This window comes from Halalkalibaculum sp. DA3122 (assembly GCF_043951865.1).
In the GTDB taxonomy this organism is placed as follows: domain Bacteria; phylum Bacteroidota; class Rhodothermia; order Balneolales; family Balneolaceae; genus JAMQKA01.
Window position 1 is genome coordinate 115,343 of the sequence record NZ_JBINJF010000005.1, and the last position, 114,338, is coordinate 229,680.

The following is a 114,338-nucleotide window of genomic DNA, read 5'->3' on the forward strand; positions in this document are numbered from 1 at the left end:
AGACTTCATACAGTCAATTTCCTGTAACCCGGTGTGTATATGAGCCTTTTTAATTATCCCGGGTGTATTTCTACAGTTTTCTTCAAGATCCAAGTGTACACCTTGATAAGTAGTCTTAAATAGATCAAAATATTCCGTATCAAAATCGCTATAGATTGTTTGAAACTCCTTATCCAAAAAAACTATCCAATTGTGAGAATCCCAGCCGCCTTTTAATAAAAGCCCCAGGCAATTCATGTAGGATTCACGGAATATATCTTGTCCCTCATCAATCACCACATAGTCATACAGATCTTCAAAACTGTAATTCTCAAATACCTTGTAAAAATGTTTAGGAAGTTCTTTTTCCCAGAAATCTTTGTCATCTTTAACGTCAATTGAATATTCATTTGATCTTAATAAACTGAGAAACAAGCTATGTAATGTGGTTATATGAATTTTATCATCATCTACCTCTGTAAAAGCTTTCTTGAATTTCCCTTCTAGATCGATGGAAAGACATCTGTTAAAGCATACAAGCAGTACTTTCTTGCCTTCAACCGATTTTTGATAAGCCTGCTCCAGTGCCAACACTGTTTTTCCGGTACCTGGTCCACCGTTTATAAAAAAACCGAATTGAGTATTATGATTAACATCTCGTAATATCTTCGCCTGCTTTTCAGTATAAAATTGAGTCTCTTCCTTATCCTCGGTAAGATGTTCCGATATTGGGACGCGAAAAATCAAATCAGTTCTGAAGAAATTTTTTATTTTCTCCAAGCCCTTATAATCAATACCATTAAAACCACTGTTATATTTGGGATAACTTCTCCAGTATTCTTTTAGGTTTTCCAAATATATATCAAAGCTAAATCGTCGATCATGATCTGACTTCAAGTACATGATTTCTGGAGTGTACTCGATGGAATAATCCCGATATTTTTTGGAATACTCTCGAAATCCGAAGGGTTTCCCAGACTCTGGAAACATTACACCATATCCGAACTTTAATTTCTGATCATAATAATCTCCGGAGAATTTTTTAGGGAAGTGGTTATCTCTTATGTTAAATAAATATGTGCAGACCTGTTTAAAGGGGTCCTGTTTTTTTGTTCCTCCCAGTGTCCACCATTGATTGGTTGCAGAATCATATTTCACTTCTCCCCCTTTAACTTCCAGAAATAAGATGAACTCTTTATCCAGATATACAAAATCTACTTCACCCGTAAGCTTCAGATTAGCATCCTGGACACGCAAAGAGTGAAATAAATAATTTTGGTTTGAAGAGTTAATAACTTTACTCTTTCGTGCTCTTTGAAATACTTTTCTCTCAGCATCCGAATTAAAATAATTTTGGGTAGGTGGATTATTGGGATACAGAGCCATTTTCACTCAGTATTATTTTTTAACACATAACTTACTGTTTTAATATCAACATCATTTAAAATCTGATCTATCAAGATAGCTTCATCCTTATTTTCTTCTTTGACATTTATATTCAAATCGTACAATTTCCGAACAGACCTTTCCTTAAGCTTTCGCGGTAGTGACAAAAGGAGTCCCTTTATTCTTGAAGATGCATTCTTTATTGAATCCACTTCATACATAATTTCCATGTTGTCAAACTCGTACTCCATTGCTACAGTGTTGAGCCCTTCTATCACTTTCTTATGTTGATGAGGGGCAAGTGTTGTACCATCACACCAATTTTCCAGGGTAACTGGCTTCCTTTTAATATGTTCACCTAACAGCTCAGATGCCCTTTCAAATCCTACCTTATCACAAAGTGCTTTTACATTGTTTCGCCACTTTTCAGACAATTCATACACTGGTTTAAACTTGTCCGAAAGCTTTATCTTATTAAGAAGCAAATCCAACAAGTCATCGTGGTCGATATGAAAAAGTAGAAGATCATCTCCTTTTTTAATTTGATCAGCACGAATTACTAAGTCATTAATATCAGATACATCCTCATCTATTATTTTGTAATACTTTTTATTTGGATGAACCTTAGATAAAGTCCTATCATCAAATATAATTAGAACATCATCTTCCCTGGTTACTCCTGCATCACTACCAGTTGAATATTCCTGATAGGAATCTGCATTGTTTTTAATACTTTGAATTATCAGATCTTCAATATCACTTTCCGATTGATCATAAAGTAGATCTTTTTCCTCCTGGGACAATGTCTCATCATCAATATCTTCCAACTCCTGATCTGTCTCTAACACCTCCGGGTTTACTACATAATCAATTATTTTGGAGTGGTATAAATCTTCCTTTTCAATATATTCTTGCCTTGTTTCCTGACTAATGTTTAGCAATTCCGCTCTCTTCTGAATTGAGGTAATTCTGTTTAAAATTTTGGTAACCCTGATGAAATTCCTTCTATAATAATTGTACTCATATTTAGACAATATTAAGTGAATATCACCCGGAAAATCATGGATCAATAAACTATTTATGTAAGGTTTTCTAATTTCAAAAAATAGTAATATATCATAATTCGTCTCCTTAATAGATTTAAGAGACTTATTAAAATCTATAAAGTCGACTTTAGTCTCGAACTGAGAAAACCAATCGATTAGCTTTCTTTGATCAACTGCATTTTTATTACGACTGATGATTCCAACCAATTCAGCATTTTTAAATGTAAATGCACTCTTTTTTTCCCTTAGGTACTGAAACTTGGGCTGGGATTCTACATTGAACAATCGATCAGTAATATCCCCAAAATCATCAATTATCCGTTTATCAAATTCCTCATCTAAATTTTTTTCTGAAAATAATTTAAATCTTTTCACTAGGTTTTCCAGAGATGAATGGAAATCTTGCGGCTCAAAAAAGGAATAATAGCGAATGATTAGTTTCTTAAAGGCATCATACAAAGGTTTGATTTCTTCATAATTGATCAGTTTAAATAACTTCCCGATATCTCTTTTAAGACTTTCTAGTTCATTGATTATTTCGGATTCTGATCCCTTATTTATAAGATGAATATGTTGTCTTTTTTCTTTCCCATCTGACATATCTTTTGGAGTAGAGATCCAGTGAAACGGCAAATGCCCTCCCCAACGGTTTAGATCATAGTAAGTATGCAGAGAAGAATCTGATGTAAGCAGATACACATCCCGTAATGATCCCTCTTCATCCGATTTCAATCCTTTTTTTATATCCCCTATAACCTTTTCAACTTCATTTAATTTGTTTTCAGCCTCATCAAATATAATTGTGTCTAGGTGGGGATACCTATCTTTGAATATTTCTATATTTTCAATATCCAAATAGCTTGCTACTAGAATAAATGGCTTTATTTTCGATTTGTTTATGAACTCTGGAGAATTGAAATTATTTAATAGGTCATACCTGTATTGATGTGTATCTTTATCATATACTGCATTAACTGCTAATATTCTGGAATCAATAGATATACCTGAAACTTTCAGATTATTAAATAGGGTTCTAAACTTACCTTTATGGGTAAAGATTATTACTCCTGAATTATAACCGGACTTTATATATTTAGGAGTATCCAGCAGTTTCCTTATTGAGCTTGAATGAATTAACTGATATTCCTCAACCAACTCTTTTATCTCTTCATACTTTTCTCTCTGTTTACTGGAATACGGTCTTACTAAGGGACTTAAAAATTCATCGAATGACATATACCCTGTTCTCGTACTGTACTTAAACAGTATCCTCTGATTCTCAAGATCTATCTTATTGAGGTGACATTTGTCGCCATTGCTTAATACTATTAAATTATTATCAATTGGCTGTAACGTGCCCCGCATTTTATCAACTTCTTTTTTGAACACAGCCAATGCGATATAGAACGGAATTATCTTGTGTTGATCTGAAAAAGGAGGATGAAAAACATTGATAAGCCTATTTTTTTTATCGAGGGAATTGGTAAAAGCCAAATATGGCAATAGATAATTAACATCCGAGAATTTAATATCTATACCCTCGACATCTAATTTTATAGAATTGAGCTCAGGGTAAAGCTCAAGAATATATTCCAAGAACTCTTGACGTATTTTTCCCATTGTGTACCCAATTTTATTGCCAATTCAGAAGTAATATTCAACTTGTGATTAAATAAAATATCTCTGCTCCTGATCTAATATATTGCAATCAATGATACTACAAATTACATTTTCACTCTACAAGGATTTCTGTATTTAATAGTATTTTTAAAAAATTTATATTTGACAAAATTGTTAATTAACATAAAAGAAAGTGTATAAAACCTAATTGGATTATGAAAAAAAGCCAGGATAGTCGCTTTTTTAGCATTGATCTGTTCTCAGGTTGTGGCGGATTAACTCAAGGGATGTCTGATGCAGGATTCCAAACTAAAGTAGCAGTAGAACTTGAGGAGGATGCAGTTAAAGCCTTCAAATTAAATCATCCAGATACTCAAGTAATTCAAAAAGATATTAGGGAAATAAGTGTAGATGAAATCAAGTCTGTATTGGGAGATCAAAGGCTTCATCTGCTTGCAGGTTGTCCACCTTGCCAAGGTTTCTCAAGGGTCAGAAGACTTAATAAAGCACAATGTGTTGATGATGATAGAAATAACCTTGTGGAGGAATATTACCGCCTTGTTGAGGGACTAATGCCCTATACGATCATGATGGAAAATGTACCCGGACTAGAGGAGTATTCATTATTTCAAGAGATTGTAAAAAACCTTAGAAATCTAGGATATAAAATCGAACACAAGGTTGTTGACGTAAAAAAATATGGTGTTCCTCAGAGTAGAAGACGACTGATAATGGTTGGATCTTTGCTTGGACAATTGAATATCGCTGAAGGAAGCCAGAAAAAAGTTACTGTTAGAAAAAAAATTGAACATCTTCCCACTCCAGATGCTACTGATGATCCAATGCAAAAAATTGTAGCAAATCATTCAGATCGCATTATGGAACGCATAAAAAAAACACCCAAAGATGGTGGTAGCTGGAAAGATTTACCTGAGGAGTATATTCTTGATTGCCACAAAAAGAAAAATGTCGGTTTTAATGATATATATGGACGTCTTAGATGGGATGATTATTCTACTACCATTACGGGAGGATGTTTAAATCCATCTAAAGGTCGCTTTCTACATCCTGAACAGGATAGAGTAATAACTCCAAGGGAGGCAGCTCTCCTTCAATCATTTCCTGAAGATTACAAATTCCCGACCGATATCGCCAAATCTTCCCTTGCTTTACTTATTGGCAATGCTTTACCCCCTGAATTTAGTCGTATTCACTCAGATAATATAGCACGGCACTTATCTGAACATTTGAACTAATAATAGTTAGAATAAATACAGTCGGGCTATTTTTTTCATATAACGATATCTACTCAGGTCTATTTCTAAGTATATAAGTATAAATGAGTCCCAAAAATCATGAGCAAAGATCAAGATATTGAATTCAACATGACAATTTTGGGAAGGACTCTTGAGCATATGGGAGTTCAAATGTATAAAAAAAGAACAAGTGCGATTGCAGAACTTATAGCAAATTCATGGGATGCAGGAGCCAAGAATGTACATATCGAATTACCCAATATTAATACGTACTCCAAATCAGCAGACCAAATAGTTATTCAAGATGATGGCTCGGGAATGGGGAAAGAATCTATCGAAAACAAATACTTGGTAATTGGAAGAAATCGTAGGGAAGAAGGTGACTCTGGAGACCATGGTCGCCCAGTAATGGGCAGAAAAGGTATTGGGAAATTGGCAGGTTTCGGTATATCGACCAAAATGGAAATAATTACCTGGACACCAGAAAGCTGTATTAAATTTTTGATGGATATTGATCAATTAAAAGCAGATGCCGGTAAAAGCCAGAAAAAAAAGATACCCGGGAAAATAATTCCAGAACCTGACTTTGCTGATACTAAATCAGGCACAAGAGTTATTTTAAAAAATTTAAAACACGTTACACCTCTTGATCCTGATACCTTACATCAGTCTTTAGCCAGGCGTTTTAGCAGAAAAGTAACCGGCAAAATGCAAATAATGATAAATAGTGAAGAACTTCAGGATTTAAACCTGAATACAGACTATCGTGTACCTGCAGAAGGGTTTCTTGAAGAAGAACTTAGCGATGGAAATGTTATTTCATATTTTTATGAATTTACTAAAAAGCCCATAAATAATACTGAGGCAAGAGGATTTACTATTTATTGTAGGGGTAAAACAGCCCAAGCTCCAAATTTCTATTTTGGTGTTGAGGGGACTGCATCAGGTCAACATGCAACTAAATATCTTAGTGGCGTAATTGAAGCAGATTATCTTGATTCTGGTACAGATAGTGATTCAGATTTGATATCTACAGACAGACAAGAAATAGATTGGGAGGACAATTTCACACAACCTCTACATGAGTTTGGTGAAAAAATAACCCGCAAAGCATTGAGAGAACACTCCCAAAAAAGAGGTGAAGATTTTAAGAATGTAGTTCTTGAGAATGAAAATATTTCTGAACGCTTACAAAAACTAGATAAAACATCTAGTATACAAGCAAAAAAACTTTTTAAAGTCTTGGGCAGCGCCGAACCAGATCCAGAAAAAGCTGTTGATTTAGCCAGCTCGGTTCTAAAAGCATACGAGTATCAAAATTTCCATGACTTATTAGGGGATCTGGAAACCATTTCAGATGACCCTGAATCATTGAAAACGATGTTAAAATATTTACAGGATTGGAAAGTACTTGAGAGCAGAACTATTTTAGAAATAATTAGAGGTCGACTAGATATTCTTGAAAAGTTTCAAGAAATGATTATAGAGGATGCTCCAGAAACTGCTCACAAAATTGGTGACGACAATTTTCATGATTTATTAGGAGGAAATCCATGGATCTTAAATCCCGATTGGCAAGTTCTAGATGAAGAAAAACAGTTATCTTCAAAACTCAAGGAATGGAATTTTGAAGATATTGATGATAGGGATAAAGCTTTAAGATATGATTTCTTTGCACTTTCAGACACTGACCTGCGAGCAGTAATTGAAATTAAGAGACCTGGCAACGCTTTAGAACATGATGATCTTCAGAGATTAGATAAATATGCTGAAAGACTAGCTCGTGCAAAATCTGGTAATATTAAGCGCGTATTAATATTTAGTGGTAATATTAACTTTAGTGACTCCACTCTTGAAAACACGAAAAATCGACCGGATTTTGATATAAGAACTTGGGATCAAGTACTATCTAAAACTGAACACTCTTATGAGCATTATAAAGCTGTATTGGAAGGAGATATTGAAGATCCTGGGTTTCACTCAAAAGAAAAAGAGGTTAAAGAAACTAGAAGAATGTTAGAAAAGGGAATTTACAGATCTCAGGATGATAGAAGCCAAGGTCTTGGTGGACAAGATGTTAACTACTTAGAAGAAGAATGATCTGTACCAGATATCTCTTTAAACCTAATATCTGATTTTAGCCATGACTCAATTTCTTTTATTAAATCTTCGAACGTGTATGAATTTTTACCTTTTATAGCACATTCCCATACTAATAGTACTCTTAACCCCATTTCTTTCAGTTTTTCCAAATTCTCAATATCACGCTTTTTATTATTATTAATCTTCTTCCTCCATAAGTCAGTTCTTGTTTGCGGCAAACTGAAGAAATGGCAATCATGACCGTGCCAGAAGCACCCATTGACTTCAATAACGGCATTATATTTTCTGAAATATAGATCCGGCTTTCCAGGTAAACCCTTCTTATGAAGCGAATAACGATAGCCCAATCGGTGAAGGGCGCTCCTTATCAACATCTCGGGTTTTGTATCTTTACCCTTCACCTTGGACATAATGTCACTTCTTTTTTTTTCAGAAAAAATATCAGCCATTATCCAATCACCTTATTTGTTTTTTGTGCTTCATGGAATAGAGATTATAACCTTATCTCATTGACTATCGGGTCCCAATTGTCCGCGATTTCATCAAGGCTAAACCACTGAGAGTCTTTAGCATTTAGAATATGGAAACTATCGGTGTCATGATAATATATCGTTACTCCACCGCTGTTAAATCTGAATAGGCTCCACATAACGTTCCCTCCCGAGTTGTAGAGAAGGTCCTCCGTGGCATGACCGAATTTTTCACTTCTCAACCTTTCGTGCTTTTCCATTGCTGAAACCATTTTATATTAAAATTCTAGTTGTTTGTGAATATTTCAGAGACAATATTTCTAGCCCGCTGGAAGGCTTTTCTGTCCTCTTCATTATCCATCATGTGTTCGCTTTCCTCCAGGTGACTGAGTGCAGCTTGAAGGTCCTGAATTTCTCCTTCGTGAATCCAATCGGCTAAATTCTGGAAACCCAACTCTTCAAGCTCCAATAGTAACAAGTCCATAGCTATCGGTTTTTAGTTATAATTTATACAGCCTGATCTTACAATATCCCTCTCACCTTAAAGGAGATATAACTGTCAGCTGTAATAATGAGATGGTCATCAACCTGAATACCCAGCAATTTCCCTGATTCCTTAATTCGATGAGTCAATTTTTTATCAGACTCGGAAGGTTCAAGATTACCACTGGGATGATTATGTGCCAAGATAATGGATGTAGCATTGGAAAGTAATGCAACCTGAAATATCGTAGCTGGATCAACGATTGTTGCCGATGAACTGCCTGAGCTAATTTTACTCCATCCAAGACATTTCTTGGCAGTATTCAGTAACAGAACCATAAATTCCTCTCTCAACTGTATTTTATCAGCATCCCATACTTCGCGAAGAATCCTTTCTGCATCCTGAGGTCCCGTTACACTTGGTAGTTCACTAGGCAGGATGCATGGCTCATACTTCAGGGAGATCTCTGCTAAGGATGGAGATTTAAGGACGTTTTTGTCAGCTTGTTCGTATTCTTGGTAATCTGTTGATTTGTTCATGGCTTTCAGATTTAGAGGGGAGCATCACACTCCCCTTCGGTTAAAATTGGTTGTCGGTATCATTTCAATGTCGCTCTGCAAGGCGTGAGTGAGATTGGGCATACTCATCCAGATCGAAGTCCACCTTCTTGATGTCAATGAAGTAGGTTTGCTCTCCGGCTTTCAGCCAGATGAAACCCACCTTCCCGTCAATCCGGCTGATGGAATCCGTCGGTATATCCCTGAACTCAAGCGCTTGATGCAGTGCTTCCACGAGTTGGTTAAACATGGTCTTGGAATTTAGATTGGCTGTTTATCAGCTCAGACCTGAATAGAGAAGTAGTAGTGGTAATACCCCGTACCGTCAATTACATAGATGAGATCTAAGTCCAGAGATATTTTTACATTAACTACTTCCAGCTCCTCTCCAACCATATAGCTGTCCACGGATCGGATTACTTTAACTTGGAATGGACAGAAAAGGCGTATTAAACCTCGACTTTTGGTATGAACAAGAAGGCTGTCTGAGCTGGTGTATTTGTTGATGTCGTCGATTAGTTTACTTCCCATAACAACCGATCAGTTGAGGAACCAAAATTGGGTTTCCTCCTCCAACGCGTTGGCTATTTGAGACGTAAACTGATGGGCGTTCACTCCCCTGTCCAGGAAGGTGTCGATGTAGGATGACTTGTTGGCTTCCGTGAACAGGTTGTACAGATCCCAAAGGTTAATCTTGCCATCGGAAGCACTGCCGAAATGTTCGTTATTGTAGTACTCCTTGGCTACTGTTGAAATCTGTGTGTCGTTAAGCTGGAGCTCAGGCAACTCTTTTTTCTGCTTTGCGGGTAAATACTGGTAAAGACGTGACCGTCCTACAAGCTGGGCGAATTGTTGTTCGGTTAACTCATAGTTCTGATACTTCCCAAGGTGATTGGAGAGATTAGAGTAGCTGAATCCATTAACCAGATCATAGATCCTTCCCTCCAGAGCGCGTGGGTTATCCACCTCGATAGTCTCCGAAAATCCGTCAGTCCAGATGCACAGGTTGGTACACACTTTGTTTACAAAGCCGATGAAGACCTTGAAATGCTCTGGTGTACCTTTCCTGCGATTTAGGTTATCCAGATTATACGCCTTCACGCCCCCGATAGTAAGACTGAGATCATTTCCCCGTATCTCCTGAGTGATGGAGGGAACTTCAATGACAAACGCCATCCGTTCGTAATACAGGGTTTTCTCGTGTTCCTCCAGCTGGTCGGCAGGCTTCCCTTTGGCATCCGGTATCCGCCCCTTCCTAGGGTGACTAACCCGAATGTCGGGTTCATTAACGGTCTCTCTGGGAAAGGCGTGGTGAACTATACCGACGGTTCGGTCTATAAATTCACTGTGGGAGATTGCCGGTTCGTTGTCCTGGGAGAATACGGGTATAATGTGATTCTCCTCAATTTCCCGGAGTTCCATCGGTTCGGTGTTTGCCTCAATAAAAGGCGATCGTTCCTCAGGTTCCTTTATAACACTAACTTCATTCGTTTCTTGCTGTTGGGTCTGTGTTGTATTCATAGCTGTTGATTCATTTTAGGTTGGAAATAAAAAAAGACGGTCCTGCTAAGACCGCCCTGCAATTCATTTGGTATGTAGTTTATGTAGGTTGTTACCCGATAAGCTGAGTCAGATAGTCGGGTTCCAGACCGAAGTATTCTTCACAGATATAATAGGCGGATTCCAAATCCCCCTGATCCAGGTACCTGTGAAACTGCTCGGTGGCTTCCGATATAAGAGCTTCGGCTTCCTCCTCGCTCATATCATCCCGGCTGACGAGTACCTCTTTTATGGATTTCATAACTGAATAGGGTTAAAAAAAGAAAAGGCAGGACTCCTCATCCTGCCTCTAATCAGTTTGTGTTATATAGTGAAGGGTTACACCGGCACACCGTTTTCGCGGTTTTCGAATACCTCCTCTTCCATTGAGACAGGCGTGGGATTGTACTCCCAGGTGTGTTCCAGGATGATCTTCTCACCATTTTCGAGTTCATACTCATATTTCTCGCAGGGAACACGGTCAATGCTACCGGGCAATTGCTTTCCGATGAGTGCTTCGCACTTGGCTCCGTCGAAGGTGGATGGAATGGTGGTTTCACGAGCCGTAGCATAGTACTTGCCGGTCTCTGTTGACTTGACCGTTTCCACGGCTCCCTGCAAGCGGAGTGCGTAAAAGGGTTCTTCATCTTCGTTGAGGTGCTCGGAATATCCAATAATAGTAACCATAGTCTTGGGATTTAGTTTGTTGTTTAAGATTAAGGCGGGCATGGTTTGAAAGCCCAAATCCTAGGAGGGGTGACTTAACAAGGTGGGCTTCGCTCTCAACAGTGTACAGAACTTACTTTATTCCGGAAAAAACAATCTATTCATCGCCTCCCAGAAAAACTTAGTGGGGGGGGTATTTTATTGATCTGTCATTCTACATGTGAGTGGGAAATGGGACTCCTGAAAATATTATATAATTTTTTTTGACGGATGTATCAGAAGGTTCTTGATGAGATTATAATAATGAGTTTAACAGTTGCAATAATATCGGGTGCATAATCTTGTAAAGAAATCGCTGATGATATCACAAATTATCTTTTCATATGGTTCGATGATTAACACTTGAGATTGTATTCAACTTTATCATTCGGATACACGAGTGCAATACTTACTATGATAACTTGGTTTGGGATAGCGCTCATTGCTGGATGGCTGAGTGCAAAGTATAAAGGAGATTTCCATAAGTGGTTCATTTAGGTGGGGTATATTAAGCCATATAGGCAGTAGTATTCAGGCTCTATCTATTACATGCAGATAGGAAGTATAAAATCAAGGTAAAAATAGTTTGTGTTATATAATTATGATGTGTGTTTTCCACACCAGGTGAAAAATAGGGAGTTATCCACACTATTGTGAACACTCACGATCTCACAATCACACTCATTTTTTTCAATTGTGGATAACTTCCAAAAATCGTTGGTAAAAAATTGCCCTTCTTTTTTACCTGGATCTCATTTTAACGTATTATAGAGCTGTTGATTGATTTCTTGTGGAATTGGGGCTGGTTTGATTTACATCATTCCACGATCCGTTTTTTATGCCAAATGAGCATTTTCCACAAGAGGTGGGGAATGAGCTGTACAGGCTCTTCCTGTACATACTAAATCAACTAGTAATGAAAATTACTAAACAACAATTAATCGCTGAACTTAAAAAGCAGAAAGAAAACTTAGATTTCCTAATCGAACAGGTTGAACGTATTGACCTTAGGAAAAAGCTATCAGAAAGAAGATGGCTAACAGAATACGAAATCGGTACGTATTTGGGTATTGGGGTACCAATTACCGATCACATGTCACTTCAAAGTAGTGATGTACCCAAGAGAGTCATAGGTAACGAAACTTTCTATGATCGCTTCGAGGTAGAAAACTTGATTAAGTCTAAACTACACTATGATGAGGAATTGCATGAGTGCGTACGGAAAACGTGCGAATACTACAGTTAACCTAACTTAACACTACTCTTTAAACTTACCCTCACCGATCCAGAGATCCCCTCAAGAATGAGGGAGGGTATTTATATAATGAACCATATAAATATCCGATATTATGTCTGAAAAAGATCAAATTACACGTAAAATAGATGAACTAAATAATAAGGTGGAAACCCTGACCGAGGCTTTGCAGAGCGAACACTCGGTTAGTAAACGTTGGCTCAGGACGGACGAAACCTGTGACTACCTAAGTATCTCCAGTTCCCAGCTGCAAGTCCTTAAGAATAAGGGCGTAGTGGAAGCAGTCAAGCTAGGAGGTACCAATTTTTATGACAGACAGGCTATAGACCAAACTCTTACCGAAAAGTTCGAGGAGGTACAGATATGAATCCTGACTACTTCACATACCTTGTTGAAACAGACGGTAATTTTGCTAAGAGATTTACTCTGCTTAGTACTCATTTTAAACGAATGGGCAATTATAATCCGGAGTGGACACTTATCGATGTAATGGTTTTCGAGGCTTCACTATTCCTATCTCGATCATACGGAAATGGGGAGTTTTATTACCAGAAGCATCGATGGGAGTCACTTTTGCGAACAACATGGTATCTTATTAGAGAGAATTCCATGGTAAAGTTTATCGATATGGGAATTCTTTCCATAGAACGAAGAGAACCAAAAAAAATGAACTACTATCAGGTTCATTATGATGCCATCATCGATAATCTCGAATTGATATATGACTTCTCTAACCTCTCCGAAGATGACAAGAGTGGATACAAGGGAAGGATGAAAATCTTTTTCGAGTGGTGGCGTGACCATGATTTCAACGACGGTACCAAGCTTACTTTGGAAGAAGGTTCCCCTGAGATAAAACGGGAAGAGCTTCGAGCCGCTGATGAAGTTGAAACTGCCGAGAAAGCAGTTCTATCTGTTGATGATTAAATATTCACCAAGGAACCCAATCCTGACAAAATATTTATCCGATAAGAGGAATATACTATGAGATTATAGTAATGTATTATTGATCAAATATTTGTCCAGGACAATAATTAATGCCTGAGCCTACACAATTAAGTGCGGGCTCAGGCTTTTTAATTTAAGAGACGGATTCAAGCCGTTCTATAAGGTCGGACATATCAGAGTTGACCTTATCCGGGGTAACCCTTGCATAATGCATGGTGGACCTCAGATCAGAGTGACCGAGTACCTTCTGAACGGTTTCTACCGGCACTCCATTGGTCAAAAACATTGTAGCACACGTATGGCGTGCTACATGATGAGTGAGCTTTTTATCCACCTTACAGAGGGTGGCAATCTCCTTTAAATAGGCGTTGGTCTTTTGATTGCTGATCATTGGAAGTAAGCTGCCATCCTGGGTCTCTGGATGATCTTCGTACTTACTGATAATTTCAATCGCCTTTGGCAGCAATAACACGCTTGCATTGTTACCTGTTTTAGTCCTCGGTTGATACAGGTAAAGATCCCCGTTTTCATCTTCCTTCACGTCAGCTTTTGTGAGTTTTTCTGCATCGCTAAAGCCGAGTCCGGTGTAGCAACTGAACACGAATACATCACGTACCTGATCAAGCCGATGGACATCCAATTCTTTCCGTTCTATCCTCTTAAGTTCGTCCTGCGAGAGGAACACGGGATCTTTCTTTTTATACTGCATGTCGAAGTGCTTGTAGGGATCGCTGTTCAGCCACCCTTTTGACCTAGCCCTGTTCACAATTTTCTGAAAGTTGGACAGGTACTTTCGGGCTGAATTGTTGGAGCATGGATCATCTTTGGTCATGAGGTAGTGTGCGAACTCCTCCAAGAAGTCCTGATCTACATCCGAAATTGGATACTCCTCATTATCGTAGTGCTCTTGCAGGAAAGCTTTAACATGCTTCTTTGCAGTGCGGTATTTCTTGTGCGTGGACTCGGAATATTTATTACCGATCAGAGATTTCATCTTTTTATTATGCTGCTTAAAAACCTCCATGACCGTCACGGGTTCCTCTTCCCTATCCTTGCCAGTCATGCGCAATTTGACAGCCTTAGAAGTGATTTCTGCCCCTTCCTGGAGCAATTGCTGATGAGCTTGGTTGGCTTTGAATTCGAGGGTACCCAAGTATCGGTTAATCGACTTCGCTTTCTTACTCCTTCCCTGGACTCTGTAATTTTCGCTATCCCATTTGGTAGGATCTACAGTTTGCCCAGCGGATATTTCAGAGATCTTTCCATCTACGCTTAATCGCATGTAGATAGGCACTTCTCCGTTAGCTCTTGCTTTGTTTTTGCGTACGGTATAAGAAATGTTTAATGGTTTAAACATAAATATGTCCATTTAGGTTTGAGTATTTGTTTTACAGAAAGGCAGTAAAACAGATCTCGGTCCTTCGTGGACACTTCTTCATGAGACGGGCAGAAAATCCCAGTGACCATTGCAGCATCTTTGTGCATGGTCACTGAATAGTTCACCAGGAATCTGGTAGAACCTGGAATAATCTGGTTTTAAAACTTTAAAAAATCGCCTTTCAACTGCTTTAATATACGAATTTGCAGCATTTTAAGGAAATTTAGAAAAGTAATAGTGGAGGTGCGGGGAATCGAACCCCGGTCCGAAATGGTATATCGTTCAAGCATCTACATGTGTAGTTTCCATATTGGGTTTCGCCTGATGCTCTGCCTGGAAACTAGGCTAACACCAAGCTAGCCTGTTAAAGTTTTACACATGCCCCGACAGACGGCGGAGCACATGCTATCCTGTCATAGTCGACGTTCAAACGGCACTGACAGGCAAGAAGCCGAGTGAACGGCAAAGCTGCTTACGCAGCTAAGCTGTAAGAGTAATTGTTGTCAATTACAATATTTGCATGATGGTTTTTTTACGAGTGCCATCGCTCGAACTCGACATGCAGCCTGCGATGCTACGCATTCCGTCGAATCCATTACACCCCCAATAAATGAAAGAACATAAAATCCATGTTGGCTCCTTTCTTCAGAGCCATTCATAACAACGTTCTGTAACGCGCCAAAATTCCCATTATTTCTGTGGAATCACAAACTATTTTTCAAGCCTTTAGTGATCGAACCAATCCCGGAAACGTCGCTTTTCCAATCCGGATATGAACCAAAATAAGGCGGTAAAATTTGTCCTGGATGATATGGATGAAGTAATTGAACCTGCCGTATTAAAAAACCAGCTAATCGAACGCTTAACAGTTCAAACATATTATTATGCAATGGAGAGGGGACAGAATGCCAAATACCTGAAATTTTTATTCAGGAAAAAAGTACGAACAAATTCTGAACCGGTATTTGAATAGTGAAAGAAGATCCTGGATGCACTAATGTGACCATTCCGCGGTCGGCAAATGGGAAAGCTTTCTTCCGACCGCCAAATGTTCATTGCTGGAGGTGTTTGACCATAATATTCCACAAATATTAATTTTTACTTATCTGCAAATTAATATTTAATAAAATTTTATACGTAGTTTATATTAGTAAGTGCACTGAAAGTAAATTACACAAATCAAGAAACGTTCAACGTATCTACAGAGGCTAGTTGACTTTCGCTAGCAGGTACAACAGTCAGCATTTTAACAAGCAAAGAGGGAGCGTTTATGACTAACGGCATAAATGGATATGTTTTTCTGGATGAAACCACCGATTTCGACGGCGACATTGAAGCGGAGGTAGTGGTTCTTGAAGGAAGAGTCAGAGGTGAAGTCCATGCCAGGAGAGGTCTGCATCTCAAACAAGGGGCATACATTGAGGGCGAAATCCACACCGAAAATTTCACCGCGGAAAAAGGCGCCTCATGCAAAGGTGAGCTGTATGTAAATACCAAAAAACAGAGGGAGAATTCCAATGCCGCGCCGGGTACCGGACCTGAAGTGGACGTGGCTCCCACCGGTACTCAAAACGAAAATGGTTCCCTTTTCTAGCACTGCTATCACTACCTTCACAGCGGCCTTTATTTTTTCGTCCCTTTTGATCAATCCAAAAGGGACACCTCAGTCGGGGAATAGCTTTTCTCTTGTTGGGACTCCCCCCTTTCCTTGTTCATTTTCGTCAGGGGGCCCTGGTGGGCGCCATCCCTAATCAAATGCAACTTATTTGAAGAAAATAGCGGAAAACCGTGCTTGTGAACGGCCCTTTCAGCCTTGCAAATTGCAGTTACATCATGACTCAGGCTCTGTCTGAGGATGCCCTGATCAACCCTATATGACCACTTCGCTGGCGGGTTCACGCATGTTATAGCTGGAGCTCATTACATGCCCATAGGCACCGGCGTTGGCAACAAGAATCACATCTCCCTCCCGTGATTCAGGTAAAAGGCGATCGATCCCCAGCTTGTCTCCAGATTCACAAATAGGCCCAACAATATTGGTAATCTGCGTGGAAGATTCATCGATTTTTGTCAGGTTTACGATTGTATGGTGGGAGCCGTACAGGGCGGGGCGAATCAGTGAGTTCATCCCCGTTTCCACGCCCACATACCTGACCTTTCCTTTTCCCTTGATCTGGGTCACACGGGCCAGCAACACCCCGGCGGTGGCTACCATATACCGTCCCGGTTCCATCCAGATCTCATATTGAGGAAAACCTTTTTTGAATTCGGCCAGTTCTCGTTCGACCTCCTGCAGATCAAGCGTCGATTGCATCTCATTTTCGCGGACTCCAAGTCCTCCGCCCACATCCAGAATCTCCACATCCTCGAATTGTTCAGCTGCTCCGGCCAGCACCAGGGCGGTTCTCTTCCAGCTTTCGGGATCTTTGATTCCGCTGCCGACGTGAGCGTGGAGCCCTTTCACCGTGATACTGTGTTGATCCACAATCGATTTCACCTCGTCGAGCTCAAATTGCGGGATACCAAATTTCGAGTTGGTGCCGCCTGTTCGTACATGCTTGTGATGCCCGTGGCCATGCCCTGGATCAATACGCAGAAATACTTCATGCCCGCTGAACACTTCCGTCCACTCCTGCAGGGGAAAAATATTATCGAGGGTTACATGTACGCCCAGCTCAAGCGCCCGCTCATATTCCACCCGCGGGGCAAAATTGGGCGTAAAGAGAATCCGATCGGTGTCTATGCCCGGGAACAACTTCAGGATATACTCCACTTCTCCTATCGAAACACATTCGAAACCCAGTCCCCGGTCATGGAAAATATGCAGCAGCTGTTCGTTATTGTTGGCCTTGATCGCATAAAAAAGTCGATCCAGGGAAGTCAATTGCTGAAGGTTTTCAACCGTCTTTTCCACCTGTTCCGAGTCATAAACATAAACCGGCCCCTGTTTGTCCGCCAACTCAACAAGTGTTTTTCGCTTTGCCTTCCACCAGCTATCCCTGAAGGGTGAGGAGTCGGAATGCGACCCATTAATTTGCTGCCAGGTGGGACCAAAGGAAATTTGTCCGGCAGACTTCGATATTACCTGCTCGTGCAGCTGCTGCACCAGTCGATCGGCCTGGCCTGAAGCTACAACAAAAGTAAAATTCAGGTCGTTTGCCGCCTGGCTGACCAGGTAGACCTCGTGCTCCTGGAACACTTCAAAAGCAGAACCGAGCTGATGCAGGATGGTACGGATATGGCGACCGAGCAGGCTCACCGCGGAAGTCGACTCAATAATCTGGACCCTGCAGAGTTCACCCAGATCGCTCACAAACTGATCTCTGATCTCATGAAAATGGGTGTTGGCCCCGGGATCGAGAGAGACGGTAACATTTGAATCCGAGGTTGAAACCAGATCGATTGAAAGCCCATGCCGCTTAAACACGCTGAACGCATCCGCAAGAAATCCCACCTGCTGCCACATCCCGAGGGTTTCCATACTCACCAGGGTCACATTCTCGCGAACCGAAATCGCCTTCACCAGCGCCTCATCATCGGCTGCGGCGGCAGAGATGGTCGTCCCCTCCTGCCCCGGATCCTGTGTCCATTTGATATGAATCGGGATATTGTGGATGCGCGCAGGCATGATACACCGGGGATGCAGTACCTTGGCACCATTGGTGGCGATCTCCTGCGCCTCGGCATAGCTGAGATGTTTCAACAGGCGTGCCGACGGGATTTCGTGCGGATTGGAAGAAAACATGCCCGGCACGTCGGTCCAGATCTCCAGCCGCTCTGCCTGCAGTTTGGCGGCAAAATAAGCTGCCGAAACATCCGATCCCCCCCGGCCGAGAACAACCGTCTTGCCATCACCGTCACTGGCGATATAGCCCTGCGTCAGTACCAGTTCGTCTTCTTCACGGTCCAGTTCCTGCTGTAGCGGGTGGTCCTCCCCGGTATCGCAGATGGCGGAAAGTGCCAGTGACTTTTCACTGGCATTCTTTACCGGAATACTCTTCAACATTGATCGGGCATCCCTCCAATTGGCACTCAGCCCCTGCTGCTTCAGGTACGCTGCGCCGAGCCTGGTTGACATCAGCTCACCCAGCGCCATGATGCGCGCCTGCACATGGTATCCCGCCTCCTTCAACAGGGCGATACCGCGTGCAAGCTGTTCGAGCTCCTTGAACTCATCGGCCAGCAGCTGATCTGCATCGAGCCCCAAATCTTTTGCAAGCGTGCGGTGTTGCTGTTTAATCTCCTCGACGATCGACTCAGAACTTTCCGTCGATCCCGGTTCAATCACCTTTTCCAGTTTGTTTGAAATGCCACTCAGCGCCGAATGAACCAGGCAAACACGGTACCCATCGCGGAGCCGGCTTTGCAATATGGATGTGATATTTTTCCAGTTGTCCAGGGAGGATACACTGGTTCCTCCAAATTTCAGTACGATCCAGTTTTTGGTATTATTCGTCATTGTACGCCTGTATTACAATTTTAAATCTCGCAAAAAGAAAACAAATATCCAGCGTTTCTGAAAGCCCCATAAGTTAACACAAAAATAATTAGTCATTGGCACAAAAATTCGTGTAACTTTTTGTGCGTCCAATCGTAACCGAGACTCAATTTTTAATTTGTAGAGGGCTCTAAAAACCAGGAGTTTTGTTCAAGGCCAAAGCCTGAGCGGATTCGGAACCGCAGTTTATACCTCATAAATGAGGATTTTGAATCCGCGAAAATGCCGGAATTGAGCAACACAACGGTTTTCCAATGCCCTCTTGTAACCATTTACTATTCCCCTTGAGAACTCTCACCATTTTCGCCGCCGTCATACTCCTGCCCGCTCTGCTCGCCGCCCAGGAAACCGCTTCCGTAAATGGATATGTGACCGATTCAGAAACCGGGGAGACACTCATCTCCGCCAACGTGGCCCTGGAAGGCACCCGGAAAGGGACCTCAACCAACACCTCCGGATACTACACGCTCACCGGTATTGCACCGGGCGAACACGTCATACTTGTCTCCTATATCGGCTACCAGAGTTACCGCAGGGAGATCTCACTGAAACCCGGCGAAAGCCTCCGCCTCGACATCGAGCTATCCCCGGAAGGGATCCAGATGGATGAAATTGTGGTGGAGTCGGAAATGGAAAAAGAGGAACAAAAAAATATTGGGATTTCCCAGGTACAAACCGAATTGATCAAGGAGGTCCCCTCGGTCTTTGAGGCGGATGTATTCCGCGCCGTACAGCTTCTGCCCGGCGTTAAAGCTGCTTCCGATTTTTCCAGTGGACTCTATATCCGCGGGGGAAGTCCCGATCAGACGCTGATCCTGCTCGACCGCACCACCGTCTACAATCCCACACACTTTTTCGGATTTTTCTCCACTTTCAATCCCGATGCAGTTAAGGATGTACGGCTCTACAAGGGAGGATACCCTGCAGAATACGGCGGTCGGCTCGGCTCCGTGCTCGACATCCACAACAAAGATGGAAATCGAAATGAATTTAACGGGTCGGCCTCCATCGGGTTGCTGGCATCCCGGGTGTCTGTGGAGGGCCCTTTTGAAAAGGGCTCGTACATGCTGGCGGTACGCCGCTCCACGCTTGAGCCGCTGCTGGCCGTCTTGCAGGAAAGCCAGGACAATATTCCCGAAAGTTTTTATTTCCTGGACCTGAACGGCAAAGTGAATTATGACGCCGATCCCGACAACAAGTTTTCACTGGCCTTCTACTCCGGAATCGACAACCTGTTGTTCCCGTTTGCCGAGGACGCCAGCATCAAGCTCAATTACGGAAATCAGACCATCAGCTCCACCTGGACCCATATTTTTTCAAACAAGGTGTTTTCAAACCTTACCGTCACCGGTTCGCGCTATTTCAACTTCCCCTCATTCAATATCGCCAGCACGCCCTTCAAGCGGTCCAACAACATCTACGATTTTTCAGTCAAGGGGGATGTCGAATACCAGCCCGGCGATCGCCATTCCGTCTCTGCCGGCTTCTGGAGCGGTCTCATGACCCTGAAAGTACAAGACCAGTTTGACGGTGAGGATACTTTTAGCTCGCGTATTCAATCGCATTACACCTCGCTTTATGCACAGGATGAATGGGCCATCACCGACCAGGTAGAGATGACAGCCGGACTCCGGCTCAACGGGTTCAGCGAAGGCAACTACTGGAAACTGGCCCCGCGCGTTTCCATCGAGTATCAGCCGGTCGACGAGGTGCGCTTCCAGGCTGCATACGGGCGATACAACCAGTTTCTGACGCTGATCTCCAACGAGGCGTTCTCCGGATTTGACACCTGGCTCACCACCGATACCGGGGTAGAGCCCGCCTATGGCGACCAATATGTGGTTGGAGCCAAAACCCAGCCGTGGGAAGGATATGGACTGGATATGGAGATCTATTACCGAACCATGGAAGACCTGTTCGATCTCAACCCCTTCCTGCCCGATGTAGCCGGGCTCGACTACCCCGACCTATTTCGGTTCGGGACCGGGTATGCCTACGGGGCCGAATGGATGCTGGAACGGCAGGTCGGGCGGTTAACCGGCTTCCTGGGGTACACCTTCAGCGTGTCGCGGCGAAAATATCCGGGCTTTAACACGCCCATCGGGCAGCCGGAACATGCGCGCTTCTTTCCGCCCAAGTACGATCGAAAGCACGATATTAACCTGGTGATGAACTACGCGCTGAGCTCGCGCTGGAAGGCCTCTGCCGTGTTCAATTATTCCACCGGCCAGGCGTACACCAAGCCGCTGGGGCGCACCGTCGCTTTTGATTTCCCCACCGAATCTCAGCCACTCGATGCCCTGGTCATCGGAAAAGTGAACGCTTCCCGCCTGCCGGCCTATCACCGGCTGGACCTGGGCTTTACCCGCTCCGGCAGCTTTTTTGGGATGGGTGAGGCCCGCTGGCAGTTTCAGCTTATCAATGTGTATTCCCGCCGTAACGTCTGGTTCTACAACTTCAACTTTGATGAAAATCCCATTGAGCGTGAAGAGGTTACCATGCTTCCCGTTCTTCCGAATATTTCATACACCGTCAACTTTTAGCATCCTATGTTCAGATACCTCGCATTAACATCGTTTATCCTTTTTATCCTCGCTTCCGCGGGCTGCGAACTCTACCCCCAGGATGAGTTTGAGGAGCAGTATGTAGTTGAATCGTACCTGGTAGCCAACCGCACGCTGCCCCAGGTCCGTATTTCCAGGACGGTTCCGGTCGACCAGCGATACAACTTCAACGACGCCGCCGTCAATGATGCCGATGTCGAGATCCGCCTGCTGGACGAGTCGGGCGAAACCGTCGAAGATCGCTTCTCCTTCAGGCGCCGGTCAAATGGAATATATGAAACCGGTAACCCTCACAAGGTCCTGCCCGGGCGAACATATCAGCTGCACGTCACGTTTAGCAACTCTGTCGAAGAGATCGAGGGCACCACGCGCATTCCCGGGGCTTTTAAGGCCGAAAATTCCACTGAAGACAGAATCACTTACCAGGATCCGAACCAGATCACCATAAATACCACGAGAAGTGCGTACCCCGGGCGGCAGGCATTTTTCATTTTTACGGTGGAAGCGGGGAATCCTGCCGTCGAAAACCTAACGCCCTTCTACGCCGACCAGGTCAACAACCAGGACCAGGAGATCGCCGGCTATTATTCCAACTCTTCTGGAATTGTGAATGAAGAAAATTACGAAGAGAACGAGGATGGGACATTAACCCTGCGGCTGCCCTGGCTGGCCGTCGCTTTTTATGAAGAAAATTATATCATCGCAAGCGCTATTGACGATAACATGTATGACTTTTATCGCTCCCAGGATGTACAGACCGGGGGCAGCACACTCCCTCCCGGCGAACTGCAGAATATCATCTACAACCTGGAGGGCGGCATCGGCATTTTTGGCAGCCTGGCCAGCGATACGGTTGAAGTGTTTATTGAACGAAATTGATCCTCCTTATCTGCCGGGATAGAGAAAAGCTCTTGTAAAACGATAATAATTATTACACTCTCCGAGTTATACTTACATTAAAACCAGCATCAAACCACAAGGCGTAACGGCAACCCGCATGATCCAGAAAATCATAGTAGTTTCGATCAGCATCTTTTTCGTTACCGGCTTCCCGCACGTGGCACCCGCACAGTCTGAGACAGGCACCCCGATGGCACGCATTAAGTACCGCGGCGGGGGCGACTGGTACAATGACCCATCGGCCTTCAGGAATCTGCTTGAATTTGCCAACCAGCAGATCCCCGTTACGCTGGATCCCGAGTACGACGATGTGGCCCTGGGCAGCCGCGATCTCCACCAGTACCCGTTTGCTTTTTTGACCGGCCACGGCACCATCGCCGTCAACGAGGCTGAAGCCCGCAACCTGCGGGAATATCTCGACAACGGCGGCTTCCTGTATATTGATGACGATTACGGGCTGGACGACAATTTCAGGAAGATGCTCGACCAGGTGTATCCCGACGAGGAGCTGGTGGAGCTGCCGTTCGACCACCCGATATATCACCAGGTGTTCGACTTCCCGGAGGGATTGCCCAAAGTCCATGAACACGACAATAAACCGCCCCAGGGATTTGCGCTCTTCCGGAACGGGCGGATGGTGGCCTTCTACACATATGAATCGAACCTGGCGGACGGATGGGCCAACCCGGAAGTCCACAACAACCCGGAACCGCTGCGGCAAAAAGCACTGCAGATGGGGACCAACATCCTGGTCTATGCCCTGACCAGCGGCCGATAGACAACCGAAGACCGTAAAACACTTAAATTTTAAAAAATCATTATTCCTGTTTTGATATTCAACATTCCCTCCTTTTCAGTGAATAATATTTTCAAGATATTACGGAACTAAAATTTTAACCAAGCCAGCAGGTGATATTGATGATAATCCCGATTGCCAGTGATCATGCAGGGTATGAGGCCAAAGAAACTGTCGTTAAAATTTTGGAAGAGATGGGACACATGCCGGTTGATTTTGGCACCCACTCCGACGATTCGGTCGACTACCCCGACTTTGCGGTCCAGGTGGCCGAAAAGGTCGATTCCGGGGAGCACGAGCAGGGCATCCTCATCTGTGGAAGCGGCCAGGGCATGTGCATGACAGCCAACAAATTTAAAAATATACGGGCAGCCCTGGCATATAACGAGGCGTCTGCGGCCCTGACCCGACAGCACAACAACGCCAATATTCTCTGCCTTCCCGGTCGCGAACTCAACGAGGAGCAACTGCGCTCAATTCTGCAATCCTGGCTGGATGCAACCTTCGAGGGCGGCCGGCACGAACGCCGCGTCAACAAAATACATTCGCTAACCGAAAAAGACGATTAATGAAATCACTTTCTGATCAAGATTCTCAAATCTTTGCACTGCTAGATCAAGAACGTCACCGACAAAATGACAACCTGGAGCTGATCGCCTCTGAAAATTTCGCCTCGCGTGCCGTAATGGAAGCGATGGGATCGACCCTGACCAACAAGTATGCGGAAGGGCTGCCCGGCAAGCGTTATTACGGCGGCTGCGAATTTGTAGACCAGGTTGAAGAGCTGGCCCGCAGCAGGGCCCGGGATCTTTTTGGGGCCGACTGGGTCAATGTACAACCTCATTCAGGCGCCCAGGCCAACGCCGCGGTATACCTGGCATTCATGGAGCCGGGAGAAACCCTGCTCGGACTGGACCTGTCGCACGGGGGGCATTTGACCCACGGTTCGCCGGTCAACTTCTCCGGACTCCTTTACAAATCGGAATTTTACGGAGTTGACAGGGAGACCGGGCGCATCGACATGAACAAGGTGCGCGACAAAGCCAAAAAAGTGAAACCGAAACTGATATCCATCGGGGCTTCGGCGTACCCGCGTGACTTGGATTACGAGGCATTCAGGGCAATTGCAGATGAAGTGGGCGCCTACCTGTGGATGGATATGGCCCACACGGCCGGGCTCATCGCCGCCGACCTGCTGAACGATCCACTACCCTGGTGCGATGTGGTGACCACAACCACCCATAAAACGCTGCGCGGCCCGCGGGGCGGCATGATTCTGGTGGGAAATGACGGGGAAAATACGCTGGGAGTGACCGCCCGGAAATCCGGCCGTACCAAAAACTGGAGTGAAGTGCTGGACTCGGCCGTCTTTCCCGGCACGCAGGGCGGACCACTCATGCACGTAATCGCTGCAAAGGCGGTGGCCTTCCAGGAGGCACTGGAAAAGGATTTCAAACAGTACCAGCAGCAGACCAGGGACAATGCTCAGGCCCTTGCCCGCAAGTTCAAAGAGATGGGCTACAACCTGGTAAGTGACGGAACGGACAACCACCTGATCCTCGTGGACCTGCGTAACAAGGGGCTGACCGGCAAGCAGGCTGAAGAAGCGCTTGAACGAGCCAATATAACCCTAAACAAAAACATGGTACCCTTTGACGACCAGAGCCCGTTTGTCACCTCCGGAATCCGTATCGGAACCCCGGCAATGACTACGCGCGGAATGGGTACGGGCGAATTCGAATATATTGCAGAACTAATTGACAAGGTGCTGCAGCAGCCTGAAGACACGACAATCCAACGGAACGTCAAATCAGAAGTCCAGGAACTATGTAACCGTTTTCCGCTGTACGACTTTGTTACCGCGTAATACCAGGTCAGCTATTTCTCGACTGACTGCTCAGGTTTTTGCTCGGAGGTTTCGGTAGTCTTCTTGAACTCCTTGATGCCCTGGCCAATACCGCGGGCCAGTTCAGGAATTTTTCGTGCACCGAAAAACAGGATAATAACCGCGAGTATCAATACAATTTCAGTTGCTCCAAAAGTCATAATCGCATTCTTTTATTGTTCATATTAAAGCTATCTTTGCACTGCCGGTTGGCAAACATCACCGTTGAACGGCTTGACGATGTATAACAAGCAGTTCAACAGTTGGCAACACAGCATATGAGTATCGTTTGAATCTGATGTTGTTAAGATCTAAAAATATTACCATCTATTTAAATCTTTTACAGATTACTGCATTTAAATTATGCTGGGTTTCGCGAAAGGGTTTAATCGATCCCGGACGAGGTATTGATTCGACCGTTTCTTTGGTAATTTTGAGCAATTGCCGGAGGTTTCTGAATAATTGAACTCTCTTATTCATACCCAGAAAATAAATATAACCACTGACTACGTTACAGTTGGTCCGGGTTATTCAGTAACATCCGTTTTTTGAAGAACAAATTTAATTTTTAATGTAAGATATTGTGGAAGACCGAGAAATTATGGCACCCGATCCGCCACAGGCCACGATGCCGAAGGATCGCACTGATGAAATGTCATTTCTGGAGCACCTGGAAGAGTTGCGCTGGCATCTCATCAAAGGATTTGGAGGCGTGGCGTTTGGTATGTTAATCGCATTCATCTTTGGAGATTTCCTGGTGAACAAGATTATGCTGGGACCGACCCGGGCCGATTTTGTTGTTTACCAAATGCTGGGTATAGATGCGGTAGACCTGACCCTGCAGAGCCGAAAACTGCCCGGTCAGTTTTTTACCTACTGGGGAACACTCATTGTGATGGGCGGCATTATCGGTTCTCCGATATTCTTTTACCAACTGTGGGCGTTTGTGGAACCGGCCATGGAATCAACCGAGAAATGGAAATCACGCTTTAACGTTGCTTTTATAAGCCTGTTTTTCCTGCTCGGCGTCAGCTTTGGCTATTTTGTACTGGTTCCCTTTGCCGTGCAGTTTTTCAGCCAGTTTCAGATTGCCGATGTCATCCACAACGATTTTGACATTAATGAGTATTTCAGTTCGCTCACCATGTGGATCCTTTCCTGCGGCGTAATCTTTCAGCTGCCGGTCATCAGTTACTTTCTATCCAAATTCGGGCTGCTTACCCCCGACTTTTTACGCGAATACAGGCGGCATGCCATCGTAACCTGCTTTATACTCTCCGCTTTCCTGACACCACCGGATCCGGTCTCCCAGGTACTTATTGCCATTCCCCTGCTGCTGCTGTACCAGTTTTCGATCTGGGTGAGCAAGATGGGTGTGCGCCAGCGAGAGAAAGAGCTCAGAAGGGCGTGGGGAGAAGAATAATTCGCCCGGACCGTGTGCGTTATTAGCACGTGGAGACTAATTCCCTTACTTTCGGTACGAAATGAACAGTTGCTAGAATCCAAAGAAAAGTTGTTAACACATTTAATGAGATCTTCCATTACTACTAAACCGTTTCTCCCTTTTGTCCTTGGCATCGTTATTTTCATCGCATTTCAGGGTTGTGGGGACAATGATACCATATCGGGCCCGGATTTCTCAACAGTTCCCGCCCCCTGGGACATCTCGGGGGCTGACAGCAGTTTCACTCTTGCGGACGGCGATATCGCGGTTTATGTTCTCGAGAAGGGAAATGGGATTTTTGAGGTTAACGAACGTGATCAGATTTCGGTCTATTACACCGGACGGCTTAAGGATGGGACCGTTTTCACCAGCACGTGGGCCAACGGGAACACCGCCCCGCGCTTACTGGCCATATCGGAACAGATCGAAGGATTCAGGAGGGGCGTGATAGGCATGTCCGAGGGCGAACGACGCACGGTGATCATACCTCCCAGCTACGGATACGGAAACAGCAGGCCGGGAACCAACGGTTACAACTTACGCAACGACACCCTGATATATGACATTGAACTGGATGAAATTGACGGCTAGCCTGCATTTCACCAGGAAATTTAAAGGGATCTTTGCAGAACCTGCTATTTTGCTGGGAGTTGGGTTATACCACCGACCTTATTGATCTTGTAAACGAGAGTGCAACTCCCTCAGAACGAGAAATCGAGGATTTTACAAAGCCCTATAACATTAATTCTGACAAAAATATGCAGGTTAGCCGGCTACATGCCTTCGGGGGACCCGTTCGGAAATACCCGTTAATATTTCGTATGCAATAGTCTGGCTGCGCCGGGCCCACTCGTCAGCGGTTTGTGCATGGGGTCCCAGCAGCTCGACCGGCGTTCCCGTCTCATATATTTTTGACGGACCCAGGTAGACCATGATAAAATTCATGGTCACCGTTCCCACCACAGGATATCTCGTTTCTGCAATCGCGACATCCAAATTTCCTGTCAGCAACCGGGGAATGCCCTCTTCATAGCCAACGGGGACAGTACCGATATAGCCGTCCTCCGGCGCCTTCCAGCGGGCACCGTAACTGACGGTTTCGCCTTTTCTAATCCGCCGTACCTGCGCCAGGTGCGAGACCCATCGCAGGCACGGTTGCAGTTCCCTTACGGGCGCATCCCCCGGGGCATATCCATAGAGACCAATTCCATTTCTCACCATATCAAAATGAGAAGAGGGATAGAAGACAGTTCCTCCGGTATTGGCCATGTGTGCAATCCAACCACCACTGAACCTTCGGCAAATGGTACGAAAACGTTCAAGCTGCGTCTCCGCCATAGCGGACCCCGGTGCCTCGGCCGTGGCAAAATGTGAGTAAATTCCGGTACAGGTGATCGATTTTCGCTCTTCCACCAGCTTCTCCGTCTGCGGGATCTCATCCTCTGCCAATCCGAGTCGTCCCATACCGGTATCAAAATTGAGGTGATACTGTGTACCCCCGCGCAAAATACCGAAATGCACCAGGTCGCTGACGGTCGCCGTAAGTCGATATGCTGGATACGCCGGGGCAGTCTCATCCGTGGGAACACCAAAAACCAGGATGGGAGCATCAATTCCACCCTCCCTTAAAGCGATCCCTTCATCCACATCATTCACGGCAAACCACGCCACCTGATCCTCAATGGCCCGGGCCACGGGCACTGCCCCATGTCCATAAGCGTCGGCTTTAACCACGGCCATCTGTTTAACACCGGGAGAAAGGTAGCGCGCCAGTACTTCTGTATTGTCCTTTAATTTTGAAAGATTCACCTCAACAAATGAGTTCACAGAAACTTTTTTAGCCATCTTGAATTCCAAAAAAATATCTATTTAACGTAAGTTCCAGCTTTAAGCTTTTTCATAATTTCTTGGGGCAGACCCTTAATCTCCCCTTCAGGGGAGCGCCGCCCAAGGCGGGAGGGGTGTTATTCTCTATGTTAGACCTGCACCTCCCGAACCAATCGCGAGAGCCACGCGATTGGCCCACTCTCCTCAAGGAGGGACTGTTTTTTCTTGCCATTTCAGGGCAAACAGGTATTCTGCTTAAGATAAATATGTCAAAATCAGGTTAGTTACTTCGGCATTTTTCATTTTTACGGTAGTCTGCAGCGTCAGAAAAACCATCTGTCTTTCCTGTAGTCCTTCAGAATAACCTGTGCCGCGTTATACCCGGCGGCCCCGAACACCCCCCCGCCAGGGTGACAGGAAGCACTAGACAGGTACAGATTCTCGATCGGGGTTTTATATTCACTCATTTCCGGGATCGGGCGAAACATAAACATCTGGTCAAAGCTCATCTCCACATGCATCACATTGCCCCGCGGCATGGCGTGCTTGCGCTCAATATCCAGGGGACTCTGAATATACCAGTCAATTAATTTCCCTTTCATATTGGGAGCATACCCTGTAACGACATCGTATATCTTTTGGGCTTCCCGTTCCCGGATCTGGTCCCAGTGCTCCCCGTTACTCAGCTCATACGGGTGCCACTGAGCCCAGGCAAACAGGGTGTGCCCTCCGTCGGGCGCGACATCCGGATCAATTTTAGAAAATGTCATGGCAAGCACTGCCGGATCCTGTGGCGGGACACCCCGCGTGTGATCGGCAATGGCATTCTTCAGGTATTGCCGGGAGGGGGCCAGCAGCTGCATTCCCTTGTGGATATCAGGATCTCCGGGGCTGGCGCTGTATTCGGGCAGCTCTTCCACCGCACAACGAATCACCATTCCAAAGCCGTTGCCCACGTTGATATTCTCCACTTTCTCATACAGAGAAGCATCCAGGTGCTCGCGGCCCACCATGCCCATCATTGTTTTTTGGACATGCGCATTAGAGACAATGACATCGGCAAAAAACTCCTCTCCCCGCCGGGTTCTTACTCCTGTTGCCCGGCCCTGTTCGATGATGATATCCGCGACAGGGGCATCGGTCTGAACAGTCCCTCCGTGGGCCTCGATATAGTTGGCCATCGCCCGGGTGAGCATCCCACTGCCCCCTCTCGGGTGCCTGGCTCCACTCTGGTGCAACATCGATTGCCAGCCGGCAAAATCACCCGTAGCGGGGTGGTCCGGCGTGGGACCCGACTGGGCTGCAAACCAGATGAGTGCGGTCTTCAGCCAGGGATTTTCAAAAGCGTCGTCCACCACCTTGCCGTAGCTGCTGAAGATCTTCTGGAGTCCCGCGGCCTGCTCCCCTTTTTTAAACATCGATCCATTTCGAACCTGTCCCTTGATCAGCTCACTTACAATATTTTTACCGGTAGGCGGAACCATAAACGCCTTCAGCACGCCCTGGTTGACCCGCCCCCAGAACTCCACAAAATTCCGGTAGTTCTCAACATCTTCGGGTGCCACCCGGGCGATCGACTCCAGCGTGCGATCCAGCTCCCTGTAGAAATGAATCACCCCTTTTTCCGACTGTGCGGGCGGCAGGGGGTAAGACATGATCGGGTTCATTTCGATATATTCCAGCCCATATTTTTCCAGCTCCAGTTCCTCGACAATCCCGGTTTGATGAATCATAATATGTACCGACGACCCGACATCCATTCGGAATCCCCCGGGGTATTCCTCGGATTGAAACATTGTTTCGGTGCACACGGCCCCGCCGATATTTTCCCGACGCTCCAGCACCTGCACGGAATACCCCGCCTTTGCCAGGTAACAGCCCGTAACAAGGCCGTTGTGGCCGGATCCGATCAAAATCACATCGTAATTGCTCATTGTAATATATATTCGCTTTTTATAACATCAGTCAACTTATATCATGTAATGCGTGTTGCATCAACCGAAGGATCTGCAAAACGTTGAGTACCTCATTTTGAGCGCATCTAGAGTTTTACATATCCGATTTCCGTTTCATACGGATATTTGATTTCGGCGTTCAAAATTGCTGCACAGCTTTGCACAAGCCTCCAATAATTTTCAATACTCACAAATCATCTCTGCAATATGAAGTTCTTTCAAACCCTGATCGCCTCTACACTGGGCTTTCTCATCGCCGTGTTCATCCTGTTCGTGGTATTCTTTATCACGCTTTCCAGCAGTACCCAGCAGCCAGAACCTTACGTACGTGATAATACCGTTCTTAAAATAAACTTGCAGGGTTCTCTTCCGGCCCAGCAGTCCAGCAACCCGTTTGATGAACTTTTTTCCACCCAGGGGGGCGTAAAAGTATCGCTGCAGTCACTTCGGGAGAACCTGAACAAAGCCGCCAGGCACGACAACATAAAAGGCGTATGGCTGGAGATTAACGCCGTCTCCGAGGGCTGGGCTAATCTTGAGGAGGCACACCGCCTGATCCGCACGTTCCGCGACAGTACCGACAAATTCGTATATGCCAGCACCTCCGATATCGGATATAATGAGAAAGGCTACTACCTGGCATCCGCCGCAGATTCCGTCTTTTCTCCGCAGGAGTCCTTTTTTGAGTTTGATGGCTTCTATTCCCAGGTCTCATTTTATGCGGGGCTGTTTGAAAAGATCGGAATCGAGGCCGAGATTGCGCGTCACGGAAAGTATAAATCGGCGGTAGAACCTTTTTACCAGAAAGAGCTTTCCGAGGAGAGTCGCTACCAGCTCGAACAGATCATTCAGGATGTGAGCAGTACGTTTGTGGGGGCTGTAAGTCAAAAGACGGGGAAGTCCGCCGGCGAAATAAACACGCTGATGAATGATGCTCCCAGCCTGCTGACCCGAAAGGCGCACCAGCAGGGCCTGATCGACTCGCTACTCTCCCCCAATGACCTTAAAAAACTGATCAAAAAACGCATGGGAGTGGAAGAGAGCAGTACCCTGCAAACCATTTCCAACAACCGTTATTACCGTGTAACCCCGGGCACGGCGGGAATTGAGCGCAACTCTACGAACAATAAGATTGCCGTTATCTATGCCAACGGACCCATCGTCTACGGGGTAAATGCGAATGCTCCCTTTGACAACCAGCAGTATATAACGGCTTCGTTTTTTGAAGAACAGCTGGAGGATATTCGCGGGGATGAAGATGTCAAAGCGGTAGTCGTGCGCATCAACAGCCCCGGTGGGTCCGGCAGCACTTCGGACCTTATATGGAACAAGCTGCGCGAGCTCTCCAACGAGATTCCTGTGATTGCTTCCATGGGGCCTGTGGCTGCCTCCGGCGGGTACTATATTGCGATGGCTGCGGATTCGATCGTCGCGGAATCGACGACCCTGACCGGTTCCATCGGCGTGTTTTCCACAAAATTCAATACCAAGCAGCTCTGGAATGAGGAGCTCGGTATCACCTTCGACCAGGTTAAATCGCACCAGTACGCAGACTGGCTGAATCCTACGCGCGGCTTCACCGAAACCGAGCGGAAAGCCTACCAGCAATTCACGGATGATTTTTACCGGATTTTTATCTCAAAAGTAGCGGAATCACGAAATATGACGCTGGAGGAAGTCGATGCCGTTGCGCAGGGACGGGTGTGGACCGGCGAAGATGCGCTGGAACAAAACCTGGTGGACCTGCTGGGGGGAATGGAAGAGGCGCTGAATATTGCGGCCGAAAAGGCGGAGATATCGGACTACCAGCTCGTCACCTATCCAAAAGCCAAAGATTTCTATGAACTGCTGATGAGTTCGGCCCAGGCCAAGGCAAAATCACTGCTCGGGAATTCCCTGCTTCCTGAATACGAGCAAACTGAAAAGCTCAAAGCGTTGTTTAGATATGGAAAAGGCGATCCGTTGTTACTCTTTCCATACGCACTAAATATCCAGTAATGCCATGAAGGTCGGTCGTTTTACGATAGAACAGCTTAGTGAAGGACAGTTTGAAATTTTTGACGACGGCGCTTTCAACAAGCTGTCCCAAAAAGAGACCGGTCCCGCTGTAGACCTGCCGGTGGAGGTCTCAACGACGGTGGGCATCAACCCGGTCCTGGTCTCCACCGGCGAGCAGCATATACTGCTGGATACCGGTCTGGGATGGGGGCTGGACGCCGGAAGCAGGTACCCGGAGGTATCAAACGCCGTTACGAACCTGGCAATATTCGGGCTTGCTCCTGAAGATATTACCCATGTGATTCTTACCCATCTTCACTATGATCATGCAGCGGGATCTACATATACCGACGACCGTGCCCTGACGCAGCCCACATTCCCCAATGCCACCTATTACCTGCAAAAAAGGGAATGGGAGTATGCCATTACACACGCAGGAAAACCAACTGCTGCCGGGAAAGGCGCCACATACAAACCGGATGACCTGTACCGCCTGTTTGCTGATGACTATCTCGAATTACTGGACGTGGAACATGCAGCCATTGTGCCGGGGATCGATGCGATCTGGACAGGTGGACATACGCCCGGGCACCAGGTGATACGGGTTCATGACCAGGGGGAGGCGGCCTACTACCTGGGCGACCTGCTCCCAAGTAAAGCGCATCTCAACAGGTACGCCATGCGGCATGTCGACATCCATCCCAACCAGGCAAAAAAACGAAAACTTCAACTCCTGCAGGAAGGGTGTGAGGAGAATGCCCACCTGCTGTTCTATCACTCTCTTTACTCAAAAGCAGGGGTGCTCGCCAAGGATGAGAATGACAGGAAATACGTGCTGAAGGAAGAAAATTGAGCGGTCCGCTTCCTTCACTTGAAGGAGAAACCCACAATTTTGTCAATGCTGCCCTTAGATTATCGCAGTCGAACGCTCTCATCGCGGAATGCAGAGCACCACGAAATAGTAGTTCTACCATGCAGTCTGCGTAAATCGGCATGATCGGTGTTTATCCGCGTTATGCCAGTAACGGCTGCATCCAGGATTTGACGCGAAACCAGCAACTTCTAACACAGTTCGCCGATGTTATGCGTGGACGATCATTTATTCATGGAAATCAGGAACTCCTCGTTGTCTTTGGTGCCCTTCATCTTGTCAAGCAGAAATTCCATCGCCTCATTGGCATTCATGCGGTTCAGATAGCGGCGCAGCAGCACCACTTTTTCACGTTCACTTTCGGGCACAATAAGCTCTTCACGGCGGGTCCCGCTCTTGAAAATATCCATTGCGGGAAAGATACGCCGATCGGCCAGGTTTCGATCCAGAACCACCTCCATGTTACCGGTACCTTTGAATTCCTCGAAAATCAGGTCATCCATGCGGGAACCGGTCTGCACCAGCGCGGTTGCCAGGATAGAGAGGCTGCCGCCATTTTCGATATTTCGGGCCGAGCTGAACAACTGGCGCGGGGCCTTGAGAGCTTCCGAGTCTACCCCACCCGACATCGTACGGCCGGTGTTAGGGGCACAGATGTTGTAAGCACGCGCCAGGCGGGTGATGGAGTCCATCAGCAGCAATACATCGTGGCCGCTCTCTACGAGCCGTTTCGCTTTTTCAAAGACAATTTCCGACAGTCCGATATGATTTTCAGGCCGTTCATCAAATGTAGAAGCCACAACCTCGGCATTTTCCACATTGCGCTCCATCTCGGTGACCTCTTCCGGCCGTTCATCTATAAGCAGGATTATGACCTTCGTATCCGGCGCATTTTTGTTGACAGCGTTGGCCACATTTCGCAGGATGGTTGTCTTTCCCGTTTTCGGCTGTGCAACGATCAATCCCCGCTGTCCTTTACCGAGCGGGGCAAATAGATCGATGATACGGGTGGTATACTCCTGGGGATCGTACTGCAGCTTGTACCGTTCATTCGGATAGATCGGCAGCAGGTCTTCAAAATCCTCCCGGTTGTCCATGTCGTGCGGAATCTTGCCGTTAACACCATCAACGCGCAGCAAGGCAAAATAGCGCTCTCCCACTTTCGGGGGACGAATGATGCCGATCACGCAGTCGCCCTGTTTCAGGCGGAACCGCTTTATCTGGGAGGGAGAGACATAGATATCATCCGGACTGGCCTTGTAATTATAGTTCACTGAGCGCAAAAACCCGTATCCGTCCGGCAAAATTTCAAGGGTGCCCTCGTTGATAAGATACGGACCCAGCCCCGGGCGTATCTCCTCTATTCGTTCCTGTAGCGTCGGGGCGTCAGACTCGGGGAGAATATCGTGCACACTCTTTTTCTTCTTGCCTCCGCCCGATTTTGATTTCGATTTTGAGCTCGAATTACTCCGGGACCGGCTTCGGCTTTTTTTGCTGCCGTTGTCGTCAGAATTTTTCTTGTAGGGTTGGGTGTGCTGTATCTCTTCATCATCATTTTTATTGGCCGAAGAGGTTGCGTCAGGCATCGATTCCGCCTGCTCGCGGGCTGTCTCGCTAATCTTGTCAATGAGCTGCTGTTTGCGCAATCCGCTTATAGACTTCAGTCCCTGTTCACGGGCAAGTTCTCGCAATTCTTTCACCGTCTTGCGATGTAGTTTTTCAATTTCCTCTTCAGTCAACCCATCGGTCTGGATATCCGACATAATGCTCTATTTACTGTGATTGGTTAAATTAGTGTGAGATGAATAAAAAATTCGTAGTAAAAGTAAAAAATTTGTGTGCTTGAGAGAGTTGGTTACACTGCGTAATCTGCAAATGTAAGCAATCAGAATAGATAAGAAACTGGTTACTGGTCGGAATGAAGTGTCTGTAACAACTTCCGAACCGATGAGTAAAAGTAAAAACTTCCAGCAAAAATTACTAATTCTGACTCAAGTTCTTTCAAAAAAAGAGGTTGTTCGTCTGGAAAAGGCTCCGCATCGGGTAACCATTTTTTTATCTCCCCCATGCCCGCTGACCTCTTTGACCCGGATGTATAATAGTATATTTTTTTGAACTTCTGAAACTCCGCCATCATTTCCCGGTCTATTTTGTCTTTCATGAGTGATAGAACCAATACTGCACGGTTCAGCGGTTTAATACGCTCAACAGAGGCCGTCATCGCCCTGACCGCCTCCAGGTTGTGCGCCCCGTCAAAATACCACTCCTTGCCGGGATCCAGTTTTTCAAACCTGCCGGGCAGATTAAACGTGCTTTTTACCTGTTTCAGACCCTCCCTGAACTGGTCTTCCGAAATATTAAATGAGTCGCCCAGCAGTTTAACAACATACCAGGCCGCAGCAATGTTGTATGCCTGCACGGAATTATTCAGATCGGTTGCAAAATGGTACTGGTGCTCCCCTTCGGCGAGGGTACATATGCCCATCTTCCAAGTGGGATTCAGGGAATGAACTTCATATACCGCTCCCCACTGACGGGCCGCCTCCTTCCGGATGAGGGTCCGCACCTCTTCGCTGGCATTCCCGACCACGACGGGCGTATGGAATTTGATAATTCCAGCTTTTTCTTTGGCAATATCCAGGATATCCTCTCCCAGAATGTCCGTATGATCCCGGGACACGTTGGTTATTACCGAGACTTCAGGACGAAGTATGTTGGTGGCATCCAGCCGCCCCCCCAGCCCAGTCTCAATAACCGCGATATCCACCTGCTGCACATGAAACCACCAGAACGCAATGGCGGTACTCAGCTCAAAATAGGAAAGGGCCGCCGCCTCGATCCGGGCACGATAGGTATTGATAAACTCCAACAACCGCTCCTCCGGGATATATTCTCCATCTACCTGGAAGCGCTCCCGGTACTCCAGCAGGTGGGGAGAGGTGTATACCCCCGTTTTATACCCTGCATTGTGATAGATTGCCCCCAGAATCTGGCAGGTACTGCCCTTGCCGTTGGTACCGGCTACATGAATGGATGGATACGACTCCTGGGGATCACCGATTTCTCCACAAAATGCCCGAAACCGTTCCAGGTCCAGCTTTGCGGCGGCCGCTCCTTCGTGTTGGAATGCAGGAATTGAGTCCAGATACCGGTAGAGATCGTCGGTACTATTTAATTTCATTTCTAATCCTTACCTCGTACATTGTTACGGCTTTGAAGTTCACCACATTAAGAATGATATACAAATCAATTATCAGACCTCTGCTCTTTGACCTGGAGGCAGAAAAAGCGCATGAAACGACCATGGGGTTCGGTAAAATGGCCTCCCGCAGTGCGCTGCTGAAGATGGCCGGAAAAAGTTTGTATCACTATAAATCCGACCGCTTGTGTCAAACATTCTGGGGACTCACCTTCAACAATCCGATCGGGCTGGCAGCGGGATTTGACAAGAACGGCGAAATTACCGGCATCATCGAAGCACTTGGGTTCGGCTATACCGAAGTCGGCAGCATCACCGCCAACCCTTCAACCGGCAATCCCCGCCCCCGCGCATTCAGGCTGGAGAAAGACCAGTCCCTGATCAATCGCATGGGCCTAAACAACGACGGGGCCCAAACGGTGATCCGCCGCCTGCAGAACCAAAAGCTCGGCATACCACTCGGCATCAATATCGCCAAGACTCATGATCCCGGCATTGTTGGTGACAAGGCGATTCGGGACTACCTGTTTAGCTTCCGGGAGGCTCAAAAGGTAGCGGATTACATCACCGTTAACATCTCGTGCCCGAATACCAGCAAGGGGAAAACCTTCGAAGAACCCGGGCCGCTTGATGAACTGCTGGCCGCTCTTAACATCAAGGAAGATGCCAGCGTTATTCCCACTCTTGTCAAATTTTCTGTGGACCTGGACCGAGACCGGCTGGAAGCACTGGTTGACATTTGCGAACAGCACCGGGTGAACGGATATGTGGCCACCAACACCTCCAGCAGTCGCGAGGGACTCCAAACCGACGCCCGGCGGTTGAGGGAAGTGGGACGGGGCGGACTCAGCGGGCAGGCGATCGCTGCACGAAGCACCCAAATCATACGGTGGATCCACGAGATCACCAACGGTCAAAAACCGATTATCGGGGTCGGGGGCGTCAACTCTTTTGAAAGTGCCCTGGCCAAAATTCGGGCGGGTGCCGATCTTCTGCAAATATACACCGGCCTGATCTATGAAGGTCCCGGACTGATCAAACGAATTAACAAGAGGCTTGATCGCTACCTAAAAGAACATCAGCTCGATTCCATTCACCAGCTCATCGAAGATTGATACAGCCCATGCGTGAGACCTGCCGCCTGAATAGCCCTCCGAGCGTCTGCGGTCTTGTCACCTTCTTGCTCCCTATCTTTCAGCCTGTCCGGAAACAGGGAAAGAAAACTTGCACCGCACCCTTTTCATGCCTCGATCCAGGTTCATAGGGATGAATTCCAGGTGCTCCCGTATCGCCCGTGCAAAAGCTTCCTCGATACCCGCTCCTGGTTTCGCGGATACCCGTTGAAACTCTTCCACTGTCCCTTCCGCAGTAATCAGAAAGGAGTAATCGATTGTGCCCGGGGGGGATTCACCTTCAAGATCTTCCGGTAGTTCAACATTTGTCAAAAACTGGCTTATTCCTCCCTTTATCTTCGGTTCCAGACCCAGCTCCCGGCAGGTCGACAACGCCTCAGGAGGCCGATTTTCCTCCATTTTTCCCAGTGCTTCAGAGAGTTTAATGACCCTTTCGGCTGCCGGCTGGCTGGAAAAATTCCGGGTATGTTCATTTAGTACCGCGCGCACGGTATCCCAGTACGCTCCGCGATACTCCAGCCGGGGAACCCTGCCATCCGTGTTGGCAGAGTCTGTAGCCAGGGAATCTGATGACGGCGGTTTTACCCTAATGCTGTCCCGCCCGCGGGCCAGCCTGATGTAGTATTTTATGGACTCGTAATGAACGAGCGGGGCAGCCGGGGTCCCCTTGTTTGCCAACGCCAGGCTCCGCAACTCTTTTGCAATTTCATCGGTAGCAGCCGGTGAAGAGAGAATATTTTTCATCTGCCGGGATAGCTTCAGATCTGTCGAATCCTTTTGCGCCGGACCCGGGGGAACGTTTTTTTCAAGACGCTGATCCAGCCGACGAGTGTAGGGGGAATCCGGGTGCTCCCTTCTCAGCCGGGCGGCCCACTGCTCCGCCTGGTCCTGATCTCCCCCGGAGTTATACAATTCATACAGTGAATACAGCGCCTTCGGGACCAGGGCATGCCCGGGATGTTGTTCCACGACTGAACGGAAGTAATGGGCCGCGCTATCCTGTTCCTGGAGCGTCAGCAGGAAGAGGTTGCCGAGCTCAAATTTTGCCGAGGCTATCTCGTCCCGCGTTTTTTGCCGTTCCTCCGGGGTAAAGGGAATTTCGCCAAGATCCAGCTCAACCGGGGAATGTGGTTGATCCGGAGAGGAGCCATTCCCTTCAGCAACCGTCTCCTCCTGCGAGCTGTCCTGCCGGCTGTCTCCGTCACGTATCGCCTCCGCCCGGCGCCAGTTATCCACCAGGGGGCGTCCTCCCCAGACCGCCCTGAACTGCGTGCGGGCCGCGGTCAAAAGCCGGCTATTCTGATAATTCAGGAAGCCGTAGGTCCCGGAGGTACCGCTATCCCGGTTCGCACTCTCCAGGGTATTCACATTGGTTAAGACGTTGGCATCCTGCTGGCGGTCCTCGGCCTGCTCCTCCAGCTGCCGGATTCGCTGCCGGCGTATCTCCGCAATCACGGAATCGAACCTGGCCTGTGGCAGATTTCCGAGCCACAGCAAACTATCAAGGTGACTGATCCGGTTTCGCAACTCGCTGTACCGGCCATACGCCTGCGCCAGTATGTTGGTGTTCAAGGATTCTTCCAGCGCGCCCCCCTGCTCCGAACGATCCCTTAACGAGGAAGAGGAGTCGTAGTAGGCGGCAGCCAGCTTGTACCGATTCAGATTATTGGTGTACATCTGTCCCAGCCGGTAGTAAATATCGGCTCTCGTTTCCCGTTCCACCTGGTAGGTGGTACTGCGCAGTACCTGTTCATAAATTTGCCGGGCCGCCTCGTAGTTGCCCATCGCCTCTTCTGTTCGGGCTATCTGATAGTATAGTTCGGGCAGTCTCTCCACATTTTTGTCGTCCCTGCTCATCTTGACAAAGATCGCCAGTGCCTGTTCCAGGTTCCCCATCTTACGCAACGCCTCAGCCTGTTTGTAGTTGGCATAATAGAGCAGGGTAAATCCGGGACGATTGGCAGAGACTTTTCCATAGGCTTCAGCCGCCGCTCCGTACTGTTCTCCAATCTCAAGAATTTGACCATGCAAAAAGTGCGCTCTCGCCTTCAGTGCTCCCTTGGGCAATCGCGGCAATGCCTGGGTTAGCAGCTGCCCGACCTGGTCCCACTGCTGCAGTTGCACGTAATGCTCGGCAAGCAGGACCTCCGCCTTTGCCCTGAGCTCCGGTTTCCACTCCCCTGACAGGCTCGATAGCTGATCTTCCAGGAATACGACACCCTCGCTGTACATCTGCAGATCGAGCAGGGCCCTGCTCTTCCAGACTACGGCACGCTGGCGCATTTCCGGCGTTTCCGCCACGTTGTACTGCTCCTCAAACTTTTGCTGCGCAGAATAATACTCCTGCCGGTAGTAATACGACTTGCCTATGAGTTCGAGCGTCTCGTCAATCCACCGCGACTCCGGGAACTTTCGAAGGATATGGGCACCTTTGTCAATCGCATCCTGAAACTGCTGATCGGCCGAACCCAACGGGGGTTGAAAAACCCGGATTGGATCATTTACATTAATCTCCCTGGGTTGGTCCGCAAGCTGTTGAAGTGCCGCCCGGTAGCTCTCATTGGCATTGTAATAGGTGTTGTAGTAAGCGCGGAAATCGATCCAGGAGTTTTTGAGTGCGCCCCCGCATCCCATCAAGAGGGTGAGAACTGCTATTTGGAATGCTTTTTTCAATATACCTTCCGATCCTCGGCCTTATTTCGTCAATGAACTTCGTAAAATAACTCAAATATCACAATTTGTTTAGCTTTTATTCGCCTGGCGATACATCTCTGCGCTAACCCGGATTATTCACCAGGAAATTTGGTTGTGCACGAGGAAAAGGAAACATGACCGCGGAATAGTACAGGTGTACAGTGAGCAGGTCATGTTTCCTTCAACGAAGTGCACGGCCCAATTTTCGCAGCCTTTGTGAGGATACCCAAACTTGAGCTCCCGGGTATTTCAGCTAGATATCATAATATTATTGGCTTAAGATGTAATTTGTTCTGCTTCGTGAATAATCCGGGCTAAAAGAAGCACCAATAAGAAACGGGAGATTTTTCTCTGAAGGGACCTTTGCAGAACCTGCTATTTTGTTGGATGGGGGGTTGTACCACCGACCTTGGTGCCCTTTTAAACGGGAGTATAACTCACTCAGAACAAGGAATAGAGAGATTTACAAAGCCTTCTTTTAAAAAAAGGGGTGTTCTTTTGGCTTGAACAAAAGGAAACATGTATCATGTATCGGGAGAGCAAAAAACTATTCAATCGAGCTTATTTTAATCATATTGGTCCGGCCTCTTTTGGCTATCGGCATTCCGGTGGCTATAATCACGCGGTCGCCCTTGCTGACCAGCCCGTGATCGGTCAAATACTTTTCCATCACCCGGACGGTGTGATCGGTATCCTCGTCAAAAATCCTGTCGATAATGACAGGGCGAACCCCCCACACCAGGGCCAGCTGCCGGCGGATCTTTTCGGTTTCGGTGAACGCCACTATGGTAACCTTGGGGCGAAATTTGGCAATCCGGCGGGCCGTGTTCCCCGACTGGGTAATCGTGGCGATCGCCTTGGCTTCTACATTATCCGACATGGAGATACAGGAATAGGCCAGCGATTCAATGATCTGCTTCTCCTTCCACTCCGGTTTTACATACTCCAGGCTGTTATAGATGTGCGACACCTGGGATTCCACCGAGCGACATATCTTGTCCATGGTTTTCAGCGACTCCACCGGGTACTCTCCCGCCGCTGTTTCGCCGGAAAGCATAACGGCATCGGTTCCATCGAGCACCGCGTTGGCCACGTCAGAACTTTCTGCCCGGGTTGCCCGCGGATTTTTAACCATCGATTCCAGCATCTGGGTAGCGGTAATAACCGGCTTGCCGGCCCGGCGGCACCGGTCAATAATTTTCTTCTGAATCAGCGGGACCCGTTCACTGGGCAGCTCGATACCCAGATCGCCCCGTGCCACCATAATGCCGTCGGACTCTTCAATAATTTCGTCGATCACCTCAACCGCTTCCGGTTTCTCGATTTTTGCAATGATGCCGGCCTGGCTCTCTTTGGCCCGTACCCGCGAGATAACCTCCTGGATATCACCGGCACTCCGTACAAACGACATCGCCACAAAATCCACATCCTGGTCAACCGCAAATTCCAGGTCCTCAATATCCTTTTCCGTAAGGGAGGCCATCGAAATATCAACATCAGGAAGGTTCACCCCCTTTCTGGACTTCAGCAGCCCTCCCACAATCACCTGCGCTTCGAGGTGCTCCTCCGTTTTCTTTACGACCTTCAGCTCCAGCAGGCCGTCATCCATCAAAATGGTATTTCCCTCGCGGGCATCTTTATTCAGGTAGGAATAATCGATGGGTATCGTTTTGGAGGTTCCAACAACCTCCTCGGATGTCAACTTCACATAGCTGCCGGTCTCAATTTCCTGGGCTCCATCTTTCATCGTGCCGACCCTTATTTTAGGTCCCTGCAGGTCCGCAAGAACCGCCACGCTTACATTCAGCCTGTTGGAGATACGACGTATGTGTTCAAGGGTCTCTTTGTGATCCTGGTGGGTACCATGGGAAAAATTCAAGCGAGCCACATTCATTCCGTTCCGTATCAGCTGCTCAATAACTTCCCCGGTATTCGAACTGGGGCCCAGCGTACAAACAATTTTCGTTCTTCTTTCGCCTTGTAACATCAATATATAATAGGATGATTAAATACTTACAATGAATTTCAACTTGTTAAAAGAGGACGTTTAAAAAGCCCGGAACTGCCCAGGGGCAACTCCTGCGCAAATCCAGAACCGGGGGAATGATACCTCGTCGATGAGGATTTCAAAAGCGCAATTTTGCACATATCAAGTATGAACCCGCCGTTTTTTAGCATCCTCTTACACCGTCCGCAACCAGCTGTACAGTATCGAAGAAATCGCTTCTGTCCGCCAATTTGAGTTAAGGTAATATATAAATGCCGATGCTTTTAAAAGACCCACTAAATATGGAATCTCAAAGCGGAAACAAAATTAGCCTATCTTTTGAACCTTCAAAAAATTTTTTTGCTCGTTTTTTCGCCTTATCTCCCCTGTTGGGTATGCCGTGGCCAAGCTTTATTATTCTGTTCGTGCGCGCATGGATGGAACGTTTTGGCTTATTACGGGTTTTAGCATTATGCCTGACAGGCGATATTGACATCGACTGAGAATTACCGTTTTACCTGTTTCAGCAAAAGCCTGGCACTACAAATTAATGCTTGTATAATTTCATGTTTAACATTTAGTTATTATAGAGCAACCGTTAAACAAAGGGGTCCCATAATGCGCTCTATTCTTTCACTTCTGTTCCTGGCTTCCATCCTGATGATGGGCTGCAGCCAATCGATGAACCCGGACATCGTACGAGGATCAACCTATCAATACCGCGGGGGATTCCCGGAAGTCAGGCTTTCCGCCATCGGCTTGCTGGATGAAAATGATGACCCCCACATCAGCGTGGCCGCCGATATTGTGTATGGCAGCCTGGTATACAAGGAAGTAGAGGGCATGCAAACCGCCAACATCGCCCTGGAAGTGCAGATCCTGGACCAGGCCGACACTGAAAATATTATCGATACCGAGCGCTTTACCGTAACCATTGAAAAGGAGGACCCCAATATAACATACAGCCAGGAAGTCTTCACTTTTGAGAAAGAGATACCGGTTGACCCGGGAGATTACCAGATCAACCTGACGGTCATCGACCAGAACTCCGGGAAGCACACCACCCGCTCATCCAATACCTTTATCCCGAATCCCGAAGACAATATTTCCAACCTGACCAACATTCGGCTGCTCGGCAAACAGGTAGACGAACATCAGGGCGCCTGGCTGCCGATCACAACCTACGATGTGCCCGGAAAGGTCGATTCACTGAAATTTGTATTCCAGGTTACCAACAACAAATCAGAAAGCCCGCTGACCATCGATACCGAACTGATCCGTTATGAGTCGGATACCAGCGTGGCCCGCCCCATGCACTACAATAACTACAGCCCCTCCAATATTTCGTACAAGGGCATTGAATATGACGAGGAGGAGGTCATACAATCCAGCAGGCGCGTGTTGACGCAGCCCGGCAGCGTCCTCGTTGAGTTTTTCTTTCCCCAGCAGGGGCGCGGCAACTACCGTTTTGAGGTCACCGCCAGCGGAGATGAAGATGAGGAGGAACCTCTTTTCAAGGCACGTGATTTTAGCGTAAAAAGCACCAATTATCCCTCTATTAAAACTGCCCAGGAGATGTTGGGGCCCCTCCACTACCTCATGAACGATGACGAGTATGAACGGCTCAGTGCGATCAACGATTCCGATTCGCTAAAAGCGGAGATCGACCGGTTCTGGCTCAGCAACATCGGAAACAAGAACGAAGCCCGGAGTGTTATCGAGATGTTTTACTCACGGGTTGAAGAGGCCAACAAGCAGTTTTCCAACTTCAAGGAGGGATGGAAAACCGACACCGGCATGATATACATCCTCTTTGGCCCGCCCTGGTATGTGGAGACCCACCTGGATGTGATGACTTGGTCGTACGCCTACGACCGCAGCGATCCCGAATACAACTATACCTTCCAGCGATCAAAATTGAAATCGCGGTTTTACCCATTTGACAACTACCTGCTGCGCCGCCACCAGGGTTATTTTAATATTCAATACCAGCAAATTCAGCTCTGGCTTACGGGTCAAATACTCACCAGGAGTATTTAACAGAACATGCGGTCTTTTATACTTAACAATTAGTGAATAAAAGCTAATTTATTTAACACAATGTCGATAGATGTAATATTTATTTATCCCATATGGGGTGTTTAGCACAATTTATCGGAACATTGTTTTATTTATCAAAAAAAATACCTTAATTTGAGGTGTCAGTGAGGCCCAAAAAAGTGGCCATTTTACATACGTTAAAATAGTATAATAGTAGGTTCGTGGGTTATTTTATCATCACATCTCCCATTCCGTATATAGAGAATAGGTTATTTATGCAATAATCTGCACCTGCCGTTATACCTGCTTAAATTACAATAAAAACGAGGTTATCTATGCTTAGAAAGTTACTATCCATAGGGGTTATTCTACTTGCCTCTGTATCGATATCCTATGCACAGTCTGGTGATATCACCGGCGTTGTGACGGATCAGCAGTCTGGCGAACCAGTGCCGGGTGCCAATATTTTCATCCCCAACCTGGAACGGGGTACGACAACCAATGTTGACGGGGAGTACACCCTGAACAATATTCCGGTAGGCACCTACATGGTTCGGGTATCCTATATCGGCTATACCACAATCCAGCAAACAATCGATGTAAGCACCGGCCAAAACGAGATTAATTTCGAGATGCAGGCCGACTTAATCGGATTGGAAGATGTAGTGGTAACCGCCCAGCAAATTGAAAAAGAACGACGATCGCTGGGTTACAGCGTTACCAGCGTAGGTGGCGAAGAGATTAACAAAGCCAAAGAAACCAACTTTGTTAATTCACTGGCCGGCAAGGTACCCGGTGTTTCCATCACCAACCAGTCCGGCAACGTTGGCGGCTCCTCGCGAATCGTCATTCGTGGTATCGCCTCCCTTTCCGGGAACAACCAACCCCTGTTTGTAGTGGATGGTATTCCCATTTCCAATGCAAATATCGTATCCGGCACCTCGCAAGATCGTCTTACCGGGGCTATTGACGTCGGAAACCGGGCATCGGATATCAACCCGAATGACGTGGAGTCTATTTCAGTCCTCAAAGGAGCGGCGGCGGCAGCCCTTTACGGTCAGCGCGCCAAAAACGGGGTCATTATGATTACCACCAAAACCGGGGAAAGCTCCGGGGTCTCTGTTGACATCAATTCGACCGTTCGCACCAGCAACCCGCTGCGACTGCCGGACTTCCAGAATGAATATGCACAGGGCGACCTGGGTAAATACGACGTGGAAGACCTGGATGGATGGGGCCCTCGCATAAACGGCCAGGAAGTTGAAGATTTCAGGGGAGAAACCGTTACGCTGCAAGCCTATCCCGACAACGTCAAGAACTTCTATGACAGCGGCGTTACGGCCATCAACAGCGTTTCTGTTGCCAACGCTGATGAGGATGGCGACTTCCGGTTGGGCGTCACCCGTACCGACCAGGGAGGCATCATTCCCAATAGCAACCTGGAAAAAACAAACCTGTCGCTGAACGCCGGAAGCAATGTGAGCGACAAGATAACAGCCCGTGTTGGTTTCAACTATGTCAAAACCGAAACCAGGGGAAAAGCAGTAGCCGGCGGCAACGACCCGAACGTACTGACCTCGCTTGTCAATACCATTCCACGGACCATCGCCAACAGCCATATGGAGGATTACCTGAATGAAGACGGAAGCCAGAATGCTCTTAGCTCATTCACCAACAATCCATACTGGATCACCAATGAGAATGTATTCACCAACGGCATTGACCGCGTGTTTGGTTACGGAAATATCCAGTACGACCCCTACGAGTTTCTCAACATTTCGGCTCGCGTGGGTACCGATTTTTATACCGAAGACCGGCGCAATATAAATGCCAAAGGAACTATTGGTCGTGAAAACGGGCTGTTCACGCAGGATGTCATCCAGAATTACCAGTTTAACAGCGACATCATTGTGACCTTCCAGAAAGACCTGACCGAGGATTTCAACCTGAAGGCGATTGCGGGGCACAATATCAACACTACGAGGCTTCAAATTCAAAACAACGAAGCCCAGGAGTTGACGGTTGACGGCCTGTACAACTTTGCCAATGCAGGCTCCAACACCCCTTCCAACGAATTCTCTGAACGCCGCCTCATTGGGGTATACGGGGATGTGACGCTCGGCTACCGAGACTACCTGTTCCTGGAAGTTACCGGGCGTAATGACTGGAGCTCGACCCTGCCCAAGGATAACAACTCGTTCTTCTATCCCTCGGCCAACCTGAGCTTCATCTTTACGGAAGGGCTGAACCTAGACAGTGACCTGCTCTCCTACGGTAAGCTGCGACTGAATTACGCGCAGGTGGGCAGCGATGAAGATCCCTACCAGCTCGACTTCCGCTACTTCCCGGTAAGTTCGTTCTTCGGGCAGTACGGCACCGACAACACCTTTCCCTTCGGCGGGCAGGTAGGCTTTGAGGCGACCGGCACCATTCCACCTTCCGACCTGAAACCGCAAAACCAGATCTCCTATGAGGTTGGAGCGGAACTGCAATTCTGGGGCGGTCGGTTCGGTATCGACTTCACGCTGTATAAAATCGACACCGAAGATCAGATTATTTCTATCCCGATTCCGGAAAGCACGGGCTACAGCCTCCGCAGAACCAACATTGGTGAACTTTCCAACGAAGGTATCGAGGTTTCACTGAACACCACCCCGGTTCGGGGACGCGACGTAAGCTGGAATATGGATGTGAACTTCACCAAAAACAACAACACCGTTGAATCGTTGGCGCCCGGTGTGGAAGAGATCATCATTGAAAGCGGCTTCAACAGCCTGCAGGTCAAAGCGGAACCCGGCAAATCGCTGGGCCTCTACGGTCCCGGGTTTGAACGCGACCCGGCCACGGGCAAGCCGGTCATCGACCCCAATACCGGGTTGAGAAGAGAAGGAGACATCATCCGCCTTGGAAGTGTTGATCAGGACTTCTCCGTTGGATTTAACAATACGTTCCAGTACAAGAACATTGGCCTCAGCTTCCTGGTAGACTGGAAACAGGGTGGTACGCTGTTCTCACAAACTGTGGGCGTTCTGCGAAGAGATGGTGTGGTGGAAGAAACACTTGAAAACCGCGAAGGCACCTTCATTGACGACGGCGTTATTGTAACTTCCCGGGATGCCGACGGAAATATTACCGGCACACGTCCCAATGACGTTCCCGTTCAAAGCATGGAGGACTTCTGGGGGCGCTATTCCAGTAGCTCTATCCATGAAGGCAACACATTTCCTGCCACCTATGTGAAGCTCAGGGAGGTCAGCGTATCGTACAACCTCCCGCGCCGCATACTGCAAAACACACCGATCAGCCGCGCCTCGGTTGGACTCACCGGCCGGAACCTGTTCCTGCTGTACAGTGAGATTCCCCATATCGATCCGGAAACCGGCTTGTTCGGCTCGGCCTCCAACGGCCAGGGTATTGAGTGGAACAACCTGCCTTCGGTGCGTTCCTTCGGGGCCAACGTCAGCATTTCTTTCTAAACAACTATTTATTTTAAAAGCAAAAAGAGATTATGAAGAACTTAATTTTTAAAAAAGTCAGTGCAACCTTTTTTGCACTCGTACTACTCTTTTCCGCAGGGTGCAGCGATTTTCTTGATATCAACGAAGATCCCAATGCTGCGACTGAAGTAGAAGGCGACCTGCTGTTCCCCACTGCACTCGGGTACATCGCGTCCAACCGGGCCATAGAAATTGGTCCCTCCAACACCTTGTGGGCGCAAATATGGAGCTCCAACGGTTCAACCAGCGTGTTTACTGACTCCGAGACCTATGCCGTCAGTTCATTTATGACCGGGAACACCTGGAGCTTCTACTACGTAGATGTGCTGAAAAACCTGGAACTTGTCAGGCAACAGGCTGAATCGGCCGATCCGGTGCGCAACAACGTTGCCGCACAGGCCAAAATCCTGCAGTCATACGTATTCTACGAGCTGACCGTCCTGTTTGGCGCGGTTCCCTATACCGAGGCCGTGGACAGCGAGATATCCCAGCCAAATTTTGATGACCAGGAGACGATTCTACGCGGACTGGTAACCGATTTGACCGAGGCTGTCGACCAGATTGAGATCGGTTCGGAGCTGGCCGGGGTTACCGACGGTGACCTGATCTACAAAGGTGATATGGCGAAATGGGAAAAATTCGGCAACTCGCTGAAGCTTCGCATCCTTATGCTGATCAGGAACAAGGACAATTCGGTAGACAGCGAAATTGCGGACCTGCTCGAAAATGAGCCCTTGATTCGCACAAACGCGGATAATGCGGAAATCCCGTTCTTTAATGAAACCAACAACGCCAACAACCTCTGGAAACTGAACAACCAGTTTGCCGGATTTGTCAATGCGGGGAACGGAAACGGGTATCTTTTTGCCGGTGACCCTCTCGTGTCATTGATGAAAGATCTCGGCAATAATGGCGATCCACGGTTAGGCACCTATTTTGAGTACGCCGTTGATTTTGATGACGGTACGCAGCAAACCAGCGAATACTTCGGGCAGGAAGCCGGGGTATTTGACTACAACGACGGGGAAACCTCCATGCTGAGTCAAAACATCATTCGCCAGGATTGGCCCAGCCGCATTGTTACGGCCTCAGAAGTACTCTTCTACGAGGCGGAATACTATGCCAACCAAGGCGATTTAGATGCCGCTGAAGACAGTTATGAAGCGGGAATTCGGGCAAGCATGGATTACTTTGATGACAAGCCCGGGTCCATTCCGGACAGCGAGCGCGACGACTACATCAACGCCCTGGATGATCTGAGTACACTGGGACAAACCCAGGCACTTGAAGACATCCATGAGCAGCAATATATCGATGTCTTTGAAAAAGCGCCTGAAAACTGGACGCAGTGGAGAAGGGTGAAAGTGCCCGACCTGCCGGTGCCGCAAAATGCGCTGCTTGGGAATATCATCCGTCGATTTCCATATCCACCGGACGAGCTCTCTGCAAATCCCAATGCGCCAAGTCGCCCGTCAAACGACACGCCGATGTGGTTTGAAAACTAATTGCCTAATCTAATTTAAAGAGACTTACCTATGAAATTGTTAAAAACATTCGTCTTAGTGGCCGCGGCCTTAGCCACGATGCTATTCTACGGCTGCGAAAACGTAAATGAACCGTACGATATCAGCAGTACTGCCCAACCGCCTTATGTAGAGCTGCAGGACACGACCAGCCAGGTTCTGGAAGGAGATACCCTGGATGTAGTGTTTGAACTACCCGTGGCGATTGGGGAAGATGTGGATGTCACCTTCTCCATTTCGGGAACGGCAGAATATGAAACCGACTGGAAAACAGATGACGACAATGTCAGCCCGGACGGGGGTACGGTAACCATCGAATATGTGGATTCCACCACTTCCAACGATGAATACGCCCTGGAGCTGATCTTTCCGAGAGATGGTGAGCAGGACGGGGAAAAAAACCTGACTGTTACCCTGGAAAGTGCCGTTTCTGAAAGTGGCGAAGAGCTGATGGTGGGACAAGGCCCTATTGAAAAAGTTCAGAATATCAGTATTCAGGACTTTGATGAAGTAATACCGGTTACAACCGGTACATACGATTACGAGGTTACCGGTGATTTTGCAACTTCAGGATCTGGCGTAGAAGTTATCAAATTAGCTGATCCTGTCGTTGAGGATGGAACCGAATATCCTTATCAAGTCTCAAATGTAGGTCCAGGTGTATTTAGTGGTGCAGTACCCCATGAATTTAGTGTGGTCGGTACGGGTGTCGTTATTGCTCCAAGTACTTATTCAGATGTAGTTGTAGAAGGTGGAACCTACAATACTGAAACTGGTACCTTGACTATTAATGTCAATTACGGTCCGGGTGTCTATACATGGACAGTTACCCTTACCCCACAATAGACACTTATACACTCTAAACTTAAAAAGGCCGCTGCATTTGGTTGCAGCGGCCTTTTCTGATTGTAACCCGCGAGGCATACCAAGCCGGCCTATTCAACTACATTTCGCGGCAGGTTTTCCGGCAGCCGCACCAGCACCTCGTAGTTCATGTTGTTGGTCATCTCACTGAATGAGGCCACCGTCATCTCCTGCTCTCCCTGGTGCCCGATAATGACAACCTCATCCCCCTTCTTCACGCCGGGGATGTCGGTAATATCGATCGTCAGCAGGTTCATGTTTACCAGCCCCGCTACCGGCGCCCGCTCCCCGTTGATAAGCACGATGCCCACATTGGTCAGGTTCCTGCCAAACCCGTGCGAGTATCCTATCGGTACCGTGGCTATCGTTTGATCGCGGCTGGTCAAGTACACGTTGCCGTAGCCGATAAACTCTCCCGCTTCCACGTGCTTTATACTCATAACGCGGCTTTTCCAGCTCAACACCCGCTCCAGGGGATCCACAAACGGGGTTGCGCGGTCCGTATGGTTTTTCTTAATAAAGTTCATGTATGTTTCGCGGTTGGGCCAGAAGCCGTACTGCGATATGCCCACGCGCACCATATCCATCCTGGTCTCGGGGTAGTTCAATACCGCAGCCGAGCAGGCGGTGTGCCGGTACCGGCCCTCAATGCCTTTGTCCCGCAGCCAGTCGTAGAGCTTTTCAAACTCCTTAATCTGTTCTGTCACCCGCACATGGTTGCTGACGCTTTCCGCACCGGCATAATGCGTGCAAATTCCTTCAATAATCAGATGTTCAGATTCCTTCAAGAGCGTATCCGTCACTTCCGGGAGCTTGTGTTTTTCCAGGCCGAGCCGGTGCATGCCGGTCTCCAGGTGAAGGTGAATACGCGCCGGTTTGCCCACTTTCCGGGCCGCAGAAACGGCGGCATTCAGGCGGTTGCGTTCGAAGATGAAAAAGGAGATCTCCCGTTCAATAGCCCACTCAATGGCGTTGTTGCTGATCATGCCCATGATCATGATATGGCACTGCTCCGTTGCGGCCTTATATGCGGCTGCGGCTTCATCGGCACTAAACACCGCGAAATACCGGACGCCGCACGCCTCGGCCATCGGCACAAAATGATTGATTCCGTGCCCGTAGGCGTTTCCCTTGATCACGGAACAAAATTTGACATCGGGACCGATCAGATCCCTGAAAAATAAGATATTTTTTTGAAAGGCATTTTTACTGAGTTCTAAATAGGATGGTGCAAGTTCTTCAGGCATAAAGTATCGCTGTTATTGTTCAAATCCTGTAATCTGGTTGAGTATATGGATAAACATGCTGACTCCGGGAGAGATCAACGCATCCGGAAAATCATAGCTGCCGGCATGCAGCGGCGGCTGGTCCACGCCCGCCCCCAACCCGAATATCGCCCCCTTGTAGCGCGAGGTAAATCGTCCAAAATCTTCGGACCAGGCAAACGGAGTCTCCTTTCGGGTCAGTTCGAGTCCTGCCCTGCGGGCCGACTCTTCAATATATGCGTTGCACCCGGTATCGCTCCGGGTGGCTTCAAAACGCTCCGTCCAGCGGGTATCGGCCTGCAGGCCGTATGTTTGTGCAATGTTGCTCACCGTGTCTTCCGCCCGCTCGCAGAGTGCTTCCATCAGCTCATTCTCGTAGGTGCGCAGAGTCGCCCGAAATTCTGCATATCCCGGGGAAGTTCCAAATGCGACCTCGCCGAGCTTCGAATGGATAACAGTCGCCTTGGCGGCCTGGTCCAGCGATGCATAGAACTGGGGAAACGCCGAAAACTGCTGGATGAGGGTTGCCAGCGCCATCGCGGGACTCCTTCCGCGCTCGGGATGTGCGGCATGTGCGGTTTCTCCCTTCAGGATCACCTCATATCCTCTTGAGGCGGAGGCAAAGACACCATCCCTCAGCAAAACCTGTTTCAGCGGGTAGCCCGGCAGGTTGTGGAGCGCAAAAATAAAATCCGGTTCCACTGCCCGAAATTTGTGGTCGTCAAGAACACGGGCTGCTCCCTGCCCGGTTTCTTCGGCGGGCTGAAACAGCAGGTGTACCTCTCCCGCCCGGGGGTTGTGATCCTGCAGGTAACGCGCAACCCCGGCCACAATCGCCATATGTCCGTCGTGGCCACATTTGTGGGCAACTCCTTCTGTTTTCGACCGGTAGGAAATCTCATTTTCTTCAGGAATCGGCAGGGCGTCCAGCTCGCAGCGGATCATCACACGGGGTCCCTCCCGGCTTCCTTCAAATACGGCTATAATCCCTTCTCCCCCAATACCTTCGAGCAGCCGGTCCGGGGCACAACCCTCGAGCAGCCGCCTGATGCGGTTACTCGTTTTATATTCTTCGCCGGAAAGTTCCGCCAACCGGTGCAACTCGTGGCGCAGCTCCGTAAGTTCTTCTATTGTATTTCCAGCAAGTGTTTCCATCGTTCATCTATTGTATTAAAAAACTTTTGAATTCTTCAGTGGTCGACGTTTTGCCACCCTGAGAATGGCCTGTTTCTGTAAAGCCGTTCGATTATCAATGGAGATAGGTTTTTAAGCCTCCTAAATGTAGTCAGCACTACTCCCGGTTGTGACCGGGTGGTACCACTCGTCTGGGTATTGGAGATTGCAAAAAGATCTGTCAGGTTCCAGTCTACTTCATCCGTTACAGAAAAGTAAGCGCTCAAACCCTGGATTGGGATTGCTTCCATGCAGAAAGAGGATCACACGAATCATGTAACGATACTATTTGCACTACTACTCCGTGGTGATCTTCCACATCGGTGTCATCTGCGTTCCGTTAAACCTGAGTGCCCATAGTTGGCATGGTACCATGCCTTAATAGATATCCCCTACAATCAAACGCGGATCAGGGTATTTTTCAAGTGCCGTTTCAATATTTTCTTCAGCCACCACGCCGGGCATGTCGGCCCGGCCCGGATCTTCGACCGAGAGCTGAAAATGCAGGTGGGGCTCCCATCCGCCATTTTCCCGGTGCGCTCCCACCTCCGCGAACTCCTGTCCTTTTTTAATTTCCTGCCCTTTTTCCAGCCGGTCAAGCGACGCTCTTGCCAGATGCCCATGCAGCGCAAACAGGACCGCCCCATCCAGGCTGTGCCGGGTTACGACGGTGGGACCGTAATCCCCCGGCCGTGCGTTATCTGCGAGATAGGCGATTTCTCCCTCAAAAAAGGCACACACCGGCACCCCTGCCGGCGTCCAAAAGTCGATACCGACATGGATATTCCTGCGGTTTTGATACTGGGGAGCCACGTACATGCCGCGTCGTTTTTCGTTGTAGCGCCCAATACCCCACTTTTCCCGGCGGATCAGCCCGGGATCGTATCCCATCGAGAAGTCGAAAACATACCACTCCCCATCGTATGCTACAACGGGGGCGAACGAAAACCGGGCGGGATCAAAAGGAAGGGATTCCGGGTTCATTCAACAATTTTATCGATATAGTCGGAGTTCATTATGCCGAGCGCCCCCATATATTTCAACCGGAAGCGGATAAAGTCGCCCACCTGGTAGTTATTGCTGTTGTCTCCCACATCGAGAACCAGCATGTCGGAGCTTGCGTCCGCAACCCTGATATCATCGTGCACATTGATCAGGTGGTCGGGATCGATGTCGAGATAACCGATATCCAGTATGGCCCGGTAGGAGGTCTCCCCGTAGGCCTCCTTGTCGATGTCGTAGGTTTCACCCTGGGGATTCGTACCAAGATCTCCACTGGGAACTTTCGGCTTTTCGGAAATTTCGATGATCTGCGTGTAGAGTTCAAACACCCCTTCGTGCATTCCTGAAATTGTGCCCCCGGTAAACAGGTTTTTGCCGAAAAACAGGGCTTCTCCCACCCGAAAGTGGTTGATGCCGCTGGGCAGGCGGTTTTTTAGCAGCAAAGGAATGGTAACCGTGGTCCCGCCGGATACCAGGGGAATATCGACATCAAATCTCAGTTCAAGAATTTGCTTGTAGAGCGAGAGTTGAATCAGCTTGTCCTCGTCGGGCATGACCCCGTGCATGCAGTTTAGATTCGTACCCAGCCCGATGACCTCTACATTCGGCAGTTTAAAAATCTTTTCATAGAAATCGATCAGGTCGTCGCGTACCACACCTTCCCGGAGATCGCCCATCTCAATCATCACAATCACCTTGTGGATCTTGTCCTGCCGGCCGGCCTCCTCCGAAAGCGCGTGCAGGGTGGAGAGCTCCGTATTCAGGCTTACGTCAGCATATCTGACCACCGACTCGATAATATCTTTGGGCGGGGGCTTGATATAGATCGTCAGCGTTTCCGGGTCGATCTCCTTGATCTTTTCCAGGTTGCTGATGCGGGAATCGTGCATCTCCTTGACTCCCAGCTCGGCAACTTCCTTCAAAAATGGGGTATGCCCGCATAACAGCTTCGTCGTTATTCCCCACTTGATGTCGTTCTTCTTGAACAGCTGGTCAAGATAATTGTAGTTATCGCGCAGTTTATCGCGATATAGCTTGAGGTATGCCATGCTATTTTTTTAGTCTCATTTCGAGATATTTATTGGTAAAACCGTACTTCTCATACAGATGGACAGCGGGGTTGTGTTCCTCAACGTGCAGCGCAATATCTCCATCCGTTGCTTTGATGATTCGCTCCATCAGTTGCGACCCGATACCCTCACCGCGGTATTCGCGATGCACGGCGATATAGACAAGAATATTTTCGGGAATATATCCCTTCATATTGGTCTTGTTAATGATCACCGCCCCGGCAATCTGCCCGTCTTCATGCGCAATCAAAATCATTCCGTCCTGCCCGTCCTTATCCCCGTAGGCATAACCGATACAATTTAAAATATGTTGTTTTTCATCCCCAAATTCATCCAGGTGTTCATATAAAAAATCGGCAATTTCTTCACGGCTGAATTCCGTGGGGTTTTTATCATCGGAATAGCTTATATCAAAATTCATTTTATACTTGTGGATTAACGGGTTGTTCATTTCTTTCGGCGGTCTCGGCCTGCTGCGGCGTGCTGCTGTCCGGGAATAAAAGCGATCCGGCAATAAAGGTGACCGCGGAGACAGTGATACCGAAAACGTTGGCATCGAGACCGGCCGGCAGTTGTTCTACAAACACTTCAAGATACACCGTTGTTCCTCCACCTGCCAGCATGGCTATGATAGCCCCGGCACTGCTGCTTTTCTGCCAGTAGAGTGCGCCTACGATCGGCACAAACAGGCCTGAAACCATAAAGGCGTAGGAATAGAGCATCAGGTCGAGAACATTTGTCATCGTGGTGGCAATAAAGAGGGCGACAGCCCCAATGATCAGCGTGGTTACCTGCGAGAACCGCAAGAACTGATCCCCTTCGTGATCCACATCTTTAAAATACCCGATAATGTCGGATACAACATTACCTGAAGCCGCCATCAGGCAGCTGTCGGCGGTAGAAAGAATGGCAGAGAAATAGGCTGACATCATGATTCCCATCAGTCCCACCGGCAGCACCGTACGCAGCAGCATGGGCAGCCCGGTCTCAGGGTCGGTCTCCGAAATATTGGCCGCTCCCAGGTAGTCGAACATGCCCTGGGCGGCCGCCACCTTGGCAAAAAGTCCAAGTGATACCCCCATAAAAGCCATCACCGGCCATTCAAAAAGACCTGCAAGGTACCAGGCTCTTTTCGCGGTTTGCTCGTCGTTACAGGCATATATTCGCTGGTAGAGTGTCATCCCCACAAACCAGATCGGGATGATCGTGACCCCCCAGTAAACCACGCGCTGCCAGGTCAGGTTGGTGATGGTCAGCAGGCTGGGATCCACGGAGCGCTGTATCGCTTCCCAGCCCCCCACGGCATAATATGACACCGGGATTCCGATAAATATCAGCCCGGTCATCAGGATGGCCCACTGGATGGTATCGGTGTATATAACCGCTTTCAGTCCCCCCAAAACGGTATAGAGCACGGCAACCGTGCCCATAATGATCAGCGCCGTTTGCAGGTCCAGGTTGGCAAACGTTCCGTTTGCGAGTTTGGCCCCCGCCAGGATCTGGGAACTGGTAAAACCGGCATATCCCACGGCGGAAATGATTCCCGCCACCAGGGCCACGTGGGGATTAAAGTAATACTTAAATACTTCCGGGAACGTGTAGGCCTTGTCAAACACCCTGTTTCCCTTCACCTTGGGAATGAGGAAAACTGCGGCCAACCACGCCCCCACGAGACCCGTAAAGAGCATCCATGATCCCGAGAGCCCCAGTACAAATCCGAGTCCGCCCAAGCCGATCGAAAAGCCTCCGCCTACATCGGTCGCCACCACCGACAGGCCGATATGCAGGCTGTTCATATCGCGTCCGCCTACATAGTAATCATCGGCGCCCTCATTTTTTTGGAAAAAGAAAAATCCAAATCCAAGGAGTCCGATCATGTAAAGGATAAAAATCGTCAGGTCGATCCAATGCATAAGACAGGCAAGTTAAACTAGATCGTTGATGATGAAGAGATGATGTTGGATCATGAGAAAGAAATCCAATGGAATGAGCAGCCACAGGAACCGCGATGAGCGTTGTAACTTCAAGATTCTGTGGATGATTTCAGCAGCTTATGAACGTGTACGATGATTGAGATGCTATTCCGCGTGGGTTTACAAATACGTTTAGAATCAGGCTACTCAAACAGATTTCAGTTGAATTTCCATTAAATATACACCCGGGGAATATGCATCTTCTCAAATAGCATCGGCCGGCAACCAAATCTTACCCGCCGTTAAACCCGGATTGCGGATTTGCAATCGGTCAACCCGCATTGAAGTGACTAAATATACAGGTAACCGACCGCGGATGTCAAACCGGCACCTGGTTCATTTTTCTGAGAAAAGATACTACCACAGCCGCTGCGGCGTGGTATCGTCTCCAACTGCTTTTTTGTGCTCCACTTCGTTGTTTCCACCCGTGTCTTGATGAGATTCTTCCGATTCATAAATTTTCTGATAGGGCGTCGTATGTTGTTCGGACTTTTCCCCGGTTTGCACGGGAGGTTCATTCTGTACTTTCTTTTCATTCTTTTCTGGAGTCCCATTCAGGGGAACAAATTCGGTTTTTTCCCTGTCTTTTTGCTTGAACCGGAAATCCATCCTCAGCCGGCCTTGATGTACCGATCCCTCCTCGATTAAATATTTTTTTGTAGAGATCTCTCCCTGAACTACTGAACCCTGCTTGAGAACAACTCCCTCGTTGGCCTGGACATTTCCCAGAATTTCTCCTTCCAGAACCAGGCGGCCTGTATTCACTTCTCCCTGAAATGCAGTATCCTCATCAAAAAAGATATACCCTTCACTCATTCTAAATACGACCTCCCTGCAAGAATTTAAAGATTTTCAATAATGGCTGCTGTTCTCTTTGCAGAAACAAGATTGTAACCCCTGTTGAATGGAGTCAAACTAAAAAATCCTGCTCGATATTCTATATTAGATTCAGTTAATATTCTTGAATTGAGATTAATATCGGCGGGAACTGACGGGAGGGAGAAAAGTCAACTCCTTTACAATTATCGGCAGCGAGAAGGTGGTCGTATCGACAACATAAAATGCGAGAATCACTGTGAGCGACCTTTGTGAAATCACGTAACTGGCCAAGAGCTATCTACCCATCACGGTGTAAGCCTTTACCAGGGAGACCCTTCCTGCGTTCAGGAGGGCTGGCCGATGTTGTAAAACCGCCACTAATAAAAAAGCCCTGCCTTTTCCGCGGCGCATAGAACGCCTGAGAAAAAGACAGGGCCAAACTCAATCTACTTAAATGTACGTTGGCGGTTAAGGCCGCTTATTCAAGGGTATTTGACGGCTCGGCGGCAGATTGCTTGGATACGCATACAAGCGTATTTGCATTCCCCATGTCAACACCTACGGCCACATCCTCCTGGGCCTGTTTCTGGGTGTTAATACAGTACCCGCGCACCGCCATTGTATGGGGATTGTCAGGGACTATCACATTGAGGACTCCTTCAAACTCAGACTTTATCTGGTTGGTCAGTTCTCCAAAATAAGCTCCGCCCCCTACTACATAGAGCTTGTTGCAGGTTTCAAAGTCGGAATCCTGGAAGGCGTTCATCAGGGCGGGACGGACGATATTACTGTAGTAGGAACGCAACACCTTTTGCTTCAGCGTGGTCAGATCTATGGTACGCTTGTTGATATTGATCTTCCCTTTCTGAAAGGCCACATTTAACTGGTGTTCCGTCTTGAACCCGAGGTAGTGATCCTTTTGGAGCTCATCTTCCATCAGGTTGATCGCATAGCGGATACCCCGTGTACTGATCGCGGTACGCCGGATAATTCCGCTCTTTGTACTTACAACTCCCTCGCAGGAACCGTAGCCCAGGCTGACTACAAAAAAGTCATCGGTTTCGGGAACGTCCCCATGACGCAGCGCAATGATACTGCCGGCCACTTCAGGAACGACAAACACCTGATTTAAATTAACCGAAAGGGCCTGTTTGCCACTGGCCCCGTTCATACGGTATGTAGAACTGTCATATACAATATCAAAGGTTTTGGTCAACCGCTGTTTAGCTGTATTTTGATGCAGCTGGTACATGGCAAAAGGGAAACCCAGCGTCAGAGAAAAGTTGTTGCCGGCTTTCTGCTGCGCCAACAACAGGGCGGCACGAAACAGGAGTTCGAAATCCAGTTCACCTGGCGCACAATTGATTAAACGATGAGGAGACAATCCCTCTTTTAACGCCAAATCCCCGATGATATAGGACTCATCATTGTGTTCAATTTTCAAGCCTTCTAACAGACTGTTGCTTACACCGTTCAATTGAGCTCTTGTAGACTCAAAGACACTCGGAAAAACTGATATATCCATCATGACATCTCCTCTGTATTCGGACTGAGAATCTTTATAGAATGATTTTGTTTAGAATTTTGCAGTGTTAGTATAAGAATTTTTTAACAAAAAGCTACTAGATTTACGCAAAAACCGGATATTTAATACAACGATTTTGGTTATAGATTGCTACATTGCGAGAAAAATGTCCCCTGCACAGACAAAACGATTGTCAGACCTTATTTTTTACAAATCGGCCGTATCATCGTAAATTCAGGTCAATCTAAAAGTAGAACACGTTTTTTATATGAACAGTACGCAACACGCCATTGAACTGGAAAACAAATATGGAGCACATAATTACCATCCCCTCCCGGTAGTGCTGGAACGCGGAGAAGGGGTTTTTGTCTGGGATCCGGAGGGAAACCGGTATTATGACTTCCTGTCTGCGTATTCTGCTGTCAACCAGGGCCACTGCCATCCCAAAATTATTTCTACCCTGAAAGAGCAGGCTGAAAAACTGACGCTCGTTTCCCGGGCTTTTTACAGCAACATGCTGGGACAGTACGAGGAGTACATGCACGACTATTTCGGATATGACAAGCTTCTGCCGATGAATACCGGGGCAGAAGCGGTGGAAACCTCAATCAAGCTGTGCCGTAAATGGGCCTATGAACGAAAGGGGATTGAACCTGACCGTGCCAAAATTTTGGTCGCCGACGGGAACTTCCACGGAAGAACCACCAGCATTATCTCCTTTTCCAATGACCCGCTGGCGCGTGCCAATTTTGGTCCTTATACCCCGGGATTTGAATCGATTCCATATGACGACCTGGAGGCACTTGAACGCGCGTTGCAAAATCCCAATGTGGCCGGTTACCTGGTAGAACCGATTCAGGGAGAAGCTGGGGTCGTGGTTCCTTCGGAAGGATACCTCAAAAAAAGTTACCAGCTCTGTAAAAAGAACAACGCCCTGTATATCGCTGATGAAATACAAACCGGTATTGCCAGGACCGGTCAGCTGCTCTGTGTAGACCATGAGGGAGTTCGACCTGATATCGTTATTTTGGGAAAAGCCCTCTCCGGAGGGGCGTATCCCGTATCGGCAGCCCTGGCCGACGACGAGGTGATGGAGTGTATTCGTCCCGGTGAACACGGATCCACTTACGGTGGAAATCCATTGGCGTGCGCCGTTGCGATGGCTGCGCTTGATGTGGTAAAGGAAGAAAACCTGGCAGAAAACGCAACTAGGCTCGGGTCCATCTTTCGTGATAAAATGGAACAACTGATCGGTGAATCGAACCTGGTCAGCAGTGTTCGGGGCAAAGGGCTGCTAAACGCGATGGTCATCAACGACACCCCGGAAAGCAACACAGCCTGGAATATCTGCCTGAAGCTGAAGGAAAACGGTCTTTTGGCCAAGCCGACCCACGGCAACATCATCCGGTTTGCCCCCCCTCTTATAATGACCGAGGAGCAGCTTATGGACTGCATCCGAATTATTAAAAAAACGGTCCTCGACTACGAGCACGCGGCCGTGTCCCAGTAACAATCTGGAAGATCGATTGGGGTGGGTTCGCATTTAAGTTCGGTGCATGTAATCCCCCTCGTGTACCGTTCTGCATACGCATTCACCAGGAAACCAGTTTAACACTGGCCTGCCCCATTCAACAAAAGGGCCTTTTAAAGACTATTCAAATCGTTATGAGCTTGTTGAAGAATTTCCAAATTATGATTTGAGCTTTTAATCAGGGGACTCTCAAAAAGTTAAATTCGCCCTTTTCCCCTTCTCAATCATCGTTCCTGGTTCATTTTTTGTTCGGCTAAAAAATGAACTAAAAAAGCCGCTGGGGATGGGTAGATGTTCCCTTTCCCGGGTCGGTTCGGGCCGGTTGTTTTCAAACGCCGGCCGCTTCTCAATTGGTGCGTGCCGCCATTCCCCAGACCCCGAGGGATACTTGCCACCATATTGCCAACCCCAATGCCTAATAGCCGATAACAAATAACCAAACTGCACCTGCGCTTGTCGCTGGCGGCTACAAAAAATCCAGCCTGAATATTCTTCTTATTCGAAATGTACCTTACATAAAAAAAGCGGCTCTCCACCTGTAGCAGAGAGCCGCTTGATTAGTGGCGGGGGCAGGATTCGAACCTGCGACCTTCGGGTTATGAGCCCGATGAGCTACCAGCTGCTCTACCCCGCGATAGAGTTGACAAATGTAAGCTTTACTTGAGCCAATGTCAATATAAAAACGCGTATTCCTTTCCAATTTGTATAAAGCAGCGTTCAACGATTTTTCACTATTTTAAGTTGTGTTAATTCAGCTTAATCAAATGAGAGTTATATGTCATCAGATACACCGGTTACGCCTGAACAAGTTCGTCATATCCTGGGAAAGCACATCCTGGCAGATGGTTACGAAATAGTACTCGACCTTGATCAAAGCCAGGGACTATATCTTATCGACGCAACTACAGGAGAAGCCTATCTCGATTTCTTCAGCTTTTTTGCCTCCAATCCACTGGGAATGAATCATCCCCGCCTCGCAAATGATCAGTTCATTCAAAAGCTGGGAAAAGTAGCTGTAAACAAACCCTCAAACTCGGACATTTATACCGAGGCGATGGCGGAGTTTGTCAACCATTTCGATCGAATTGGTATCCCAGACTACCTGCCCCACACCTTTTTTATCTCGGGTGGAGCGCTGGCGGTCGAGAACGCGCTAAAGGTGGCATTCGACTGGAAAGTCCGTAAAAATTTTGCCAGGGGATACACGACGGAGAAAGGGCACAAAGTTCTCCATCTCGAGCAAGCGTTCCATGGGCGGACGGGATATACCATGTCGTTGACCAATACCGATCCCACCAAAACCAGGTATTTCCCCAAGTTCGACTGGCCCCGCATAGTTGCACCGGCAATGACATACCCCTCCACTGAGGAGCGGATATCCCGGGTAATGGACCTGGAGCAGCAGGCTATTGAACAGGCTCAACGGTATTTCGAAAAATATCCCGACGAGATTGCCGCTATTATCCTTGAACCGATACAGGGGGAAGGTGGAGACAATCACTTCAGGCCGGAATTCCACCGGGCGCTGCGCCGGCTGGCTGATGAGCAGGAAGCCCTGCTTATCTATGACGAGGTGCAGACGGGCGTGGGCATGACCGGCAAATTTTGGGCCCATGAGCATTTTGTGAAGCCCGATATCCTGGCATTTGGCAAAAAAGCCCAGGTGTGCGGCATTCTGGCCAGCCGCCGCGTGGATGAGGTGGAGGAAAATGTATTTAACGTCTCCTCCCGTATTAATTCGACCTGGGGAGGAAATCTAGTGGACATGGTTCGATTCGGGCGTATTCTCCAGGTTATTGAAGAAGAGAACCTGGTGGAACATGCGGCTGAACGTGGTCGCTACCTGCAACAAAAAATTGACGAGCTGGCCGAACGGTATGAACAAGTGACCAATCCACGGGGCAGGGGATTATTTTGCGCTATCGACTTTCCAAACACTGAATTCCGGGACCAGGTTACTTCCCAGTGTTTTAAAAACAAGCTTATGATCCTGGGTTGCGGGACGCGAACCGTGCGATTCCGTCCGCCGCTCACCGTGCAAACCGAGCATATTGATGAGGCGATCAGCATTATAGCAAAATCGCTCGAGGAGGTTATGGCCACCAGTTCCGCAAAGGCTGGTAATCGTTTCTGAGTTGCATTGAAAATCCCTGTTCTCACACCATCTGGTGAGATTCAGGCTGAATTACAATTTCATTTAGTACCGATGGGTCCGGCTGATTCGCCGCGTAATATACCGATTTCGCCACTTCTTCAGGATCAAGCATTTTCTCTTTTTGCACCCTCATATCGACGTTGGAACTGTCCCACAGGGGGGTGGCCACCCCTCCCAGGTACATCAGCGTGAAATTGATGCCGCTGCGGCGATGCTCTTCGACGAGAGATTTTGTAAACCCGGTTACGGCAAATTTGGTAGCGGCATAAACAGACGCATTTTTCATTACATATTTTCCCATCGTGCCGGGAAACATTATCACCTGTCCCCTCTTTTCGGTAGCCATGTGACGTACCACGGTCTGGGTCACCAAAAAGGTTCCGTACACGTTGGTTTCAATAAGATCTTTTGCATCGTCCGGTTTGATATCCAGGAGGGGCTGAATAATGGCCGAACCGAAGGCGTTGACAAGCACATCGATCCCTCCCAGATCGCCCGTAATTTCGCGGACCATGGTGGAAACGGATGCCAGCTCGGTGACTTCAACGCCGATCACATATGCCTCACCTCCGCTGTCATTGATCTGTTTTGCGGTCGACTCAGCCTTTTGCGTATTTCGGGCGGCCAGTACGACTTTTGCCCCGGCACGGCCAAAAACGCGGGCGCATGCACTGCCGATTCCGCCGGATCCCCCGACAACAAGTATGACTTTTCCTTTCATAAAACCTGGATTGTGATCTTTGTTATGCTATCCACTTCCCCATTTGGCAAAGCAATATGAGAATTATTCATTCCTGAATTCGTTTTAGAGAAATCAGTTCATCGCCCCGGGAATAACGCCCTGGTATATTTCACTTATTTCCTCGGCAGAAATATCGATGGCATCGTCGATAACCAGGTTTTCACCGGTTACCGATCCCAGCAGAAACAACGGTATTCCGGCATCAGAAAAGTGGGCCTTGAACGCCTCCAGGTTCTCTTCCGATACTGTTACCACAATCCCCGACTGGGCTTCGGAAAAGAGCTGCTCAACCAGCGAGCCCCGCAGTTCTTTTAGGCTGAGGGAGGCTCCCTTTCCTGAAAATTCAACCATTTCGGCAAGCGCCACGGCCAGTCCGCCGTCAGAGACGTCGTGGGCGGCCGTCACCAGCTGTTTTTTGATGGCAGCCAGCACGCTCTCCTGCAGCGAAGCCTCAAATTCAAGGTCGATATCCGGAGCGTTCCCGGTCGTCATCTCGTGAATAATCCGCAGGTACTCGGAGCCCCCGAGATCTTTGCGATCGGCCCCGAGATAAAACACCAGGTCGCCCTCGGATTTAAACCCCGGGGTCATAGTGTGTCGCTCAAGATCTTCCACCAGCCCCAGCATCCCTATGACGGGCGTCGGGTAGATCGCCGCCTCCGGATTTTCGTTATAGAAACTGACATTCCCACCGGTAACAGGCGTATTAAAGGTGCGGCAGGCCTCACTCATGCCCGCCAGCGCCTCCCTGAAGGTGTAATAAACTTCCGGCTTGTACGGATTTCCGAAATTCAGGCAGTTGGTAATGGCCAGCGGTTTGGCGCCGCTGCAGACTACATTGCGTGCTGCCTCGGCCACTGCAATCTTGCCCCCGCGCCGTGGATTCAGGTACACGTAGCGGCCGTTGCAATCCGTCTTTACGGCCAGACCCTTGTTGGTGCCCTTGACGCGGACCACACCCGAATCGGAGGAACCCGGCCCGTTTACCGTGTTGGTGCGGACCATCGTGTCATACTGCTCGTATACCCACTTTTTAGAGGCTATATTGGAGGAGCCGAGCAGTTTTTCCAGCGTTTGAGTATGGTTATCCGGATGCTTGAGCGTGCCGGTATCGAACTTCTGTACTTCATCGAGGTAATCCGGTCGACGGGATTCCCGCACATACTGCGGGGCTCCACCGCCGAGTACCAGGCTGTCGGCCGGGATATCGGCTTTTACCTCCCCGTCTTTGTAGTAGGTCACATTTCCGTTTTCCACCACTTCCCCGATAATTACCGCGTTCAGATCCCACTTTTCGTATACATCAATGACCTCCTGTTCGCGACCTTTCTCAGCTACAATAAGCATGCGCTCCTGGCTTTCGGAAAGAAGCAGTTCGTATGCGGTCATTCCCTTCTCGCGCTGGGGGACCTTGTCCAGGTCGATCTTCATACCGCATTTTCCCTTGGCACTCATCTCGGATGACGAGCAGCTTATTCCCGCCGCTCCCATATCCTGGATGCCGACAATGCCCCCGTTCCTGATCACCTCCAGCGTGGCCTCCAGCAGCAGCTTCTCGGTAAAGGGATCGCCTACCTGCACGCTCGGACGCTTGTCCTCGCTCTCCTCGCTTATCTCTTCAGAGGCAAAAGTGGCCCCGTGAATGCCGTCGCGCCCGGTGCTGGACCCCACAATAATAACCGGGTTCCCCGCGCCGCTGGCAATAGCAGAGGCCGTCCGGCCCTCTTTCACGATACCCACGCTCATGGCGTTGACCAGGGGATTCCCCTCGTATTTTTCGTCAAAATATATTTCCCCGCCTACGTTCGGAACGCCAAACGAGTTGCCGTAGTCAGCAATGCCCCGAACCACACCATCGAGTAAAAAGCGGACTCTCGGGTTAGACATCTCCCCGAAACGGAGTGAATTCAGGCTGGCTATCGGGCGGGCTCCCATCGTAAAAATATCGCGGTGAATACCCCCCACGCCGGTCGCGGCTCCCTGGTACGGCTCAATCGCCGAGGGATGGTTGTGGCTCTCAATCTTGAACGCACACGCCAGTCCATCGCCGATATCGACCAGGCCCGCATTTTCTTCGCCGGCTCCGACAAGCAGCTGCGGTCCCTCGTTCGGCAGCTTTTTTATTTCCAGGATGGAGTTTTTGTAGGAGCAGTGCTCGCTCCACATAACGGAATATACGCCCAGTTCCGTAAAGGTCGGCTTCCGGCCCAGAAACTCCTGTATTTTTTCGTATTCCTCTTCATTAAGGCCGTGGTCAATAGCGAGTTCCAGGGTTACTTCCGGTTCAGTTATGGTGTTTTCTGACATCAGGTACGTGTATTAGAAAATTGAAAATTGGAAGTTATTTGTCGGTTCATGAACGGTGCCATCGGGTATATTAACCTGGCGAATGAAACCAGAGCTACAAGTTCAGCAGCTTTTTCAATTCCTCAAAATCATCGAATACAAAATGGGCATCGCGGTGCCGCTCATTTTTGGTATCCTCTTTTTCAGTGTACCAGGCCACATTCCATCCAAACGCCGTGCCTCCGATTACATCAGAGGTATAGGAGTCGCCAATGTACAAAATTTCTTCCGGCTTGTGCCTGGTCAGCGATGTAGCGTGTTCAAATATTTCAGGCTGCGGTTTCAGGTAACCGGTTTCCTCCGAAATCACCAGGTGTCGGGCCGTATCCGCCAGTCCAAACTGTTCGATTTTCTTTTTTTGAGTTTCCGCAAAACCGTTGGTCAGGATACCCACGTCAAACTGCGTGCTAATATGCTTAAACACCGCTTCCGCCCCTCCTGTCCAACTCCAGTGGTTTCGATAGGCTTTCATATAGTAATCACCGACTTCCTCACAGGCAGACTCATCGAGCCTGAGACTCCGCAGCGTTTTTTCAAAACGCAGGCGCTGTAATGTCTTTCGTTCTATCTCGCCCTTGCCATATTCCCGCCACAGGGCGGTGTTGATGCGATGGTAGGTTTCGATGAGTGTATCGGGCGTGGTAATGCTAAAAAAATCGAACTGGTGATATAGATCGTTCAATGCCGCTTTTTCTGCTCCCCGGTGATCTAACAGGGTATCGTCCAGGTCAAAGTAGATGAATTTCGGATCCAAAATAGCATACGTATTAGATTCTCATTTTCAGTTGGCTAAAATACGTAACTAATGCATTATCATAAAAAATAAATTCCGGGTGATCCTTGCATCAATCTGCTGTTCATTTCGTATATTGTGCTCGAAATTCCAATTGTTTAAAAATTTTGAGAGTATCATGAATATTAAAACGTGGATCGGTATTGGCGCTCTCGCCGCCCTGGTATTGTATGGAATCAATATCAACAACAGCCTGGTAGCCCAGGAGGAATCGGTTGATCAGGCCTGGGCCCAGGTTGAAAACCAGTACCAGCGGCGATCGGATCTTATCCCCAACCTGGTGAACACCGTGAAAGGCGCGGCAGACTTTGAACAGGAAACCCTTACCCAGGTGATTGAGGCCCGAAGCAAGGCCACTTCCGTACAGGTAAGTGCAGAAGATCTTAACGATCCCCAAAAAGTGCAGCAGTTCCAGCAGGCCCAGGCACAGCTCTCGGGAGCCCTTTCCCGGTTGCTGGTAACTGTCGAAAAGTATCCCGAACTTAAGGCCAATCAAAATTTTCGGGACCTGCAGGTTCAGCTGGAAGGTACAGAAAACCGGATAGCCACCGAACGCAAACGCTACAATGACGCCGTAAGCAGCTACAACACGGCCATACGGCGCTTCCCGGGCAATATTTTTGCCGGACTTTTGGGATTTGACAACAAAACATATTTTGAAGCCGACGAGGGAGCCGAGCAGGCGCCGGAAGTTAATTTTTAAAATTGCATCTGTTTGGTAATCTCAACCGCCATATGAATTTTACACCTCAAACCACAACTCATGTCTTCTGATCTGTATCTTTCTGACGAACAGGAACAGCATATTATTGAGGCTATAGCGGAAGCCGAGAACCGGACCTCCGGGGAAATTCGGGTTCATATTGAACCCAACTGTGACGGTGATCCGCTGGAGCGGGCGGCCGGGGTTTTCCATGAACTCGGAATGGATGAAACACAGCGTCAAAACGGGGTGCTCATCTATATCGCCGCCGAAGACCACAAGGTGGCAGTATATGCCGGGCGGGGCATCCACAAGCAGGTGGAAGAGGGTTTTTGGGAAGGAGTCCTCAAGCTGTTGGTGGAATATTTTAAAAATGATGATTTTGAACACGGCATCGCTGAGGCTGTAACCAAAGTAGGGACCAAGCTTGCTGATCTCTACCCCGGTACGAAGGGAGATCTCAACGAGCTTTCAGACGAGATCAGCTATCACGAAAACCCAGATGAATAAAATAAAAACAACTAACACAAAACCAGGGATTTACTCCAGTATGATACACAGCATCACCACATCGAAATTTGCTTTAACACTTTGTCTCATTTTCACTGCTTGTTCATTTTCTTTAAATGCGCAAAATAGTAATGCCGACCGGCATCTTTACCAACTAAAAGTATACCACCTGGAAGATTCGGAACAGGAGCAGCAGGTAGATGACTATCTGTCCAACGCGTATATCCCCGCACTGCATCGAATGGGGCACCAGCCGGTGGGCGTATTTAAGCCGATTGGGCAAGATACCGTTTCCGACAAACGCATTTATGTCCTGACAGCATTCGATTCATTCTCTCAGTTTGAATCTCTTGACAACAGGCTTGCAAACGATGACCAATACAAGCAGGCGGGAGCATCCTATATCCAGGCTGCTCATGACTCCCCGCCCTTTACAGAAATTGAGACCGTTTTGTTGCGTGCTTTTTCCCATGCTCCAACCATAGCAAAACCGGAGCTGAACACCCCAAAATCGGAGCGGGTCTACGAGTTGCGCAGTTACGAAAGTGCCACCGAAGCTCTGAACATCAACAAAGTTGAAATGTTTAATGAAGGTGGCGAAATACAGCTGTTTGAGGACCTCGATTTTAATGCCATTTTTTACGGAAATGTGCTGGCCGGCAGCAATATGCCCAACCTGATGTATATGACCTCTTTTAATAACATGCAGTCCAGAGATGCCCATTGGGAATCCTTCAGGAATTCTCCCGTCTGGGATCGCATGTCTTCGCTGGAGAAATACCAGAATAATGTATCACATGCAGACATCTATCTTTTAAGGGCAACCGAGTATTCTGACCTTTAATCCCTGTACTGGCAGAGGACTTTTTCAGGACGCAGTATGTTGTCCGGGATTCAGGCCTGAACGAATGGTAACGGCCGATTTTTACTCGTAAATATGAATTTCGATTTTCAAAAATGCCGATATTCGGTAAGCCAACAGCCCTATGAAGTTCTCTGAAATTAACTTTTTGCACGTTATAATCTTCAGTTTATGATGACGCAATCAAGAACAATCGGTTTGTCAATCCTGCTGTTCTGCCTGACGGCCGGTCCGCTATTCGGTCAGGACTTTCCCTTTCCCTCTGAACCGCAGGGACATGTCAACGACTTTGCCGGCATGCTCTCTCAAGCTGAAGTACAACGACTGGAAACCAAGCTGCAAACCTACCGCGATACCACCACCAACGTTATCGCCATAGCAACACTCCCCGACCTGCAGGGGATCTCTATTGAAGAGGTCTCAACCCAGCTCTTTAATGAATGGCAAATGTGGCATGAAGATCGTTACAATGGAGTGCTGATTGTCATTGCACCCAACGATCGCAGGATGCGCATTGAGGTCGGTTATGGTCTTGAAGGAGCGATTCCCGATGTTATGGCCGGCCGTATTATTCGAGAAATTCTCACTCCAAACTTTCGCAATGGTGACTACTACGGGGGGCTCGACCGCGCCACTTCGGCCATGATCGGGCTGGCTTCTGGTGAATATGAAGGGGAACTGAGCAGCTCCTCCCCGGATGGCGGTATCCTCAACAGTGATCTCGTTGTTTTCCTGCTTTTCCTTGCATTTGTACTGTACGTAACGTCACGCAGGGGCGGCGGCGGAGACAAAGGCCGCAGAAGACGGCGTCACTCCCTCAGTTCCGGTGGTATCATCTGGATGGGAGGCGGTTTCGGCTCCGGTGGAGGCGGAAGCTTTGGCGGAGGAGGCGGATTTGGCGGATTCAGCGGCGGAGGTGGGTTTGGCTCTGGTGGCGGAGGCGCCAGCGGAGGCTGGTAATACTGCCGCTGGTTGAAATTTGAGACCTATTCAGTGCAAATAACGGGCCCACACAATCAGGGATTCTTCTGATAGTAGCGCAATCCTGTTTAATACAGATCCAGCTCGAGTAGAGGAAAAAGAGGCCTGGTAAAAGACGATAGCCCATTATTAACTCGTCGAAAGCAGGCTTACACGCCCAATGTATCTTTCCGGGCTGGAGTTGAAGGGGTCTGGGTTTTATACTCATCCAGCGTAAATTCGTCTACTTGTACCACATCCACCCGCGCTTCTTCAGCCCGGCGGACCAGATCAGCCTCCTCTTTGTCGATGATTCCCTTCTCCAGGGCTTCATCTATCACAAAACGGGCCTGCGTCTTCGGGATCTCTTTCTTTTTGGCAGCCTGGTGGAGTTTTTTGTAAACCGGTTCCGCTTGCGTAATTAAATTCAGTGCCTGGTCGTATCGGGCAAGGGTTTCCGACTCATCCTGTGGGATATACATTCCCGCAGTCAAACGGTCGCGCTGTTCACCGGGCTTCTGCATCGCCTGGGCAAGCTTGTGCCCGAGATTGTCGGACGGTTTTGTGCCGATGCGATTCATGCGGGACCAAAGAGCAACAGGTCCTCTGAAAAGCCAGCTCAGTCCCGGTACCCTGATCTCGCGATATATTTCATCAAACGCTTCCTGGATACGCATAAAGGCGTAATCCATCGACCACTCAAAAAAGATACGATCCTCTTCGCGCCTGCCTTCGGCTTCAAACCTTCGCAATGTTGCCGTTGCCAGGTACATCCAGCTCAATATATCGGCAAACCGACCGCTTATCTTCTCTTTAATTTTGAGCCGGCCTCCGTAAGAACCAAGTGCGATATCGGCAAGAAAAGCAAACGAGGCCGAACTCCACGCCAGCCGCTTGTAATACGTTGCCGCCGGACCATCAACCGGGGAAGAAACAAAGGCGCCCCGCGTCAAACTCAGCACAACCGAACGAGCCCCATTACGTACTACATGCCCGATATGCTTCCAGAAAACATTGTCAAATGCCTGTGCATCTTTGCGGGTCAGGGCGTCGATCTCATCATATGCAAACGGGTGGCAGCGTATGGCACCCTGGCCAAAAATCATCAGGCTGCGCGTCAAAATATTGGCTCCTTCTACCGTAATCGCGATTGGTGTCGCGGTATAGGTGGAGGAAAAAATATTCCGTGGACCCCGTGAAATTCCGGCGCCCCCCTGGATGTCCATTGCATCATTGACGACCTGGCGCCCCAGTTCGGTGAAGTTATATTTCGCTATTGCCGTAATTACCGAGGGTTTTTCACCGATATCCAGTCCTCCACAGGTATAACGACGGGCTCCCTCCAACAGGTAGTTGAACCCGCCAATACGGGCCATCGGCTCCTCAATTCCTTCAAATTTGCCGATATTGATACCAAACTGGTGACGTATGGCCGCATAAGCTCCGATAGCCCGGGTGGCCACCTTGGCGCCTCCCGCACTCTGCGCCGGCAATGAAATACCGCGGCCCACACCAAGCGATTCCATCAGCATGCGCCAGCCGTTCCCGGCCTGTTCCCGGCCGCCGATAATATAGTCGACGGGAATTTCAACATCCTCCCCGTCAACGGGACAATTATAAAACGGCACTCCCATCGGATCGTGACGCCGCCCCAGCCTCACGCCCTCCGTATCGCTGGGAATCAGTGCACAGGTGATGCCCAGGTCCTCTCCCTTGCCCAGCAGGTTTTCAGGATCCCTGAGCTTGAACGCCAACCCGATAACCGTCGATATGGCCGCCAGGGTAATATACCGTTTCCGGAAATTGAGGCGTATTTTAAGTTCACCGTCCTCATCCCTGAATACTTCGCCACCGGAGGTCATCGCGCCGGCATCAGAACCTGCAGTAGGCTCCGTCAATGCGAAGCAGGGGATCTCATCCCCGGTTGCAAGCCGGGGCAGGTAGTGCTCCTTTTGCTCGCTGGTCCCATAGTGCATCAACAGCTCTGCGGGTCCCAGCGAATTGGGGACCATCACGGTGATGGAGAGTGGGCCACACCTTGAGGCCAGCTTTGATATGATTGCGCTGTGGGCGGTCGCAGAAAATTCATGTCCCCCATATTCTTTCGGGATAATGAGTCCAAAGAAACGATGCTCTTTCATAAATGTCCATACCTCATCCGTAAAGCCCTTGCGCACTGACACGTCCCAGTCGTCCACCATCCCGCACAGCTCTTCCACCGGTCCCTCGAGAAACGCCTGCTCCTCTTCGCTTAATTCAGGGTAATCCTCGTTGGCCAGTTTGGACAAGTCGGGCTTGCCGGAAAACAGCTCCCCGTCAATCCATACATTCCCTGCTTCAATAGCTGTCCGCTCGGTTTCTGAAATCGTCGGTAAAAAGTTCATTGCATCCAGCAACTTCATAATCGGTGAAGTTACCAGTGCCCGGCGCAGCGGCCTGATGTTAAAAATCAGGCAGAGAACTACATAAACACTCAGTAGCCATACAGGAGCTCCGGCACCGTAGAGTGCCACCAGACCGGAAATAGCCCAGATCCAGAGGGGAGCCCCTATATAGGCGTATAGGATGGCCACTATTAAGCTGACTATTAGTGCCCAAATCGGAAAATGTGAAAAAACGCCAAAAAACTGTTCCATAATATCATCCTCGTAATAGATTCAGTAACAGGCCATTACTATAACCCGTTACTTTTGTACCACCGTTCGCACGTGAAAACCCTCGATAATATGTTGAATCGCCTGCTCAATAAATTTCGTCCGGTCAATTCGGGTATCCAGCCTTTTTGTCAGCACCACCGACATGACCCCGTGAAGCTGAGCCCAGAAGGTGTAAGAGGCGGTACGCGGATCGGGCTCCACCATAACACCCTTTTCTACCCCTTCTTCTATCGTTTTTGTCAAGATCTCGTATCCCTTCCGCGCCTTCCTGAACTTTTCCTTGGGATAGCGGGTCATCTCGTCGGAACTTACAACATAAATAATCTGGTACTCACGCGAGTGGCTCAGGGCAAAATTGACGTACGCCCACGCCAGCGCACCCAGGCGTTCAATGGGATCTTCCTTTCCGGAAGCAGCTTTGGCCAGCTCTGCATTCAGCTTTTGTATCGATTCATCAATGAGCGTGTGAACCAGGTGATCTTTGCCTTCGAAATGGAGGTATATGCTCGTGGCGCTGACCCCGATCTCCCGGGCGACCCTTCGCAGGGAAAAATTCCGATACCCATCCTCCAGCAACAGACTTCGGCTGGTATCAACAATCTTTTGTCGTAGTGATATCTTGGTTTCTTCAGCCATTATTATACTTAACACTGTTAACTCACTACTTATTAAGCAAATAAATGATGAAAAGCAATAGCAAGCCAGCTTGAATTCGAAGATCGGGCATTTTCTGCCCTATCAATCTCTCTCTAAAAGAAAAGAGGAATTCAGGAATATTGAACCTTTTCTTTAGAACAAGCTTATTTTTTTAACCGATATCCCCATTATTCCTTTAAAAGGACAAGTGGGATACTGCTCTCCTGGAGCAGAACATATCACCGGGTACAAAAAGCAACATATTTCTGAACAGCTAGCCCGTTGATTGAAAAATTCTAATCCCCATAAATTTGTGCCAAACCGTTGAAAATGGTAATCTATAACCCATCATGAGAGTATTTATCGGTAAATAGATAAAAATCAGGTTAATATGAATAATTTACAGGCATTTTTGGTTATATCCCTGGGAATTCTGTTCATACATACGGCATCGCTACAGGCTCAGAACCAGGACAAAAAAACCTGGATTACCACCTATTTTGGCCACCATGAGTACCATGGGGATATAGGAAATGAAATGGGTGCGTTTAATCTCGGCGACGACTGGGCGGGGGGAATTGGTGTGAGCCGATACCTGAGTCCTAACTGGGATATTGAAGCATCCGCGATTTATGGAAAACTGGATTATTCGCCCGAAAGCGGCCCCTACCTCGATCAGGGATTTTCAAATGAATTTATAAACCTGAATGCTCTTGTTAAATTCAAGCCGCTGGATTCATTTAGCCCGGTTCAGCCGTTTGTTGCCACTGGACTGGGGATAACCCCGTTCTTTAACGGGGAAAAATATTTCCCGGGATTAACACAGGAAATTCAAAATTTTGCCGCCTTCAGCATACCCCTTCAGGGGGGGATGGATATACGGGTTACCGACAATATACACGTGACCTTAAACGCCACCTACAACAGAACCTATTCTGACGGTATTGACAAGATCGGAAGCCAGTTTGATACGGATGGCCGAAACCACGATGACTTCGTGGTATTTTCAGCTGGGTTAAAATTTGCCGCCAGCCGGTCTACCGACAGAGACCGCGACGGGGTTCCCAACGAACGCGATGCCTGTCCCAATGTGTACGGCAACTCCTTTTTTGGTTGTCCCGACCAGGATGAGGACGGGGTCAGCGACCGCAATGATGACTGTCCCACGATTCCCGGCAGCAGAAACCTGAACGGCTGCCCGGATGCCGACAAAGACGGAATTTCCGACATACAGGATGCCTGCCCGAAGGAATGGGGCCGTCCGCAAAATAACGGCTGCCCGGATAGTGACGACGACGGGGTCATCGACAAGGAGGATGCATGCCCGCAACAACCGGGCGATCCGGCCAATGAGGGGTGCCCCGCCGACACCGACGGGGATGGCATTACAGACGAGAAGGATCAGTGCCCTAACACACCGGGACCCGAGTCCAACAACGGGTGCCCTGTGGAGGAGGAAAAACCCGCCGAGGACAGCGACCAGTGGGAAACGGAGCTGCAGACTATCGCCAACAACCTCCAGTTTGATTCCAACAGCTCAACGCTGGCCCAATCTTCGTATGACGATCTGATCCGCCTGGCTGAAATGATGCTGGAAGACTCCGCTCTGCGCCTGATCATACGGGGCCATACCGACAATGTGGGAGATGACAACCAGAACCTGAAGCTTTCGGTAGACCGCGCAAATGCCGTGAAAGACTACCTGGTTTCACAGGGAGTGGAATCAAGCCGGATTTTCGCTTTTGGTTATGGGGAGACCAGGCCTGTCGCCTCCAACGAAACCGAAGAGGGGCGAAGACAGAACCGCCGCGTGGAGCTGGAACTCTACCGCAAGTAAAAATGCAGCAACTTTGAGTCCGGTGCCTGTAGTTTTGAGACACAGCCCCGGGTGAGCTCCACACGGCCTTTGGCATCCCAAAAGATGTTGAATACAACTCGACACGTTACTACCGGATGGGAGACCGGGGGAGCCTGAATTTCATATATTTGATCGTTTTACCGTTTTCCAGGTGTTTCTTTTCATAATAGGTTTGGGTGGTCAACAGGGGATCATCCGCCCGCTCCTGGTATACATCCTCAACCAGGTCCACGAGGCGACACTCCTGCCGAATTACGTTCTTTGAAAAGTCCCAAAGCGCATCGCTGTCGGTTTTGAAATGAATAAGGCCGTCCTCCTTCAACACTTTCTGATAAATCGCCAAAAATTTTGGTGCCGTCAACCGCTTGTTTCGGTCGCTCCATTTCGGATAGGGATCGGGAAAAGTGATCCATATCTCCTCCACTTCGCCAGGCGCAAAATATTCATCCAGGTGATCGATGTAGATCCTCAGAAAGCGAACATTCGAAAGCTCCCGTTCCAGTGCCCGTTTGGCCCCTTTCCAGATGCGTGCGCCCTTTATATCTATCCCGATATAATTTTTGCCGGGATTTCTCCGTGCCAGTTCCAACGTGTACTCCCCTTTGCCGCAAGCCAGCTCCAGGGTGATGGGATGATCATTTTCAAAGATATCCTCACTCCACCGTCCCTTGGGTTTTTTCTTGTCTGCTTCCTGGAAGTCGGTCAGCTCCATGACATGTTCAAATTCAGCAATTTCAGCAAATCGTTCCAGCTTGTTTTTACCCATACAACAATAAAAATATTAGGTTTTCAGGTCTGTTCTTAGCGCGGCGCCCTGTGTGTGCGTCTGCTTTTGCGAAATATGGCAGGAGGGACGGCTCTGTGAAGCAAGGTAGCAGCCCGACAAATTTGACTGGATCTTTGTGCTTCACAACATTCCGCGAAAGTAGTTCCTGTATAGAAATGCGAAACGCGGTACAACCGCCATGTTCGCCAGCTGAGCATGTTTTTTAACGTCAGGGATTTAATCGCTTAATACGCCATTTCCCCTGTTCGGAACTCACCGGTCTGCTGTAGACAATCCGGTCGTGAAGCCGGCCGGCCCGCCCCTGCCAAAATTCGATGGTTCGGGGCCGCAGATTATATCCGCCCCAAAACGGGGGACACGGAACCTCCTGTCCCTCAAAACGCTGGTTCAGCTCGTCAAATTTGGCTTTGAGCTCATCCCTGTTTTTAATCTCCGAGCTCTGCTCCGACGCCCACGCCCCGATTTGGCTGTCGCGCGGCCGCGACTGGAAGTAGCCGGCTGATTGTTCGCGAGGTAATTTTCTAACACGACCCTCGATGCGTACCTGTCGTTCAAGGGCCGGCCAGTAAAAACAAAGCGCGGCATACGGATTTTCAGCCAGTTCCCTTCCTTTTCGGCTGTTGTAATTGGTGTAAAAGTGGAAGCCCTCCTCATCAAATCCCTTAAGGAGTACGATTCGTGAGGAGGGTTTCCCGTCGGCCGATGCCGTGGCCAGGGTCATGGCGTTGGCATCGGCCATGTCGGAATTCAGGGCCTCTTCAAACCAGATCGTAAACTGGTCGATCGGATCCTCGCGGACCGTCTCCTCAGAGATGCCATCTCGTTCATACTCCCGGCGAAGCCCCTTTACCTTCTCCGTATCGGTTCTATGGTCTTTCATAGCTGTTTCCTATCCGAAATATGCCGGTTCATTCCCCTTTTTCCACTTGATATTACAACCCATACTGGGGACCTGTTCCTCCACGATGGATCCATCTTCCAATACCTTGTCAACCGCCTCTCGCAGATCTTTACCTGTTACCGGCTTGTCGTTGCCCGGGCGGCTGTCATCAAACTGTCCGCGATATACCAGCTCGCGTTCCTCATCAAACAGGAAAAAATCCGGCGTACAGGCCGCCTTGTAGGCGTGGGCTACCTCTTGCGTCTCATCAAAAAGATAAGGAAAGGGATATCCAAACCGTTCGGCGTCTTCCGCCATCTTTTCAGGACTGTCATCGGGGTAGTTCTCCACTTCGTTCGAGCTGATTGCTACAATTCCGAGATCTTCCTCGTCATAGTCATTGGCAAACTCGACCAGGGCTTCCTTGATATTTTTTACATACGGGCAGTGATTGCACATAAAAATAACCAGCAGTGCCCGGCTGTCGTCAAAATCTGCCAGGGAAACGGTATCACCGGTTGAAACATCAGGAAGAGAAAAATCAGGGGCCTTGGTTCCCAGCGCTAACATGGTGGATGCTGTTTCTGACATATGTATATCGATTTTTTATTTGGATTTGTTATGGGATAAACCGTACAAACTTTTACAGCCTGCAGTTCCACTAAAGCATAAAGATAGGAAGGGTAAAAGAAAAGCCCGATATCTTAGATTTATTAGTGAAGTAATTAGGCTCAGGAAGATATGAGACTACCACCCTCGATACCGGGCCGGGTTATCTATGCATTTACATAACGGAAAAATAAAGCGGATGTTTCATGTTGATTCAGGCTGATCACTCTGCCGACGTCTCTTTTGTCCACTCCACAAAAAGCTGTTCCAGCTCGTCACCTGTATCCGGGAATATCGTCAGGTGCTCGTCTGCCCTTTTCTGCTTATACACATTTTTTACGAAGGAGAGATCTTCATCGGCAGACACATTCTTCAACATCTCACCCGCTCCATCTGTTATTCCCGCTATCAAGAGCTTCCGTGGTGCCAGCGCAGCTGCAAGATCGGGCAGGTCATAGGTCTCAAGCGCACCGGGCACCGCACTGATGTGGTACGTGGGATCATAAAACTTCTGCCTCACCAGCGACCAGTATGAGTGATACGGCTCGATCAGCGCTACCCTATTCAGTGTAGGTTCAAAAGCGGCGGCATGCAGCAAAACCGGGGCCATATCGTCCCGCGCAACGCCATATATCTCCCGGGGGTTGACCTGCTGTTCGAGCAGACGAACGAGCCGTACAACGTCGCCCGCCCGTATTCCCGTAATACTCCGGCCGATAAGCACTGAATTGGTCCACACGTCATAAGAGACAGGATCAAAATCCTTTACCCGGGTTACATAATTGGCCAGATCCCCCGGCCCGGTCTCCCCCGTTCCAACCAGGTCAGGTGCCAGTACCGTAAATCCCCGCTGTACGAACCACTCCATTTCTTCCATCGGGGTCGTCCCGCCGGCTTTGCCATCGGGATGCAGATAGAGCACCACCTTTCCATTGGAGTTGTCAGGTTTCATGAGCAGGTAAGGAACCGGGTATCCCCCCTCTCCCCGGGTAAAATATTTTTCGATTTCGTAGCCATCCCGGGAAATGCGACCGGTAAAAACCGGCTCGGCGATCTTTCCCGGTACTTGATAGCCGGAAAGCTCCCTGGCAGATTCCAACACCATGGGGAGATGAGTCTCAATATTTTTTCGGGAGGCGCGCAACTCCTGTATTTTCTGGCGGGCTTCCCGCCGGTTCAGGCTGAACACGGTTTCTCCACCCAGCGAAGTGATGACCTGGCCGGTTTCCGTAACCCGCATCTCCTCTTCACCCAATATCTCGACCGCCTGATCGGTCGGATCCCCCGGATTGTCCAGGTGTTCCTGGAAAAACGCGTACATCGCCTCCCGGTTGGCCCGGGTTGAGGTGTGTCCGCCCCCATCTTCCACCATGTTAAAATGGCCCGGCGTCTCGTAGGCATCATACACTTTTGATACTTCACGAGCTGTTTCACGCGCCCCCTGGATACTGAAAAAGTCCTCGGTTGTCGTAATCATCAGGGTGGGCCGGGGGGCGCGAACCTCCAGCAGATCCGCGTGGTCGAGACCTGCGGAAATCCCGTGATAAAAATTCTGCTCGGCATCCTGGGGACCGATGGACTGCAGCAGGCGCCTGAAACTGGTGATATACGCCTCCGGTGCCGCCGCATGTATGCGCTCGTCGAACGCCGCAATGTAGGCCGTTTGCGTACCACCACCGGAGCGCCCCGTTATCCCAATCCGACCGGGATCCACCTCTTCCCGGGAAAGCAGGTAGTCCACCGCCCGGATTCCGTCCCAGATCATATACCGGGCCAGCGAGCTGCCGGAAATAAAGGCCTGGGTTCCCACGTACGAATGTTCCCTGGTTGCACTCCCCACCACAGAACCGCCGGCAGAGACGTCGTAATACTGTTTCCGCTCCCCCTGTCCCACCGGATCAATGGCCAGCACAATAAATCCCTTCTTTACCAGATTCAACATCTTGTGCTGATACGTTTCACTGCGATAGCCCTCCTCGGTATGCCCGCTGAGGTATAGTACAGCCGGAGCCTTTCCCGTCAGTTTACGGGGAATAAAAAGAGAAGAGGTTACATAAAATTCCGGTTGCGATTCATAGACAATATGCTCTACGCGATAATCGTCTTTTTCAAGTATCCGCGTTACCCTGGCGTTCAAAGGGGTTTTCGGGGGAAAGGGGCCTGTGATCTCCTCAAGAATAGCCCGAACCTGTTGCTGTCTCTCCCGCCAGTCGGCCAGCGTCTGAAGGTTGGAAATGTAGGCCGAGCGCTTATCCAGGAGATCATAGGCCTCTTCCGAGAGATGGCGATACAGGGAATTGTGTGCATCCGTAAACTGAATCCAGTTGTTGTTGGAAGATTCTCCCCGAATTACGTTCAACTCATCCTGTCCACTGGCACTGCCCATTATAATCAAACAGAATACGAGTGTTCCCCATATGCCTTTTAGAACAACTGCGAGCTTGTCACTTGCTTTATTTTGCATAACATTTTTTGTGTTTAGAACCTGTGAGAAGATGTTAATTTTAATAAAATCGATAATGTTTTGGGTCAAGATACTCCTCGAATATTTCTCAGATCGCTGTTAAAAAAAATTGTGTATGAATTTGCAATTCATACCGTTCCCTCAATCCTCGTGCAATGCATCATTTTCAATGAACCCGGTTAATTATTAATTCCCGAACAGGCCCAGTTGGGACCCTCTGCCCGGCCGAAAACTTTTAGTTGAAAGCCCGCGGTTCCCTTCATTCAGTCCAAACCGTTTGGCGTGTAGCTTAAAAAGATCGGCTATCTGCCGTGCATAGTTGCCTTGTCCCCGGAATCGCCCTCCGAAGCGTGGATCATTCAGTTTTCCGTCGCGCATATCACGGATCCGGTTCAGAACCTTCTCCCTGCGGTCGGGGAAATACTGCTGAAGCCAATCGCAAAAAAGATCCTTGACTCCATGCGGCAACCGGAGAATCGTATACCCGGCATGCGTTGCCCCCGCTTCAGCCGCAGCTTCCAGTATATTTGCAGACTCGTGATCCGTGAGTCCCGGGATGATCGGGGCCACATTTACTCCCACCGGGATACCGGCCTCTGCCAGGGTTTTTATCGCCTGCAGGCGCCTTTTCGGTGTAGATGTTCTGGGCTCCATCTTTTGCGCCAGCTCCCGGTCCAGGGTGGTCACCGAAAACGTAACGCGGGCTGCATCGTGTTCCGCGAGCTTTTTAAGATAATCGATATCGCGTGTCACCAGGTGATTTTTGGTAATTACGCTCACCGGGTTCAAAAATTCAGCCAGCACGTTCAGACATCCGCGGGTAATCTCCAGCTTACGCTCAGCCGGCTGATAGGGGTCGGTAACACCGCTCATTACCAGCACTTCCGGTTTCCATGTCTGGGATGAAAGTCGCTCTCTCAGCTTGCGAGGAGCTTCATATTTGACCATAATGCGTGACTCAAAATCGAGTCCGGCCGAAAAACCCAGGTACTCGTGCGTGGGGCGCGCATAGCAGTAAATACATCCATGCTCGCAGCCGCGGTAAGGGTTGACGCTTTTATTAAATGGAATGTCCGGGCTGTCATTCGTTGAAATAATTTCCTTGGTATCATCCCGGTAGAACCGGGTCTCCCGGGAGGGTTTTTGACCCGTCTCCTCATCCAGGTCGTAATCGGTATAGAACTCCTCGAACCGGTTGGCCGGGTTATCAGAAGATCCTCGTCCTTTTATGGGATTTTGATCGCTCTTCCGTTCAGACATCCTTGTTCTGCCGTTTCTGCTGTTAAGTGTACCTGTAAGATACAATCTGAATATCCTAAAAATAAAGAACCCGGCTTTTCACCGGGTTCTGGCAAAACATTATAAACGGCAGGGGTGTCAACCTACTGGCACGCTGTATCCTCGAAGTTGGAATCCCAGCACATTTTATCGCCAAGATAGTTCACATAACCGATGTCGGTTTCGGTATTCCAGAAAATTTCGACGTCGAATTCGCCGTCACTGGAGTGCATGTGAAGCGTGTGCTCGGGCACTGCCTTGGTGTAGTCGAAATTTACAGACTGGTATTCAGCAGAACCGGTGTTGTGGATGGTATAGGAGGAAGTAAAATTGTCCTCATCTTCACGACTCCACTCAAATGTAAAGACCGCTTCTCCCGAAGAGCCGTTCTCTCCAAGCGTATAAACGCTCCATGATCCCTCGTTGCCATCTGAGGAGCTCGTTCCCGACATAAAGCGGTAATTATCCAGGCTGGGACCATCGGGGACATCCACGGAAACGAAAAGCTCCCATGAAGTTTCTCCCGTAACATCGTTGGGTTCGGCGGTCAACCGAAGTTCAGCTGATTGCTGAACCTGGGGATAGGTGTAGGAATAGGTCCATTCCCAAACACCGTCATCGAAAGTGGGTTCGGTCTCCCGCGCCTGTTCAAAAAACGGCATGTAGACCTGCGTAATCCCGAACATGGAGTGGACGTTTGACTGTACAAATTCTGAAGCCATGCCGAAAGCAGCCCCATTTTGTACCGATTTATTCTGTGTGCTATTGTTATTGAAATACTCGGTTTCCGGCTGGTAGCTCTGCAGTTCCGGCAGTTCCGGTGGCGTTGGATCGGGGGGTTCCACCGGATTGGTACTATTGTCGCCACAAGCAGCAATACCCACGGCCAGCACCACAATCCCAAGTAACTTTGATAATCTATTTGCTATACGCATCTGTAGGACCTCTTTTTGTTTTGTTGTTTTAACTGATGAGTTAATGAATATGCAAATAAATAGAGAAATAAGATTATTTCAAAATCATCTCAGGCAATATAAACTGTTTTAATATTTACAAACTCCCTGATGCCCACGTGCGAGAGTTCGCGCCCATACCCCGATTGTTTGATCCCTCCAAAAGGCAGCCGCGGATCAGATTTCACAAAATCGTTGACAAAACAGCAGCCGGCCTCCAACTGGGTGGCAGCTATCGATTCCGCCTTTTCCACATCCGAGGAAAAGATGGCAGCTCCCAGTCCAAAATCGGTATCGTTCGCCACCTGGATCGCCTCCTCCTCGTTCATCACCCTGATCACGGAGGCCACGGGACCAAAAAGTTCCTCTTCATACGCAGGCATCCCCCGGTGCACATTGGCAAGCACCGTAACCGGGTAGTAGGCCCCCTCACTCTTGGGGAGCGCTCCCCCCATCAGCACCTCTGCCCCATTTTCTATACTCTCCGTCACCTGCCGATGGAGCTCGTCCCGAAGGTCGAGGCGCGCCAGCGGACCCACGTCGGTCCCCGCATCAAATGGACTGCCTACCGTCTTCTGCTTCATTTTTTCGAGTACCCGTTCTGTAAATTCTTCGTATACCGGCTCCGTTACAATAAACCGTTTGGCCGCGATACAACTTTGACCGCTGTTAAGGAGCCGTGAAGTGACACATGTTTCCGCCGTGCGTTCCAGGTCCGCATCCTCAAGCACGATATAGGGATCGCTGCCCCCCAGCTCCAGGACCGTTTTTTTGAGGACGCTGCCCGCCTGCTTTGCCACCGCTTTGCCGGCCCGGGTGCTGCCCGTCAGCGTGACGGCGTGGATATCCTCATTTTTGATGATTTGCTGGGTTTGATCGTTGTCAGCGATAACCGTCCGGAACAGCGCTTCCGGGATACCGGCCTCGTGCAGCAGCGACTCGATCGCCAGCGCGCAGCCTGTGACGTTGGAGGCATGTTTGAGAATGACCGCATTCCCCGCCATCAGCGCTGGAGCACCAAACCGGAACAACTGCCAGAACGGAAAATTCCATGGCATAATCGCCAGCACCGTACCCAGTGGATTAAAGGTGATATAGCTGGACGAGGCATCAGTCTGAATCGACTCTTTTGACAAGAACTGGCGCGCATTCTCAGCGTAATATTCGCAGACCCAGGCACATTTTTCCGCCTCAGACACGCCCTGCGGCAGCGGTTTGCCCATCTCAAGAGCCATCAGCTCGGCATATTCGGAACTCCGGTCATTCAGAATACCGCCGGCTTTTTTCAACCGCCCGGCCCGCTCCTCAAATGAAAGGACCGCCCACTCCTTTTGGGCCGCGCTCGCCTTGTGAATAATGCCCGCGATTTCGGTATTCTCCATCTGTTCATATTCTTCAACAATTTCTCCGGTGGCTGGATTAACTGACTTCATGACGTTAAATAGATTGATTAGCGTTTTTTTATGAAACTCTTATCCGCCTCTCCCAATTCCGGGAGGGGCCTTCAATATAAGAGGTCCGGTGGCAGCAACTAAATCCAGGGCGATACTCACCAGTGGCGGTCCAGTATATCCATGATTGTATGCAGTGTGTCGTCCAGCAACGCATCTTCCATAATCAAGGGAGGCGCCAGCCGGACCAGCGTGTTGGAATGAAGCGTCCACCCTAGGATAATCCCCTCTGCAAAGCAGTCTTCCACCACCTGGCGGGTACGCTCCGCCTCTTCCAGTTCCATCCCCAGCATGGCTCCCCGGCCCCGTATTTCCCGTATGGCGGGATGATCCAGTGTGGATTTTATTTTTTGTTCAATATGGCGGGCTCTCGTATCAAAATCTCCCTTCAACAACTCGGAGAGCGTGGCACAGGCGGCGGCACAGCTGACGGGATGACCGCCAAATGTCGTGACGTGATTGAGCGGGGGATCCTGCTTGAAGCCCTCAAAAATTTTACTGGAAGAGACAAACGCTCCCATAGGCATGCCCCCGGCCATCGCCTTGGCCAAGCACAGGATGTCGGGGACAACCCCGTAATGCTGGAACGCAAACAATGTACCTGTTCGATAGAACCCCGTCTGGATTTCGTCAAAAATTAACAGCGCGCCGACCTCATTACATCGCTCTCTTACCGCTTGCAGCCACTCCCGGTCGGCTGGAATAATACCGCCTTCACCCTGGATCGGCTCCAGGATAACCGCTGCCGTCTTTTTGTCGATGGATTCCAGCATCTCCGGACTGTTGAACTCCAGGAACTCCACATCCGGCAGAAGTGGGAGATAGGGGTCGCGGTACACATCGCGACCGGTCACACTCAGCGACCCGTGCGTATCGCCGTGGTACCCGTGCCGGAAAGCGACAAAATGATGGCGGCCGGTATGTTTTTTTGACAGCTTTAAAGCCCCTTCGTTTGCTTCGGTACCGCTGTTGACAAAATATACGCGATCGAGCTGCGGGGGTAGCTGCCGGGTGAGCAGCTCCGCGTATTTCGACTGGGGTTCCTGGATAAATTCCCCGTAGACCATCACGTGCAGGTGCTTGTTGAGCTGCTGCTGCACCGCCTCAATCACGGAGGGGTGCCGGTGGCCCAGGCTGCTTACGGCAATGCCGGAAATAAAATCGACATACCGTTTCCCGTCCCGGGTAAAGATAAACGGGCCTTCCGCCTTGTCGACCACCAGCCCCATCGGGTGATCGCTGGTCTGTGCAATATGCTGGTAAAACGATTGCTCTGCGTCCAAATCAAATAGTGTTTTTTTTTTACAGTTCGTTTAAAATCACGAGGGAATTGAAAACCTAGAGGGCTTTGCAAAACTAGGGGTTTTGTTCAAGTTCAAAGCCTGAGCGAATTCGAAACCGGAGTTTATTACCTATAAATGAGGATTTCGAATTCGCGAAAATACAGAAATTGGATAAAAACACGGTTTTGCAAAGTTCTCAACCTAATCAGTTATTTTACCTTAATTCAAGTCCCGTTGCAACGACGTTTTCAAATGAACAGGAGATTTCCCGACGACCTTAACCTGCATTTCTCACAAAAATGTGGCCTGAATGCACACAATACCCTGATACGCCATAAATTACATTGATTTTGAGACTGAAATAACTATATCAAGACGTAGTGGGCTGCGAAATTGGTGAGAAAGCAGGTTAGATTGTTCATCTACAAATTTTATATTACTGATCGAAAATCCACCACATTCTTTGGCTATGGAGCGGCAACGCCTCCCTTGGACCCCAATCAGGAAGTTAGAACCGACTCGATACTCCTGGAATAATTGTTACCGGATTCCCCGGATTTGTCACAAACAACAGATTTTTTGATACTTGGTATGAAACAACCAGCCAGCAGATTCATTCTCACAGCCATCGTTCTCATTTTGAGTGGGATTGCCGCCACCGCCGGTTACTGGTATTATCAGACCTCGGGGCAGAAAATAGCGGCGGGTGATGCTTCCCCGGGAGAGGTTAAGGTTGGTGAGTCGCTCAGCAAGATCCAGACAAAAGTGGCGCGCTCGCAATACTTTTTCCGCATGCTGAAGGATCCCGGTATCAACGCTATTCCTCCCAATATCCGCAACCGTGAACTCAGGTTGGCGCGTCAGCAGCCCACCCGTAGCCAGAATCCCATCCGGATTAAGCAAAAAGATGGCACTTTTGCCTCCCTGGAGTTCAACTGGCAATCAGCCGGACCGATCGATGTGGGGGGGCGAACCCGAGCGCTCGGCATCGATCAAACCAACCCAAACATCATTATTGCGGGAGGAACCTCGGGCGGCATCTGGAAATCCGTCGACGGGGGGAGCACGTGGGACCTGAAAACCGATCCCAGCCAGCACATGAGCGTGACCTCCGTGGCTCAGGATACGACTGAACCGGATACCTGGTATTACACGTCGGGTGAGCTCCGGGGAAATACGGCCGGCGACCGCAGCGGATTAGCCGGGTACTTCGGGACCGGGGTCTTTAAATCGACCGACAATGGCGATACCTGGAGCAAAATCCCCTCTACCGACGACAACGACACCGCCTTCAACAGCCCGTATGATTTTATCACGCGCGTGGTGGTAAGTCCCACCACAGGATCCGTATTTATTGCCAGCAACGGCATCGGCATCTACCGCTCGACCGATTCGCAGCCGTTTCCGAGCGCCCAGCAGTCCCTGCCCCCTCCCCTCCTCGGCACGGCCGGTGGCCACCAGTATGTGGATATTGCGGCGGGACCGGACGGTCGGCTTGTAGCTGCACTCTCCGAGGAACAAGCGGGAGGGTCGCCTGTACAGGGAGCAAATCCAGGCCTGTTTGTCTCCTACAACGACGGCGATGACTGGATAGAGATTACGCCTGATATTGAGAATTTTCCCGATACCTACCAGCGCAGCGTCATCGATATTGCCCCCTCTGCCCCCGACACGGTTTACGTTATGACCTATGTCGGCGGTTCGGGCGAAGATGAAGATGTACGCCTCCATCTCGTAGACCTGAACGACCTGCAAAACGGGGGCACGGTCCAGAGCGAGGACCGCACGGAACATATCCCGGATTTCGGGGGCGAAATAGGCTATATGAGCACGCAATCCAATTATAATATGGAGATCGCCGTAAAACCGGATGATCCCGATTTTGTGCTACTTGGCGGCATCAACCTGTTTCGCTCCAGAGATGGATTCAGCTCGAGTCCCCCGGGGGGATATGGTGACGATGACAAGAACGAATACTGGATCGGGGGATACGCCAAAGCCAATGACATTTCAAAATACCCGCAGCAGCATCCCGACCAGCATGTCATAAAATTTCATCCCAACAACCCCAATATTGCCTGGACGGGACATGACGGTGGCGTAAGCAAAACCATTGATATAACCGGCAGCTCTGTCAGCTGGGAAAACATGAACAACGGGTATGTCACCACCCAGTTTTACGCGGTGGACATCCCCGAAACGCCCGGTGACAAGCGCCTGATGGGCGGTACCCAGGACAACGGCACGCCTTTTTTCCGGTTCAACAGCCAGCAAAGCCAGCAGACCCAATCGGCGGTCAACATTTTTACGGGAGACGGCGGCCATGCCTACTTCACGCCAAGCTACCTTTTCGTCTCCGCCCAGAACGGGAACGTGTTGCGATGGCAGACCGACCCTAGCGGGAATCCGAGTAATTTTGCCTACGTAACGCCGATCGATGCCCGGAACCAGCTCTTTATCCATCCTTATGCAGTCGATCCCAACGACCAGGATATCATGTACTACCCCGACGGGGATTCTCTCTGGCGCAACATTCAGATCGGCGAGATCACCAACAGCAGCAATCCCGACGGTACCAGCGAGGGATGGAACATGATCACCGAACTCAGCTCTTCCGGTGCAGGAAGCGGACACCTGATCACCACGCTGGAGGTTACGCAAACCCCCTCGGATATCCTCTACTACGGGGCCTATTCGGTTACCGGGGGGCAACCGCATATATACCGGCTGGAAAATGCCAGCACTTCCTCCGACGCCCGGGATATATCGATCCCCGGGGCGGAAAACGGCTCGTACCCGCACGATATCGCAGCCAATCCCTCGAATGGCAACGAACTCCTGGCGGTATTCTCCAATTACGAAGTCCCAAGCGTATTTCATTCAGCCGACGGCGGTGATACCTGGCAAAACGTGGAGGGTAATTTGACCAGCGTCAACGAGCAGGCCGGTCCGTCGGTGCGCTCTGCCACTATTATTGAAGGTGAAACAGGAACAATTTACATGCTGGGTACGAGTACAGGTATATACTCAACCACTGATTTGGAAGTAGAAAACATCCAATGGACTCAAGAGGGTGCGTCATCAATTGGATATACAGTCACAGAGCATCTTTCCTCCCGAAATATTGATGGTACTATTGCAGCCGGAACTCATGGACGCGGTGTTTTCAAGGGTGATTTTCAAAGTACGGTTCCTAATTATCGATATATAACATTAGACCAATATCAAGCAGCACCAGGGGAAAAGATTAATATTAACTCTACGAACCTTGATTTTAATCCCGAAGGTAATATCGTTTTGTTTAGTAATACTCCGGCCGAAATTGAAAGTATTAGTGAGAATCAGTTAACAGTTATTGTACCACGGGTCTCAAACCGAGTTATGGACTCTCAAAATGCCAACACAAATAAATTAGTCCAGGTTCAAGTAAAAGTTGGAGATCAAACCATATCAGCATTACAAGGCTTCGAGATACTTCCGCCCGAGGAGTTTGAGCTGGGACAAAACTTCCCGAATCCATTCAATCCCACAACCACGATACCGATAGACCTGCCGACCGAAGCCGGCGTCATCATCCAGATCTACGACATGTCAGGCCGTAAAGTACTGGAGCCGGTTAGACGAATATACCCGCCAGATAACTACAATTTTGAAGTGGATCTCAGCGGACTGGCGAGCGGCGTCTACATGTACCGGGTCATCGCGCTTCCACAGGGTGAGACAGATGAACGGATCATCAAAACCCGTAAAATGACGCTCATAAAATGAAACAAGATACGTAATACCTGATCCGTACGAATCTCACGTCTGACGTTTGACGTCTCACATCTCACGTTTCCATCTCTCAATAAGCACCTCAAACTCCTCCTGGATATCCTGCGTGCCGTTATCCGCATACCACTTATGCAGCTTCCGGGCCCACTCCTTGCGGGAGTAGCTGTCCATCCATTTGTCATAGACCAGGCGCTGAGCCTCTTCCGGGCGCGGTCCCCAGCTGCCCAGTTCTGATAACGTCTCGGGTTCAAGTGCAATGAGTTTGGGAATGGAGCGCGCGCCGTCGGTTTCGTAGTGATCCATAATCGCCTCATACTGGTGGCGCAGCAACAGTCCGAGTTCAATATTCGGTGATTCATTGGCTATTTTAGCAATTACCGGCAGACTCTGCGCCGCATCTCCGCACCAACCTTCGGTGAGCACCAGCCACGTCATTTCGGTGTCAAGATCCCGGAGCGTCTCTTTCAGGCTCTCCTGCAGCTCGGTGCGTTTGTCCAGGCGGTTCATGCGATGGACGTTCATCTTCGTATACTCCGCCAGCGCCTCCGACTGTCGGTCTCCCGTCACTTTTCCCTCTTCCAGGAGTTCATCGATTAGGGACCTGTATGATTGATAGGTTAATGCGTTTTCAACAATTTCAGGGGTGAATAGTTGCTCTGCTACTTCAGCCATGTGTAGATTAAATGTTCAACTTTGTATTTGTGAATAGGTTTTCTGACGATCTCCACGCCAATCTTCTTACCGGATGTAATTCTGGTTCGCTTTAAAAAAGAAGCACGTGAAGACGATGCTTCAGGATAATTCCGGCACACAAAAACAGGACAAACGCCAGGGAGGTTCCATATTTTATCCGCATCACTTTTTCATAGTCATCGGCGTGCAGTGAAAGGGTATTCAGCAAACGGTTGATCGCCCCGCCGGTGACCATCCCCAGGAGAAGAAACGTTATCCCGATCCACGGGCTCGCCGTTCCAAGGGCTACGGAGAGTAGCAGAACACCTGATCCAAATGCGTACCGGAAAAAAGTAAATACCGCCTCCCTGCCAAATACGATTGCAAATGTTTGGTCGCCGCGGACCCGGTCTTCTGCGGTCTGGTAGATTTGGGAAGTGGGATACAGGCTCAGTATAACCAGCGCAACGCCAATCGATGCCGGCACTACCACAAGGGAGATCGGACCGCCGGGATTTGCCGCCAGGTACCCCATCAAAAACGAGTTTGTTCCCGTGCTCACTCCAATCGCCACCAGGCTCCGCACCGGGGTCCCTTTCCAGCGGGCCAGCGGAGTGGAATAGAGCCAGAAAAACAGCATGCTTACGGCATAAACCACGGCAAACGGCACACTGACCATTGTGGCAAAATAAAATCCCGCAAACTGAACCAGCAGGGAAACGATCCACATCCAGCGCTGCATGGGGGGTGGATGTTTGAGTCCCCCGATTGCCCCTTCGTCCTTGTCCCACCACGAATTGTAGGCCGTGGCTCCACCGAACAGCAGCAGATGCACATTTAAAAACTGCGTTCCAAAAGTGGTCCAGTCCATTGTTTGTTGAAAAAAACCGCCCATCAGGTATCCTCCCGAGAGAATAAACACCTGGTAATGCCACCGGAGATGGAGCAAAAAATGCCACAGCTGTCCAAAGATCGGAACCCTTGCCTTATTCATTATCACCACCGATTCCTGGTTAATTGATAGAAGGCTTCACAATATCATACATTTGACCTCCCAAACCAACCTCCAACCTTCAACATTTAACCTTTAACATTCAACCTTCAACATTTCCCCTCCACACAACAAGATGATATCCCTGGTAAAAAATGATATCTTGGGCGTTATGCGAATTTCATTTATCGACCATATCGCCGAAGCACCCCACATACGGGAAATAATCCCTGAACAGCAGTGGCACACCCGGATCAAGGAACATGAGCGGTGCATTGCCGCCTTAATTGACGACTACCTGGAGCGCCGGCAACAGCATGAAAAAGATCCGGTGATGGACTTCCTGTTTGAATACTACGCCTTCCGTCCCTCCCATCTCAAGCGCTGGTCACCGGGCTTCGGCCGCCTGCTGGAAGGTTCCGATTTTGATGCCCTGGAGATCAGCGAATTGGCCATTACCGGCAGCGGAGCTTTTCTTGATCCCGAATTATTTCCCGAGAACCGGAAGAGCGCGGTGCGGTGGATTTTGACTGTCCTCCGGAATTCGGCCGGCAAGAAGCCCTCCTTCGGTTGCTTCGGCATGCATGAGTGGGCGATGGTCTACAAGGCGGACCAGGTCCGGCACGAACAGATTCCCCTCCGGATGTCCGGGGATGAGCTGGCCGAATTTGTGGAGTCCCGCCCGCTGGCCTGCACCCATTTTGATGCCTTCCGTTTTTTTACGGATGAAGCCCGACCGCTGAATAAACATGAACTCAACCGTGACAACTTCCAGGAGATGGAACAGCCCGGCTGCATCCACAGCAACATGGACCTGTACAAATGGGCGTTCAAGATGTACCCCTGGATCGGCAGTGACCTCGTTCGGGAGGCGTTTGAGCTGGCAGTGGAGGCGCGGTTTGTCGACATGAAAGCCAGTCCCTACGACCTGCGAAAACGTGGACTGCAGCCGATCAAAATTGAGACCAGCGAAGGGCGCGCGAAGTATGTTGAAAAACAGCAAGAGATTTTCGAAAAAGGCCGGCCGGTGCGCGATAAGCTGATCCGGGAATACCGGCAACTGGCAGATTACTTTGACTGCTGATCGGGTGGAGGTCCTTGCGGGGAATCAGGTCAAAACAGTCATAAAGTTGGAAAGTGTTAAGTATTAATTTACAGCCTAGGAGTCTGTCGGACTTAGCCTAATCTACTGCGAACAATCCGAATTTGGCCAGATTTCGAGCTCTTTTTCGTTAAATAGCCCCACTACTCGCCTCAAAAGACCTCAAAATCTGACTCAAATTGGCTGATTCTCGTTACAATTCCCTAAGTCCGACAGACTCCTGGAATCCGCTTTATTAAACGGGAAACGAGATTTTCCCAAAATTGACGCGGCGCGGGGTTCCCTGCTTCGGGTCGATCAAGAATCCTTCTCCGGCGAGCATCTCGTTGGCCAGTACCGCAAAGCTGGCCGCCTCCTTGGCATCGGGATTGTAGCCGATTGCTTCAAAGCTTTCCACCGGTATATCCTCCAATAATCCATTGAGCCACCGCATCATCGTCTTGTTGTGCATGCCCCCGCCGCTCACATACACCGCGGGGGGCATATCTGCGTCCAGCCCGTCGGCGACCGAACGCAGTGCATCCGCAATCGTTTCCGCCGTGAGCCATGTCAGGGTAGCCACCAAGTCTGTGGCAGCAATTCCCGTTTTGCCGACTTTTTTCTTGTTCTTCTCAACCCATTTCAAATTAAACAACTCCGGTCCCGTGGTTTTCGGGAACGGTTCATGAAAATAGGGATCCTGCTTCATCTGCCTCAACAGTTCAGGTTGTACGGTTCCCGAAGCAGCGATCGCTCCATCCCGGTCGAACTCCCGGCCAAATTCCGACTGCACGACCGCGTTGATCAGCGTGTTACCCGGGCCCGTATCGGTAGTGACATACCGGGCATCGGACGCTTGCGAGGGAAGAAAAGAGAAATTGGCGATTCCTCCTATATTCAGCAAAAATCGATTTTCCGTGGGGTGAGAAAACAGCAATTTATCGACCAGCGAAGCCATCGGGGCTCCCTCGCCGCCGGCGGCCGTGTGTTTTTGGCGAAAATCGCTGATGGTGATGATGCCCGTGTTCCTGGCAATGTGATCGCCATCGCCAATCTGAAGGGTGGCATTGGGCATCCCTTTTTTCCGGTGTTTCACAAACGGGGCATGGTAAATTGTCTGGCCGTGACTGGCAACCGCATCAATATCGGTCGGTTCCATCTCCCACCCGGCCAGCGTTTCCAGGACCAGGTCGGCGTGGTAGTTTGCCAGCCAGGTGTGGGCCAGGCACACCTCTTGCAGCGATGCCTCTTCCACCGAAACGACCTCTCTCAACCGGCTGATAATATCCTGTGGATAGGGAAATGTTTTGATTTTTTTGACTTCAAGAAGCGTCTCGCGGCCCGCTCCCGTAATGTTGCACAGGACCATATCAAGTCCGTCAAGCGAGGTCCCCGACATCAGTCCCAATATGTTTCGTTCCGGTTTTGATGCAATCTCCGAAAGCTGCTGTATGGAGTAGTTCATAAATTTTATTGCGTATTTAACGGTTCCCGCCGTATGTTTGAGCGAAAGATGAGCAGCAATTACCCAACACGCAACAGTGATTATGGCAGAATTTGACGAATCGGATTACCAGGCGTATGAACAGGACCTGGAACTGCTGACCGAAACCCTTCGAAAATGCTTTAATGCCGGCCGGGCGCGCTACAACGTCGTGGGGCATCAAAACGCTCTTTTTGTAGAGATCGAGGGCCTCGACGAGCTGACACCGGAAGAAATCTCCGAGGTGGCCGAACCGGTGCTGGAAGAGCTGGACATGGATTTTGATGAAATCTCGCTGCTGCCGTTAAAAAATTAACCTTCGAACGCAGGTAACACAGATTCTACCGATCACCTCGGGATTTTTTGTAATCAAGATCATGCACCAGTGTAACCTGCACATTTCATCCCATTTTTGTTCTATCGTATCGTATTCCTGCAAAATTTTGTTCGTGTTTTCTCGGCAGCTCAAGGGTTTGTATTTTAAAGGGGGCTTTGCAAAACCGCTGTTTTTCGATACCCTCATAGAATCAAACCCAACATCAGGTCATTTATTTGGTTATGGAACAGGATGCTCCCAATTACGAACTGCGATGTGTAGCGGGCAATCACCTCAACACTGAGCAGGAGACGACCACCTATTGCACGGAATGCGGAAGCGTGCTTCGCGTTTACTACGATGAGAATCCCGGTCGCATCCAGTACCCGCTGGAGCATCCAAAGCCGGAGCCACTCAAGACAAAACCCACCGCCCTAAAAAAACTCGACCGCCTCTCTGAAACCTATGGCGCCGACCTTTGGGCCAAGCTGGAGTTTGAACACCCCACCGGCTGCTTCAAAGACCGGGGCAGCTACATTGAAGTGCAGAAGGCGATAGAACTCGGAGCCGATGCGATATGCCTGGCCTCCACCGGCAACATGGCGGCATCGGTGGCGGCCTATGCCTGTTATTTCAACATCCCCTGCTTTGTATTTGTGCCGGAGAAAACCACCGATGCCAAAATTGCCCAGGCGACTATCTATGATGCCAACATCATCCGCATTAAAGGTGATTTCAGCACCTGTGAGGCACTTTGTCGCAAATTTGCAACGTCGGGCAACTACTACCTGGCGGGAGACTACGTATTCCGCGAAGAGGGCCAGAAGTCATTCTCCTATGAACTGGTTGAACAGGAGGGCAGCGACTTTGATTTTATCTTTATCCCCGTGGGCTGCGGCACCAATTTCGGGGCGATCCACAAGGGATTTACGGAATTGAAAGCGGTCGGCAGAATCGATCGAATCCCCCGTCTAGTTGCCATCCAGCCAGAGCAGAGTTCGCCGGTGGTGGAAGGAATTTTCAAGAAAGAGAAAATTATTAAAAAACAGGTCAATACCATTGCCCAGTCGGTGGCGGCATCGGACCCGGTGGACTTTCTAAAAGTGCTGATCGGAATCGAGGAGACCGGCGGAGAAGCATTTACCGTTACAGAAGATGAGATCCTCCAGTCGCTCAAGGAGATGGCGGTTAAAGAGGGGCATTTTACGGAGCCCGCCTGCGCCCTGCCCCTGGCGGCGTTTAAAAATAATGCGGCCGCCTTTAGCGGTAAGAAATGCCTGTTTGTACTTACCGGTGCCGGACTCAAGGACACGAAGGTCGTTGCCAAGCACTCCCTCTCCTCCCCGGTTCTTTCGCCTGATCTTGAGAAGGTGAGCAATTACATACACTCCGGCTACATCGAGATGCAGAAGCAGTCGTGGGGCCGCTCGCGCGATACGTTCGTGGCCAATCTCAAAATGGATGCCGACCACCAGCGACTCTATAACGAGTATATCGAGAATATAAACAAGAAGGGGAAGTCGCTCAGCAACAACGAAATCGAGGTGCTCCAGTCGCTGGTCTTCAATGAAGAACTGGACCTTAACTATCCCGTGGAAGTGGTGGATTACAAAATCACCATGCACAAGCACGGGCTGGTGCACGCCACCGCCAAGCTGAACCTGCAGGGCAAAAATGTTACCACCCACGCCAACGGGGTGGGCCCGGTGGATGCCATCCTGACAGCCATCAAATCGGAGACCGACAACATATTCAACCTGGAGGTAAAGAATCATGAAGTCGAAATCCTGAGTCCCGATACCGACTCCCTGGTCGTTGTTACGCTCACCCTGGCCAATGCAAACTCCGACCAGGAATGGGTCTCCAAGGCCGCCTCACCCGATACGCTGGAAGCCGCTGTACAGGCGTTTACCAAGGGACTGGCTATTGCCATGAAGGGGGCCGAGGCGTAGGCTATACCCATCTCCCATTGTCAATATTGCTCCAGCAGCCACGCTTTCAACCGCCCGAAATCGCTGTCCATGTGGGTACTCTTCTTCTCCTTCTGCAGGCACGCTGCGAGTCGGCCCGGTAGTGGGATTTTCTCCCCGATTACGGGTTCAATGACATCTCCGAACTTGGCGGGATGGGCGGTAGAGAGGATGACAAACGGTGTATCATCCGGCTCCCCAAAATAGCCCGCGGCCTCTCTCCTATACGCTTCTGTCGCCAGGTAACCCACGGCCGTATGCGGATCCAATAAATAGCCCGTTTTCTCTTTTACGCTCCTTATCGCATCTGCGGTCTGCTCATCGGAAAAGGATGCTCCCCATATATGACGCCGAATCGCCTCGTGATCGTGGTTATACAGGTATTCGATCCTGGCAAAATTACTGGGATTGCCCACATCCATCGCGTTGGAGATCGTTCGCTTGGAGGGACGCGGGTTAAATGAACCGGTTTGCAGGTATTCCGGCACGACGTCATTCACATTGGTGGCAGCAATAAAACCGGAGGCCGGCATCCCTATTTTCCGGGCCATAAGCCCGGCAGTCAGATTTCCGAAATTACCGCTGGGCACGCAAAAAACAGGGGGATTTTGTTCCGTTTTCTCCATTTGTGCCAAGGCATACAGGTAATAGAATGACTGGGGAATCAGCCGGGCGATGTTGATGGAGTTTGCCGAACTCAGCACAAGCTGTTCATTCAACTCCTGGTCGGAAAACGCCTGTTTTACCATCTGCTGGCAATCATCAAAGGTACCGTCTATTTCCAGCGCAGTTACGTTTTGTCCGGCCGTGGTAAGCTGCTGCTCCTGCAGTCGACTCACTTTTCCGCTGGGATACAGGAGGCACACCTTCACGCCTTCAACGCCTAAAAATCCCTGGGCCACGGCACTTCCCGTATCGCCGGAGGTCGCCGCCAGGATAACGATATCCTGTTCTTTATTTTTACGGAAAGCTGAGAAAATGCGCGACATAAACCGGGCTCCAAAATCCTTGAAGGCGAGCGTGGGACCGTGAAACAGCTCCAAAATGTTGAGATTATCTTCAATGGAAACGAGCGGAGCGTCAAAATTCAGTGCTTCCTCGATAACCGAGTGCAGGGTGTCGTCGTCCAGTTCATCCACAAAAAGCCGGCTTACTTCAACACCGATCTGCTGCAAACTCTTGTCGTGAATATTGGTCAAAAAAGCCTCGTCGAGCGCAGGCCAGTGGTCCGGAACATACAGCCCGCCGTCGGGAGCCAATCCCTTCAACACCGCTTCTGAAAACGGTACCGGTTCTGAATCCCCATTTGTACTGATAAATTTCATCATCTTTTACTGCTCTTCTATGATATATGGATCTTTGCGGGCTATCTTCGAAATATAGACGTCATTTTCAAGATCGAGGCGGTCAAACTCCTGCTTCATGGCTGCAGCCACCTGCCGCGCCTTTTCAACGGACGGTGTAAGAGCAAATATTGAGGGTCCGGATCCCGAGATGCCGCTGCCGAGGGCCCCGGCACTGAGGGCAGCCTTCTTTACTTCGTCAAAACCGGGTATCAGCACCGACCGAATCGGCTCGATAATCACATCCTCAAGCGACCGAGAAATAAGATCATAGTCGCCCTTAAGCAAGCCGGCTACCAGTCCGCCGACATTGCCCCATTGTGTAACCGCCTTGCTGAGCAATACCTCGCGCCGCAATATTTTCCGGGTATCTTCCGTGCGGATTTCAATTTTGGGATGAATAACCGTGGCAAACAGCGGCACCGGGCACTCCAGCTCCACCACGTCCGGCGGGTCCTGGCTTCGGATAAAGACAAAACCTCCCAGCAACGACGGCGCCACATTGTCGAGGTGTGCGGCACCACAGGCCACGCGCTCCCCCTCGGCGGCAAATCCCAGCAGTTCCTGCAGCTCAAGCGGACTGCCAAGCAGACGGTTCACGGCGATCACAGCTCCCACCGCACTGGCCGCACTTGATCCGAGTCCACTGCCCATCGGCATCTTCTTGTGAATCTCCAGCTCAATGCCCAGGTCCATATCGAGGTGACCCAGCAATGCGCGAGCTGAAACCCCGGCAGTATTCTTTTGCGGGGAAACCGGAAGCATGCCATCGTCTCCCGTTACTTTTTTGATACTCACACCCTCTCCATCGACACGCCGGGCTACAATTTCGTCCCCCGGCTTTTCCAGGGCAAAGCCCATCACGTCAAAACCGCAATTCACGTTGGCGACGGAGGCGGGGGCAAATACTTTTACTTCCTGTTTTTCTGCATGGCTCATGTTAATATTCTGCCCAACCATTTGATCTTGTTGTAATTATCTGTTTAACAGAACACGGGCTACGCCGACTCGGCTGATAAACACTGAGAAACACTTTGAATTTACATAGATTCAGGTCCCCTGTGTGACTCGTGTTCCCTGGCATGCTTGCAACTGGTACCCGCATCTTCTAGTATTCCTTGCCGAAGGTAGGGGCATTGCTGATGCGGAGAATGTCGGCAATGATGCCACTGGCCGTCACGTTGGCCCCGGCGCCCGGTCCTTTCACCACAATGGGACTCTCCTCGTAATGCTCGGTTTTGAAAGCGATGATATTGTCACTGCCTTTCAACCCGTAAAACGGGTGCTCCGGGCCGATCTGTTCAAGTTTGACCGTGGCACTGCCGGACTCATAGCGGGCGATGTAGCAGAGCTTGTTATTTTGGGCGGCGGCCTGCTCATAAAGCTCCTGGAACTCCTGGTCATACTCTTCCAAAATATCGAAAAACTCCTCGACCGTCGGCACCTCCCGCGCAGGCTCAGGCACCAGGTTTTGGATATCGATGTTTTCAAACTCGAGCTTGAGTCCCGCCTCACGGGCCAGTATCAACAGCTTGCGTCCCACATCCTGGCCGTTGAGGTCTTCACGCGGATCGGGCTCGGTAAACCCTTTTTCACGGGCGCTGCGCACCACCTGGCTGAACGGCTCGCTGCCGTCAAAGGTGTTGAAAATGTAGCTGAGCGTGCCGGAAAAGACCCCTTCGATTTTGAGGATATCATCGCCGGTCAAAATCTGCTCCTTGAGGGTGGCCACAACCGGCAAGCCCGCCCCGACATTGGTTTCGTAGAGATAGGCCACGTTGTGTTGCAGCGCCAGTTCCTGCAGCTCCTCGTACTTGGCGAGCGAACTGGAATTCGCCTTTTTGTTGGCGGTCACAATAGAGACGCTGGATTTGAGTACATCCGAGTAGACCTCGGCAATTTCGTCACTGGCCGTACAGTCAATAAAAATACTGTTGGAAAGATTCAGGTCCCGCATCTGGCCAATAAACTGCCTGATATCCGCCGGTTCCCCCCGCTCGTTGAGCTGCTCTCTCCAGTTCTCCATCGAAATTCCCTCCTCGTCAATCAGGAACTTCTTGCTGTTGGAGACGCCCGTCAGCTTCAGGTCAATAAAATAATCGTCCAGCAGTTTTTGGGTCTGCTTTTTGATAAGCTTCAGCAGGGTGCCGCCGATCAGGCCGACGCCCACCAGGAACAGGTTGACCGTTTTAATCCGGGAGAGAAAAAACGCATCGTGCAGGGTATTCAGCGTTTTAGTCTCATTTTTTCGTTCCACCACGACCGAAATATTGCGCTCCGAAGACCCTTGGGCGATCGCCACCACGTTGATGCCGTTTCTGCCCAGCGCCTGGAACACGCGGCCTGAAATACCCGGCGTATGACGCATGTCGTCTCCAACAATAGCTACGATGGAAAGATCATTTTCCACCAGGATTTCATCGATAATGCCATCCTGCAGCTCATATTTAAACTCCTTCTCAATAGCTTCGCGTGCCGCTTCCGCCTGGCTGGGGAGAACCGCGAAGCACACGGTGTGTTCGGATGACGCCTGGGTAATCATAATAATATTGACCCCGGCTCCGGCCAGCGCGCTGAAAATACGCGATGCCACCCCGGTAACGCCGATCATGCCGCTGCCCCGGATCGTCAGAAGCGTAACATTGTCGATCGAGGAGATCCCCTTGATGCTTGACTCCCCGCTCTGGGATTCGGTGCTGATGGTCGTTCCCTCCTGCCCGGGTTTGAACGTATTTTTAATCAGGATCGGGATCGACGCCTTCATCGCAGGCTGCATGGTCGGCGGATACACCACCTTGGCCCCGAAATGGGAGAGCTCCATCGCCTCCTCGTAGGAGAGATGCGGGATCACAAAATAGCGCTTCACCTTGCGGGGATCGGCGGTCATGATCCCCTCGATATCGGTCCAGAGTTCAATCGCCTTCGCCCCCAGCGCCGCGCCGAGCAGCGAAGCGGTGTAATCCGAGCCGCCACGCCCCAGCGTAGTCGATTCGCCGGTCAGTGTAGAGGCGACAAAACCGGTCACCACCTGCAAACTTTCGCTGTCGGCATCCTCAAAAAACTCCCGGATCGCCGCGTACGTCTTATCGGTATGGACGTGGGCCGAACCATATTTTTTGTCGGTTTTGATAATCTGGCGCGCGTCCAGGTATTCGGCATTCAGCTGCTGGTCGGCAAGATACTGGCTTATGACAAAAGCGGAAAACCGCTCTCCGAAACCGAGCACAAAGTCACGGGTACGGTCGGTGAGCTCCCGCGTGAGATTCACCCCGTGCAGCACGTCGTCCAGCTCGTTGAACATCATCTTGAACTGTGCGAGCGTGCGACTCTGCTTCTGGATGCTCAGCAGCTCCTTGATCACGGCGTTGTGGCGGGATTCGATCTCATCGAGAATACCGGCATAACTTTCATCTCCGCCTGCCGCCTTCACAACCGCCTCTTCCAGCAGGTCGGTCACACCTTTAAAGGCGGAGACCACGACCGCCAGGCGATCTTCCTCCAGCTTGTCGACAATAATCTGCCGGACCTGGCGGATGGCGTCGGAATTTGCAACGGAGGAGCCCCCGAATTTCAATATGCGCATGTAATTTTAGAATCGTTTGATTATGGTTTGTCGACAGGCCCTGAAACATGCAAGGGACAGATATTTACATGCCGCCAAATGCTGCTGAAGAACACTATCGAAGGACATCTTCCAATACCAGTGAGGCATCGCTCTGTTCATCCCTGTATTTCACGATCAGGGGACAGGAAATGGAAAGTCCCTGCTTCTCGGCCCATGCTCCGGAGGCCGGGCGCGTTCCCGGAACGACGACAGCGCCTTCCGGGATCGGGGCTCCCTTCTCTCGTATCTCTTCATTCACGCAGTCATAGACCGGGATCGATTTGGAAAGGGTGACTCCGGGAGCGATGACCGCTCGCCGTTTCACGAGAATTCCTTCTACAATGACGGATCCCGCGCCCACAAAACACTCATCTTCAACAACAACCGGCGTCAACCCCACAGGCTCCAGCACTCCGCCGAGCTGCACGCCCGCCGAAAGATGCACATTCTTGCCTACCTGCGCGCAAGATCCGACCAGCGCGTGGCTGTCGATCATGGAGCCCTCATCCACATAGCCGCCTACATTAATGTAGGCCGGCGGCATGATAATAACATTTTCGGCCACGTACGCACCACGACGCACCGAAGATCCGCCCGGCACCAGCCGCACGTTGTCCCCCGCCTTGAACATCCGGGGCGGCAGGTTGTCTTTATCCACAAACCCCTCATATATGCCGGTATATTCCGTATTCTCCCCGGCCCCGAAAGCGGCCAGGATCGCCTCTTTCACTTCAACATTCGCCTTCCAGGTATCCCCTTCCGGGTTGGCGGCACGTATTTCGCCGGTTTCAAGCTTGCTTAAAATGTCATTCCAGTCGATATCACTCATTGAACTTTATTCTCCTCGTACCATTTGGTTATCGATTCATCTGCCTTGAGCAGTCGTTCGGTATCTTCCAAATCTTTATCGGTCAGCGGCGGACGCAGGGTGCTCGACTTTATCCAGCCCTTCTCCTTCAGCAGCACCTTGGAGGGGATCGGGTTGGACACTGAAAATATCGAGGCGATCGGCTCTTTCCAGTAGGTAATCAGGTCTTTCGTACACCCTTCGATGCAGAGTTCCACGTACCGGTGGGCGGCCTTCGGCCATACGTTGGCCATCACTGAAACCAGTCCCCGGCACCCGTTCAGTGAAAAATAGGGCGTCAGCCCGTCATCTCCGCTATAGAGCGGTATATCCGGGGCTGCCATGCGGTATTCCTGGAAATGGGCGATGCTGCCTCCGGCTTCTTTCAGGGCATACAAGTTGGGATGCTCGGAAAGTTCCTTCAGCGCCTCCTTTTCGAGCCACGAACCGGTCCGTGACGGCACGTTGTAAAGCATGCAGGGTTTGTCCGCGGCATCCATGAGCGCCCGGAACCACTCGATCTGCCCCCGCAGCTCGGGCTTGGCATACAGCGGGGTCACCATCAGGAATGCGTCAGGGTTAAATTCATGGCAGTATTCGATCCATTCGATCTGCTCCCGCAGGTTAAATCCGCCAACCCCCACCATAATTGGGACATCAACATTTAAGCTCGTGGCCGTATTGACCACCTGCTGCTTGTCCTCCAGTCCCAATGCGAGGCCTTCGCCGGTGCTCCCCAAAATGAGGACGCCGTTGCCCGCCTCATCCTGCTTGTGGATCAGGGTGGCCAGATCCTCCAGGTCCAGGTCGCCGTTCTCCTTCATCGGCGTCACCAGGGCGGTCCAAAGTTTTATATCGTTCAAATTCGTATCCATGCTGTCTATCTGTCAATTGCCTGATCAAAAATAGTTGAAAAATCGTAAAACCCGGGGCCAATATCATCCTTCACAACCTGTTCGGCGGCCCAGATAGCCCCCTGGGCGAAAACGGCGCGATCATGGGCCTGGTGTTTTAAAAAGATCGATTCCGCCGCCGTTTTTACCGTCAGCTCATGAATACCCTTGACATCCCCTTTTCGTTCCGACGTAATGTCCGCATCCTTGCCAAGCCACTGCTTCCACGAAATTGCCGTTCCGCTTGGGGCGTCCTTCTTGTGCACATGATGGATTTCATGGATATGGTATTCAGGATTATCCAGCATTTCGGAACCTTCTGAAATCACCTTGATCGCCCGGCGGATAATATTCATTCCCAAACTGAAATTCGAGGCTTTCAGCCATTTAACGCCAGCCTTCTTCAATGTGCTGTCCAGGTCTTGCGGCCACTCATACCCGGTGCTGCCCCACACGGCCGGGACACCGGACTCCAGCACCACATCAAACACATCGTCAACAGCGGAACCGGGCACAAAAATGACCGCCGCATCTGCTTTCTTCAGTTTCTCAACCGTCGGTTTATTATTGACGTCAAAGGTATCTGATATCTGCTCCCCGGTTAACAGTTCTACTACTTTTCCACCGGTTTTTCCGGTGCCGATTACAGCTAATTTCATGAACTTGCGTTAGTTATCATTCCAAAATAGAAGGGTAAGTATAAGCTTTTAAGATAGGATTTTCACACCCATTATCAGGTTTTATTCACACTCGCAACTGCTGGATCGCAAAACGGAACGCTGTTCATCGATTGGGGAAAATATACATCCCGTTGTTCAACAATATTATTTAACGCCAGCTCCGGCTGCGGTCACTGTACCGACAAAAATTTCTACGGCCGGGAGGCAACATCCTCTGATACTTTTTTTGTTAGATTCCTTAATCCGGGTTCACTTTATTTACTAGCCAAGGGTCTGGTTCTGGCGTAAGAGCAATTATCATTGTCAGGAATATTTGCAGAACCAGCTATTTTGTTGGCAGGTAGTTGTACTACCGACCTTGGTGACCTTTTAACGGGAGTACAACTCCCTCAGAACGAGGAATTGAGGGTTTTGCAAAGCCCTCTTTCAAGGAGATCGGGTCCAATTCCATGAACGAATATTTGAGTTAAGCCTGACAGGTAACAGAGGTGGTCACTCGTGGTTTACCTATAGACCGCAGGCTGATCATGGTTATCCACATTTTCAGGAAAAATACTTCATCATTGCTGAATTAATGGGAAACGTAATCTCTAACTTGCACTCTTCCCCCAACAAAAGTTAGATTCTGCCTTTCAAATGTAAAACGAATGGACTTATATGATCACCTCACTGGTTATCGCCGCACCCCTGTTCACCAACGATGCTGTTGTGCTGGGCATCCTGCTGCTTATACTGGCTGCCATCTTCATCACGTCAAATTTGGACTCCCCCTTCTGGCAAAAGTTTTACACGTTCGTCCCCTCCCTGCTGCTCTGTTATTTTGTGCCGTCAATTTTTAATTCGCTGGGGATCATATCCGGGGATGAATCAAACCTCTATTTCGTGGCCTCTCGCTACCTGCTGCCCGCAAGCCTGGTACTCCTGACCATCAGTATCGATTTCAAGGGCATCCTGAGCCTGGGTCCCAAGGCGATCATCATGTTTTTTGCGGGTACGATCGGCATCGTGGTCGGCGGACCGCTGGCGGTGCTCACATTCTCATACCTGGCCCCGGAGGTCGTGGGCGGAACCGGACCCGAAGCGGTGTGGAGGGGACTTTCGACCGTGGCGGGCAGCTGGATCGGCGGCGGGGCCAACCAAACAGCGATGTACGAGGTTTTCGGTCCGAGTGACGACCTGTTCTCAGCGATGGTTACCGTGGATATCATTGTGGCCAACATCTGGCTGGCGTTTCTCCTGTACGGGGCGGGAATATCGGACCGGATCGACACCTGGTTCAAGGCCGATGCCACGCCTATCACCGAACTGCGCAAGAAGATTGAGGATTATAAAGCGAGTATCGCCAAAATTCCCACGCTTACCGACTTTACAACCATTGTAGCCGTGGCTTTTGTAATGACGGCGGTGGGACATCTCGGTGGCGACCTGATCGCCCCGTGGATCAATGCAAATGCCCCCCAGCTGAGCCGCCTGAGCCTGGATTCCAGCTTTTTCTGGATTATCGTGATCGCCACGACCGGCGGACTCGCACTCTCGTTCACCCGGGCTCGGGAGCTTGAAGGGGCGGGCGCCTCGAAAATCGGCAGCCTTTTCCTCTATATCCTGGTCGCCACCATCGGGATGAAAATGAACGTGCTGGCGATATTTGAAAATCCGGGCTTTTTCCTGCTCGGACTGATGTGGATTTTGATCCATGTCTTCATCCTTTTTATAGTCGCCAAAATCATCAACGCCCCCTTCTTTTTTATTGCAGTGGGCAGCCAGGCCAATATCGGGGGAGCGGCCTCGGCCCCGATTGTCGCCTCGGCATTTCATCCCGCCCTGGCGCCGGTGGGAGTGCTGCTGGCGGTATTCGGCTATGCCGTCGGAACCTACGGGGCCTGGCTCTGTGCCATCCTGATGCAGATGGTGAGTTAAATAGACGTCAGACGTCAAACGTCAGATGTGAGAGGTGAGAGGTGAGACGAGTTTTTCCAGTTAAAAAAAACAATGATACATTAACGAGCAGGTGGTTTTAATAGCTAAAAAATGTAATTATCTGGCAAAGCACCCTTAAGCGTTTCACGCCTGACGTCTGTTTTAGAGACCTTTGCAGAACCTGCTATTTTGTTGGGAGGTAGTTGTACTGCCGACCTTGGTGACCTTTTAACGGGAGTACAACTTCCTCTGAACGAAAAAGTGAGGGTTTTGCCAAGCCCTCTTTTATTTAATTAAACCTTCGGCCGGCATATTCCGTACAAGCTTTATTACAGTTAATAACCCAAAACCAAGTTCGAAAGATTATGGCAGACAGAGTTGTACACACAAAAGTAACGGAAACGGTACGCGGCGGCATTACGTTGGGATCTGCGCTGGCGGTGACTATCTCCTGGTCCGTCAACAAATCGATCATATGGGCGATTATCCACGGTATATTAAGTTGGATATATGTGATATATTACGCCCTGTTTTACTAATCCAAACGGTGTGTCAAATGGATTTGAAAGAGGGCTTTTAAACCCGGGAGTATTGCCGAAATCCAGGGGTGGCGTATTCGAAACCCCTGTTTTATTAACAGAGGACTTTGCAAAACATTCGAATCACCGTTTGGAGGGAGTTGTACTCCCGTTTTATATGCTTGGAAGATCGGTGGTACAACCACCTTCCAACCAAGCATCAGGTTCTGCAAAGGCCTCTTGACAATAGAAATGAAAAATTCGGATACGCGTACATGCCGAAGGTGAAAACGATAGTTTTAAACGTCCTCTTCAAATCTGTGTCTACCGAAAAAGACCTATTAATTCAGATATAATTGATGACCAAGTATAAATTTATCTACCTGATCTGGTTGTTGCCGGGCTATCTCCTGTTCCTGACGGTACACCAGGTCCTGGTTTATGACGGAATTGGCGACACCTACAACAACGGCGAAAGCTATACCGCCCAGGTACTGGATTTTGACATTAAGAAGATCGCCTCCCAGACCAACGGGTACGTCGTCCTTGCATTCGAAACCGGAGAGGGAGAACGGATCGAACGCCGCCTCTCGCTGCCGATAGAGCTGGCGAGCATGATCACCGATCTGAGCCAGATCCCGATTCGATACCAGCAGGGGGCGTTTGAGGAGATTGTGCTGATGCCGACCTACAGCGAGCACCGGAACCTGGCGCTCAGCAATGCGGCCATATCGTTTATCGGGCTCCTGATTACCATCGGGGTTGCCTGGACGGCACACAAGTACGCAAGCCGGAAACTCACCGAAGGAGAAGAGAAGCTGGTCTTCGAACGGGTGGACCAGCCAGTAACCAGCGAGCAGTAAGCACCGGTTCGCATTTGTGACCTGATCCCGGACTACCCTTAAAAAAGTAATTTCCAGTTCCCAACAATGGAGCAAACAAACAACGAAGAGAAAGGAACCCTTTATCTCGTTCCCAATACATTAGGGAAAACGCCCGAAAACAATACTATTCCCGAATATGTACTTTCCGTAATCCGCAAGCTGGAGATCCTGGTCGTCGAAAACATTCAATCGGCCGTGCGATACCTGCAGTGGGTGGGCAATACCATCCCCGACTACGAAATTGAGTTCCTGTTGCTCGATAAAAATACTGCCGAACAGGAAAAAATCTCCTTCCTGCGGCCGCTTGAATCGGGGAATAATGTTGGCCTGTTATCTGAAGCGGGGTGCCCGGTGGTGGCAGATCCCGGCTCCGAACTGATTCGCATGGCCCATAAACGAAATATCAGGGTAGTCCCGCTGGTGGGCCCCTCCTCCATCCTGCTGGCCCTGATGGGATCCGGCTTTAACGGGCAGCAGTTCGCCTTTCACGGCTACCTGCCGATTGACGCAGAGAAACGCCGAAAGGCGATCCGGGAGCTGGAACAGGAATCGCGGAAGAACAACCAGACCCAGATCTTTATGGAGGCGCCGCACCGCAATGACGAGCTGTTGAAGGATGTTATCCAATGCTGCAGCGATTCGACCGAACTCTGCACGGCCACCAATCTTACACTGCCCGACGAACGGATCATTTCTCAATCAATAAGCAAGTGGAAAAAGAGAGATCAGGTCTCCATCCACAAAGAACCGACGATCTTTCTGATTTCTACCGAAAATTAATCCACTCTACTCAACCGCTGCCGGCTGCTGTCCCTCAGAATAGGCTTCCAGTGGTACACAACTGCACATCAGGTTGCGGTCGCCATAGGCATCATCCACGCGACTGACGGCCGGCCAGAATTTATTGAACCGGAGACGATCAAGGGGAAACACCGCCCGCTCGCGGTCATACGGCCGGTCCCATCGGCTGCTCATTGCCACCCGCATGGTATGGGGAGCATTCCGCAGCAGGTTCTGTTCTTTATCGGCCAGCCCGTCCTCAATCTCTCTGATCTCATCCCGTATGGCGATCATCGCCTCGCAAAAGCGATCCAGCTCCTCCTTCGATTCACTTTCGGTGGGCTCAATCATCAGGGTTCCCGGCACCGGGAACGACATGGTCGGGGCGTGGAACCCGTAATCCATCAGCCGCTTGGCGACATCCACCGAATCGATTCCCGCAGACTGCTTAAACGGGCGCAAGTCAACAATAAACTCGTGTGCCGTTCGCCCGTTCTTCCCGGTATAGAGCACCGGGTAATGATCTTTCAGCCGCTCTTTTAAATAATTGGAATTGAGAATAGCGACCTCCGTTGCCCGTTTCAATCCGCCGGCGCCCATCAGCTTGATGTATGCATAGGAGATTGACAGGATGCTTGCGCTGCCCCACGGTGCAGCTGAAATGCCGTGAATCGCCTGCTCCCCCCCGGTCGGAATGACCGCATTGGTCGGAAGAAACGGCTGAAGATGTTTTCCAGCCGCTATAGGCCCCATTCCCGGTCCACCGCCGCCGTGCGGGATACAAAACGTTTTATGCAGGTTCAGATGGCACACATCCGCGCCGATCTCCGCCGGACTGGTCAGCCCCACCTGTGCATTCATGTTGGCGCCATCCAGGTAAACGAGTCCCCCATGCTCGTGGATAAGAGCACAAATCTTCCTGATATCTTCTTCAAAAACGCCATGCGTAGAGGGATAGGTTACCATCAGGGCCGCCAGCTTCTCCTTGTTTGCCTCTACTTTGCCGGCCAGGTCCTCCAGGTCGATATTTCCGTGCTCATCACACTGGGTGACGACCACCTCCATCCCGGCCATTACGGCGCTTGCCGGGTTGGTTCCGTGGGCCGAATCGGGCACGATCGTCACGTTGCGATGTTCCTCCCCACGGCTTCTGTGGAAGGCCCGAATCGCCATGAGACCGGCGTACTCTCCCTGGGCACCGGAGTTGGGCTGGAGAGAGACCGCTTCAAAACCGGTAATCGCCTTGAGCTGCTCCTTCAACCGTTTAAAAAGGGTGCGGTATCCCTCCGCCTGGTCTACCGGCGCAAAAGGATGAATCTTGGCAAATTTTGGCCAGCTCAGGGGTATCATCTCGGCGGTGGCGTTGAGCTTCATCGTGCAGGACCCGAGCGATATCATGGAGTGTACCAGCGAGAGATCCCGGTTTTCCAGTTGTTTGAGATATCGCAGCATCTCATGCTCGGAATGGTACAGGTTAAATACCGGGTGCTCCAGGTAGGAACTTGTCCTCGTCAATCGTTCGGGGTAGTCGACTTCCGCCCTTTCTGACAGCTGATCCAGATCCACTTCCAGGTTGCGGCCCGTGGCTTTGGCAAAAATATCCAGCACTTGGGCAACATCATCAAGGTCTTTCACTTCATCAAAAGAGATCCCGATGCAGCCATCGCCAAAATAGCGAAAGTTCACCTGCTGTTTGAGCGCCTGTATCTCAATCGAACGCTGCTGTTCACGGGTTGTACGAACTTTTAGCGTATCAAAATACGTGGTATTTCCAACCTCAAAGCCCAGTTTCCCGAGTGCCTTTTCGGCCGTTTGGGTAAGCCCGTGAATGCGTTCGGCAATGCGGCGCAGGCCCCGGGGACCGTGGTAAACGGCATAGAACCCGGCCATCACCGCCAGCAGCACCTGTGCCGTACAGATGTTGGAAGTCGCCTTTTCCCGCCGGATATGCTGCTCACGAGTCTGCAGCGCCATTCGGTAAGCGGGATTTCCCTCCGCATCCTGGGTTACCCCGATAATTCGCCCCGGTATTTTGCGCTGGTATTCTTCACGGGTTGCAAAGTAAGCGGCATGCGGACCGCCATATCCCAGCGGTATGCCAAATCGCTGGGTTGACCCCACGACCACATCCGCCCCCATTTCGCCGGGCGGCGTCAGTATGGCGAGGCTCAGCAGGTCGGCGGCCACAACGGTTTTTACGCCTTGCTTCCCGGCTGCGTCAATCAGGCCGGTGTAGTCATAAACCTCCCCGTCGGTGGCGGGATACTGGAGCAGCATGCCAAACAGCCGTGGATCATCGATATCCACCTCTTCATGATCACCGATAACCAGCTTAATACCCTGGGGCTCCGCCCGTCCCCTCAGCACATCAATCGTCTGCGGGTGGCATTCTTCGGAAACAAAAAACGTGTGTGCATGCTTTCGCTTCGATCCCCTGCGCGAGGAATAGAGCATCGACATCGCCTCGGCGGCAGCGGTGCCTTCATCCAGCAGCGAAGCGTTGGCCAGTTCAAGTCCCGCAAGGTCCGAAACCATCGTCTGAAAATTAATCAGCGCTTCCAGGCGGCCTTGCGCGATTTCTGCCTGGTACGGAGTGTAGGAGGTATACCAGCCGGGATTTTCCAGCACATTCCGCTGAATCACATTCGGGGTCAGCGTATCATAATATCCCATCCCGATAAATGATTTGTAAATTTCATTCTTGTCAGCCACCTCCCGGAATTGTTCCAGGAACCGGTATTCACTCATCGGCTCCTCCAGCTGAATATCCTCCTTCAGCCGGATATCACCGGGTACGGTTTCATCCATTAACTGATCAAGGGATTCCGCCCCGATTGTTTGTAGCATCTCGTTGACCTGTTTGTCATCGGGACCGATATGTCGATGCCAAAACCGCTCTTTATCAAAATTAATACTCATTTAGCTGATTTTTGGGTAAATAGTTTAGAAAGAATGGTTCTCATAACTTCGTTGATCTGCAGATCTTTACACACTTGCCATTAAATCATTAAATGGCCTTATCAGATTCACAAAAGGTAAGCAAGATGCGGATAAAATTACAGAGGCAACCAGACCCCGCATTGTCTTTTTTATAACGGTCAAAACTCTCGGTGCTGTACGCCTTGCCAATGGAAAATGTAAAAACAGGGAGACTCTGCACCAATACAGTGTTACACTCTTCTAAAGAGTGTTTTAAAAAACCAGGGACTTTGGTCAGGGTCACCCCCTGAGCGAATTCGGAACCACAGTTTATATCCCATAAATGAGGATTTCGAATTCGCGAAAATGCCGATATGGGCCAAAATAACGGTTTTGCAAAGGTCTCTTAAAATCTGGATTCGCACTTTTTTAGCAACCCCGGGTATGTTCATCAAAACACAACAATATCAACTCCAGAAAGTTTATATTTTTTCAGGTTCACTTTTTTATCTTAGTTTAGAAGCGTTTTTAACAATGGCTCAACTGCCGAATTCCGACGATTTACTGTACCTGCAATCCGAAACTGTTACCTTCGGGCAGGCGCCGGATTCACAAGAGCTTCCATGTGTTATTCGTTGAACCAGCTTAATTTAACAACAGCGGGTATGATCCCTGACAAAACCGGTTTTCTCGTTACCCTTATCTTGTTTTTCACCCCTTTACTGGCGTTCACGCAAAGCCAGTCCAAATTGGTGGTAGAGCCCTCATCCCTTTCGCTCGAGGTGGATGAGCAGACCTCCCTGGACGCAACGGTTTATGATGCCAATGGCAAAGCTACGCAGGACACCGTTATTTTTTACTCCCGGGCCCGGGCCTCGGTTTCTGTTACGCCGGAGGGACAGGTAAAGGCGTTTGAACCGGGTCGTTTTAAAATTGTTGCCGTGGCCGTCAACCAGGGGGCCCAGCTTACGGAGATAGTACCCGTGGAGGTGGCCCACCCGCCTATCGAGACGATATCGCTTACGAACCTACCGGCAAATATTTATGCCGGGACTACGCTTCCCCTCCACTTCAGCGTGACTGATGCCAGCGGCAGGGAGCGAGATGAGGTGGATCTCGCGCTCTCCAGCTCCGACCCGTCGATTGCGGAAGTGAACCAATTCGAACAGCTTGCGGCAAAGAACCCCGGGATGGTCACCCTGACGGCTGCCGCAGAATCCATGAGCCGGTCGTGGGAACTGGAGGTGCTCCCAAATCCGGTTGCAAAAATTCAGCTTACTGCAGATGCCTCCGAGGTGCGGACCGGGGATGTCGTACACCTGGAAGCCAAGCCGTTGACTTCCGAGGGAGAAACCGTAGCAGACGCTCCTGTCACCTACTCTTTCACATATACCGGGGGTGAGGGACGCGGCGAAGGAGCAGCCGGTAAAATTGAACAGGACGGTCGCTTTGTGGCCAATAAACCGGGACTGTACACGCTGATCGCCAAGTCGGCATCCGCCGTGGATGAGCATATGATCCGCGTAACGCCCCGTAACGTTCAGAAGGACCTCAGGGTTGTGGGCCACGGGCAGGTACTGGACAAGCACACCTCCGACCTGTGGGTGTGGGAAGGTGTTGACGGTCGCGACTATGCCGTGACCGGAACCTGGGGGGCGGCCGGCGAAGCTTTTTTCTGGGATGTCACCGATCCGGCCAAGATGCAGATTGTCGATACTGTTACCGTAGATGCCCGTACGGTCAACGATGTAAAAATCTCTGAAGATGGCCGTATTTGCGTGTTGACAAGGGAAGGCGCCTCCGACCGCAAAAACGGGATTGTCATCCTGGATGTGACGGATCCCCGAAATGTCAAACGAATTAGCGAATACAACGAGGGACTGACGGGAGGAGTGCACAATGCGTTCATATGGAACGATCACGTGTTTGCCGTCAACAACGGTCGGCGCTACGATATCATCAATATTGAAGATCCCGCGAATCCCAAAACCGTCAGCCGGTTTGAGCTGGATACGCCCGGCCATGCGGTCCATGATGTTTGGGTGGAAAACGGGATAGCCTACTCCTCGAACTGGAAAGACGGCGTGCAGATTGTTGATGTGGGAAGTACCCCGCAGGCCCATACTCCCGAAAAGCACGATGCGGGGGTTGGCTCTCCGGATAACCCTGTAAAGCTCGGCAGTTACACCTATCCGAGCGGGTGGAATCACGCGGCATTTCCCTTCAAGAGTCAATCGACCGGTGACTTCTACGTCATTGCCGGCGATGAGGCATTTCCCAACGGCATAGCGATCCGCGACCAGCCGACGATTCCCGACGGATGGATCCACTTCATCAAGTTCGAGGATGGCTGGGATCAACCCCGTGAAGTGGCGCGTTACCAGGTGCCGGAAGCGGGAACGCACAACTTCTGGGTCAAAGGCGATACTCTCTATGTGGCCTACTACAATGCGGGACTCCGGGTCGTGGATATTTCCGGTGACCTGATGGGGAACCTGTATGAACAGGGGCGTGAAATTGCAAAATTTTTGCCGATGCACCACGAGGCGATCGTTCCCAACGCCGCCATGAGCTGGGGGCCACAGCCCTACAAAGGATATATTTTTGTATCTGACTGGAACTCAGGCTTGTGGGCACTCAAACTGGAGGAGAATACCCGTCGGAGTTCACGTTAACTTTAGTTATCAGTTATTGGTCATTAGTTGATTTGTATTTTTCGCTGGTATCGGTTGCAGCCTCGATCTTTATTTGCTCACGTTACAGTACAGTTCGGTGGCTCATTTCCTAATGTAATGTAGAAATCTCGTTGAAGAAGACTTTATAAAATATACAGTTTCAATTACAATCTCTTTCAAAAAGCGATAATATTGGCATCCGTTGGGAGCAAAACGACAGGCAATTCATTTTGGGAATCTACCTGAAATATTCCCGGCTCGCTTCCTGTTTTCTGGTTTCAGACTTGCAAAAACTTTGACTCTTTTCCTTATGAAAAATTCAGACTTATCCAGATCAGCGCTTTTTTTAGCCGTTTTTGCAGCTATTTGCTGCTTCACCCTGTGGCCATTTGAGCGGGCCACGGCCCAGCAATACCGGGTGTACGTGGCGGCAGAGTCGGACGATGAGGTCGCCCTGGTCACGTTTGATGCCAACACGGGTCAGGGTTTTGTGGAGGATGTCGTTGGGGTCGGCCAGTACCCCACCGAAACCGAGGGGCCGCACGGCATTACCGTATCCCCTGACGGCGACCACTGGTTTGTCTCGGTAGCCCACGGCAATCCCTACGGGTGGCTGTACAAGTTTACGACGGGAGATAATAACTTTGTAGAACGAACCGAGCTGGGGCTTTTTCCAGCAAGCATGGAAGTTTCTGCGCTGACCGGCGTGCTGTATGTAATCAACTTTAACCTGCACGGCGATATGGAACCAAGTACCGTTTCAGTGGTGGATCCCGAAGCGATGGAAGTAGTCAGGGAGATAATAACCGGCATCATGCCCCACGGATCCCGCATCAGCAGCGACGGCAAGCGGCAGTATCACGTCTCAATGATGACAGATGAATTGATGGAGATCAACACCCTGACAATGGATATTTCACGCCGGCTGAATGTGGCCCCTGAAACCTCCGCCTCCGCCGGCAGCCCGGATGCCACGATGCATCAAGCCTCTCACAACGCGCATCCCAAGCCCCGGGCCAAACCGACCTGGGCCGATCCACATCCCGCAAAATCCCTGGTATATGTGGCCAACAACGGTTCGGATGAGGCAGTGGAGGTCGATACAAAATCCTGGAAAGTGACACGCAGATTCAACACGGGGAAAGGTCCCTATAACCTGGAAGTCAGCCACGACGGGAAACTGCTGGTTGTCACCTACAAAGGAGAGGGGGCAACGGGCGTTTGGGACCTGGAAGAGGGTCGCGAACTGGCAAAAATTAAAAACAGCCGTCTTGTTTCCCACGGAGTCTCCATCTCACCGGACAACCGCTTTGCTTTCATCTCTGTAGAGGGAAAAAACGGGGAACCAGGCTCTGTGGATGTCATCGACCTGCATAAGCTGGAACTCGCCGAAGTTATTGAAGTGGGCAAACAGGCGGGCGGCATCATGCACTGGAAGATGACTGAGGAGTAAGTAACTGTTGATATCTTCGATGCTTTTCCTGTTGCAGTCCCTCCCCTTCTCATTTTACGAAACTGTTTCCATCAGTATTTTCATGGATATCAAGTTATCGCCAGGCAGAAAGAGCATCTGCTGACCGGTCATCCAGCACAATCATTGTAAAGCCCGCACAACCCAGCTTGTCGTTATAACTCGAGCAGTCTGCTGTAAGTGAGGCAAGGATGAATGTAGAATCAGGGATAACGAATTCCGGGTCCCGAAGGCGAGCATGAAAACCACCCTGCGTACGGGGCTGCTGACGGTTGAAGACGCCGGCTGGCAATGGGATGGAGCCTATCTCCCGCGACACGGTCCTTCCCCTCTGCCGCCCGGCAGAGGGATTTTTTATCTTCTCAATATTATGCCGGTATCTTCTGACAAAAAAGATGGTATCTTTTTCTCCTTAAGATGGTATCTTTTTTTGTATAAGATGGTATCTTTTTTTTCAGGAGCTATTGCCCCGGTTGTTTAGGTCCTTTCTTTGTTCATTTTTTCATCGAAGAAAAACAAAAAAATTACCGGCGGAGGATGGGAATTATGAATGGAAAATTAGAAATGATGAATTTCGAAGGGGTGATCGTTTGAACGTGTCAAGCAATTGTTCCGATACCGGAAGAAGTGTTGTCTGACGAGGGAGCGAGCTACAAAATATACAACTTGGTCTTTCCCGGCCTTGAATGGGGCGCGGAGGCCGAAGCCGGCGTTTGTGGATGTTGCACCGGTGAGAACCTTGATAGCGGGCAGCCGGCGTGACGGACCATCAACATCCACGCCTGCACAGGCTGCAGCGGGTGCCCCATTCACCGCCTTGAGTTTTTGGTTCCT

At 49.7% G+C, this 114,338-nt stretch carries 90 protein-coding genes, 1 tRNA gene and 1 other RNA gene (1 of these 92 cut by a window edge); 39 read left to right on the forward strand and 53 right to left on the reverse strand.

The genetic code is table 11. The annotated features are described in order from the left end of the window. Positions 1-1,365: the 5' portion of a UvrD-helicase domain-containing protein gene (locus tag ACG2F4_RS05085; RefSeq protein WP_395259129.1), read on the reverse strand. 441 nt of this gene lie to the left of the window's left edge; 1,365 of the gene's 1,806 nt are visible here — the first part of the coding sequence; the start codon lies at positions 1,363-1,365; its stop codon lies off the left edge, out of view. A gap of 2 nt (positions 1,366-1,367) precedes the next feature. After that, the gene (locus tag ACG2F4_RS05090) at positions 1,368-4,031 is read right to left on the reverse strand and encodes a hypothetical protein (protein ID WP_395259130.1); all 2,664 of its coding nucleotides are present in this window, start codon (positions 4,029-4,031) and stop codon (positions 1,368-1,370) included. Between the two features lie 215 nt (positions 4,032-4,246). Here ACG2F4_RS05090 and ACG2F4_RS05095 point away from each other — a divergent pair, with 215 nt between their 5' ends. Together ACG2F4_RS05095 and ACG2F4_RS05100 are read left to right on the forward strand one after the other, a co-directional pair. Next, complete coding sequence (locus ACG2F4_RS05095; protein WP_395259131.1) at positions 4,247-5,287, forward strand: DNA cytosine methyltransferase; 1,041 nt, start codon at positions 4,247-4,249, stop codon at positions 5,285-5,287. A gap of 99 nt (positions 5,288-5,386) precedes the next feature. Continuing rightward, positions 5,387-7,387, forward strand: a complete 2,001-nt coding sequence (locus tag ACG2F4_RS05100) for an ATP-binding protein (protein WP_395259132.1) — start codon at positions 5,387-5,389, stop codon at positions 7,385-7,387. On the opposite strand, the gene ACG2F4_RS05105 is transcribed toward ACG2F4_RS05100, so the two are convergent. The 8 genes from ACG2F4_RS05105 to ACG2F4_RS05140 all read right to left on the reverse strand — a co-directional run bounded on the left by ACG2F4_RS05105 (position 7,369) and on the right by ACG2F4_RS05140 (position 11,127). Then, positions 7,369-7,839: a very short patch repair endonuclease gene (locus tag ACG2F4_RS05105; protein WP_395259133.1), complete on the reverse strand. Its 471-nt coding sequence runs from the start codon at positions 7,837-7,839 to the stop codon at positions 7,369-7,371. The two genes, ACG2F4_RS05100 and ACG2F4_RS05105, sit on opposite strands and share 19 nt — an antisense overlap. Before the next feature lie 307 nt (positions 7,840-8,146). After that, a complete protein-coding gene (locus ACG2F4_RS05110) occupies positions 8,147-8,344 on the reverse strand; it encodes a hypothetical protein (protein ID WP_395259134.1) in 198 nt (65 codons plus the stop codon). Positions 8,345-8,382: 38 nt separating this feature from the next. Then, positions 8,383-8,883 (reverse strand): JAB domain-containing protein, encoded by a 501-nt coding sequence (locus ACG2F4_RS05115; RefSeq protein WP_395259135.1) that lies wholly within the window; start codon positions 8,881-8,883, stop codon positions 8,383-8,385. A gap of 64 nt (positions 8,884-8,947) precedes the next feature. Then, positions 8,948-9,151: a hypothetical protein gene (locus ACG2F4_RS05120; protein WP_395259136.1), complete on the reverse strand. Its 204-nt coding sequence runs from the start codon at positions 9,149-9,151 to the stop codon at positions 8,948-8,950. 32 nt (positions 9,152-9,183) lie between these two features. Further along, positions 9,184-9,309, reverse strand: coding sequence for a hypothetical protein (locus tag ACG2F4_RS05125; RefSeq protein WP_395259137.1), 126 nt, complete (start codon positions 9,307-9,309; stop codon positions 9,184-9,186). 132 nt (positions 9,310-9,441) lie between these two features. Beyond that, positions 9,442-10,422 carry a DUF3871 family protein gene (locus ACG2F4_RS05130; RefSeq protein ID WP_395259138.1) on the reverse strand — a complete coding sequence of 327 codons (981 nt, stop codon included), beginning with the start codon at positions 10,420-10,422 and terminating at the stop codon, positions 9,442-9,444. Between the two features lie 91 nt (positions 10,423-10,513). Then, the gene (locus ACG2F4_RS05135; RefSeq protein ID WP_395259139.1) at positions 10,514-10,702 is read right to left on the reverse strand and encodes a hypothetical protein; all 189 of its coding nucleotides are present in this window, start codon (positions 10,700-10,702) and stop codon (positions 10,514-10,516) included. Between the two features lie 77 nt (positions 10,703-10,779). After that, the gene (locus ACG2F4_RS05140; RefSeq protein WP_395259140.1) at positions 10,780-11,127 is read right to left on the reverse strand and encodes a hypothetical protein; all 348 of its coding nucleotides are present in this window, start codon (positions 11,125-11,127) and stop codon (positions 10,780-10,782) included. 934 nt (positions 11,128-12,061) lie between these two features. Between ACG2F4_RS05140 and ACG2F4_RS05145 the strand changes: the two genes are divergently transcribed. From ACG2F4_RS05145 to ACG2F4_RS05155, 3 genes are all read left to right on the forward strand, one after another. Further along, on the forward strand, positions 12,062-12,391 hold the full coding sequence (locus ACG2F4_RS05145) for a hypothetical protein (protein ID WP_395259141.1): 330 nt from the start codon (positions 12,062-12,064) through the stop codon (positions 12,389-12,391). Between the two features lie 103 nt (positions 12,392-12,494). Further along, positions 12,495-12,767, forward strand: a complete 273-nt coding sequence (locus tag ACG2F4_RS05150; RefSeq protein WP_395259142.1) for a hypothetical protein — start codon at positions 12,495-12,497, stop codon at positions 12,765-12,767. After that, positions 12,764-13,327, forward strand: a complete 564-nt coding sequence (locus ACG2F4_RS05155) for a hypothetical protein (protein ID WP_395259143.1) — start codon at positions 12,764-12,766, stop codon at positions 13,325-13,327. Before ACG2F4_RS05150 ends, ACG2F4_RS05155 begins: the two co-directional genes overlap by 4 nt. A gap of 154 nt (positions 13,328-13,481) precedes the next feature. Here the strand turns inward: ACG2F4_RS05155 and ACG2F4_RS05160 are convergent, their stop codons facing one another. Beyond that, positions 13,482-14,705 (reverse strand): phage integrase SAM-like domain-containing protein, encoded by a 1,224-nt coding sequence (locus ACG2F4_RS05160; protein ID WP_395259144.1) that lies wholly within the window; start codon positions 14,703-14,705, stop codon positions 13,482-13,484. A gap of 256 nt (positions 14,706-14,961) precedes the next feature. Next, positions 14,962-15,331, reverse strand: a transfer-messenger RNA (tmRNA) gene (ssrA, locus tag ACG2F4_RS05165). Positions 15,332-15,996: 665 nt separating this feature from the next. On the opposite strand from ssrA, the gene ACG2F4_RS05170 reads away from it, so the two are divergent. Continuing rightward, complete coding sequence (locus ACG2F4_RS05170; protein ID WP_395259145.1) at positions 15,997-16,320, forward strand: polymer-forming cytoskeletal protein; 324 nt, start codon at positions 15,997-15,999, stop codon at positions 16,318-16,320. A 276-nt stretch (positions 16,321-16,596) separates the two neighbouring features. Here the strand turns inward: ACG2F4_RS05170 and ACG2F4_RS05175 are convergent, their stop codons facing one another. After that, positions 16,597-19,185, reverse strand: a complete 2,589-nt coding sequence (locus ACG2F4_RS05175) for a bifunctional aspartate kinase/diaminopimelate decarboxylase (RefSeq protein ID WP_395259146.1) — start codon at positions 19,183-19,185, stop codon at positions 16,597-16,599. 323 nt (positions 19,186-19,508) lie between these two features. On the opposite strand from ACG2F4_RS05175, the gene ACG2F4_RS05180 reads away from it, so the two are divergent. The 5 genes from ACG2F4_RS05180 (at position 19,509) to glyA (ending at position 25,351) form a co-directional block, all read left to right on the forward strand. Further along, complete coding sequence (locus ACG2F4_RS05180; protein ID WP_395259147.1) at positions 19,509-21,767, forward strand: TonB-dependent receptor domain-containing protein; 2,259 nt, start codon at positions 19,509-19,511, stop codon at positions 21,765-21,767. A gap of 6 nt (positions 21,768-21,773) precedes the next feature. Next, positions 21,774-22,667 (forward strand): DUF4249 family protein, encoded by an 894-nt coding sequence (locus tag ACG2F4_RS05185; protein WP_395259148.1) that lies wholly within the window; start codon positions 21,774-21,776, stop codon positions 22,665-22,667. A gap of 118 nt (positions 22,668-22,785) precedes the next feature. Further along, entirely contained in the window at positions 22,786-23,466 is a 681-nt protein-coding gene (locus ACG2F4_RS05190; protein ID WP_395259149.1) for a DUF4159 domain-containing protein, read from the forward strand. Between the two features lie 140 nt (positions 23,467-23,606). After that, positions 23,607-24,053 carry a ribose 5-phosphate isomerase B gene (gene rpiB, locus ACG2F4_RS05195; RefSeq protein WP_395259218.1) on the forward strand — a complete coding sequence of 149 codons (447 nt, stop codon included), beginning with the start codon at positions 23,607-23,609 and terminating at the stop codon, positions 24,051-24,053. After that, positions 24,053-25,351, forward strand: a complete 1,299-nt coding sequence (glyA, locus tag ACG2F4_RS05200; protein WP_395259150.1) for a serine hydroxymethyltransferase — start codon at positions 24,053-24,055, stop codon at positions 25,349-25,351. The genes rpiB and glyA overlap by 1 nt, the downstream gene beginning before the upstream one ends. Before the next feature lie 11 nt (positions 25,352-25,362). Here the strand turns inward: glyA and ACG2F4_RS05205 are convergent, their stop codons facing one another. Further along, the gene (locus ACG2F4_RS05205; protein ID WP_395259151.1) at positions 25,363-25,530 is read right to left on the reverse strand and encodes a twin-arginine translocase TatA/TatE family subunit; all 168 of its coding nucleotides are present in this window, start codon (positions 25,528-25,530) and stop codon (positions 25,363-25,365) included. A gap of 422 nt (positions 25,531-25,952) precedes the next feature. Here ACG2F4_RS05205 and tatC point away from each other — a divergent pair, with 422 nt between their 5' ends. Both tatC and ACG2F4_RS05215 read left to right on the forward strand, forming a co-directional pair. Next, entirely contained in the window at positions 25,953-26,792 is an 840-nt protein-coding gene (tatC, locus tag ACG2F4_RS05210) for a twin-arginine translocase subunit TatC (protein ID WP_395259152.1), read from the forward strand. 105 nt (positions 26,793-26,897) lie between these two features. Further along, positions 26,898-27,404 (forward strand): FKBP-type peptidyl-prolyl cis-trans isomerase, encoded by a 507-nt coding sequence (locus ACG2F4_RS05215; RefSeq protein WP_395259153.1) that lies wholly within the window; start codon positions 26,898-26,900, stop codon positions 27,402-27,404. 174 nt (positions 27,405-27,578) lie between these two features. On the opposite strand, the gene alr (ACG2F4_RS05220) is transcribed toward ACG2F4_RS05215, so the two are convergent. Then, positions 27,579-28,640: an alanine racemase gene (alr, locus tag ACG2F4_RS05220; RefSeq protein ID WP_395259154.1), complete on the reverse strand. Its 1,062-nt coding sequence runs from the start codon at positions 28,638-28,640 to the stop codon at positions 27,579-27,581. A 323-nt stretch (positions 28,641-28,963) separates the two neighbouring features. Further along, a complete protein-coding gene (locus ACG2F4_RS05225; RefSeq protein WP_395259155.1) occupies positions 28,964-30,574 on the reverse strand; it encodes a phytoene desaturase family protein in 1,611 nt (536 codons plus the stop codon). 228 nt (positions 30,575-30,802) lie between these two features. On the opposite strand from ACG2F4_RS05225, the gene sppA reads away from it, so the two are divergent. Together sppA and ACG2F4_RS05235 are read left to right on the forward strand one after the other, a co-directional pair. Next, complete coding sequence (gene sppA / locus ACG2F4_RS05230; protein ID WP_395259156.1) at positions 30,803-32,593, forward strand: signal peptide peptidase SppA; 1,791 nt, start codon at positions 30,803-30,805, stop codon at positions 32,591-32,593. Positions 32,594-32,597: 4 nt separating this feature from the next. After that, positions 32,598-33,446: an MBL fold metallo-hydrolase gene (locus tag ACG2F4_RS05235; RefSeq protein ID WP_395259157.1), complete on the forward strand. Its 849-nt coding sequence runs from the start codon at positions 32,598-32,600 to the stop codon at positions 33,444-33,446. 242 nt (positions 33,447-33,688) lie between these two features. On the opposite strand, the gene rho is transcribed toward ACG2F4_RS05235, so the two are convergent. Next, positions 33,689-35,227: a transcription termination factor Rho gene (gene rho, locus ACG2F4_RS05240; RefSeq protein ID WP_395259158.1), complete on the reverse strand. Its 1,539-nt coding sequence runs from the start codon at positions 35,225-35,227 to the stop codon at positions 33,689-33,691. Positions 35,228-35,370: 143 nt separating this feature from the next. After that, on the reverse strand, positions 35,371-36,645 hold the full coding sequence (locus ACG2F4_RS05245) for a bifunctional folylpolyglutamate synthase/dihydrofolate synthase (protein ID WP_395259159.1): 1,275 nt from the start codon (positions 36,643-36,645) through the stop codon (positions 35,371-35,373). Positions 36,646-36,698: 53 nt separating this feature from the next. Between ACG2F4_RS05245 and ACG2F4_RS05250 the strand changes: the two genes are divergently transcribed. Next, a complete protein-coding gene (locus ACG2F4_RS05250) occupies positions 36,699-37,778 on the forward strand; it encodes a quinone-dependent dihydroorotate dehydrogenase (protein WP_395259160.1) in 1,080 nt (359 codons plus the stop codon). Between the two features lie 72 nt (positions 37,779-37,850). Here the strand turns inward: ACG2F4_RS05250 and ACG2F4_RS05255 are convergent, their stop codons facing one another. Continuing rightward, positions 37,851-40,469: a tetratricopeptide repeat protein gene (locus tag ACG2F4_RS05255; protein ID WP_395259161.1), complete on the reverse strand. Its 2,619-nt coding sequence runs from the start codon at positions 40,467-40,469 to the stop codon at positions 37,851-37,853. A gap of 568 nt (positions 40,470-41,037) precedes the next feature. Beyond that, positions 41,038-42,477, reverse strand: coding sequence for a pyruvate kinase (gene pyk / locus ACG2F4_RS05260; protein WP_395259162.1), 1,440 nt, complete (start codon positions 42,475-42,477; stop codon positions 41,038-41,040). Positions 42,478-42,779: 302 nt separating this feature from the next. Between pyk and ACG2F4_RS05265 the strand changes: the two genes are divergently transcribed. The 5 genes from ACG2F4_RS05265 to ACG2F4_RS05285 all read left to right on the forward strand — a co-directional run bounded on the left by ACG2F4_RS05265 (position 42,780) and on the right by ACG2F4_RS05285 (position 50,383). Continuing rightward, positions 42,780-42,980, forward strand: a complete 201-nt coding sequence (locus ACG2F4_RS05265) for a hypothetical protein (protein ID WP_395259163.1) — start codon at positions 42,780-42,782, stop codon at positions 42,978-42,980. 115 nt (positions 42,981-43,095) lie between these two features. After that, entirely contained in the window at positions 43,096-44,517 is a 1,422-nt protein-coding gene (locus ACG2F4_RS05270; RefSeq protein ID WP_395259164.1) for a GWxTD domain-containing protein, read from the forward strand. Between the two features lie 335 nt (positions 44,518-44,852). Next, on the forward strand, positions 44,853-47,993 hold the full coding sequence (locus ACG2F4_RS05275; protein ID WP_395259165.1) for a SusC/RagA family TonB-linked outer membrane protein: 3,141 nt from the start codon (positions 44,853-44,855) through the stop codon (positions 47,991-47,993). 32 nt (positions 47,994-48,025) lie between these two features. Then, positions 48,026-49,519 carry a SusD/RagB family nutrient-binding outer membrane lipoprotein gene (locus tag ACG2F4_RS05280; protein WP_395259166.1) on the forward strand — a complete coding sequence of 498 codons (1,494 nt, stop codon included), beginning with the start codon at positions 48,026-48,028 and terminating at the stop codon, positions 49,517-49,519. Between the two features lie 30 nt (positions 49,520-49,549). Continuing rightward, positions 49,550-50,383 (forward strand): hypothetical protein, encoded by an 834-nt coding sequence (locus tag ACG2F4_RS05285; protein WP_395259167.1) that lies wholly within the window; start codon positions 49,550-49,552, stop codon positions 50,381-50,383. A gap of 89 nt (positions 50,384-50,472) precedes the next feature. Here the strand turns inward: ACG2F4_RS05285 and alr (ACG2F4_RS05290) are convergent, their stop codons facing one another. The 8 genes from alr (ACG2F4_RS05290) to ACG2F4_RS05325 all read right to left on the reverse strand — a co-directional run bounded on the left by alr (ACG2F4_RS05290) (position 50,473) and on the right by ACG2F4_RS05325 (position 59,231). Beyond that, on the reverse strand, positions 50,473-51,648 hold the full coding sequence (alr, locus tag ACG2F4_RS05290) for an alanine racemase (protein WP_395259168.1): 1,176 nt from the start codon (positions 51,646-51,648) through the stop codon (positions 50,473-50,475). A gap of 12 nt (positions 51,649-51,660) precedes the next feature. After that, complete coding sequence (locus tag ACG2F4_RS05295) at positions 51,661-52,821, reverse strand: amidohydrolase (RefSeq protein ID WP_395259169.1); 1,161 nt, start codon at positions 52,819-52,821, stop codon at positions 51,661-51,663. A gap of 396 nt (positions 52,822-53,217) precedes the next feature. Next, positions 53,218-53,823, reverse strand: a complete 606-nt coding sequence (locus ACG2F4_RS05300) for a peptidoglycan DD-metalloendopeptidase family protein (protein ID WP_395259170.1) — start codon at positions 53,821-53,823, stop codon at positions 53,218-53,220. After that, positions 53,820-54,890: an alanine racemase gene (locus tag ACG2F4_RS05305; protein WP_395259171.1), complete on the reverse strand. Its 1,071-nt coding sequence runs from the start codon at positions 54,888-54,890 to the stop codon at positions 53,820-53,822. The genes ACG2F4_RS05300 and ACG2F4_RS05305 overlap by 4 nt, the downstream gene beginning before the upstream one ends. Before the next feature lies 1 nt (position 54,891). Beyond that, positions 54,892-55,332, reverse strand: coding sequence for a GNAT family N-acetyltransferase (locus tag ACG2F4_RS05310; protein WP_395259172.1), 441 nt, complete (start codon positions 55,330-55,332; stop codon positions 54,892-54,894). 1 nt (position 55,333) lies between these two features. Continuing rightward, positions 55,334-56,824: a sodium:solute symporter gene (locus tag ACG2F4_RS05315; RefSeq protein WP_395259173.1), complete on the reverse strand. Its 1,491-nt coding sequence runs from the start codon at positions 56,822-56,824 to the stop codon at positions 55,334-55,336. Between the two features lie 417 nt (positions 56,825-57,241). Further along, positions 57,242-57,700 (reverse strand): polymer-forming cytoskeletal protein, encoded by a 459-nt coding sequence (locus ACG2F4_RS05320; protein WP_395259174.1) that lies wholly within the window; start codon positions 57,698-57,700, stop codon positions 57,242-57,244. 481 nt (positions 57,701-58,181) lie between these two features. Continuing rightward, entirely contained in the window at positions 58,182-59,231 is a 1,050-nt protein-coding gene (locus ACG2F4_RS05325) for a hypothetical protein (protein ID WP_395259175.1), read from the reverse strand. 265 nt (positions 59,232-59,496) lie between these two features. On the opposite strand from ACG2F4_RS05325, the gene rocD reads away from it, so the two are divergent. Continuing rightward, positions 59,497-60,738, forward strand: coding sequence for an ornithine--oxo-acid transaminase (gene rocD, locus ACG2F4_RS05330; protein WP_395259176.1), 1,242 nt, complete (start codon positions 59,497-59,499; stop codon positions 60,736-60,738). Between the two features lie 582 nt (positions 60,739-61,320). Here the strand turns inward: rocD and ACG2F4_RS05335 are convergent. Further along, positions 61,321-61,393: transfer RNA gene (locus tag ACG2F4_RS05335), tRNA-Met, on the reverse strand. A 141-nt stretch (positions 61,394-61,534) separates the two neighbouring features. Between ACG2F4_RS05335 and lat the strand changes: the two genes are divergently transcribed. Beyond that, complete coding sequence (gene lat, locus ACG2F4_RS05340) at positions 61,535-62,893, forward strand: L-lysine 6-transaminase (RefSeq protein ID WP_395259177.1); 1,359 nt, start codon at positions 61,535-61,537, stop codon at positions 62,891-62,893. 22 nt (positions 62,894-62,915) lie between these two features. Here lat and ACG2F4_RS05345 read toward each other — a convergent pair whose 3' ends face one another. The 3 genes from ACG2F4_RS05345 to ACG2F4_RS05355 form a co-directional block, all read right to left on the reverse strand. Then, positions 62,916-63,635 (reverse strand): SDR family oxidoreductase, encoded by a 720-nt coding sequence (locus ACG2F4_RS05345; protein ID WP_395259178.1) that lies wholly within the window; start codon positions 63,633-63,635, stop codon positions 62,916-62,918. 93 nt (positions 63,636-63,728) lie between these two features. Next, positions 63,729-65,963 carry a phosphoribosylformylglycinamidine synthase subunit PurL gene (purL, locus tag ACG2F4_RS05350; RefSeq protein ID WP_395259179.1) on the reverse strand — a complete coding sequence of 745 codons (2,235 nt, stop codon included), beginning with the start codon at positions 65,961-65,963 and terminating at the stop codon, positions 63,729-63,731. A gap of 94 nt (positions 65,964-66,057) precedes the next feature. Continuing rightward, positions 66,058-66,756 carry a YjjG family noncanonical pyrimidine nucleotidase gene (locus ACG2F4_RS05355; RefSeq protein ID WP_395259180.1) on the reverse strand — a complete coding sequence of 233 codons (699 nt, stop codon included), beginning with the start codon at positions 66,754-66,756 and terminating at the stop codon, positions 66,058-66,060. 157 nt (positions 66,757-66,913) lie between these two features. Between ACG2F4_RS05355 and ACG2F4_RS05360 the strand changes: the two genes are divergently transcribed. The 4 genes from ACG2F4_RS05360 to ACG2F4_RS05375 all read left to right on the forward strand — a co-directional run bounded on the left by ACG2F4_RS05360 (position 66,914) and on the right by ACG2F4_RS05375 (position 69,830). Continuing rightward, positions 66,914-67,498: a LemA family protein gene (locus ACG2F4_RS05360; protein WP_395259181.1), complete on the forward strand. Its 585-nt coding sequence runs from the start codon at positions 66,914-66,916 to the stop codon at positions 67,496-67,498. A 60-nt stretch (positions 67,499-67,558) separates the two neighbouring features. Then, positions 67,559-68,008: a TPM domain-containing protein gene (locus ACG2F4_RS05365; RefSeq protein WP_395259182.1), complete on the forward strand. Its 450-nt coding sequence runs from the start codon at positions 67,559-67,561 to the stop codon at positions 68,006-68,008. Between the two features lie 40 nt (positions 68,009-68,048). After that, positions 68,049-68,852: an NIPSNAP family protein gene (locus ACG2F4_RS05370; RefSeq protein ID WP_395259183.1), complete on the forward strand. Its 804-nt coding sequence runs from the start codon at positions 68,049-68,051 to the stop codon at positions 68,850-68,852. Positions 68,853-69,041: 189 nt separating this feature from the next. Further along, the gene (locus ACG2F4_RS05375; RefSeq protein ID WP_395259184.1) at positions 69,042-69,830 is read left to right on the forward strand and encodes a TPM domain-containing protein; all 789 of its coding nucleotides are present in this window, start codon (positions 69,042-69,044) and stop codon (positions 69,828-69,830) included. 170 nt (positions 69,831-70,000) lie between these two features. Here ACG2F4_RS05375 and ACG2F4_RS05380 read toward each other — a convergent pair whose 3' ends face one another. Further along, positions 70,001-72,466: an acyl-CoA dehydrogenase gene (locus tag ACG2F4_RS05380; RefSeq protein WP_395259185.1), complete on the reverse strand. Its 2,466-nt coding sequence runs from the start codon at positions 72,464-72,466 to the stop codon at positions 70,001-70,003. 48 nt (positions 72,467-72,514) lie between these two features. Beyond that, positions 72,515-73,123 (reverse strand): TetR/AcrR family transcriptional regulator, encoded by a 609-nt coding sequence (locus tag ACG2F4_RS05385; RefSeq protein WP_395259186.1) that lies wholly within the window; start codon positions 73,121-73,123, stop codon positions 72,515-72,517. A gap of 391 nt (positions 73,124-73,514) precedes the next feature. On the opposite strand from ACG2F4_RS05385, the gene ACG2F4_RS05390 reads away from it, so the two are divergent. Beyond that, entirely contained in the window at positions 73,515-74,960 is a 1,446-nt protein-coding gene (locus tag ACG2F4_RS05390) for an OmpA family protein (protein ID WP_395259187.1), read from the forward strand. Between the two features lie 109 nt (positions 74,961-75,069). On the opposite strand, the gene trmB is transcribed toward ACG2F4_RS05390, so the two are convergent. The 8 genes from trmB to ACG2F4_RS05430 all read right to left on the reverse strand — a co-directional run bounded on the left by trmB (position 75,070) and on the right by ACG2F4_RS05430 (position 84,686). Next, positions 75,070-75,747, reverse strand: a complete 678-nt coding sequence (trmB, locus tag ACG2F4_RS05395) for a tRNA (guanosine(46)-N7)-methyltransferase TrmB (protein WP_395259188.1) — start codon at positions 75,745-75,747, stop codon at positions 75,070-75,072. 229 nt (positions 75,748-75,976) lie between these two features. Further along, positions 75,977-76,648 carry a pyridoxamine 5'-phosphate oxidase gene (gene pdxH / locus ACG2F4_RS05400; RefSeq protein WP_395259189.1) on the reverse strand — a complete coding sequence of 224 codons (672 nt, stop codon included), beginning with the start codon at positions 76,646-76,648 and terminating at the stop codon, positions 75,977-75,979. Positions 76,649-76,657: 9 nt separating this feature from the next. Next, entirely contained in the window at positions 76,658-77,239 is a 582-nt protein-coding gene (locus ACG2F4_RS05405) for a thioredoxin family protein (RefSeq protein WP_395259190.1), read from the reverse strand. Positions 77,240-77,480: 241 nt separating this feature from the next. Then, a complete protein-coding gene (locus ACG2F4_RS05410; RefSeq protein WP_395259191.1) occupies positions 77,481-79,721 on the reverse strand; it encodes an acetylxylan esterase in 2,241 nt (746 codons plus the stop codon). Between the two features lie 186 nt (positions 79,722-79,907). Continuing rightward, the gene (locus ACG2F4_RS05415) at positions 79,908-80,981 is read right to left on the reverse strand and encodes a PA0069 family radical SAM protein (protein ID WP_395259192.1); all 1,074 of its coding nucleotides are present in this window, start codon (positions 80,979-80,981) and stop codon (positions 79,908-79,910) included. A 122-nt stretch (positions 80,982-81,103) separates the two neighbouring features. Further along, the gene (locus tag ACG2F4_RS05420) at positions 81,104-81,934 is read right to left on the reverse strand and encodes a hypothetical protein (protein WP_395259193.1); all 831 of its coding nucleotides are present in this window, start codon (positions 81,932-81,934) and stop codon (positions 81,104-81,106) included. A gap of 89 nt (positions 81,935-82,023) precedes the next feature. Then, positions 82,024-83,385: an NAD-dependent succinate-semialdehyde dehydrogenase gene (locus tag ACG2F4_RS05425; protein ID WP_395259194.1), complete on the reverse strand. Its 1,362-nt coding sequence runs from the start codon at positions 83,383-83,385 to the stop codon at positions 82,024-82,026. Between the two features lie 116 nt (positions 83,386-83,501). After that, on the reverse strand, positions 83,502-84,686 hold the full coding sequence (locus tag ACG2F4_RS05430) for an aspartate aminotransferase family protein (protein ID WP_395259195.1): 1,185 nt from the start codon (positions 84,684-84,686) through the stop codon (positions 83,502-83,504). 639 nt (positions 84,687-85,325) lie between these two features. Between ACG2F4_RS05430 and ACG2F4_RS05435 the strand changes: the two genes are divergently transcribed. Next, positions 85,326-88,454, forward strand: coding sequence for a T9SS type A sorting domain-containing protein (locus tag ACG2F4_RS05435; protein WP_395259196.1), 3,129 nt, complete (start codon positions 85,326-85,328; stop codon positions 88,452-88,454). Positions 88,455-88,508: 54 nt separating this feature from the next. On the opposite strand, the gene ACG2F4_RS05440 is transcribed toward ACG2F4_RS05435, so the two are convergent. Together ACG2F4_RS05440 and ACG2F4_RS05445 are read right to left on the reverse strand one after the other, a co-directional pair. After that, complete coding sequence (locus tag ACG2F4_RS05440; protein ID WP_395259197.1) at positions 88,509-89,132, reverse strand: thioredoxin family protein; 624 nt, start codon at positions 89,130-89,132, stop codon at positions 88,509-88,511. Between the two features lie 91 nt (positions 89,133-89,223). After that, positions 89,224-90,126, reverse strand: coding sequence for a UbiA family prenyltransferase (locus ACG2F4_RS05445; protein WP_395259198.1), 903 nt, complete (start codon positions 90,124-90,126; stop codon positions 89,224-89,226). Between the two features lie 169 nt (positions 90,127-90,295). Here ACG2F4_RS05445 and ACG2F4_RS05450 point away from each other — a divergent pair, with 169 nt between their 5' ends. Further along, positions 90,296-91,207: a 3-methyladenine DNA glycosylase gene (locus ACG2F4_RS05450; RefSeq protein WP_395259199.1), complete on the forward strand. Its 912-nt coding sequence runs from the start codon at positions 90,296-90,298 to the stop codon at positions 91,205-91,207. Positions 91,208-91,460: 253 nt separating this feature from the next. On the opposite strand, the gene ACG2F4_RS05455 is transcribed toward ACG2F4_RS05450, so the two are convergent. Further along, complete coding sequence (locus ACG2F4_RS05455) at positions 91,461-92,669, reverse strand: anhydro-N-acetylmuramic acid kinase (protein ID WP_395259200.1); 1,209 nt, start codon at positions 92,667-92,669, stop codon at positions 91,461-91,463. A gap of 82 nt (positions 92,670-92,751) precedes the next feature. On the opposite strand from ACG2F4_RS05455, the gene ACG2F4_RS05460 reads away from it, so the two are divergent. After that, complete coding sequence (locus ACG2F4_RS05460; RefSeq protein WP_395259201.1) at positions 92,752-93,003, forward strand: hypothetical protein; 252 nt, start codon at positions 92,752-92,754, stop codon at positions 93,001-93,003. Between the two features lie 242 nt (positions 93,004-93,245). Beyond that, positions 93,246-94,955, forward strand: a complete 1,710-nt coding sequence (gene thrC, locus ACG2F4_RS05465; RefSeq protein WP_395259202.1) for a threonine synthase — start codon at positions 93,246-93,248, stop codon at positions 94,953-94,955. A 20-nt stretch (positions 94,956-94,975) separates the two neighbouring features. Here the strand turns inward: thrC (ACG2F4_RS05465) and thrC (ACG2F4_RS05470) are convergent, their stop codons facing one another. From thrC (ACG2F4_RS05470) to ACG2F4_RS05495, 6 genes are all read right to left on the reverse strand, one after another. Beyond that, positions 94,976-96,301, reverse strand: coding sequence for a threonine synthase (thrC, locus tag ACG2F4_RS05470; RefSeq protein ID WP_395259203.1), 1,326 nt, complete (start codon positions 96,299-96,301; stop codon positions 94,976-94,978). Between the two features lie 3 nt (positions 96,302-96,304). After that, the gene (locus ACG2F4_RS05475) at positions 96,305-97,276 is read right to left on the reverse strand and encodes a homoserine kinase (protein ID WP_395259204.1); all 972 of its coding nucleotides are present in this window, start codon (positions 97,274-97,276) and stop codon (positions 96,305-96,307) included. A 148-nt stretch (positions 97,277-97,424) separates the two neighbouring features. Next, positions 97,425-99,899: a bifunctional aspartate kinase/homoserine dehydrogenase I gene (thrA, locus tag ACG2F4_RS05480; protein ID WP_395259205.1), complete on the reverse strand. Its 2,475-nt coding sequence runs from the start codon at positions 99,897-99,899 to the stop codon at positions 97,425-97,427. 94 nt (positions 99,900-99,993) lie between these two features. Next, positions 99,994-100,749, reverse strand: a complete 756-nt coding sequence (locus ACG2F4_RS05485; protein WP_395259206.1) for a 2,3,4,5-tetrahydropyridine-2,6-dicarboxylate N-succinyltransferase — start codon at positions 100,747-100,749, stop codon at positions 99,994-99,996. Next, positions 100,746-101,642, reverse strand: a complete 897-nt coding sequence (gene dapA / locus ACG2F4_RS05490; protein WP_395259207.1) for a 4-hydroxy-tetrahydrodipicolinate synthase — start codon at positions 101,640-101,642, stop codon at positions 100,746-100,748. The genes ACG2F4_RS05485 and dapA overlap by 4 nt, the downstream gene beginning before the upstream one ends. A 5-nt stretch (positions 101,643-101,647) precedes the next feature. Beyond that, positions 101,648-102,319 carry a dihydrodipicolinate reductase C-terminal domain-containing protein gene (locus ACG2F4_RS05495; RefSeq protein WP_395259208.1) on the reverse strand — a complete coding sequence of 224 codons (672 nt, stop codon included), beginning with the start codon at positions 102,317-102,319 and terminating at the stop codon, positions 101,648-101,650. Positions 102,320-102,997: 678 nt separating this feature from the next. Here ACG2F4_RS05495 and ACG2F4_RS05500 point away from each other — a divergent pair. The 4 genes from ACG2F4_RS05500 (at position 102,998) to ACG2F4_RS05515 (ending at position 106,439) form a co-directional block, all read left to right on the forward strand. Then, positions 102,998-104,257, forward strand: a complete 1,260-nt coding sequence (locus tag ACG2F4_RS05500) for a DUF819 domain-containing protein (protein ID WP_395259209.1) — start codon at positions 102,998-103,000, stop codon at positions 104,255-104,257. A gap of 365 nt (positions 104,258-104,622) precedes the next feature. Next, positions 104,623-104,796 carry a hypothetical protein gene (locus ACG2F4_RS05505; protein WP_310685147.1) on the forward strand — a complete coding sequence of 58 codons (174 nt, stop codon included), beginning with the start codon at positions 104,623-104,625 and terminating at the stop codon, positions 104,794-104,796. Between the two features lie 338 nt (positions 104,797-105,134). Continuing rightward, positions 105,135-105,638, forward strand: a complete 504-nt coding sequence (locus ACG2F4_RS05510; protein WP_395259210.1) for a hypothetical protein — start codon at positions 105,135-105,137, stop codon at positions 105,636-105,638. A 66-nt stretch (positions 105,639-105,704) separates the two neighbouring features. Beyond that, positions 105,705-106,439 carry an SAM-dependent methyltransferase gene (locus ACG2F4_RS05515; protein ID WP_395259211.1) on the forward strand — a complete coding sequence of 245 codons (735 nt, stop codon included), beginning with the start codon at positions 105,705-105,707 and terminating at the stop codon, positions 106,437-106,439. A gap of 6 nt (positions 106,440-106,445) precedes the next feature. Here the strand turns inward: ACG2F4_RS05515 and gcvP are convergent, their stop codons facing one another. Then, a complete protein-coding gene (gcvP, locus tag ACG2F4_RS05520; RefSeq protein WP_395259212.1) occupies positions 106,446-109,358 on the reverse strand; it encodes an aminomethyl-transferring glycine dehydrogenase in 2,913 nt (970 codons plus the stop codon). Between the two features lie 665 nt (positions 109,359-110,023). On the opposite strand from gcvP, the gene ACG2F4_RS05525 reads away from it, so the two are divergent. The 3 genes from ACG2F4_RS05525 (at position 110,024) to ACG2F4_RS05535 (ending at position 113,985) form a co-directional block, all read left to right on the forward strand. Beyond that, the gene (locus ACG2F4_RS05525) at positions 110,024-112,033 is read left to right on the forward strand and encodes an LVIVD repeat-containing protein (protein WP_395259213.1); all 2,010 of its coding nucleotides are present in this window, start codon (positions 110,024-110,026) and stop codon (positions 112,031-112,033) included. Positions 112,034-112,343: 310 nt separating this feature from the next. Continuing rightward, the gene (locus tag ACG2F4_RS05530; protein WP_395259214.1) at positions 112,344-113,486 is read left to right on the forward strand and encodes a YncE family protein; all 1,143 of its coding nucleotides are present in this window, start codon (positions 112,344-112,346) and stop codon (positions 113,484-113,486) included. A 256-nt stretch (positions 113,487-113,742) separates the two neighbouring features. Continuing rightward, a complete protein-coding gene (locus ACG2F4_RS05535) occupies positions 113,743-113,985 on the forward strand; it encodes a hypothetical protein (RefSeq protein WP_395259215.1) in 243 nt (80 codons plus the stop codon). A 77-nt stretch (positions 113,986-114,062) separates the two neighbouring features. Here the strand turns inward: ACG2F4_RS05535 and ACG2F4_RS05540 are convergent. Then, a partial coding sequence (locus ACG2F4_RS05540; RefSeq protein ID WP_395259216.1) for a hypothetical protein occupies positions 114,063-114,338 on the reverse strand: 276 nt, incomplete at its 5' end.

Coding starts and splice junctions, on each gene's coding strand:
- ACG2F4_RS05420 (WP_395259193.1), bottom strand. CDS start 81,934: ATGCGTATAGCAAATAGATTATCAAAGTTACTTGGGATTGTGGTGCTG.
- ACG2F4_RS05455 (WP_395259200.1), bottom strand. CDS start 92,669: ATGAACTACTCCATACAGCAGCTTTCGGAGATTGCATCAAAACCGGAA.
- ACG2F4_RS05425 (WP_395259194.1), bottom strand. CDS start 83,385: ATGAAGTCAGTTAATCCAGCCACCGGAGAAATTGTTGAAGAATATGAA.
- ACG2F4_RS05095 (WP_395259131.1), top strand. CDS start 4,247: ATGAAAAAAAGCCAGGATAGTCGCTTTTTTAGCATTGATCTGTTCTCA.
- gcvP (WP_395259212.1), bottom strand. CDS start 109,358: ATGAGTATTAATTTTGATAAAGAGCGGTTTTGGCATCGACATATCGGT.
- ACG2F4_RS05405 (WP_395259190.1), bottom strand. CDS start 77,239: ATGTCAGAAACAGCATCCACCATGTTAGCGCTGGGAACCAAGGCCCCT.
- ACG2F4_RS05130 (WP_395259138.1), bottom strand. CDS start 10,422: ATGAATACAACACAGACCCAACAGCAAGAAACGAATGAAGTTAGTGTT.
- ACG2F4_RS05300 (WP_395259170.1), bottom strand. CDS start 53,823: ATGAACCCGGAATCCCTTCCTTTTGATCCCGCCCGGTTTTCGTTCGCC.
- ACG2F4_RS05155 (WP_395259143.1), top strand. CDS start 12,764: ATGAATCCTGACTACTTCACATACCTTGTTGAAACAGACGGTAATTTT.
- ACG2F4_RS05135 (WP_395259139.1), bottom strand. CDS start 10,702: ATGAAATCCATAAAAGAGGTACTCGTCAGCCGGGATGATATGAGCGAG.
- ACG2F4_RS05385 (WP_395259186.1), bottom strand. CDS start 73,123: ATGGCTGAAGAAACCAAGATATCACTACGACAAAAGATTGTTGATACC.
- ACG2F4_RS05500 (WP_395259209.1), top strand. CDS start 102,998: ATGATCACCTCACTGGTTATCGCCGCACCCCTGTTCACCAACGATGCT.
- thrC (WP_395259203.1), bottom strand. CDS start 96,301: ATGATGAAATTTATCAGTACAAATGGGGATTCAGAACCGGTACCGTTT.
- ACG2F4_RS05370 (WP_395259183.1), top strand. CDS start 68,049: ATGATACACAGCATCACCACATCGAAATTTGCTTTAACACTTTGTCTC.
- thrA (WP_395259205.1), bottom strand. CDS start 99,899: ATGCGCATATTGAAATTCGGGGGCTCCTCCGTTGCAAATTCCGACGCC.
- ACG2F4_RS05505 (WP_310685147.1), top strand. CDS start 104,623: ATGGCAGACAGAGTTGTACACACAAAAGTAACGGAAACGGTACGCGGC.
- dapA (WP_395259207.1), bottom strand. CDS start 101,642: ATGGATACGAATTTGAACGATATAAAACTTTGGACCGCCCTGGTGACG.
- ACG2F4_RS05380 (WP_395259185.1), bottom strand. CDS start 72,466: ATGGAACAGTTTTTTGGCGTTTTTTCACATTTTCCGATTTGGGCACTA.
- glyA (WP_395259150.1), top strand. CDS start 24,053: ATGAAATCACTTTCTGATCAAGATTCTCAAATCTTTGCACTGCTAGAT.
- ACG2F4_RS05515 (WP_395259211.1), top strand. CDS start 105,705: ATGGAGCAAACAAACAACGAAGAGAAAGGAACCCTTTATCTCGTTCCC.
- ACG2F4_RS05365 (WP_395259182.1), top strand. CDS start 67,559: ATGTCTTCTGATCTGTATCTTTCTGACGAACAGGAACAGCATATTATT.
- pyk (WP_395259162.1), bottom strand. CDS start 42,477: ATGTTACAAGGCGAAAGAAGAACGAAAATTGTTTGTACGCTGGGCCCC.
- ACG2F4_RS05310 (WP_395259172.1), bottom strand. CDS start 55,332: ATGAATTTTGATATAAGCTATTCCGATGATAAAAACCCCACGGAATTC.
- ACG2F4_RS05140 (WP_395259140.1), bottom strand. CDS start 11,127: ATGGTTACTATTATTGGATATTCCGAGCACCTCAACGAAGATGAAGAA.
- ACG2F4_RS05280 (WP_395259166.1), top strand. CDS start 48,026: ATGAAGAACTTAATTTTTAAAAAAGTCAGTGCAACCTTTTTTGCACTC.
- ACG2F4_RS05105 (WP_395259133.1), bottom strand. CDS start 7,839: ATGGCTGATATTTTTTCTGAAAAAAAAAGAAGTGACATTATGTCCAAG.
- ACG2F4_RS05315 (WP_395259173.1), bottom strand. CDS start 56,824: ATGCATTGGATCGACCTGACGATTTTTATCCTTTACATGATCGGACTC.
- ACG2F4_RS05495 (WP_395259208.1), bottom strand. CDS start 102,319: ATGAAATTAGCTGTAATCGGCACCGGAAAAACCGGTGGAAAAGTAGTA.
- ACG2F4_RS05270 (WP_395259164.1), top strand. CDS start 43,096: ATGCGCTCTATTCTTTCACTTCTGTTCCTGGCTTCCATCCTGATGATG.
- sppA (WP_395259156.1), top strand. CDS start 30,803: ATGAAGTTCTTTCAAACCCTGATCGCCTCTACACTGGGCTTTCTCATC.
- ACG2F4_RS05175 (WP_395259146.1), bottom strand. CDS start 19,185: ATGACGAATAATACCAAAAACTGGATCGTACTGAAATTTGGAGGAACC.
- ACG2F4_RS05450 (WP_395259199.1), top strand. CDS start 90,296: ATGCGAATTTCATTTATCGACCATATCGCCGAAGCACCCCACATACGG.
- ACG2F4_RS05225 (WP_395259155.1), bottom strand. CDS start 30,574: ATGAGCAATTACGATGTGATTTTGATCGGATCCGGCCACAACGGCCTT.
- ACG2F4_RS05170 (WP_395259145.1), top strand. CDS start 15,997: ATGACTAACGGCATAAATGGATATGTTTTTCTGGATGAAACCACCGAT.
- ACG2F4_RS05410 (WP_395259191.1), bottom strand. CDS start 79,721: ATGCAAAATAAAGCAAGTGACAAGCTCGCAGTTGTTCTAAAAGGCATA.
- ACG2F4_RS05525 (WP_395259213.1), top strand. CDS start 110,024: ATGATCCCTGACAAAACCGGTTTTCTCGTTACCCTTATCTTGTTTTTC.
- ACG2F4_RS05100 (WP_395259132.1), top strand. CDS start 5,387: ATGAGCAAAGATCAAGATATTGAATTCAACATGACAATTTTGGGAAGG.
- pdxH (WP_395259189.1), bottom strand. CDS start 76,648: ATGAAAGACCATAGAACCGATACGGAGAAGGTAAAGGGGCTTCGCCGG.
- ACG2F4_RS05275 (WP_395259165.1), top strand. CDS start 44,853: ATGCTTAGAAAGTTACTATCCATAGGGGTTATTCTACTTGCCTCTGTA.
- ACG2F4_RS05115 (WP_395259135.1), bottom strand. CDS start 8,883: ATGAACAAATCAACAGATTACCAAGAATACGAACAAGCTGACAAAAAC.
- ACG2F4_RS05510 (WP_395259210.1), top strand. CDS start 105,135: ATGACCAAGTATAAATTTATCTACCTGATCTGGTTGTTGCCGGGCTAT.
- ACG2F4_RS05485 (WP_395259206.1), bottom strand. CDS start 100,749: ATGAGTGATATCGACTGGAATGACATTTTAAGCAAGCTTGAAACCGGC.
- ACG2F4_RS05530 (WP_395259214.1), top strand. CDS start 112,344: ATGAAAAATTCAGACTTATCCAGATCAGCGCTTTTTTTAGCCGTTTTT.
- alr (WP_395259168.1), bottom strand. CDS start 51,648: ATGCCTGAAGAACTTGCACCATCCTATTTAGAACTCAGTAAAAATGCC.
- ACG2F4_RS05475 (WP_395259204.1), bottom strand. CDS start 97,276: ATGGTTGGGCAGAATATTAACATGAGCCATGCAGAAAAACAGGAAGTA.
- rho (WP_395259158.1), bottom strand. CDS start 35,227: ATGTCGGATATCCAGACCGATGGGTTGACTGAAGAGGAAATTGAAAAA.
- ACG2F4_RS05190 (WP_395259149.1), top strand. CDS start 22,786: ATGATCCAGAAAATCATAGTAGTTTCGATCAGCATCTTTTTCGTTACC.
- ACG2F4_RS05265 (WP_395259163.1), top strand. CDS start 42,780: ATGGAATCTCAAAGCGGAAACAAAATTAGCCTATCTTTTGAACCTTCA.
- ACG2F4_RS05345 (WP_395259178.1), bottom strand. CDS start 63,635: ATGAAAGGAAAAGTCATACTTGTTGTCGGGGGATCCGGCGGAATCGGC.
- ACG2F4_RS05235 (WP_395259157.1), top strand. CDS start 32,598: ATGAAGGTCGGTCGTTTTACGATAGAACAGCTTAGTGAAGGACAGTTT.
- ACG2F4_RS05245 (WP_395259159.1), bottom strand. CDS start 36,645: ATGAAATTAAATAGTACCGACGATCTCTACCGGTATCTGGACTCAATT.
- ACG2F4_RS05325 (WP_395259175.1), bottom strand. CDS start 59,231: ATGATGGATATATCAGTTTTTCCGAGTGTCTTTGAGTCTACAAGAGCT.
- ACG2F4_RS05375 (WP_395259184.1), top strand. CDS start 69,042: ATGATGACGCAATCAAGAACAATCGGTTTGTCAATCCTGCTGTTCTGC.
- ACG2F4_RS05145 (WP_395259141.1), top strand. CDS start 12,062: ATGAAAATTACTAAACAACAATTAATCGCTGAACTTAAAAAGCAGAAA.
- ACG2F4_RS05110 (WP_395259134.1), bottom strand. CDS start 8,344: ATGGACTTGTTACTATTGGAGCTTGAAGAGTTGGGTTTCCAGAATTTA.
- ACG2F4_RS05205 (WP_395259151.1), bottom strand. CDS start 25,530: ATGACTTTTGGAGCAACTGAAATTGTATTGATACTCGCGGTTATTATC.
- ACG2F4_RS05440 (WP_395259197.1), bottom strand. CDS start 89,132: ATGGCTGAAGTAGCAGAGCAACTATTCACCCCTGAAATTGTTGAAAAC.
- lat (WP_395259177.1), top strand. CDS start 61,535: ATGTCATCAGATACACCGGTTACGCCTGAACAAGTTCGTCATATCCTG.
- ACG2F4_RS05250 (WP_395259160.1), top strand. CDS start 36,699: ATGATATACAAATCAATTATCAGACCTCTGCTCTTTGACCTGGAGGCA.
- rocD (WP_395259176.1), top strand. CDS start 59,497: ATGAACAGTACGCAACACGCCATTGAACTGGAAAACAAATATGGAGCA.
- ACG2F4_RS05285 (WP_395259167.1), top strand. CDS start 49,550: ATGAAATTGTTAAAAACATTCGTCTTAGTGGCCGCGGCCTTAGCCACG.
- ACG2F4_RS05445 (WP_395259198.1), bottom strand. CDS start 90,126: ATGAATAAGGCAAGGGTTCCGATCTTTGGACAGCTGTGGCATTTTTTG.
- ACG2F4_RS05150 (WP_395259142.1), top strand. CDS start 12,495: ATGTCTGAAAAAGATCAAATTACACGTAAAATAGATGAACTAAATAAT.
- ACG2F4_RS05185 (WP_395259148.1), top strand. CDS start 21,774: ATGTTCAGATACCTCGCATTAACATCGTTTATCCTTTTTATCCTCGCT.
- ACG2F4_RS05305 (WP_395259171.1), bottom strand. CDS start 54,890: ATGGCATACCTCAAGCTATATCGCGATAAACTGCGCGATAACTACAAT.
- thrC (WP_395259202.1), top strand. CDS start 93,246: ATGGAACAGGATGCTCCCAATTACGAACTGCGATGTGTAGCGGGCAAT.
- ACG2F4_RS05360 (WP_395259181.1), top strand. CDS start 66,914: ATGAATATTAAAACGTGGATCGGTATTGGCGCTCTCGCCGCCCTGGTA.
- ACG2F4_RS05160 (WP_395259144.1), bottom strand. CDS start 14,705: ATGTTTAAACCATTAAACATTTCTTATACCGTACGCAAAAACAAAGCA.
- ACG2F4_RS05295 (WP_395259169.1), bottom strand. CDS start 52,821: ATGGAAACACTTGCTGGAAATACAATAGAAGAACTTACGGAGCTGCGC.
- ACG2F4_RS05535 (WP_395259215.1), top strand. CDS start 113,743: ATGAAAACCACCCTGCGTACGGGGCTGCTGACGGTTGAAGACGCCGGC.
- purL (WP_395259179.1), bottom strand. CDS start 65,963: ATGTCAGAAAACACCATAACTGAACCGGAAGTAACCCTGGAACTCGCT.
- ACG2F4_RS05415 (WP_395259192.1), bottom strand. CDS start 80,981: ATGTCTGAACGGAAGAGCGATCAAAATCCCATAAAAGGACGAGGATCT.
- ACG2F4_RS05460 (WP_395259201.1), top strand. CDS start 92,752: ATGGCAGAATTTGACGAATCGGATTACCAGGCGTATGAACAGGACCTG.
- ACG2F4_RS05215 (WP_395259153.1), top strand. CDS start 26,898: ATGAGATCTTCCATTACTACTAAACCGTTTCTCCCTTTTGTCCTTGGC.
- ACG2F4_RS05090 (WP_395259130.1), bottom strand. CDS start 4,031: ATGGGAAAAATACGTCAAGAGTTCTTGGAATATATTCTTGAGCTTTAC.
- ACG2F4_RS05120 (WP_395259136.1), bottom strand. CDS start 9,151: ATGTTTAACCAACTCGTGGAAGCACTGCATCAAGCGCTTGAGTTCAGG.
- ACG2F4_RS05390 (WP_395259187.1), top strand. CDS start 73,515: ATGAATAATTTACAGGCATTTTTGGTTATATCCCTGGGAATTCTGTTC.
- trmB (WP_395259188.1), bottom strand. CDS start 75,747: ATGGGTAAAAACAAGCTGGAACGATTTGCTGAAATTGCTGAATTTGAA.
- ACG2F4_RS05320 (WP_395259174.1), bottom strand. CDS start 57,700: ATGAGTGAAGGGTATATCTTTTTTGATGAGGATACTGCATTTCAGGGA.
- rpiB (WP_395259218.1), top strand. CDS start 23,607: ATGATAATCCCGATTGCCAGTGATCATGCAGGGTATGAGGCCAAAGAA.